Source organism: Nocardia arseniciresistens (genome assembly GCF_046764875.1).
GTDB lineage: Bacteria > Actinomycetota > Actinomycetes > Mycobacteriales > Mycobacteriaceae > Nocardia > Nocardia arseniciresistens.
Map to the genome: position 1 here is coordinate 171,782 of NZ_JBKORD010000009.1, position 113,015 is coordinate 284,796.

109 protein-coding genes and 5 pseudogenes (1 of these 114 cut by a window edge) are annotated in these 113,015 nt (G+C 65.5%); 63 read left to right on the forward strand and 51 right to left on the reverse strand.

Annotated elements, in window-relative coordinates; genetic code table 11:
• The first annotated feature begins 71 nt into the window (after window positions 1-71).
• Window positions 72-512 (forward strand): VOC family protein, encoded by a 441-nt coding sequence (locus tag ACLMAJ_RS18380; RefSeq protein WP_412014946.1) that lies wholly within the window; start codon window positions 72-74, stop codon window positions 510-512.
• Window positions 513-526: 14 nt separating this feature from the next.
• Here ACLMAJ_RS18380 and ACLMAJ_RS18385 read toward each other — a convergent pair.
• The 3 genes and pseudogenes from ACLMAJ_RS18385 to ACLMAJ_RS18395 all read right to left on the reverse strand — a co-directional run.
• A pseudogene (locus ACLMAJ_RS18385) lies at window positions 527-979 on the reverse strand (oleate hydratase); the annotation flags it as partial.
• Between the two features lie 42 nt (window positions 980-1,021).
• Window positions 1,022-1,882, reverse strand: coding sequence for a 3-hydroxyacyl-CoA dehydrogenase (locus tag ACLMAJ_RS18390; protein WP_412014948.1), 861 nt, complete (start codon window positions 1,880-1,882; stop codon window positions 1,022-1,024).
• Window positions 1,863-2,021 (reverse strand): hypothetical protein, encoded by a 159-nt coding sequence (locus ACLMAJ_RS18395; RefSeq protein ID WP_412014949.1) that lies wholly within the window; start codon window positions 2,019-2,021, stop codon window positions 1,863-1,865. The genes ACLMAJ_RS18390 and ACLMAJ_RS18395 overlap by 20 nt, the downstream gene beginning before the upstream one ends.
• Before the next feature lie 196 nt (window positions 2,022-2,217).
• On the opposite strand from ACLMAJ_RS18395, the gene ACLMAJ_RS18400 reads away from it, so the two are divergent.
• Window positions 2,218-2,913, forward strand: a complete 696-nt coding sequence (locus ACLMAJ_RS18400) for an HAD family hydrolase (RefSeq protein ID WP_412014950.1) — start codon at window positions 2,218-2,220, stop codon at window positions 2,911-2,913.
• Here ACLMAJ_RS18400 and ACLMAJ_RS18405 read toward each other — a convergent pair.
• Complete coding sequence (locus ACLMAJ_RS18405) at window positions 2,888-3,442, reverse strand: TetR/AcrR family transcriptional regulator (protein WP_412014951.1); 555 nt, start codon at window positions 3,440-3,442, stop codon at window positions 2,888-2,890. The two genes, ACLMAJ_RS18400 and ACLMAJ_RS18405, sit on opposite strands and share 26 nt — an antisense overlap.
• 184 nt (window positions 3,443-3,626) lie before the next feature.
• Between ACLMAJ_RS18405 and ACLMAJ_RS18410 the strand changes: the two genes are divergently transcribed.
• On the forward strand, window positions 3,627-4,646 hold the full coding sequence (locus ACLMAJ_RS18410) for an aldo/keto reductase (protein WP_412014952.1): 1,020 nt from the start codon (window positions 3,627-3,629) through the stop codon (window positions 4,644-4,646).
• A gap of 188 nt (window positions 4,647-4,834) precedes the next feature.
• Here the strand turns inward: ACLMAJ_RS18410 and ACLMAJ_RS18415 are convergent, their stop codons facing one another.
• From ACLMAJ_RS18415 to ACLMAJ_RS18425, 3 genes are all read right to left on the reverse strand, one after another.
• Window positions 4,835-6,502: a bifunctional 3'-5' exonuclease/DNA polymerase gene (locus ACLMAJ_RS18415; RefSeq protein ID WP_412014953.1), complete on the reverse strand. Its 1,668-nt coding sequence runs from the start codon at window positions 6,500-6,502 to the stop codon at window positions 4,835-4,837.
• A gap of 78 nt (window positions 6,503-6,580) precedes the next feature.
• Complete coding sequence (locus ACLMAJ_RS18420) at window positions 6,581-7,519, reverse strand: undecaprenyl-diphosphate phosphatase (RefSeq protein WP_412014954.1); 939 nt, start codon at window positions 7,517-7,519, stop codon at window positions 6,581-6,583.
• A 135-nt stretch (window positions 7,520-7,654) separates the two neighbouring features.
• Entirely contained in the window at window positions 7,655-8,467 is an 813-nt protein-coding gene (locus ACLMAJ_RS18425; protein WP_412014955.1) for an AraC family transcriptional regulator, read from the reverse strand.
• 115 nt (window positions 8,468-8,582) lie between these two features.
• Between ACLMAJ_RS18425 and ACLMAJ_RS18430 the strand changes: the two genes are divergently transcribed.
• From ACLMAJ_RS18430 to ACLMAJ_RS18450, 5 genes are all read left to right on the forward strand, one after another.
• Window positions 8,583-9,515 carry an alpha/beta fold hydrolase gene (locus ACLMAJ_RS18430; protein ID WP_412014956.1) on the forward strand — a complete coding sequence of 311 codons (933 nt, stop codon included), beginning with the start codon at window positions 8,583-8,585 and terminating at the stop codon, window positions 9,513-9,515.
• Between the two features lie 59 nt (window positions 9,516-9,574).
• Entirely contained in the window at window positions 9,575-10,816 is a 1,242-nt protein-coding gene (locus ACLMAJ_RS18435; protein WP_412014957.1) for an FAD-dependent monooxygenase, read from the forward strand.
• Window positions 10,817-11,176: 360 nt separating this feature from the next.
• Window positions 11,177-12,166, forward strand: coding sequence for a fatty acid desaturase family protein (locus tag ACLMAJ_RS18440; RefSeq protein WP_412014958.1), 990 nt, complete (start codon window positions 11,177-11,179; stop codon window positions 12,164-12,166).
• Window positions 12,167-12,220: 54 nt separating this feature from the next.
• Window positions 12,221-12,763 (forward strand): hypothetical protein, encoded by a 543-nt coding sequence (locus ACLMAJ_RS18445; RefSeq protein WP_412014959.1) that lies wholly within the window; start codon window positions 12,221-12,223, stop codon window positions 12,761-12,763.
• Window positions 12,764-12,979: 216 nt separating this feature from the next.
• On the forward strand, window positions 12,980-13,783 hold the full coding sequence (locus tag ACLMAJ_RS18450) for a HEAT repeat domain-containing protein (protein WP_412014960.1): 804 nt from the start codon (window positions 12,980-12,982) through the stop codon (window positions 13,781-13,783).
• A 194-nt stretch (window positions 13,784-13,977) separates the two neighbouring features.
• Here ACLMAJ_RS18450 and ACLMAJ_RS18455 read toward each other — a convergent pair whose 3' ends face one another.
• A complete protein-coding gene (locus tag ACLMAJ_RS18455) occupies window positions 13,978-14,742 on the reverse strand; it encodes an SDR family NAD(P)-dependent oxidoreductase (protein ID WP_412014961.1) in 765 nt (254 codons plus the stop codon).
• Between the two features lie 56 nt (window positions 14,743-14,798).
• Between ACLMAJ_RS18455 and ACLMAJ_RS18460 the strand changes: the two genes are divergently transcribed.
• A complete protein-coding gene (locus ACLMAJ_RS18460; protein WP_412014962.1) occupies window positions 14,799-15,647 on the forward strand; it encodes a helix-turn-helix transcriptional regulator in 849 nt (282 codons plus the stop codon).
• Between the two features lie 52 nt (window positions 15,648-15,699).
• On the opposite strand, the gene ACLMAJ_RS18465 is transcribed toward ACLMAJ_RS18460, so the two are convergent.
• Both ACLMAJ_RS18465 and ACLMAJ_RS18470 read right to left on the reverse strand, forming a co-directional pair.
• Window positions 15,700-17,982 (reverse strand): ATP-binding cassette domain-containing protein, encoded by a 2,283-nt coding sequence (locus ACLMAJ_RS18465; RefSeq protein ID WP_412014963.1) that lies wholly within the window; start codon window positions 17,980-17,982, stop codon window positions 15,700-15,702.
• A gap of 95 nt (window positions 17,983-18,077) precedes the next feature.
• Window positions 18,078-18,839 (reverse strand): arsenate reductase/protein-tyrosine-phosphatase family protein, encoded by a 762-nt coding sequence (locus tag ACLMAJ_RS18470; protein ID WP_412014964.1) that lies wholly within the window; start codon window positions 18,837-18,839, stop codon window positions 18,078-18,080.
• Window positions 18,840-18,913: 74 nt separating this feature from the next.
• Here ACLMAJ_RS18470 and ACLMAJ_RS18475 point away from each other — a divergent pair, with 74 nt between their 5' ends.
• On the forward strand, window positions 18,914-20,173 hold the full coding sequence (locus ACLMAJ_RS18475) for an APC family permease (RefSeq protein ID WP_412014965.1): 1,260 nt from the start codon (window positions 18,914-18,916) through the stop codon (window positions 20,171-20,173).
• A gap of 181 nt (window positions 20,174-20,354) precedes the next feature.
• Here the strand turns inward: ACLMAJ_RS18475 and ACLMAJ_RS18480 are convergent, their stop codons facing one another.
• Window positions 20,355-20,774, reverse strand: coding sequence for a DUF6223 family protein (locus ACLMAJ_RS18480; protein ID WP_412014966.1), 420 nt, complete (start codon window positions 20,772-20,774; stop codon window positions 20,355-20,357).
• A 218-nt stretch (window positions 20,775-20,992) separates the two neighbouring features.
• Here ACLMAJ_RS18480 and ACLMAJ_RS18485 point away from each other — a divergent pair, with 218 nt between their 5' ends.
• Together ACLMAJ_RS18485 and ACLMAJ_RS18490 are read left to right on the forward strand one after the other, a co-directional pair.
• On the forward strand, window positions 20,993-22,102 hold the full coding sequence (locus ACLMAJ_RS18485) for a sensor histidine kinase (RefSeq protein WP_412014967.1): 1,110 nt from the start codon (window positions 20,993-20,995) through the stop codon (window positions 22,100-22,102).
• Window positions 22,099-22,761 (forward strand): response regulator, encoded by a 663-nt coding sequence (locus ACLMAJ_RS18490; RefSeq protein WP_412014968.1) that lies wholly within the window; start codon window positions 22,099-22,101, stop codon window positions 22,759-22,761. Before ACLMAJ_RS18485 ends, ACLMAJ_RS18490 begins: the two co-directional genes overlap by 4 nt.
• Window positions 22,762-22,905: 144 nt before the next feature.
• On the opposite strand, the gene ACLMAJ_RS18495 is transcribed toward ACLMAJ_RS18490, so the two are convergent.
• The 4 genes from ACLMAJ_RS18495 to ACLMAJ_RS18510 all read right to left on the reverse strand — a co-directional run bounded on the left by ACLMAJ_RS18495 (window position 22,906) and on the right by ACLMAJ_RS18510 (window position 26,070).
• Complete coding sequence (locus ACLMAJ_RS18495; RefSeq protein WP_412014969.1) at window positions 22,906-23,661, reverse strand: SDR family NAD(P)-dependent oxidoreductase; 756 nt, start codon at window positions 23,659-23,661, stop codon at window positions 22,906-22,908.
• Between the two features lie 160 nt (window positions 23,662-23,821).
• The gene (locus tag ACLMAJ_RS18500; RefSeq protein WP_412014970.1) at window positions 23,822-24,706 is read right to left on the reverse strand and encodes an LLM class F420-dependent oxidoreductase; all 885 of its coding nucleotides are present in this window, start codon (window positions 24,704-24,706) and stop codon (window positions 23,822-23,824) included.
• A 58-nt stretch (window positions 24,707-24,764) separates the two neighbouring features.
• Complete coding sequence (locus ACLMAJ_RS18505) at window positions 24,765-24,986, reverse strand: hypothetical protein (protein WP_412014971.1); 222 nt, start codon at window positions 24,984-24,986, stop codon at window positions 24,765-24,767.
• A gap of 10 nt (window positions 24,987-24,996) precedes the next feature.
• Window positions 24,997-26,070, reverse strand: coding sequence for an SDR family oxidoreductase (locus ACLMAJ_RS18510; protein ID WP_412014972.1), 1,074 nt, complete (start codon window positions 26,068-26,070; stop codon window positions 24,997-24,999).
• 111 nt (window positions 26,071-26,181) lie between these two features.
• On the opposite strand from ACLMAJ_RS18510, the gene ACLMAJ_RS18515 reads away from it, so the two are divergent.
• The 4 genes from ACLMAJ_RS18515 to ACLMAJ_RS18530 all read left to right on the forward strand — a co-directional run bounded on the left by ACLMAJ_RS18515 (window position 26,182) and on the right by ACLMAJ_RS18530 (window position 28,843).
• Window positions 26,182-26,796: a TetR/AcrR family transcriptional regulator gene (locus ACLMAJ_RS18515; protein ID WP_412014973.1), complete on the forward strand. Its 615-nt coding sequence runs from the start codon at window positions 26,182-26,184 to the stop codon at window positions 26,794-26,796.
• A gap of 101 nt (window positions 26,797-26,897) precedes the next feature.
• Window positions 26,898-27,212, forward strand: coding sequence for a nuclear transport factor 2-like protein (locus tag ACLMAJ_RS18520; protein ID WP_412014974.1), 315 nt, complete (start codon window positions 26,898-26,900; stop codon window positions 27,210-27,212).
• Window positions 27,213-27,273: 61 nt separating this feature from the next.
• The gene (locus tag ACLMAJ_RS18525; RefSeq protein ID WP_412014975.1) at window positions 27,274-28,416 is read left to right on the forward strand and encodes an alkaline phosphatase family protein; all 1,143 of its coding nucleotides are present in this window, start codon (window positions 27,274-27,276) and stop codon (window positions 28,414-28,416) included.
• A 103-nt stretch (window positions 28,417-28,519) separates the two neighbouring features.
• Entirely contained in the window at window positions 28,520-28,843 is a 324-nt protein-coding gene (locus ACLMAJ_RS18530; protein WP_412014976.1) for a hypothetical protein, read from the forward strand.
• Window positions 28,844-28,908: 65 nt separating this feature from the next.
• On the opposite strand, the gene ACLMAJ_RS18535 is transcribed toward ACLMAJ_RS18530, so the two are convergent.
• Window positions 28,909-29,040, reverse strand: a complete 132-nt coding sequence (locus tag ACLMAJ_RS18535; RefSeq protein ID WP_412014977.1) for a hypothetical protein — start codon at window positions 29,038-29,040, stop codon at window positions 28,909-28,911.
• A 639-nt stretch (window positions 29,041-29,679) separates the two neighbouring features.
• Here ACLMAJ_RS18535 and ACLMAJ_RS18540 point away from each other — a divergent pair.
• The 3 genes from ACLMAJ_RS18540 to ACLMAJ_RS18550 are packed head-to-tail and all read left to right on the forward strand — an operon-like array spanning window position 29,680 to window position 32,902.
• On the forward strand, window positions 29,680-30,420 hold the full coding sequence (locus tag ACLMAJ_RS18540; RefSeq protein WP_412014978.1) for a GNAT family N-acetyltransferase: 741 nt from the start codon (window positions 29,680-29,682) through the stop codon (window positions 30,418-30,420).
• Window positions 30,408-31,571, forward strand: coding sequence for an MFS transporter (locus ACLMAJ_RS18545; RefSeq protein ID WP_412014979.1), 1,164 nt, complete (start codon window positions 30,408-30,410; stop codon window positions 31,569-31,571). The genes ACLMAJ_RS18540 and ACLMAJ_RS18545 overlap by 13 nt, the downstream gene beginning before the upstream one ends.
• On the forward strand, window positions 31,568-32,902 hold the full coding sequence (locus ACLMAJ_RS18550) for a KamA family radical SAM protein (protein ID WP_412014980.1): 1,335 nt from the start codon (window positions 31,568-31,570) through the stop codon (window positions 32,900-32,902). The genes ACLMAJ_RS18545 and ACLMAJ_RS18550 overlap by 4 nt, the downstream gene beginning before the upstream one ends.
• A gap of 5 nt (window positions 32,903-32,907) precedes the next feature.
• On the opposite strand, the gene ACLMAJ_RS18555 is transcribed toward ACLMAJ_RS18550, so the two are convergent.
• From ACLMAJ_RS18555 to ACLMAJ_RS18590, 8 genes are all read right to left on the reverse strand, one after another.
• Window positions 32,908-34,290 (reverse strand): amino acid permease, encoded by a 1,383-nt coding sequence (locus tag ACLMAJ_RS18555; protein WP_412015068.1) that lies wholly within the window; start codon window positions 34,288-34,290, stop codon window positions 32,908-32,910.
• 112 nt (window positions 34,291-34,402) lie between these two features.
• Complete coding sequence (locus ACLMAJ_RS18560; protein ID WP_412014981.1) at window positions 34,403-35,404, reverse strand: proline racemase family protein; 1,002 nt, start codon at window positions 35,402-35,404, stop codon at window positions 34,403-34,405.
• The gene (locus ACLMAJ_RS18565) at window positions 35,404-36,921 is read right to left on the reverse strand and encodes an FAD-dependent oxidoreductase (protein ID WP_412014982.1); all 1,518 of its coding nucleotides are present in this window, start codon (window positions 36,919-36,921) and stop codon (window positions 35,404-35,406) included. The genes ACLMAJ_RS18560 and ACLMAJ_RS18565 overlap by 1 nt, the downstream gene beginning before the upstream one ends.
• The gene (locus ACLMAJ_RS18570; protein WP_412014983.1) at window positions 36,914-37,228 is read right to left on the reverse strand and encodes a (2Fe-2S)-binding protein; all 315 of its coding nucleotides are present in this window, start codon (window positions 37,226-37,228) and stop codon (window positions 36,914-36,916) included. The genes ACLMAJ_RS18565 and ACLMAJ_RS18570 overlap by 8 nt, the downstream gene beginning before the upstream one ends.
• 8 nt (window positions 37,229-37,236) lie before the next feature.
• The gene (locus ACLMAJ_RS18575; RefSeq protein ID WP_412014984.1) at window positions 37,237-37,371 is read right to left on the reverse strand and encodes a hypothetical protein; all 135 of its coding nucleotides are present in this window, start codon (window positions 37,369-37,371) and stop codon (window positions 37,237-37,239) included.
• Window positions 37,368-38,603, reverse strand: coding sequence for an NAD(P)/FAD-dependent oxidoreductase (locus ACLMAJ_RS18580; protein WP_412014985.1), 1,236 nt, complete (start codon window positions 38,601-38,603; stop codon window positions 37,368-37,370). The genes ACLMAJ_RS18575 and ACLMAJ_RS18580 overlap by 4 nt, the downstream gene beginning before the upstream one ends.
• A complete protein-coding gene (locus ACLMAJ_RS18585) occupies window positions 38,600-40,060 on the reverse strand; it encodes an aldehyde dehydrogenase (NADP(+)) (protein ID WP_412014986.1) in 1,461 nt (486 codons plus the stop codon). Before ACLMAJ_RS18585 ends, ACLMAJ_RS18580 begins: the two co-directional genes overlap by 4 nt.
• Window positions 40,061-40,097: 37 nt before the next feature.
• Window positions 40,098-41,009, reverse strand: a complete 912-nt coding sequence (locus ACLMAJ_RS18590; RefSeq protein WP_412014987.1) for a dihydrodipicolinate synthase family protein — start codon at window positions 41,007-41,009, stop codon at window positions 40,098-40,100.
• A gap of 283 nt (window positions 41,010-41,292) precedes the next feature.
• On the opposite strand from ACLMAJ_RS18590, the gene ACLMAJ_RS18595 reads away from it, so the two are divergent.
• From ACLMAJ_RS18595 to ACLMAJ_RS18605, 3 genes are all read left to right on the forward strand, one after another.
• A complete protein-coding gene (locus ACLMAJ_RS18595; protein WP_412014988.1) occupies window positions 41,293-41,955 on the forward strand; it encodes a GntR family transcriptional regulator in 663 nt (220 codons plus the stop codon).
• A 61-nt stretch (window positions 41,956-42,016) separates the two neighbouring features.
• Window positions 42,017-42,901, forward strand: a complete 885-nt coding sequence (locus ACLMAJ_RS18600) for a helix-turn-helix transcriptional regulator (protein WP_412014989.1) — start codon at window positions 42,017-42,019, stop codon at window positions 42,899-42,901.
• Window positions 42,902-42,940: 39 nt separating this feature from the next.
• Window positions 42,941-43,921 carry a quinone oxidoreductase family protein gene (locus ACLMAJ_RS18605; RefSeq protein WP_412014990.1) on the forward strand — a complete coding sequence of 327 codons (981 nt, stop codon included), beginning with the start codon at window positions 42,941-42,943 and terminating at the stop codon, window positions 43,919-43,921.
• Window positions 43,922-44,025: 104 nt separating this feature from the next.
• On the opposite strand, the gene ACLMAJ_RS18610 is transcribed toward ACLMAJ_RS18605, so the two are convergent.
• Both ACLMAJ_RS18610 and ACLMAJ_RS18615 read right to left on the reverse strand, forming a co-directional pair.
• Window positions 44,026-44,535 carry a winged helix-turn-helix transcriptional regulator gene (locus ACLMAJ_RS18610; protein ID WP_412014991.1) on the reverse strand — a complete coding sequence of 170 codons (510 nt, stop codon included), beginning with the start codon at window positions 44,533-44,535 and terminating at the stop codon, window positions 44,026-44,028.
• Window positions 44,532-46,780, reverse strand: a pseudogene (locus ACLMAJ_RS18615) (molybdopterin-dependent oxidoreductase). The gene ACLMAJ_RS18610 and the pseudogene ACLMAJ_RS18615 overlap by 4 nt, the downstream one beginning before the upstream one ends.
• Before the next feature lie 249 nt (window positions 46,781-47,029).
• Between ACLMAJ_RS18615 and ACLMAJ_RS18620 the strand changes: the two are divergent.
• Complete coding sequence (locus ACLMAJ_RS18620; protein WP_412014992.1) at window positions 47,030-47,419, forward strand: hypothetical protein; 390 nt, start codon at window positions 47,030-47,032, stop codon at window positions 47,417-47,419.
• Between the two features lie 127 nt (window positions 47,420-47,546).
• On the opposite strand, the gene ACLMAJ_RS18625 is transcribed toward ACLMAJ_RS18620, so the two are convergent.
• Window positions 47,547-48,401 carry an SDR family NAD(P)-dependent oxidoreductase gene (locus tag ACLMAJ_RS18625; protein ID WP_412014993.1) on the reverse strand — a complete coding sequence of 285 codons (855 nt, stop codon included), beginning with the start codon at window positions 48,399-48,401 and terminating at the stop codon, window positions 47,547-47,549.
• Window positions 48,398-49,870: a flavin-containing monooxygenase gene (locus tag ACLMAJ_RS18630; protein WP_412014994.1), complete on the reverse strand. Its 1,473-nt coding sequence runs from the start codon at window positions 49,868-49,870 to the stop codon at window positions 48,398-48,400. Before ACLMAJ_RS18630 ends, ACLMAJ_RS18625 begins: the two co-directional genes overlap by 4 nt.
• A 109-nt stretch (window positions 49,871-49,979) precedes the next feature.
• Here ACLMAJ_RS18630 and ACLMAJ_RS18635 point away from each other — a divergent pair, with 109 nt between their 5' ends.
• Complete coding sequence (locus ACLMAJ_RS18635; RefSeq protein ID WP_412014995.1) at window positions 49,980-51,005, forward strand: AraC family transcriptional regulator; 1,026 nt, start codon at window positions 49,980-49,982, stop codon at window positions 51,003-51,005.
• A 13-nt stretch (window positions 51,006-51,018) separates the two neighbouring features.
• On the opposite strand, the gene ACLMAJ_RS18640 is transcribed toward ACLMAJ_RS18635, so the two are convergent.
• The 3 genes and pseudogenes from ACLMAJ_RS18640 to ACLMAJ_RS18650 form a co-directional block, all read right to left on the reverse strand.
• A complete protein-coding gene (locus tag ACLMAJ_RS18640; RefSeq protein ID WP_412014996.1) occupies window positions 51,019-52,107 on the reverse strand; it encodes a serine hydrolase domain-containing protein in 1,089 nt (362 codons plus the stop codon).
• 139 nt (window positions 52,108-52,246) lie between these two features.
• A complete protein-coding gene (locus tag ACLMAJ_RS18645) occupies window positions 52,247-52,765 on the reverse strand; it encodes an aminotransferase-like domain-containing protein (RefSeq protein WP_412015073.1) in 519 nt (172 codons plus the stop codon).
• A 509-nt stretch (window positions 52,766-53,274) separates the two neighbouring features.
• A pseudogene (locus tag ACLMAJ_RS18650) lies at window positions 53,275-53,478 on the reverse strand (GNAT family N-acetyltransferase); the annotation flags it as partial.
• 479 nt (window positions 53,479-53,957) lie between these two features.
• On the opposite strand from ACLMAJ_RS18650, the gene ACLMAJ_RS18655 reads away from it, so the two are divergent.
• Window positions 53,958-54,941: an IS481 family transposase gene (locus tag ACLMAJ_RS18655; RefSeq protein ID WP_412014997.1), complete on the forward strand. Its 984-nt coding sequence runs from the start codon at window positions 53,958-53,960 to the stop codon at window positions 54,939-54,941.
• Here the strand turns inward: ACLMAJ_RS18655 and hrpB are convergent.
• Window positions 54,938-57,379, reverse strand: a complete 2,442-nt coding sequence (hrpB, locus tag ACLMAJ_RS18660; RefSeq protein WP_412014998.1) for an ATP-dependent helicase HrpB — start codon at window positions 57,377-57,379, stop codon at window positions 54,938-54,940. The genes ACLMAJ_RS18655 and hrpB overlap by 4 nt on opposite strands.
• Before the next feature lie 410 nt (window positions 57,380-57,789).
• On the opposite strand from hrpB, the gene ACLMAJ_RS18665 reads away from it, so the two are divergent.
• From ACLMAJ_RS18665 to ACLMAJ_RS18680, 4 genes and pseudogenes are all read left to right on the forward strand, one after another.
• Window positions 57,790-59,013 (forward strand): transcriptional regulator, encoded by a 1,224-nt coding sequence (locus tag ACLMAJ_RS18665; RefSeq protein ID WP_412014999.1) that lies wholly within the window; start codon window positions 57,790-57,792, stop codon window positions 59,011-59,013.
• A gap of 90 nt (window positions 59,014-59,103) precedes the next feature.
• Entirely contained in the window at window positions 59,104-59,415 is a 312-nt protein-coding gene (locus ACLMAJ_RS18670; RefSeq protein WP_412015000.1) for an aldehyde dehydrogenase family protein, read from the forward strand.
• A pseudogene (gene adh / locus ACLMAJ_RS18675) lies at window positions 59,360-59,812 on the forward strand (aldehyde dehydrogenase); the annotation flags it as partial. The gene ACLMAJ_RS18670 and the pseudogene adh, both read left to right, overlap by 56 nt.
• Window positions 59,812-60,216, forward strand: a complete 405-nt coding sequence (locus ACLMAJ_RS18680) for a DUF779 domain-containing protein (protein WP_412015001.1) — start codon at window positions 59,812-59,814, stop codon at window positions 60,214-60,216. The pseudogene adh and the gene ACLMAJ_RS18680, both read left to right, overlap by 1 nt.
• 102 nt (window positions 60,217-60,318) lie before the next feature.
• Here the strand turns inward: ACLMAJ_RS18680 and ACLMAJ_RS18685 are convergent, their stop codons facing one another.
• A complete protein-coding gene (locus ACLMAJ_RS18685) occupies window positions 60,319-61,872 on the reverse strand; it encodes a succinic semialdehyde dehydrogenase (protein WP_412015002.1) in 1,554 nt (517 codons plus the stop codon).
• Between the two features lie 316 nt (window positions 61,873-62,188).
• Here ACLMAJ_RS18685 and ACLMAJ_RS18690 point away from each other — a divergent pair, with 316 nt between their 5' ends.
• From ACLMAJ_RS18690 to ACLMAJ_RS18705, 4 genes are read left to right on the forward strand one after another with little or no spacing between them, the layout of a single operon-like run.
• Window positions 62,189-64,627, forward strand: a complete 2,439-nt coding sequence (locus tag ACLMAJ_RS18690) for a sensor histidine kinase (RefSeq protein WP_412015003.1) — start codon at window positions 62,189-62,191, stop codon at window positions 64,625-64,627.
• Window positions 64,605-65,000 carry a roadblock/LC7 domain-containing protein gene (locus ACLMAJ_RS18695; RefSeq protein WP_412015004.1) on the forward strand — a complete coding sequence of 132 codons (396 nt, stop codon included), beginning with the start codon at window positions 64,605-64,607 and terminating at the stop codon, window positions 64,998-65,000. The genes ACLMAJ_RS18690 and ACLMAJ_RS18695 overlap by 23 nt, the downstream gene beginning before the upstream one ends.
• Window positions 64,997-65,371 (forward strand): DUF742 domain-containing protein, encoded by a 375-nt coding sequence (locus ACLMAJ_RS18700; protein ID WP_412015005.1) that lies wholly within the window; start codon window positions 64,997-64,999, stop codon window positions 65,369-65,371. The genes ACLMAJ_RS18695 and ACLMAJ_RS18700 overlap by 4 nt, the downstream gene beginning before the upstream one ends.
• Window positions 65,352-65,939, forward strand: a complete 588-nt coding sequence (locus ACLMAJ_RS18705) for a GTP-binding protein (protein ID WP_412015006.1) — start codon at window positions 65,352-65,354, stop codon at window positions 65,937-65,939. The genes ACLMAJ_RS18700 and ACLMAJ_RS18705 overlap by 20 nt, the downstream gene beginning before the upstream one ends.
• A 51-nt stretch (window positions 65,940-65,990) precedes the next feature.
• Here ACLMAJ_RS18705 and ACLMAJ_RS18710 read toward each other — a convergent pair whose 3' ends face one another.
• From ACLMAJ_RS18710 to ACLMAJ_RS18720, 3 genes are all read right to left on the reverse strand, one after another.
• Window positions 65,991-66,485 carry a hypothetical protein gene (locus ACLMAJ_RS18710; RefSeq protein WP_412015007.1) on the reverse strand — a complete coding sequence of 165 codons (495 nt, stop codon included), beginning with the start codon at window positions 66,483-66,485 and terminating at the stop codon, window positions 65,991-65,993.
• An 82-nt stretch (window positions 66,486-66,567) separates the two neighbouring features.
• A complete protein-coding gene (locus ACLMAJ_RS18715; protein ID WP_412015008.1) occupies window positions 66,568-66,984 on the reverse strand; it encodes an NUDIX hydrolase in 417 nt (138 codons plus the stop codon).
• A 166-nt stretch (window positions 66,985-67,150) separates the two neighbouring features.
• Entirely contained in the window at window positions 67,151-67,624 is a 474-nt protein-coding gene (locus ACLMAJ_RS18720) for a winged helix-turn-helix transcriptional regulator (RefSeq protein WP_412015009.1), read from the reverse strand.
• 53 nt (window positions 67,625-67,677) lie between these two features.
• Here ACLMAJ_RS18720 and ACLMAJ_RS18725 point away from each other — a divergent pair, with 53 nt between their 5' ends.
• Window positions 67,678-67,839: a hypothetical protein gene (locus tag ACLMAJ_RS18725; protein WP_412015010.1), complete on the forward strand. Its 162-nt coding sequence runs from the start codon at window positions 67,678-67,680 to the stop codon at window positions 67,837-67,839.
• Between the two features lie 8 nt (window positions 67,840-67,847).
• The gene (locus ACLMAJ_RS18730; RefSeq protein ID WP_412015011.1) at window positions 67,848-69,266 is read left to right on the forward strand and encodes an MFS transporter; all 1,419 of its coding nucleotides are present in this window, start codon (window positions 67,848-67,850) and stop codon (window positions 69,264-69,266) included.
• A 50-nt stretch (window positions 69,267-69,316) separates the two neighbouring features.
• Here the strand turns inward: ACLMAJ_RS18730 and ACLMAJ_RS18735 are convergent, their stop codons facing one another.
• Window positions 69,317-70,135, reverse strand: coding sequence for an ABC transporter permease (locus ACLMAJ_RS18735; RefSeq protein WP_412015012.1), 819 nt, complete (start codon window positions 70,133-70,135; stop codon window positions 69,317-69,319).
• The gene (locus ACLMAJ_RS18740; RefSeq protein ID WP_412015013.1) at window positions 70,135-71,097 is read right to left on the reverse strand and encodes an ATP-binding cassette domain-containing protein; all 963 of its coding nucleotides are present in this window, start codon (window positions 71,095-71,097) and stop codon (window positions 70,135-70,137) included. Before ACLMAJ_RS18740 ends, ACLMAJ_RS18735 begins: the two co-directional genes overlap by 1 nt.
• Before the next feature lie 101 nt (window positions 71,098-71,198).
• Between ACLMAJ_RS18740 and ACLMAJ_RS18745 the strand changes: the two genes are divergently transcribed.
• Together ACLMAJ_RS18745 and ACLMAJ_RS18750 are read left to right on the forward strand one after the other, a co-directional pair.
• On the forward strand, window positions 71,199-71,948 hold the full coding sequence (locus ACLMAJ_RS18745; protein WP_412015014.1) for a TetR/AcrR family transcriptional regulator: 750 nt from the start codon (window positions 71,199-71,201) through the stop codon (window positions 71,946-71,948).
• 353 nt (window positions 71,949-72,301) lie between these two features.
• Window positions 72,302-72,754 (forward strand): NUDIX hydrolase, encoded by a 453-nt coding sequence (locus tag ACLMAJ_RS18750; protein WP_412015015.1) that lies wholly within the window; start codon window positions 72,302-72,304, stop codon window positions 72,752-72,754.
• Between the two features lie 487 nt (window positions 72,755-73,241).
• Here the strand turns inward: ACLMAJ_RS18750 and ACLMAJ_RS18755 are convergent, their stop codons facing one another.
• The 4 genes from ACLMAJ_RS18755 to ACLMAJ_RS18770 form a co-directional block, all read right to left on the reverse strand.
• On the reverse strand, window positions 73,242-73,499 hold the full coding sequence (locus tag ACLMAJ_RS18755; RefSeq protein ID WP_412015017.1) for a DNA glycosylase AlkZ-like family protein: 258 nt from the start codon (window positions 73,497-73,499) through the stop codon (window positions 73,242-73,244).
• A 169-nt stretch (window positions 73,500-73,668) separates the two neighbouring features.
• Window positions 73,669-74,613, reverse strand: a complete 945-nt coding sequence (locus tag ACLMAJ_RS18760; protein WP_412015019.1) for a M56 family metallopeptidase — start codon at window positions 74,611-74,613, stop codon at window positions 73,669-73,671.
• On the reverse strand, window positions 74,610-75,005 hold the full coding sequence (locus ACLMAJ_RS18765) for a BlaI/MecI/CopY family transcriptional regulator (RefSeq protein ID WP_412015020.1): 396 nt from the start codon (window positions 75,003-75,005) through the stop codon (window positions 74,610-74,612). Before ACLMAJ_RS18765 ends, ACLMAJ_RS18760 begins: the two co-directional genes overlap by 4 nt.
• Window positions 75,006-75,079: 74 nt before the next feature.
• Window positions 75,080-76,318: an epoxide hydrolase family protein gene (locus ACLMAJ_RS18770; protein ID WP_412015021.1), complete on the reverse strand. Its 1,239-nt coding sequence runs from the start codon at window positions 76,316-76,318 to the stop codon at window positions 75,080-75,082.
• A gap of 226 nt (window positions 76,319-76,544) precedes the next feature.
• On the opposite strand from ACLMAJ_RS18770, the gene dinB reads away from it, so the two are divergent.
• A complete protein-coding gene (dinB, locus tag ACLMAJ_RS18775) occupies window positions 76,545-77,786 on the forward strand; it encodes a DNA polymerase IV (protein WP_412015022.1) in 1,242 nt (413 codons plus the stop codon).
• A gap of 81 nt (window positions 77,787-77,867) precedes the next feature.
• Here the strand turns inward: dinB and ACLMAJ_RS18780 are convergent, their stop codons facing one another.
• The 6 genes from ACLMAJ_RS18780 to ACLMAJ_RS18805 all read right to left on the reverse strand — a co-directional run bounded on the left by ACLMAJ_RS18780 (window position 77,868) and on the right by ACLMAJ_RS18805 (window position 84,090).
• The gene (locus ACLMAJ_RS18780) at window positions 77,868-79,034 is read right to left on the reverse strand and encodes a thiolase family protein (protein ID WP_412015023.1); all 1,167 of its coding nucleotides are present in this window, start codon (window positions 79,032-79,034) and stop codon (window positions 77,868-77,870) included.
• A 144-nt stretch (window positions 79,035-79,178) separates the two neighbouring features.
• On the reverse strand, window positions 79,179-80,057 hold the full coding sequence (locus tag ACLMAJ_RS18785; RefSeq protein ID WP_412015025.1) for a phosphoribulokinase: 879 nt from the start codon (window positions 80,055-80,057) through the stop codon (window positions 79,179-79,181).
• 16 nt (window positions 80,058-80,073) lie between these two features.
• Window positions 80,074-81,168, reverse strand: coding sequence for a class 1 fructose-bisphosphatase (locus tag ACLMAJ_RS18790; RefSeq protein WP_412015027.1), 1,095 nt, complete (start codon window positions 81,166-81,168; stop codon window positions 80,074-80,076).
• Window positions 81,169-81,183: 15 nt separating this feature from the next.
• Complete coding sequence (locus ACLMAJ_RS18795) at window positions 81,184-82,215, reverse strand: AAA family ATPase (protein ID WP_412015028.1); 1,032 nt, start codon at window positions 82,213-82,215, stop codon at window positions 81,184-81,186.
• Window positions 82,205-82,627 (reverse strand): ribulose bisphosphate carboxylase small subunit, encoded by a 423-nt coding sequence (locus tag ACLMAJ_RS18800; RefSeq protein WP_412015029.1) that lies wholly within the window; start codon window positions 82,625-82,627, stop codon window positions 82,205-82,207. Before ACLMAJ_RS18800 ends, ACLMAJ_RS18795 begins: the two co-directional genes overlap by 11 nt.
• A gap of 17 nt (window positions 82,628-82,644) precedes the next feature.
• On the reverse strand, window positions 82,645-84,090 hold the full coding sequence (locus ACLMAJ_RS18805) for a form I ribulose bisphosphate carboxylase large subunit (protein ID WP_479725038.1): 1,446 nt from the start codon (window positions 84,088-84,090) through the stop codon (window positions 82,645-82,647).
• A 120-nt stretch (window positions 84,091-84,210) separates the two neighbouring features.
• Between ACLMAJ_RS18805 and ACLMAJ_RS18810 the strand changes: the two genes are divergently transcribed.
• The 18 genes and pseudogenes from ACLMAJ_RS18810 to nuoN all read left to right on the forward strand — a co-directional run bounded on the left by ACLMAJ_RS18810 (window position 84,211) and on the right by nuoN (window position 102,902).
• Complete coding sequence (locus ACLMAJ_RS18810; RefSeq protein ID WP_412015030.1) at window positions 84,211-85,086, forward strand: LysR family transcriptional regulator; 876 nt, start codon at window positions 84,211-84,213, stop codon at window positions 85,084-85,086.
• Between the two features lie 62 nt (window positions 85,087-85,148).
• Complete coding sequence (locus ACLMAJ_RS18815) at window positions 85,149-85,808, forward strand: hypothetical protein (RefSeq protein ID WP_412015031.1); 660 nt, start codon at window positions 85,149-85,151, stop codon at window positions 85,806-85,808.
• Between the two features lie 117 nt (window positions 85,809-85,925).
• Window positions 85,926-86,069: a hypothetical protein gene (locus ACLMAJ_RS18820; RefSeq protein WP_412015032.1), complete on the forward strand. Its 144-nt coding sequence runs from the start codon at window positions 85,926-85,928 to the stop codon at window positions 86,067-86,069.
• A gap of 346 nt (window positions 86,070-86,415) precedes the next feature.
• Complete coding sequence (locus ACLMAJ_RS18825) at window positions 86,416-86,751, forward strand: DNA-binding transcriptional response regulator (RefSeq protein ID WP_412015070.1); 336 nt, start codon at window positions 86,416-86,418, stop codon at window positions 86,749-86,751.
• A gap of 292 nt (window positions 86,752-87,043) precedes the next feature.
• Window positions 87,044-87,472: an NADH-quinone oxidoreductase subunit A gene (locus ACLMAJ_RS18830; RefSeq protein ID WP_412015033.1), complete on the forward strand. Its 429-nt coding sequence runs from the start codon at window positions 87,044-87,046 to the stop codon at window positions 87,470-87,472.
• 62 nt (window positions 87,473-87,534) lie between these two features.
• Window positions 87,535-88,089, forward strand: a complete 555-nt coding sequence (locus tag ACLMAJ_RS18835; RefSeq protein ID WP_412015034.1) for a NuoB/complex I 20 kDa subunit family protein — start codon at window positions 87,535-87,537, stop codon at window positions 88,087-88,089.
• Complete coding sequence (locus tag ACLMAJ_RS18840) at window positions 88,086-88,853, forward strand: NADH-quinone oxidoreductase subunit C (RefSeq protein WP_412015035.1); 768 nt, start codon at window positions 88,086-88,088, stop codon at window positions 88,851-88,853. The genes ACLMAJ_RS18835 and ACLMAJ_RS18840 overlap by 4 nt, the downstream gene beginning before the upstream one ends.
• The gene (locus tag ACLMAJ_RS18845; protein ID WP_412015036.1) at window positions 88,853-90,205 is read left to right on the forward strand and encodes an NADH-quinone oxidoreductase subunit D; all 1,353 of its coding nucleotides are present in this window, start codon (window positions 88,853-88,855) and stop codon (window positions 90,203-90,205) included. Before ACLMAJ_RS18840 ends, ACLMAJ_RS18845 begins: the two co-directional genes overlap by 1 nt.
• Entirely contained in the window at window positions 90,202-90,915 is a 714-nt protein-coding gene (gene nuoE / locus ACLMAJ_RS18850; protein ID WP_412015037.1) for an NADH-quinone oxidoreductase subunit NuoE, read from the forward strand. Before ACLMAJ_RS18845 ends, nuoE begins: the two co-directional genes overlap by 4 nt.
• 1 nt (window position 90,916) lies before the next feature.
• The gene (nuoF, locus tag ACLMAJ_RS18855; RefSeq protein ID WP_412015038.1) at window positions 90,917-92,230 is read left to right on the forward strand and encodes an NADH-quinone oxidoreductase subunit NuoF; all 1,314 of its coding nucleotides are present in this window, start codon (window positions 90,917-90,919) and stop codon (window positions 92,228-92,230) included.
• A 101-nt stretch (window positions 92,231-92,331) separates the two neighbouring features.
• On the forward strand, window positions 92,332-94,764 hold the full coding sequence (locus ACLMAJ_RS18860) for an NADH-quinone oxidoreductase subunit G (RefSeq protein ID WP_412015071.1): 2,433 nt from the start codon (window positions 92,332-92,334) through the stop codon (window positions 94,762-94,764).
• A pseudogene (nuoH, locus tag ACLMAJ_RS18865) lies at window positions 94,757-95,992 on the forward strand (NADH-quinone oxidoreductase subunit NuoH); the annotation flags it as partial. The gene ACLMAJ_RS18860 and the pseudogene nuoH, both read left to right, overlap by 8 nt.
• Complete coding sequence (nuoI, locus tag ACLMAJ_RS18870) at window positions 95,975-96,583, forward strand: NADH-quinone oxidoreductase subunit NuoI (protein WP_412015072.1); 609 nt, start codon at window positions 95,975-95,977, stop codon at window positions 96,581-96,583. The pseudogene nuoH and the gene nuoI, both read left to right, overlap by 18 nt.
• A complete protein-coding gene (locus ACLMAJ_RS18875) occupies window positions 96,580-97,431 on the forward strand; it encodes an NADH-quinone oxidoreductase subunit J (RefSeq protein WP_412015039.1) in 852 nt (283 codons plus the stop codon). The genes nuoI and ACLMAJ_RS18875 overlap by 4 nt, the downstream gene beginning before the upstream one ends.
• Before the next feature lie 15 nt (window positions 97,432-97,446).
• On the forward strand, window positions 97,447-97,746 hold the full coding sequence (gene nuoK / locus ACLMAJ_RS18880; protein WP_412015040.1) for an NADH-quinone oxidoreductase subunit NuoK: 300 nt from the start codon (window positions 97,447-97,449) through the stop codon (window positions 97,744-97,746).
• 1 nt (window position 97,747) lies between these two features.
• A complete protein-coding gene (gene nuoL / locus ACLMAJ_RS18885; RefSeq protein WP_412015041.1) occupies window positions 97,748-99,634 on the forward strand; it encodes an NADH-quinone oxidoreductase subunit L in 1,887 nt (628 codons plus the stop codon).
• On the forward strand, window positions 99,631-101,280 hold the full coding sequence (locus tag ACLMAJ_RS18890) for an NADH-quinone oxidoreductase subunit M (protein WP_412015042.1): 1,650 nt from the start codon (window positions 99,631-99,633) through the stop codon (window positions 101,278-101,280). The genes nuoL and ACLMAJ_RS18890 overlap by 4 nt, the downstream gene beginning before the upstream one ends.
• Window positions 101,277-102,902, forward strand: a complete 1,626-nt coding sequence (gene nuoN / locus ACLMAJ_RS18895) for an NADH-quinone oxidoreductase subunit NuoN (RefSeq protein WP_412015043.1) — start codon at window positions 101,277-101,279, stop codon at window positions 102,900-102,902. The genes ACLMAJ_RS18890 and nuoN overlap by 4 nt, the downstream gene beginning before the upstream one ends.
• A 69-nt stretch (window positions 102,903-102,971) precedes the next feature.
• On the opposite strand, the gene ACLMAJ_RS18900 is transcribed toward nuoN, so the two are convergent.
• On the reverse strand, window positions 102,972-103,709 hold the full coding sequence (locus ACLMAJ_RS18900) for an SDR family NAD(P)-dependent oxidoreductase (RefSeq protein ID WP_412015044.1): 738 nt from the start codon (window positions 103,707-103,709) through the stop codon (window positions 102,972-102,974).
• Window positions 103,710-104,063: 354 nt separating this feature from the next.
• Here ACLMAJ_RS18900 and ACLMAJ_RS18905 point away from each other — a divergent pair, with 354 nt between their 5' ends.
• A complete protein-coding gene (locus tag ACLMAJ_RS18905) occupies window positions 104,064-105,338 on the forward strand; it encodes a cytochrome P450 family protein (protein ID WP_412015045.1) in 1,275 nt (424 codons plus the stop codon).
• A 10-nt stretch (window positions 105,339-105,348) separates the two neighbouring features.
• The gene (locus ACLMAJ_RS18910; protein ID WP_412015046.1) at window positions 105,349-106,581 is read left to right on the forward strand and encodes a cytochrome P450 family protein; all 1,233 of its coding nucleotides are present in this window, start codon (window positions 105,349-105,351) and stop codon (window positions 106,579-106,581) included.
• A 215-nt stretch (window positions 106,582-106,796) separates the two neighbouring features.
• Here ACLMAJ_RS18910 and ACLMAJ_RS18915 read toward each other — a convergent pair whose 3' ends face one another.
• Window positions 106,797-107,630, reverse strand: coding sequence for an alpha/beta fold hydrolase (locus tag ACLMAJ_RS18915; protein ID WP_412015047.1), 834 nt, complete (start codon window positions 107,628-107,630; stop codon window positions 106,797-106,799).
• A 151-nt stretch (window positions 107,631-107,781) separates the two neighbouring features.
• Here ACLMAJ_RS18915 and ACLMAJ_RS18920 point away from each other — a divergent pair, with 151 nt between their 5' ends.
• The 3 genes from ACLMAJ_RS18920 to ACLMAJ_RS18930 all read left to right on the forward strand — a co-directional run bounded on the left by ACLMAJ_RS18920 (window position 107,782) and on the right by ACLMAJ_RS18930 (window position 110,284).
• Window positions 107,782-108,372 (forward strand): TetR/AcrR family transcriptional regulator, encoded by a 591-nt coding sequence (locus ACLMAJ_RS18920; RefSeq protein WP_412015048.1) that lies wholly within the window; start codon window positions 107,782-107,784, stop codon window positions 108,370-108,372.
• Entirely contained in the window at window positions 108,372-109,214 is an 843-nt protein-coding gene (locus ACLMAJ_RS18925; RefSeq protein ID WP_412015049.1) for an alpha/beta hydrolase, read from the forward strand. The genes ACLMAJ_RS18920 and ACLMAJ_RS18925 overlap by 1 nt, the downstream gene beginning before the upstream one ends.
• Before the next feature lie 164 nt (window positions 109,215-109,378).
• On the forward strand, window positions 109,379-110,284 hold the full coding sequence (locus ACLMAJ_RS18930) for a toxin glutamine deamidase domain-containing protein (RefSeq protein WP_412015050.1): 906 nt from the start codon (window positions 109,379-109,381) through the stop codon (window positions 110,282-110,284).
• Window positions 110,285-110,320: 36 nt separating this feature from the next.
• On the opposite strand, the gene ACLMAJ_RS18935 is transcribed toward ACLMAJ_RS18930, so the two are convergent.
• Window positions 110,321-110,446, reverse strand: a complete 126-nt coding sequence (locus ACLMAJ_RS18935) for a hypothetical protein (protein WP_412015051.1) — start codon at window positions 110,444-110,446, stop codon at window positions 110,321-110,323.
• 117 nt (window positions 110,447-110,563) lie between these two features.
• Between ACLMAJ_RS18935 and ACLMAJ_RS18940 the strand changes: the two genes are divergently transcribed.
• Together ACLMAJ_RS18940 and ACLMAJ_RS18945 are read left to right on the forward strand one after the other, a co-directional pair.
• Entirely contained in the window at window positions 110,564-111,571 is a 1,008-nt protein-coding gene (locus ACLMAJ_RS18940; protein WP_412015052.1) for a hypothetical protein, read from the forward strand.
• Window positions 111,572-111,824: 253 nt separating this feature from the next.
• Window positions 111,825-113,015: the 5' portion of a cytochrome P450 gene (locus tag ACLMAJ_RS18945; protein ID WP_412015053.1), read on the forward strand. The gene runs 54 nt beyond the window's last position; only the first 1,191 of its 1,245 coding nucleotides appear in the window; the start codon lies at window positions 111,825-111,827; the stop codon falls past the right edge of the window.

Below are 113,015 nucleotides of genomic sequence, written 5' to 3' on the forward strand. Positions count from 1 at the left end.
ATGCGACGCCGACTCCGTCCTGGATACATCAGCGGCCACGACGGGCCGCGCAACGAAAAGGAGAACCACCAATGACGATTCAACGGATGGACCACGTAGGCGTCGTCGTCGACGATCTCGAGGCCGCTATTGCGTTCTTTGTCGAACTCGGTATGGAACTGGAGGGCGAGGCGCAGGTCGAGGGAAGTTGGGTGGACCGCGTCAACGGGCTCGACGGCGTCCGAGTCGACCTCGCGATGATGCGGACCCCGGACGGCCACAGCCGGCTCGAGCTGACGAGGTTCCATACTCCGACGGCGGTCTGCGCTGAGCCGAAGAATGCGCTGGGGAACACGCTCGGCCTCCGTAGCATCATGTTCGCCGTCGACGACATCGACGCCACTGTCGCGAGCCTGCGCGCCCACGGCGCGGAACTCGTCGGTGAGGTGGCGCAGTACCAGGACAGCTACCGAGTTTGCTACGTCCGCGGCCCCGAGGGGATCATCGTCGCGTTGGCCCAACAACTCAATTAACAGCCCGTCGCGGCCCAGGTGGAGCTGTAGACCTCCGGTACGCCGCGCTCGATGCCGAGCAGGCGGGTAGGCCGCCTCCATCCCGGTTCGCACGGAATACTCGGTCGTGCAGATGCAGTCGCGCGAGGTTTCGGCGAATTGGCCGATGAAGGCGAAGTTCACCGCGTCCTTCGGCACAACATCGGGGCGGTCACCGGCCTGCCTCGGCATGAAGAACGCCGTCACGTACGGCATCATGACCGGAACGCATTTCGCGGCGTTCGCCGCGAGCTCCTGGATAGACCCCAGACCACGATCTGGTCCTTCGGCTGCTGCTTGAAGTGCGGCTGCCTGTTGACCGTCCAGCTCATCAGCCAGCTGGAATCCTTGACGGTGACGATACCGCCCGTGACGACCTTGCCGCTGAAAGGGTCACGCTTGCAGATCTTTTGGATGTATTCGGGAATGCGCTCGTCGACTGCTGTAATACATGTGGCTCCTCTCCTCGAACTGGTTCGAAGTACCTGCGCTTATTCGGCGGAATACCGGTAGAACCCCTCTCCGCTGGCGATGCCGAGCTTGCCCTTATCGATGTAGTTGGCCTTGAGCCACGCGGCGAGCTCCTGGCCGTCCTCGCTGTTGACGAGGATGTTGTAAGGGGTGTTGAGACCGACGACGTCGAGGATCTGAAATGGCCCGACGGGTGCGCCGGTGCCGATTCGCCAGGTCTTGTCGACCGCTTCCGGTTCCGCGTACCCGCCCGCGGCCAGTGCCATCGCCGAGTTCAGCAGCGGCACGAGCAGCGAGTTGAGCACATATCCCGCCTTTTCCTTGTGCAGCTCGATGGGCACCATGCCGATGGCGGCGGCGAAATCGACCACCGCCTGGTACACCTCGGGGTCCGTTTCGGGGGTACCCATCACTTCGGCGGTGTTGTACTTCCACACCTGGTTCGCGAAATGCAGCGCAAGGAACTTGTCCGGGCGTCCGGTGAAGTCCTTGATGTCGCTCGGCAGCAGGGTGGAGGAGTTGGTGGCGAAAATGGTTCGCTCGGGCGCGAATTCGCTCAGGTGCTGATAGGTCTGTTGCTTGATGGTGAGGACCTCCGGCACTGCCTCGATGACGAGGTCGGCGTCCTTCACCGCCGCGGCCAGATCGGCGGTGAGCGTGATTCCCGCCGCCGCCTTGTCCGCCTTGCCGCCGGCCGCCGCGGGGACCTCGTCACGATAGGTCGCCGCCAGTTCGGTGAAGCGAGCACCTGCCGCGGCGAGTGCGTCATCGCTGATGTCGTAGGCGGTGACTTCGAACCCGCTGAACGCGGACTGGTACGCGATCTGCGAACCGAGCACTCCCGTTCCGAGAACGGTCACCTTACGGATCTGGATGGTCATTGCGCTCTCCTTCTTTCGGGGGCGAGAAACCGGCAACGATCTGAGCGATCTGGTCACCCGGATCGCCCAACGTGTCACGACCGGGATGGGCATCGGTCGCGGGCCGGGTGAGCATCAGATGCAGTGCTGTGAACACCACTGAAATAGCGAAGGCCCGACATAACGCCGGGCCGCAACAATTAGGAGCGCGGTCGAACAATTGAGACCGCATATCTACTTCCAATTGAATGTATACCAGCAAGGGGTACTTGCGGCAAGGCTCCCATTGAGGCATCTGAGCTGCGATTATGGACTGCCGTAGACATAGCGGATCTTCCGGCCGATAGGGTCGGCATGTGACCTGGACCGTTGGTTTCGACCTCGATATGACTCTCATCGACTCGCGTCCCGGCGTCGCGCGGGCCATCGACACCATCGCCGCCGAGTTCGGTCTCGCACTGCGTGGTGTCGAGCTCGCCGACCGGCTCGGTCCCCCGCTCGACATGCTGCTGGACGACGCGGGTGTGCCCGCCGACCTGATTCCGGCCATGATCGCGCGTTACCGAGAGCTCTATCCGACAGTGGTGCCGCAAATTCCGGCGATGCCGGGCGCCGATGCGGCACTGGCAGCGGTTGCCGAGCGCGGCGGGCGGGTATTGATCGTCACGGGCAAACACGAGCCACTTGCCAGGCTGCATCTGCTCGAACTCGATTGGCGGGTGGACCATTTGGCGGGTGGACTCTGGGCGGCGGGCAAGGCCGGTGTGCTGCGCGAGCAGCGGGCCGACGTGTTCGTCGGCGACCATGCCGGCGATATGCGGGGCGCGCGGGCGGCAGGTGTGACGGCCGTCGGCGTCACCACCGGACCATGCGACGCCGCAGAACTACGCGCGGCGGGAGCGGATGTCGTGCTCGATGACCTCACCGAATTCCCTGACTGGCTCACCGAATTCGGCGAACCCGCGGTCGCGGAGATCGCCGAGACAGGCACCAGGCCACCGCATGAGGAACTCGCGGCTGACTCTCCTAATGGAGGCGCAATCCCGCGATAACGAGTTCGACCATGCGACGCGCGTCGTAGCGGGAGTCGTTGCCTCCACCGATACAGAGATTGCCGACGCCACGCATGAGCTGGTGGGCATCCATGTCGGGGCGAATCTCGCCCGCCGTTGCGGCGGCATCGAGCAATTGCGCGCATACGGGGACGAGGCGGTCGAGGAAATAGGCGTGCAGGGTCTCGAAGGCGGCATTGTCGGACTGCAACGCCTCGGCGAGGCCATGTTTGGTGACCAGGAAATCGACGAAGAGGTTGATCCAACGCGCCAGCGCGGCATGCGGCGTGCCGCTGCTCGCCAGCAGTGCCGGACCGGCCGCGGCGCATGCCTCGACCTGGTGCCGGTAGACAGCGACGATGAGATCGGAACGCGTCGGGAAGTGACGGTAGATCGTGCCGAGGCCGACGCCCGCCCTTGCCGCGATGTCACGCACGGGCACGTCTACGCCGGAAGCGATGAAAGCCGCCGCGGCCGCGACCAGCAGTGCCTCCTCGTTGCGCCGGGCATCAGCCCGCTTCCGCGGCACTGACGACCCTGATCCGCTGTCGACGTCGACCACTGCGCCGCTACCTCCGTCATCCCACTTGGCAAACGGAACGATGTTCCGTATGTTGAATTATCGGAACAAGGTTCCGCTTGTCCAGGATGCCAGAGCGGGCGAGCCGAACCAAGCCACACAACATCGCTTCACCTCTCGAGGAGGAACAGTCATGCAGTACCGCACCTTGGGCCGCACCGGCGTACAGGTCAGCACCCTCGCGCTCGGCGCGATGAACTTCGGCCAGATCGGGCGCACTACCCAGGACGAAGCCACCGCGATAGTCGATGCCGCTCTCGAGGGCGGGATCAACCTCATCGACACCGCCGACGCGTACAGCGACGGCGAGTCGGAGCAGATGGTCGGCAAGGCCATCGCCGGACGTCGCGACGACATCGTGCTTGCCACGAAGGCGTATCTGCCCATGGGCGAGGAACGCAACCATCGGGGTAGTTCACGCCGCTGGTTGGTCAGCGAGTTGGACAACAGCCTGCGCCGTCTGGACGTCGATCATGTCGATCTCTACCAAATCCACCGGTGGGATCCGACCACCAGCGACGAGGAGACGCTGTCGGCTCTGACCGACCTGCAGCGCGCGGGCAAGATTCGCTACTTCGGATCCTCGACGTTCCCCGCGTACCGCATCGTGCAGGCCCAGTGGGCCGCGCGGGAGAATCATCTGAGCCGGTACGTCACCGAACAGCCCAGCTACTCGATCCTGCAGCGCGGCATCGAGACCCACGTCCTGCCGGTGACCCAAGAGTACGGACTCGGCGTGCTGGCGTGGAGCCCGTTGGCCACGGGCTGGCTGTCGGGCGCGATCCGCGAGGGCCGGGAAATCACCACCAGCCGTTCGAAATTCATGCCGCAACGCTTCGACACCACCATCCCCTCCAACCGGGCCAGGCTCGACGCCGTCGAGCAGCTGGCCACAGTCGCCGACGAGGCGGGTCTGACCCTGATCCAGCTCGCACTCGGATTCGTCACCGCGCACCCCGCCGTGACCAGCGCGATCATCGGTCCCCGCACGCTGGACCACCTGCACTCGCAACTCGCCGCCGCGGACACCGCGCTCTCCGCCGACGTGCTCGACGCGATCGACGCGATCGTGGCTCCCGGCGTCGACCTTGCCGCACAGGAAAAGTTCGATACCCCGCCCGCTCTGCTCGACCCATCGCTGCGCCGTCGCTGATCGCTCGCTATCTCGGTCTCCAGGCGGGCGGTGACTTGCGCCCGCCTGCCGACAGGACGACCCATGCCGTAAGCACCCGCGGCCCCGTTTCGGGATCCTCACTGCCCCATCACAAGTCGACTACTACAACGTGCGCTATTCGGCGCGAGGCGGACACCATCCGATCCAGGTGAAGGTTTCGTGCATCCTCACTTGGCGTCCCAGTAGCACTCCACCACCGCTGTCGTGAACGGGAATCGCACGGGTGTCGGGCCGAACGCGATCCGGCCTGCGGTCTCTGCCGCGGTGGCGATCACTTCGGCTACCGTCGTTGCCTCTTCAGCTGGGCAGTGCACGATTACCTCGTCGTGCTGGAAGAAGACCAGTTCGGCACGGAGCCCGGCGCGCGCCATCGCATGGCGCACGCCCGCCAGTACCAGCAGGGCCCAGTCGGCGGCGCTGCCCTGCACCACGAAGTTGCGGGTGAAGCGGCCGCGGGCGCGCGCCGCGGAGGTGCTGCCGTATCCGCCGACAGGCTCGTCGGATACCTGGTCGGGCGACGCGACCGACAGCGGCGTGCAGGTGCGCCCCAACCAGGTGCGCACGAGGCGACCCTCCTCACCGGCGCGGGCCGCGTCGTCGACATAAGCCACCGCGGCCGGATAACGTCGGCGCAGGCCGGCCATGTGGGTGAGGGCATCGCCCGAGGTCTGGCCGTAAATCGCGCCCAACAGGGCGATTTTGGCTTGGGCGCGATCGCCGCCGAAGGCACGGGCCGCCAGATCCGCGTACAGGTCTTCGCCGCGACCGGCCACCTCCATCAGTCCCGGGTCGCGGGAGACCGCGGCAAGTATTCGCGGCTCCATTTGGTCGGCGTCGGCGACAACCAGAACCCATCCTGGGTCCGCGCGTATCGCTTGACGGATCACCTTGGGGATCTGAAGGGCACCACCACCATTGGTGGTCCAACGTCCGGAAACCGTTCCACCGGGCAGGTATTCGGGACGGAAGCGCCCGCCGTGCACCCACTGCTCGAGCCAGGACCAGCCATGGGCGGTGTACAGACGGTAGAGCGATTTGTAGGCCAGCAACGGCGCTACGGCGGGGTGATCGACCTGCTGGAGCTCCCATTTTCGGGTCGAGGACAGCTCTATCCCGGCGCGGGCGAAGGCTCTGATGATGTCGTTGGGCAGATCTGGTCGGACCCGCACACCCGCTCCGAACGCCCGGGACACTTCGTCGGCCAACTCCGCCATCCTGCGCGGTTCCAGCCCGCCGGCAAAGCGCTCACCCAGCAGCTTGTCCAGCAACTCGCGGTGCACGTCCGCACGCCAGGGGATCCCGGATCGGGACATCTCCGCGGCAACCAGCATGCCCGCCGATTCGGCGGCGAGCAGCAACCGCATTCGTTCCGGGTATTCGGTCTTCGCCGTACGGACCAGCTGTCCTGCGTAGACCTCCAGCATGGCGTTGAACTCATCGGTGCCCGGTGGCAGCGGTACCGGGCCCGAATCGAACAACGACGGCTGGGTCTCGGCGGCCCGCGCGGGCGCGTCCGGCGGAACGGGCAGGTTGCGCAGTCGCGCCCAGGCGGCAGCCAGCGAACGGGCCTGGCCCGACTGGCCCTCCTCGTAGCCGATCAGCAGGGCCTCCGCGGCCTGCACGTCATAGCAGCGCTCGACGCGAACACCTGCCGCAAGCAACGGTCGGTAGATCTCGGCCGTGGACCGCCAGACCCACCGCTCGACCTCGGGGCGTGCGCGCACCGCCTCGGCGAGTGAGGGCTCGCGGAGGATCGGACCCGCGGGCCGACCGTCCTGACCGAGCGGACACAGACGCGCACCTCCGTCGCCCGTTTCCGCCACTGCCCATCGCACGCCCCCGAGTCTTGCACCTCGACCATGCCGTCGACGACCTCGACGTGGCCGAACCGCAGGCCGGAGGCGCCCGAGACTTCAGCTGAATCGGAAGATCGAGAGCAACCCTGCGACCACGCAGTACACCGCGAATGGGAGCAGCGTGCGGGTGTGGAAGTACCGCTCGAGGAACCGCACGGCCAGCCATGACGACAGCCCGGAGACGACGGATCCGACCAGCACCGGCCCTCGGATGCCGTCGGTCGCCGGTCCGACCAGCTCCGGTATTTCCAGCAACCCCGCGCCGAAGATCGCCGGGGTCGCGAGCAGGAACGCGAATTTGGCCGCATGCTTGTATTCCAGGCCACGCCAAAGTCCGCCGACCATGGCCAGACCCGCGCGACTGAACCCGGGTAGTAGCGCGCAGGCTTGGACAAAGCCGATACCGACGCCATCCTCGGACCCCAGGGCGGCCAATGGCCGGTCGGATTGGCGGCGAGTCCGCGCTTCGGCGGTGAGCACCCCCGCGCCGGTCTGTCGCATGGCGAACCGTCGCCCGTATTCCGCCAGCGACGGCTCGTTGCGTCGGCGCAATCCCTCACCGACGGTCAGCACGACACCATTGAGCACCAGAAAGAAACCAGCACAGACCGGCGCCGCGAAAAGCGCGTGCAATGGATGCGCCAGCAACGGCCCGAGAACACCGACAGGAACGGTGGCGATCACGATCAGCAGCGCCAACCGCTGCGCGACGGTGTCCAGACGCCGCGTCCGCACCGTGCTGACCAAACCGGCCACGATGGCGCACCAGTCCCGCCAGTAGTGACCGAGCAGCGCAACGGCCGTCGCGACATGCAATGACACCACAAACGCCAGATACGGTGTGCCCCTACCAGACTCGTCCGGGCTGACCAACTTCTGCCAATCACCGCCGAGCCATGCCGCGACCAACACCGAATGCCCGAGGCTCGAAACCGGGAACAGTTCGGTGACACCCTGTACCGCTCCGATAACAGTCGCTTGAAAATAGGTGAGCATCGCGACGAGTCTCGCACGCGCGCAACAGCGACGCCGCATGACCCCGCGCACCGACCGTTATGCCCGAATCCGCTTCCCTTCAGCGACTTTCGTCTCATTCGGGGCCGCCGTGCCGTGCCGGATCGCGACTCCGGCTCAGCCGACAGTGCTCGACGGCCAGGCCCGGTCGTCCACAGCGAGCCATGGTTCACCCGCGGCGGAAGTGAGGGCCGCGCCGGTGAACTCACGGACGTCGCGGTAGAGATGTGACTGGTCCGCGTAACCGCTGTCGGCCGCCACTTGCGCAGGCGAATGCCCCCGCACCAACTGGTGCATGGCGTGATCGAAACGAACCAGCATCGCGGCGCGCTTGGGTGTCACGCCGATCTGGGTGCTGAATCGTGACCACAGTCGTTGGCGGCTCCACCCGAGTCGACCGGCGAGGTGCTCGACGCGGAATCGGCCTCGGCTGACGATGATTTGGTGCCACGCCCAGGCGACCTCCGGGTCGGCCGGGCGGTCGTCTCGCAACCGCGCCGACAGCGCCGTGCCGACCAGTACGAATCGTTCCTGCCAGCTTTGCGTCTCTCGCAGACGCTCACGCAGGCGCGTTGCGTCGCGACCCCAAAGATCATCGAGGCCAACGAATTTCCCGCTCAACTCGGCAAGCGGGCAGCCGAGGATGGCGTGTGCGACAACCGGTGACAAGCGCACCTGTACGCACTCGATGTCTTCGAAACGCACCGGGGCCGCACTGCCGGAGAGACCGAGAGCCAGGCTGCCCGAGTGGCTTCGGCCTGTCGAGTCGCGGACGTCGAAGCGATCGTCACCGAACTCGACGACCACCGTGACGGCCGGATGGGGAATGACACGCAGTTGGGCCGGGCCGTCACCGTGAATACGGAATCCGGCCATGTCGACGCCGCGCAGTGCGGGCGTCCACGATGGTCGCGCGATCTCCCAGGCCATATGCCGATTGTATGAGCGGTTCATGCCATCCGCGGGCGCTGACATTTCTTCAAGACATATCGCGCTGTCGCCCAGCAGGGTTGGAGGCATCACGGATCGATCGAAGGAGGACCCATTGGATGAGACCACTGCCGCCTCAACGTCGAGGCGGCGGCGACACATCGGGCTGATGGTCGTCGGCGTGCTTGTCGCTCTGATCGTGGGCAACACGACAGGTGGCGCTACCGCCACCCCGAGCGATTCCCAGGAGCAAATGGTGCACCTTCCGGACGGAGACATCCACGTCGTCTCCAGCGGAGCACCCGACGTCCGCGCGGTGGTGCTGCTGCACGGACTGGCGGCATCGACTCCGTGGTGGGACCCGGTGATACCCGCGTTGGGAAATGCGTACGTGGTGCGGATCGACCTGCTGGGGCACGGCCGATCAGCGAAACCGGACAGCGGGTACAGCATGGCCGAGCAAGCGCGCCGAGTCGGGGCCGTGCTCGATCAACTCGGCGTGCGCCACGCGATCGTCGTCGGGCATTCCACCGGCGGCTACGTGACCACATCGCTTGCCGAACAGCGCCGCGACCTGGTGAGCGCGATCGCGCTGATCAGCACCGGTCCACGGTTGGATGCGTTCACCGACAACGGCCCGGTCGGTGATCTGCTGCTCAACCCGTCGATAGGGCAACCCCTGTGGCCGCTGCTCCCGGAAGCCGCCATTCGGATTGCGATGAGCACGGCGTTCACCCGCGACGTACAAATCCCGGACCAACTCGTCGCCGACCTTCGAGGCATGACCTACCGCAGCCTCACCGCGACATCCGACGCATCGGATACGTACCTGAGGGAACGGCCCGAACCGGACCGGCTCGCTGATCTCGGCCTGCCGACGATGGTGATCTTCGGCGCCCGAGATCGGCGATGGCAGCCGTCGTCCTTCCAGGACTACCGCCGAGTCCCGGACGTTCGGATCGAGGGCCTCGACTGCGGGCACTCACCCATGATCGAGGAACCCGACAGCACCGGCGCACTTATCCGCGACTTCGCCGAACAGCACTGACCAAGTGCGGCAACGGAAACCGTGCGCAACCAGAACTCGACCCTCGAGGAGACATACTCATGCGGATTCTCATCTCCGGCGCCAGCATCGCAGGCCCAATGCTGGCGTACTGGCTCACCAGGCACGGCTTCTCCGTCACCGTCGTCGAGCGCGCGCCGGTCCTGCGCAAGACCGGTGGCCACGCGGTCGACCTTTTCCGGCCCGCGGTGGACATCTCGGAGAAGATGGGCGTCCTCTCTCGCGTGCAGGAGCGGGCCACCGGCACGAACCGGATGACCCTGCACCCGGAGGGCGCACGACGTCCCGTCGGGGTGGACCTCACCAAGATCTTCAGCGCCACCTCCGACCGGCACGTCGAGATCATGCGCGACGACCTGAGCGCGATCTATTACGACGCCACCAGCGACGACGTCGAGTACATCTTCGGCGACTCGATCACCGAGATCTCGCCCGACGGCGAGGTGCGGTTCGAGAACGCCGTGGCGCGCCGCTTCGACCTCGTCGTCGGCGCGGACGGACTGCACTCCAACGTGCGCCGCCTCGTCTTCGGCGACGAGGCCCGCTTCAGCGCCTTCATCGGCGCCTACCTCGCGGTGCTGACCCTGCCCAACACCTACGGCCGCGACGGCGAACTCCACATCCACGTCGGGATCGGTCGCACCGCTGGGATATACAGCGCGCGACACCTGGGCGATGCGCGGGCGTTGTTCCTGTTCCGAAGCGAGCGCGAACTCGATTACGGCCGCCACGACGTGCCCAGGCAGAAGGAGCTGCTGCGCGCTGCGTTCGTCGGCTTCGATGCCGACGTGGACCGCTGGCTGGACGAACTCGACCGCACCTCGGCGTTCTACTTCGACTCGATCACCCAGGTCAGCATGGACACCTGGTCGCGTGGGCGGATAACCCTCGTCGGGGACGCCGGCTACTGCCCCGGCCCGGCTGTCGGCGGCAGCACCAGCCTGGCCGTCGTCGGCGCGTACATCCTCGCCGGGGAGCTGGCACGGGCGGGCGGCGACCACGAGCTCGCCTTCCCCGCCTACGAGCGCGCGATGGCGGAGCACGTGCGCGGCAGCAGGGAGGTCGCGCTGAGTGCCGCGAAGACCCTGGTCCCCATGTCCCGCCTCGGCGTATCGGGACTGGTCCACGGCACCCGCCTGATCTCCGCCCTGCCCGCAGGCCCCAGCCGTGCCTTCCTGCGCCTGGTCACCAAGAGCGCACGCCTCTACAACTCCATGACCGTCGAGGACTATCTGTCATCGCCCACCGCGCCACCGACAACCACGGGAGCGGGCGCGAGCTGACGGGTCGGATCCGCACTGTTAGCGTGCGCCCGGCAGCATGACCGCGCACTCCCGCAGACGATGGCCAGGGTGGTGCTCGGGCAGCTATCACACCGCAGTCCTATTCCATGTCATACCAAGGGATTACATGGAACGAGAATTCGGCCGATAGCTTCGAATCGGCACCGCCGCCCGACCCACCGAGCAGTTCCCGCTGAATCAGATCTCCGATCGACATCGACCGACCGACATCGAGAACGGGCGAAGGTGGCATCTCCGACCCAGCTCTCAGGAAGATCTATGACGACATCGGCCTTGGTCCCAGAGTCATTTCCACGATCATCGCGGCGCGGGGGCGGCGACGGTGATTACGCTCGTCTGTTGCGCCGGATCTCCGACGCGGGACTGATGAACCGGCGTCCCCGTTACTATGCGGTCCGGCTCAGCCTCGTCGGAATCGCGTTCGCGGCCGGCTGGGCAGCGTTCGTCCTGGTCGGCGACTCGTGGTGGACACTCATGATCGCGGCGTTCATGGCCGTGACGTGCGCTCAGGTCGCCCTCGTCATGCACGATGTCGCGCACCGCCAAGTCTTCCGGTTGCGGCGACCGACGCAGATCGTGGGTCGACTGGCCGGCAACGCCGGCATCGGCCTGGCGTACGGATGGTGGCAAGACAAGCACACCCGGCATCACGCCAACCCGAATCACGAGGAACTCGACCCAGATGTCGCGCCCGACATTCTGCTCTGGTCACAACGGCAGGCGCGGGCCAGCCGCGGCCTGCCTCGTCTCATCGGGAGGGCGCAGGCATTCCTGTTCGTGCCCCTGCTGATGTTGGAGGGCCTGAATCTCCATGTAGCCGGCGCACGTTCGCTCAAAAATCGATCGGTGAAGCATCGCGGATTGGAGGGTGCGCTGCTCTTCGGCCATTTCGCCGCCTACCTGGCCGCCCTGTTCGCGGTTCTGCCCACCGACAAAGCCTTCGCGTTCCTCGCGGTCCACCAGGCGCTGTTCGGCCTGTACATGGGCTGCATCTTCGCGCCGAACCACAAAGGCATGCCGACCTTGACCGGCGACGACCGTCCCGACTATCTACGTCGGCAGGTGCTGACCTCTCGCAACGTGCGGGGTGGCATGCTGACCGACCTCGCCTTAGGTGGGCTCAACTATCAGATCGAGCACCATTTGTTCCCGAGCATGCCGACGCCGAATCTGCGTCACGCCCAGGTGATCGTCCGCGACTACTGTTCCGAAATCGACGTGCCGTACCACGAAACCGGGCTGATCTCCTCTTACAGCGAGGCGCTGAAGCATCTGCACCACGTCGGCGCACCCCTCCGCAACGCCGACCGGCACCGAGACGCCGGATGAGCCCGGGCCGCTCCAAACCGCTGGCGAGCGTCTAACTTTGCGCAGTTCGGTGCAGTGCAATGGGAAAGTCGCTGGAAGCGCCGCAGAGAACTTATTCCCAGAGTGAAGTTCTCGTCGATCTTTCCGGATGAGCTCACCTCGGTGCCGAGCTTGGCGCGGCTCTTCGGCGGGTACGCGCCAGATATCTACTACTCGATATACTCGGTCGACCCGAGTTTCCGCCGCCGTTGGCTACCAAAAGCTATGGATCCCGAACGCGCTCTCGATATGCTGCGGGACTATCAGATCAAGACCCGCAAGATACCTGTCCTGCATTTCGCGTTCATCTCCGGTGAGAACGATTCCGAAGAGAGCGTGCACAATATTTGCGCGATAGTCAACAGCAAGCAGTTTCGCGTCGATGTCAATATCGTTCGATACAATCCGCACTCGCCGCGGGTCGGTCAGGAACCTGCCGAGGAAGTCCTGCGGCGCAACGGTGCCATCATGGAAAAGGCGCTGCCCGGCAGTCGAGTGAAAATAATCCCGCGCGTCGGCTTCGATGTGAAGGCATCGTGCGGAATGTTCGTAACGAAGTCCGACATCGACAATGTTTGATGCCTACCAGCTCGAAGTGCGCCGTACCGCAATCGTTGGTCTCTCGACACGAGAGGAAATATTCCTCGGCGCCATCGGACTCTGCGGAGAATCGGGAGAGGTTGCGGAGCTGGTCAAAAAGCATGCATTCCATGGTGACAAACTCGCGGGAGCCTTCGGTTTCGGTCACCCGAAACGTGGCCGGGGGACGAGATCACCGCCAGGTACCGTTGGGCGGTGAACCCAGCTGATGCGCGACGCCTCAAAGACGGCGATCTCGAGACCCGCGAGGAAAATCTGCGGCTCCTGCTCGTGCGAGCTGCTGACGGCGACACCTCCGCCAAGGAAGCACTGTGCGCGCTCGTCCGCGACTATTCCGACTACCACCGGTCGCTGTACAGCCGGGCGTTGAACCGGGCGGCGGTCTTCGGTGACGACACTCTGAAGGCGCCGCTGCTCGCGTCACTCGCCGACACTCGGTACAACTGCCAGGCATGGGCCGCGATGGGCTGCGCCGCGCTCGGCTTTCGCGACGCGGTTCCAGGCTTGGTCGCGATGCTGGACCACCCACAGGAGATGGCTCGCGAGCAAGCGGTGATCGCTCTGGGCGTATTGGGGGACGAATCGGTCGTCCCGGCGCTCACGCCCGTGCTGCGGGACTCGATCGCAGGAATGCGCGAACGTGCCGCCGAGGCCCTCGGCATGATCGGCGGCGATGCAGCCCTGGCCGCACTATGGGACGAACTCGAGAACCGCAGGTACTACCGCATCGGCTATATCGCCAGCGCGCTGGCCGAATTCGCCCCGGACATCATCCCGAGGCTATGCGAGGCGGCCGACAGCGACGACCCGGACCAGCGATACTGGACGGCTGTCGCGCTCGGTTCGACCGGCGACGATCGCGCCGTGCCGACGCTGGAACGGCTGATGGCCACCGACCAGGGCTCGACAGTCTTCGACGGCATGGTGAGCGTCGCTGCCAAGAAGGGCCTGCGCACGCTACGACGAATCCAAGCCGCAATCGCAGCCCGCGAATCCTGAAAACGCAGCGTCCCGCGCTATGACCTCGGCCGAACAGCCCTCCGTACGTAACGCCCAGTCTGGAACATCTCGACCCCTACGAGGACGCGCGTTCATGGCACAGCCGAGAGGCTGAGATCACCGACACCACCGGCCTCGATCCGCGGCAAGTCGCCGGCCTCATCGCCGCCGACGCTGGCGGCCGCACATAAGACTCACCACGGCACTGAGCCGACCCGGTCGAAGAAACCGCCGGTCGGTCCGTCCGGTCCGAGGGACGCGAGATGGACGATCGCGTCGGTGCCCTCGGAGACCGTCTGGTGCCCGGAGTTGTTGTTCAGATCCGTTGCGGTGTAGCCGGGGTCGGCGGCGTTGATCTGAAAGTCGGGCAGCGAACGGGAGTACATCGAGGTGATCATGTTCAGCGCGGTTTTCGAAGCGGGATACGGCAGGCCGAGCAGGGTCGACTCGAGGCGGGTGGGGTCGGAAGTGCGGGCCAGTGAACCGATACCGCTGGACACCATCACGATTCGTGGTTGAGCGGCGGCGCGCAGCAGCGGTAGAAACGCGTTGGTGACCGCTACGACGCCGAAGACGTTGGTCTCGAAGACTTCTCGCAGCTCGGCCGCGGTGATCTCGGGCGGGAGTTTGCGAGTACCGCCGATGCCGGCGTTGTTCACCAGGACGTCCAGCCGAGGTGTTCGTTGTCCGACGGCCTCGACGGCGGCGGCGATGGAAGCGGCGGAGGTGACGTCCAGCTGGATGAACTCGACGTCGGCGCCGGCCTCGGCGAGCTCGGCCGCCGCCGTCTTTCCCGCATCGGTGTTGCGTGCGGCGAGAAACACCTGCCAGCCAATAGCCGCCAGCCTGCGGACGGTCTCGCGGCCGAGTCCTTTGTTCGCTCCGGTGACCAGAGCAGTCGTTGGATTGTTCATCATCCGAGCATCGCCCGCCATCACCCCGCCCACCAGGGCCGCCATCTCCTGGGACCAGCGATACCACCCCGCCGAACGCGTCCTGCGGCATTATCGATGACATGGATCGCACGGAACTCGCCGAACTGCTTCGGCAGGCCCGCGCGCACATCCAGCCCCGCGATGTCGGCCTGCCCGCAGGCTCACGCAGACAGGTGCCGGGATTGCGCCGCGAAGAGGTCGCGCAACTGGCCGGGGTCAGCGTCGATTACGTGGTTCGGCTGGAGCAGGCCCGCGGCCCACGACCTTCGACCGCTGTGCTCGCGGCACTGGCCAGGGCGCTACGCCTCAACGACGAAAACCGCGATCTGCTGTTCCAGTTCGCCGGATCCGCACCACCGCAGGCGGGCCGGATCAATATCGTGGTCCGCCCGAGCGTGCTGCGGCTGCTCGACAGGATGGTCGATCTACCAGCGCTGGTCATTTCCGCGAAAGGCGATGTGCTGGCGTGGAATCCGATGGCGGCGGCGTTGCTCGGCGACTTCAGCGAGTGGCCGCCCGCGCAACGCAACATCATCTGGCAGCAGTTCCTCGGCACCGGGCCACGCCGCGTCGCACTCTCCCCCGCCGAGGCCCAGGCCACCGCCGTTTTCTCGGTGAGCAGCCTGCGCAGCGCAAGGGCCCGTTACCCCGGCGACCCCGAACTGTTGCGCCTGATCGGCGAACTCCGTTCGCGCAGTCGACGATTCGAGCAGCTGTGGAACGAACGCCGATCCGAACCATGGCGCAGCGCCACCAAGTCGGTCGACCATCCCGAGCTCGGCGTCCTGGTGCTGGAATGCGACAACCTGCTCGTCCCCGACTCCGACCAGTCCGTCATCGTCTACTCCGCGCAACCAGGAACCCCCGCCGCCAGCGCACTCGAGCTGCTCCGCATCACCGGCACCCAACAGTTCAGCAGCCGTGCCTGATTCACCCCGGCGACAGGTCGGTGTGGCCGGGTATCCGGCCACACCGAAACCTTTACGCCGCCTTGTACTTCCGCAGGTACTCGCCGGTCAGCGACGTCGGATGCTCCAGCAGCTCGGCGGGAGTGCCGGTAAAGACCACTTCGCCGCCGTCCTTGCCGCCGTCCGGTCCGAGGTCGATCACCCAGTCGGAGTGGGCGACCACGTCGAGGTTGTGCTCGATCACCACCACCGTGTTGCCCCGCTCGACCAACCCGTCCATCAGCGCGAGCAAGGTGTCCACGTCCGACATGTGCAGGCCGGTGGTCGGTTCGTCGAGCACATAGACGGAGCCGGTGTTCTGTAGCTGCGTGGCCAGCTTGATGCGTTGACGTTCACCGCCGGACAGGGTGCTCATCGCCTGGCCGAGGCTCAAATAGTCGAGGCCGACCTCGTTCATGGTGCGCAGCTTGGTGTGCAGCGCCTTCTCCGGGAAGAACTGCACCGCCTCCTCGGCCGACATCTCCAGCACGTCGGCGATCGACTTCTCGCGCAAGGTATGCGCGAGCACCTCCTCCGAGAAGCGCCGTCCATCGCAGGCATCGCAGTGCGTGGTCACCGGATCCATGTAGGCGATCTCGGTGATGATGACACCGCGTCCTTCGCACTGTTTGCACGCGCCCGCCGAGTTGAAGCTGAACAGCCCCGGCGATTCACCGCTGGACTTGGCGAACAGCTTGCGGATCGGATCCATCAGCCCCAAGTAGGTGGCCGGGGTGGAACGCGATGAGGCCGCGATGGCGGACTGGTCCACGAAGATGGCCTCGGGATGCTCGCGCACGAACACATCCCGGATCAGGCTGCTCTTTCCGGAACCCGCGACGCCGGTGATCGCGGTGAGCACACCGATCGGAATCGCGACCGTCACATCCTTCAGGTTGTGTGCGTTCGCGTGCTCGATCAACAACTCTCCGTTCGACGTCCGAAAGATGTCCTTCACCGCGAACTGCCTGCGCAGCCCGGCACCGGTCGGAGTATCGGCCACGCGCAGCTGCGCGAAGCTGCCCTCGAACACCACCTGTCCGCCGTGCACCCCCGCGCGCGGTCCGACATCGACGATGTGGTCGGCGATCTGGATGACATCGGGATCGTGCTCGACGACCAGCACGGTATTGCCCTTGTCTCGCAACGCCTTCAAGAGATTGTTCAGCCGCCCGACATCACGCGGATGCAACCCGACGCTCGGCTCGTCGAAGATGTAGGTCATCCCGATCAGCGTGCTGGCCAGGTGCTTGATCATCTTCAGCCGCTGACCCTCACCACCGGACAGGCTCGAGGTAGCCCGGTCCAGGCTCAGATAACCGAGCCCGATATCGGCCACCCGTCGCAATGCGGTGCGAATGGCGGCGGCCAAGCCCAGCGCGGCGGGGTCGGTGATCTCGTCGAGCACCACGATCAGATCGGTGATCTGCAACCCCGACCAGTCGGCGATATTGCGGCCGTCGATCTTCGTCGCGAGCGCCTCGGCATTGAGCCGTGCGCCATTGCACGTCGTACACACACCCTCGGTGAGAAATTTTTGAATCTGTTCACGGGTCTTTTCACTCAGCGCGGAGGTGTCACGCTGCAACCGGGTGCGGGTGAACTTCGCCGCCACCCCTTCGTAATTCGCCTTCCAGGTGCCTTTGCTGAAGGTCAACTCCACCTTGCCGCCGGTACCGTACAGCAGATCCTGGAACTCCTCGGCGCTGTAGTCGACGAGCTTCTTGTCCGGATCGAAACGGCCGGAGTTGCCGTACAACTGCCAGTCGCCGCTTCCTGGCGCATAGCCCGGCAAGAGGATCGCGCCCTCATTGAGCGACTTGCTCCGATCCACCAGCCGGTCGGGATCGGCGCGCACCGACTGACCGATCCCATCGCAATCCGGGCACATGCCCTGGGGCACGTTGAACGAGTAGCTGTAGACGAATCCGGCCGATGGCGAACCGAATCGGGCGAACATAGCCCGCACCATCGAGTAAATATCGGTCATGGTGCCGACCGTGGAACGCGGCCCACCACCGACCGGCTGCTGATCGATGATCACCGGCGCGGTCAGGTTCTCGATCGCCTCGGCGTGCGGGCGCTCGTAGCGGGGCAGGAAGTTCAGAATGAACGCCGGAAACGTCGCGTAGAGCTGGCGCTGCGACTCGACGGCGATGGTGTCGAACACGATGGACGACTTCCCGGAACCGGACACACCGGTAAATACCGTGATCTTGTTCTTCGGGATCTCCAGCGACACATCGCGCAGGTTGTGTTCGCTGGCTCCCAGCACCCGGATGACATCGGTGGTGGCAACGGAATCGGTCAATGGCATACCGATAACCATGCCATCGACCACCGACATTTTACCCACAGCGATGTGATGCAAATCACATTTTCACAAGGGCTGAATAACACTCCGGCGAGGGCTCAACGGCCGCCAACGGTGAGGACCGGCAACAGGTAACGGATGCGGGTGTCGATCTCGGTGGCGGTGGCGCGGAAGATCGGATAGCTGTCTTTGTGGGTGTCACCTGACACGGCCGGGTCCGGGATGCTCCAGTGGATCCACCGTGGGTCGTCGCCGAACTCGGGGCAGACTTCACGAGCCTTGTCGCACAAGGTGATCACCGCATCGAACCGGTGGTCGTCGAGGGTGTCGAGGTGGCGCGGGGACCGGTCGGATATGTCGATCCCGAACTCCTCGCGCAGCACCCGCACCGTATTGGGGTGCATCGCGGGTTTGGGGCGGCTACCGGCGCTGACCACCTCGACGCGGTCATCGGCGTGATGGCGCAGCAAAGCCTCCGCGATCGCGGAGCGAGCACTGTTGCCGGTACACACGAACAACACCGCGAGCGACCCTGCCGGATCGAATGTTGTTGGTGCGGTGCTCAACTGAAGTGCCGGGTGCAGTGCCGCGCCCGCGTCGGCGAGTGTCTCGGTGCAGCGGTCCAGATCCAGGTGGTAGTAGCTGTCGCGACCGTCGTGGCTGCTGCGTGTGGCGGTCACCAGGCCACCGTTGCGCAGCAGCCGCAGGTGGTAGGAGACCAGATTCTGCGGCTCACCCACCAGTGTCACCAACTCCCGAACCCGATAATCGCTGCCGGACAGCTCGTTCAACAGACGCCACCGCACCGGGTGCGCGGCCAGATCAACGAACAGCGGAACAACTTGACGGCACGACGTCATCAGTCGAGAATAACACCCAATGCATCAATTGCAATTGATGGAATTCATCGGATCTGGTCTGCGACAGGAGCACGGTGCCAAAACCAAGGCCGACGCAGACACCCGATGAGCTGCGTCGAAGCTTGGGAGTAACCGATGCTGTCGCGATCGGGCTCGGCTCCATGATCGGGGCAGGGATCTTCGCGGCCCTGGCACCGGCGGCACGGGCGGCGGGATCGGGGCTGGCACTCGGGCTCGCGGTCGCGGCGGGAGTGGCCTACTGCAATGCGACGTCATCGGCGCGGTTGGCCGCCCGGTATCCGTTCTCGGGCGGCACGTATGTGTATGGGCGCGAACGGCTCGGCGAGTTCTGGGGGTACCTCGCGGGGTGGTGTTTCGTGGTCGGCAAGATAGCGTCCTGCGCGGCGATGGCGTTGACCGTCGGCGCGTACGCGTGGCCTACCCATGCCCACGCTGTCGCTGTCGCGGCGGTCGTCGCGTTGACAGCGGTGAACTATCGCGGTGTACAGAAGTCAGCGTTGTTGACCCGGGCGATCGTGGCGATCGTGCTGGCCGTGCTCGCCGCGGTGGTTGTCGCGGCATTCACCTCCGACACCGCTGATCCCGCCCGGATCGAATTCGGTTGCGACATCACTGTTGTGGGGGTGTTACAGGCGGCGGGTCTGTTGTTCTTCGCCTTCGCCGGATACGCCCGGATCGCCACCCTCGGTGAGGAGGTGCGTGACCCGGCGCGCACAATTCCTCGCGCGATCCCGCTCGCACTCGCGATCACCTTGCTCGTGTACGCGGTCGTTGTGGTCGCGGCGCTGACAGTGCTGGGACCGCAGGCCCTGTCCGAGGCGACCGCGCCGTTATCGGCGGTGGTGCGGGCGGCCGATGCGGGTTGGTTGGAACCGGTGGTGCGAGTCGGTGCCGTCCTCGCCGCGCTGGGATCACTGCTCGCGTTGATTCTCGGTGTCTCGCGCACAACGTTGGCGATGGCCCGCGACCGGCACCTGCCCCACGCCCTGGCTGTGGTGCATCCGCGGTTCGCGGTGCCGCACCGCGCCGAGATCGCTGTCGGCGTCATCGTGGCCGCCGCGGCGGCGACTACCGATGTCCGTGCGGCGATCGGGTTCTCGTCTTTCGGTGTGCTGCTCTACTACGCCATCGCCAACGCGTCCGCGGCGACACTGACCGCCTCCGAGGGACGGCCGGTGCGGCTGATCCCGGCGGTCGGGTTGCTCGGGTGCCTGATTCTGGCCTTCACGCTGCCGATGACCTCAGTGCTCGCAGGCGCGGTCATTGTCGCGGTCGGCGCGGCGGTTTACACGATCCGCCGCAAGTTCACCTGATGGCCGACGGGGTCGAATACGTTCTGGCCGAGGACAACATTGCCGAAGCGCTCAGCGGCTGGATCCACCACGACGCGCACCGGCTGGTGGCCTCCAGCGATCCGGTACGGCCATGGCTGGCGCCCTGCGCATCACCTCGGGACCGCGTCACATCGACCACGACCCCGATCAGACGCGGAGATCAGCTGCTGCGGCGGGAGCGGGCCAGACCCAGCCCGCCGAGGGCCATGCTGATCAGGCCCAACGCCATGGCCGCCCAGGACGCGACTATCCCGTTGCCGGTGCCGGGACCACCGTCGGCGGTGGCCGCCAAGACCCCACCTACGACCACGCCGATCAGCCCCGACACCAGGGCAACAATGGCCCTTCTTCCCCCGCTGCCGGTGCCGATACGACCGGCGGAGCGAGCCAGCGCCAGCCCGCCGATGACCACACCGGCCAGCGCCACCAGCGCGGTCAGGGAGGGCCCGATTCGCCCGGAGATCATGCCGGTAACAGCGGCGGCGGGCTGGACCGAGGCCTGCGCGGCCGCCGGTGCGGCAAGTGCGAAACCTGCGAGCATGGCGGCTGCTACAGCGGCAGGCAGATGGCGGACGGACATGGGGTGCTCCTTCGTCGAACGACTGGACCTCGCCTCATCATGTCCGCTGGACCCACCGCCGATCATCCTGCGGGCGTATACAATTCGCGCTACCACTGTTGCCGTAGCAGACTGCTGCGGACGTCGTAGAGTGCCGCGAGACTACCGCGGGTGTGGTAGGCCGCCGATCATCCGTGAGCAGGAGTTGCCCGCGCGAATATCCAGCTAGGGTTGCACGCGTGAGCAGCGGACGGATCGGAGACTGGGCGATCGCCGTCGGCGTGGCTACCGTCTTGCTGGTCACCTCGCTGGCCGGGCAACACCCGCCCACGAAACTCGACACGCCGGGCTACACGCTGTTGATAGTCGGCGGTCTGGCGCTGGCAGCGCACCGCTGGGCTCCGATCGCCGTGCTGGCCGCGACCGGGTTATGCGTACTGGGTTACCAGGCAATCGGTTTCGAGGTGCCCGCCGTCGCGTATCTGGTCGCCGTGTACGCCACAGTACGAGCGGGACACCGCCTCGTCGCGGTGGCGGGTTCGGTGCTCATGGTGGCTACGCTTCCGTTCGCGATGCTGGCCTCGCACCCCGACTGGGCCGTGGGCGAGGCATTCACGCAGGCCCGGGATGCCCTCCAACTGGCCTGGCTGATCGCGGCCGGTGCGGCGGGGGAAGCGCTGCGCCAAGCCGAACGACGGGCCGACGAAGCCGAGCGCACCCGGGAGGCGACCGCGCGGCAACGCGCCGACGAGGAACGGCTGCACATCGCGCGGGAACTGCACGATTCGCTCACCCACCAGATCTCGGTCATCAAGGTGCAGTCCGAGGCTGCTGTCCATGTGGCCCGCAAGCAGGGCGAAGAGGTGCCCGAGGCCCTGCTGGTGATCCGGGAGGCCGGGCGTGAAGCGGCCCGGGAACTGCGCGCGACTCTGGAGGCGCTGCGCGACGACGACACCAATCCGCCGCGAGGGCTCGACCACATCCCGGACCTGGTGGAACGGGCCAGAACGACCGGGCTGGACACGACGCTGACCATCGAAGGACAACGCAAGGACCTGCCTGTCGCAGTGGACCGAACCGTCTACCGGATCGTTCAAGAGTCGCTGACGAACATCGGCCGGCACGCCGCCGCCGCGACAGCGTCGGTCCGGATCGACTATCGACCCGACGCCCTGGTCGTCCAGGTCGATGACGACGGCAAGGCCACCCCGGACACCACGCCGGTTCCCGGGGTCGGGCTGCTCGGGATGCGCGAACGAGTCACCGCCCTCGGCGGTCGCCTGCGGGCGGCGCCGCGCAGCGAGGGCGGCTTTTCCGTACAAGCCGAACTTCCCGTGGACCGAACATGATTCGTATCCTGCTCGTCGACGACCAGCCGCTCATTCGCAGCGGATTCCGCGCCCTGCTGGACCTCGAGGACGACATCGAGGTGGTGGCCGAGGCCGCCGACGGAAGCCAGGCGCTGGCGCTGGCCAGACAGCACCTGCCCGATATCGCGCTCATCGACATCCAGATGCCGGTCATCGACGGCATCGAGGCGACCCGGCTCATCGCCGCCGACCCGGCCCTGGCCGAGGTGCACGTCGTCATCCTGACCAACTACGGGTTGGACGAATACGTCTTCAACGCGCTACGAGCCGGTGCGGCCGGATTCCTCGTCAAAGATATCGAGCCGGACGATTTCCTGCACGCCGTCCGCGTCGCCGCACGCGGCGACGCCCTGCTCGCGCCCTCGATCACCCGCCGCCTGATCGACCGGTACGTCACCCAACCACTCACCCCTGACAACAGCGCGGGGCTGAAAGAACTGACCAACCGCGAACGCGAAGCCGTTGTCCTGGTCGCCCAAGGTCTTTCGAACAACCAGATCGCCAACCGTATGGTGATCAGCCCACTGACCGCGAAAACCCACATCAACCGAGCCATGACCAAACTCGACGCCCGGGACCGCGCCCAACTCGTCGTTCTCGCCTACGAATCCGGCCTGGTGACCCCGCACAATCACTGACATCCACTGGACCGCTGGGATGTTCATGTTTCCGAGATGTCGCGGACGCTGGTCGGCTCGATCTCGATCACTCGTCTTCGTCCACGGGGCATACCGAACCGTCCGCGCGCTGACAGGTGCACTCAGATTGTCCGAAATATGCTGTCACACAAGCAGTTTACCGCCGTCCATGGTGATGATCTCGCCCGTGATCCAGGAGCTGGCGGGCTCGGCGAGGCGGGTGATCCAGGAGCTGACTTCCGCTGCCTTGCCGATGCGTCCCGCAGGGGCCGACGCGGCGTATACCGAGTACCAATCCTGCACGGCCTCGGGCGAGACACCGCCGGAACCGAGGATCGGGGTTTCGACCTGTCCCGGCGCGACCCCGTTCACTCGAATCCGCTTGGGGCCGAGCTCCACCGCCCAGCTCCGAATGAGGCTGTCCACGGCCGCTTTGCTCGCGGAGTACACCGACGAACCCGCCCCGGCCAGCCGCGCCGAGATACTCGATACCAGCACGATATTGCCGCCCTCGCGCAGTAGCGGCAGGAGGCGACCGGTCAGCAACACGGGCCCGATCACATTGACTTCCAGCTGTTCTCGGACCGCATCCGCGCCCAAGTCGTCGAGCGGCGTATTCCGGAAGATTCCGGCATTGTGCACGAGCACGTCGAGCTGGCCGCCGAGCTCGGAAACCGCCGCGACCACCGCGTCCGCGCCCTCCGGCGTGGTGACATCCGCGACCACCGGGATCAGCGCCTCGTGCTCGGCCGCCACCTCCTCGAGAGCTGCACCTCGACGGCCGGTAATGATCACTCCTGCCGCGCCCTGCTCAGCGAATGCCAGCGCCGTGGCCCGGCCGATACCCGTGCCTCCTCCGGTGACCACCACGTACTGATCGACAAATGTCTTCCCGAACAAGACTTCTCCTCTGTAGCAGCAGAACCCTGAGGGGCTGTGGCAGAGGGAACCAACACGGCACAGGTGAGGTTCTATTCCACACGGGGGCACTCGCCCGTCACGGATCTACGGCAGGACTTCCTCGGCGATGACCCGCAGAAGACGGCGCGTTCCACCCGCGCTAGCGCAGTAGCGGAATCACCGGCGCGAAGTTCTCCATGCTGTCCTCGAGCACGGTGATGTAGCTGATGCCGTAACGCTCGCGGCGGTCGCGTAGTCGCTGCGCCATCTCCTCCGGCGTGCCGATGAGCAGGATCGGCAGCTCTTCCGGACTCTCGGCGACCTCCGGCGGCAGGGCGGGGCCGAATACCTCCAGCACGGCGGCCCGTTCATGTGGCGGAACTACCCGCTGGATCAGGATATTCAGCTCCACCTGATCGGCCCTGGCACCCAGTAGCCCCCGCACGTAGTCGATCCGCTCGGCGGTTTCTTCGGGTCCCGCCATCTGCAAGGGTCCTCCATTGCGGGCGGCGGCGGCACCGGTGAAACCGATGATGTCGGCATGCTTCGCCGCGACACCGAGCAGCTTGTCACCCCAGCCCGCGATCAACATCGGCGGCCCCGATGGCTGCGTGGGGCGCGGCTGATACTCCGGATCCGAAAACAGCGCGCGCAGTGTGGTGATCGTGTTTTCCAAATGCTCGACGCGCTTGCCGCCGCTGACGAACGGGATGCCCGCCGCCTCGAATTCGGCCCGCACATAGCCCGCGCCCAACCCGAGTTCCACGCGACCATCGGTGAGCTGGTCCGCGCCCGCTACATCGCGCGCGAGCAGCACCGGGTTGTAGAAGGGTGTGTTCAGCACGAAGGTGTTCAACCGGACCCGCTCGGTGGCCTCGGCCGCCAGAATCATCGCAGGGAAGGGCGCGGGCATTCCGAGATGATCGGCCACACCGATCACGTCGTAGCCGAACTCCTCTGCCCTGCGGCACTTTTCGATCCAGTTCGCCCGAGAGTCTGGAACTACCATGTTGACGCCGAACCGGAACGGACGCTGCGCAGTCATCAGCCCTGTCTACCACCATGATTGGACACCGGGGCGGCCACACGCCGCGCCCGGCGGGTCAACATTCCACGAGTGCGCTCGCCGCGATGGCGATTCCGACGAGCGTCACGAGCGTGGCCGATACCGGTACCGGCCGTCGGATATTGCTCCATCTCGACGACACGGCCGAGCGGCTGCGCCGTTGATCGGCGGAGGATGGCGTGGTGGTGGCAGTGGTGCGCCGACGCAGCCAGCGTCTGACCATGGTGATGATGGAGACGATCAACGTGGCGGTCAGCATGCCCGAACCCCTATGCGCCCACAGCGCTGGGCCGGGGCGAGCGCGCACTGGAACGCCGTGGGGCCGCGACGACACCGTTGTCGATCATGCTTTCGGCGGTGTCAAGCACGGTTTCCCGCACCGGGCGCATAGTCCACCCGAGCTCCCGGCGAGCCTTTTCGGCGCTGAGTCGTTCCGGTCGCCCCAGCGTCGGCACCGTAAGCCGAATGCTCTTGTCGAACAGCGCCATCGCCCGCACCAGTAGATCGGGAACACTTCGGGTAGGCACTCGGAAGCCACGCGGCCCGAATTCCTCGGCAAGGATCGCGGCCATCTCCGCCATCCAAACATGTTCGCCCGCACAGATATACCTGCCCGCCGCCTGCGGCACCTCCATCGCGAGCCGGTGCGCCACAGCGAGATCGCGCACGTCGACTACCGACCAGCCCACCCGCGGTGAGCCGGGCACGTCGCGCCCGAGCAGCCGCCGCACCGGTATGTGCGATGTGCTCGATGCGGTGGATTGTAGCGGCCCGAGAATCATTCCCGGATTGATCACGACCAGCTCCAGCCCACGCTCCTCCGGCAGCCCACCGACGAATTCCCAGGCGGCGCGCTCGGCGAGCGTCTTGCTCTTCTGATAGGACGCGCTGCGTTCGACCACCGACCAGTCCGCCTCGGTGCGCACCACCTCCGGGTCGTCGTGGCCATACGCGACCGCCGCGGTCGAGGAGGTCAGCACCACCCGTCGCACCGTGGCGGCATCCGCGCACGCGCGCAATAACCGCAGGGTCCCGTTTACGGCGGTGGCGATCAATTGCTGTTCATCCTCCGGCGGGGCGGATGGGAACGGCGACGCGACGTGCATGACGTAATCGCAGCCCGAAACCGCTGCCGCCCAGCCGGAGTCGTCGTCGAGATCGGCCTCGACGAAACTCAGCTCGCCGCCGGACCGATCGGCCAGGCCGACCAAGTGCGCCCACTTATCCTTATTGTCGAGATTCCGGACCGTCGCACGCACCGCGTAGCCGTGCTCCAACAGTTCGGCGATGCAGTGTCCGGCGACGAAACCTGTTGCGCCGGTGACGAGTACCTGTGTGCCCATGTGTTTACCTGCCTCGAAGACGCGAGTGCGGCCGACCGATCTGAGCGCCGCTCAGATAATCTAAGCATCGTATAGATAGATTGTCCAGGACTCGTCGCATAGGCTCCGATCGTGACGCGGACGAGTTACCACCACGGCGCGCTGCGCGACACACTGCTGGCCGCCAGCCTCAGGCTTATCGAAACCGAGGGCATCGGCGCGGTGAGCCTGCGCCGCGTGGCCCGCGAGGCGGGAGTGAGCACCGGCGCTCCCTACCACCACTTCGCCGATCGATCGGCACTGCTCGCCGCGCTGTCCACCCAAGGCTTCGAACTGCTCGGCAGCGAGGTGGCAGCCGCACGCGACGCCGCGGAGACTCCACTACAAGCATTGACCGCACTGGCCGAGGCCTACGTGCGCTTCTCCCGTGAACATCCCGGCCACTTCCGGCTGATGTTTCGCCCGGAGCTCTCGCAGCCGGACAAGCATCCCGAGGCAGAGGCCGCAGGTGACGCCGCGTTCGGCGTGCTGTCGGACTGCATTGCCGACTGCGTCGCGGCGGGCTTGCTGCCCGCCGATAAAGCCGACATCATCGCTGTCGCCTGGTGGGGTCTCGCGCACGGTCTCGCCTCGTTGTGGCTCGACGGACAACTCGACAAGCGCAGCGTCCAGCTCGGCACCGTGGCTCCTACGCTGGTCGACGACATCATGCGTACATTCGCCACGCTCATCACGCCGGGCGCGTAACACCGCAACATCACACGTCCTAGGTCCACACTGACCTAGAGTGGGTGCCGAATATTTGCTGTTTCACTCAACATCACCCACCTGATCGAGAGGAAACCCGAATGACCGCACAGCAACTCAATCCAGTGGTTCAGGAATTCGTGGACGCGCTCAATGCCAACGACCAGGATCGGCTCTCCGCGATACTGACCGATGACGCGTCGATGTCCGACGACGGCGTCGAACGCAACCTCACGCAGTGGACCGACTCCGAGGTCTTCAGCAGCAACGGGCGACTCGACGTCGAAACCATCGGCGACCACGGCACCGAACTTGTGGCCAACTACACCAACTCGCGCTGGGGATCGATGCTCACCACGTGGCGCTTCACCGTCCGCGACGGGAAGGTCAGCCGATTCGAGACCGGGCAGGCTTGAAACCTCTTGCTGTCCCTGACCCCCTTGCGGTCACAGTCCCGATCTTGACAGGCTGACCCTCGTGTTCGTCGCGCCCCGCTACGGTACGGGCTCCCTCGCAGATTTGTTCCCCTCACTCCTCGCCGGACTCGGGGTGCCCGGCGAGGTCGACCGGCTCGGCCTCGGCTGCACCGCCGATCGGATCTGCGTGCTGCTGGTTGACGGCCTCGGCGCCGAGGCATTGGCGGCGAACACCGAAGTGGCGCCGTTCCTGTCGAGCCTGATGCCCGCCGAGCTGACAGCGGGCTTTCCGAGTACCACCGCGACCAGCCTGAGTTCGCTCGGCGTCGGCGTGCCGCCCGGTGAGCACGGGATCGTCGGATATCTGATCAACGTTCCCGGCTACGACCGGTTGCTGAACGCGCTGCGCTGGAGCCTGCACGGCGAGGGACCGAAGACCGACCTGCTGCGCGAGCTCGTACCCGAGCAATTCCAGCCCACCGCGACAGTTTTCGAGCGCGCCGCAGCCGACGGTATCGTCGTCACGCAGGTGGCCCCCAATTATCAAGCAGGATCCGGACTCACCCGGGCGGTACTGCGCGGCTGCGAGTTTCGTCCGAACGTCTCCACCGGCGACCTCGTCGCGGGCGTCGCCGAAGCCCTGCGCGCGGACGACCGCTCGCTGGTGTATGCCTACCACGGCGACCTCGACACCACCGGTCACCTCCGCGGACCTGCCTCCGACGCTTGGCTTTTGGAGTTGGCGCACGTGGACCGACTCGCCGCCACCATCGCCGAGCACCTGCCGCCGGACGGCGCGCTGATCGTCACCGCCGACCACGGCATGGTCGAACTCGACGCCCGGATAGATTTCGACACCACCCCCACGCTGCAAAACGCGGTAGCCCGTCTCGGCGGCGAGCCACGCGCCCGCCACGTCTACACCACCGAGGGCGCGGCCACCGACGTCGCGTCGACTTGGCGAGAAGTTCTCGGCCCCGACTTCCATGTCCTGCCGCGCGCCGAAGTCATCACCCGCGGCTGGTTCGGCCCCACCGTCTGCCCGCACATCGCCGATCGCATCGGCGACCTCGTCGTCGTCGCGGCAGGCTCGCGCGGCGTCATCCGCACCGGCGCGGAGCCACTGCAATCCATGCTCATCGGCCATCACGGATCGCTCACACCCGCGGAAATGAACGTGCCGCTGCGCGTGCACCGCCCCTGACCGGAACTCACGAGGGCACCATAGCGAACGACAGCCTGATTGGCTCTACGCTGGGAACGATCGCTGCGGGCCATACCGCGCGACCAGCTGCCAGGAGGAACAGATGAATGCCACGATGTCACGAACCGGCCGGACCGGCCTCGGGGTCGCGGCGGTCGCGCTACTACTGGCGGGATGCAGTGACGTCGAGCGAGTGCTCAATCGCGGTGGTGACACCCCGTGCAGCGACTACGTCAAGCAGGACCAGGACACCAAGCGGGTGACGATCACCAAGTTCGTCAAGGAGCAGACCAAGAACGACCACGAGCCGGCGGGCACCACCGTAGACGCCACGATCATCTCCGTGGATCTGCTGTGCGGCAGCCAGCGCAACGCGCAAACGCCGATCAAGAACGCCGACGTGGCAGGCATTTTCGTTACGAAATGAGCCCTTGTACACCAGCGCTGCGCCTGTCCGATGGACGGGCGCAGCGCTGATTCGGTAGGACCCGCTCAGCCATCGGCCAACGGAATGAAAGCGTCCGCCGCCGCGCCCGACGAGCCGAGGCTGAGCCCGACCACCACGGTCAGGCTCAGCCCGAATACCTTGCCGCCCTTGATATTCCTCCGCGTGCTTCCGATCACCCGCTCACTCCGGCCACACCGGGCACGAAGTTCAGACCGAGGGTCGAGCTCAGCGACGCCGATTGCACCTGGCAGCCGACGATGTAGCCGACGGTCAGCCCCGAGGATCCGTGCGTCGAAGAATCATTGCTGCCCGGGAAGTTTCGGGCACCGTTGTTCGGACCGACCCCTACCGGGGTCGGTCGCTACGAGCAAAAGAGACCGCATGGTATGCCGCGATGTGGCGGCACGCTTGATAAAGTGTCGTCGTATAGCGGCACGTTAGATGACGGCATTGCAGCGATGTTTGTTCGATCTGCCTACTCATCGGAAATCTGTGGTGTAGGCGATGCGAGTGGTACTGACAACGTCCAAAACCTGTCCTCCGGAATGGAATTCGTTGGCGGCCTCGACCCCGAATTTCGAGGTGTCTACCCAGTGGTTGGAGACCATGGCTCCCCTGCTGCCCGGCGAGCCGCGGTGGCTGGTCGCCCACGCAGGTGGTCAGGCGCAAGTCGGGCTGCATACCCGGTTTCTGAAAACCCCTCCCGAAGAGTCGCGTTACGACATCGCTGCCGTCCTTCGTGGCGAGATCCCGTCGCCTGAGTCGCGCCCCGTACTTCTGTCAAGGCGCCTGCTATCGAGTCGCTGTATCCAGCTGTGTTGGCAGTACTTCCCGGCTACACCTGCGTACCCGCAGGGCCTGGTGCGACCGACCCGATTCTGCTGGCCGAAACCCTGCGGGCAAATTACACGTGGGCCGGGAAACAAGGGGCTCGGTCGGTGACGTTTCTTTATGTTCCTGAGCGAGAAAAGATACCGCACCGTGCCTTGGAAGACTTTGGCGCGCGGCCAGTTCAGCTGCGATACCCGACCTGCGTGATGCCGATAAGTTTCGGCAGCATCGACGAGTATCTGATGCAGCTGACTGGAAAGCGGCGCACCGGTCTGCGTCGACTGTTGCGCTGGATCGACGAGAACGGAATGAAGCTAGACGAGGAGGACCTGAGCGACGTTCGGGAGGAAGTGCTGGAGTTGCGCATGGGTTTGCTGCGCAAATACCACCACTCGGCCGACGACAAGGTCGTCCAGCTGGCGACCCTGGACCGTATTTTCCGCAATTACCCACCTGAGGACCGGGTACTGCTTACAGTCCGACAGCGGAACCAGATGGTTGGATTCACACTGGCGCTGCGCCATGGTGACGTGCTGCGTGGACTCTGGTGTGGGCAGCGGCCCGCGGCACGCGGAGCCTATTTCCTGCTGATGTTCTACGGTCGGGTTGAAGCCGCGCTGCGGCGCGGGCTGACCAGCATCAACTATGGCACCCTGCAATGGCAGGAGAAAACCTCCTTCGGCTGCAGGCTGGAGCAGTTGGCAGGCCACACGTGGTCGCTCTGATCCGTGTCGGCAATAGCCGACTATTCCTTGCCGGTCAGGCGATATCACTGCTCGGCGATGGGCTGGCCGTTCTGGCGATTCCACTGCTGGTGCTGCAACTAACTCACAATGCGCCGGCGGCGGCGCTGGCCTCCGTGCCGCGCGCGGTCGGCTACCTGGTAGTTGGACTGCCCGCAGGCCCGTTGATCGACCGTGTCGATCCCTGGCAGGTTCTCATTGCCGCCGACGTTGTGCGGGTGGCGATCTTCGCCGCCTTGTTCGGACTGTCGCTCAACGCGACCGACTGGGTCGGCGTCATCCTCGCGCTTGCGTTTCTGGCGGGCATTGCCGGAGTGTTCTTCGAGACCGCGCTTGCGGTTGCGGTGCGCGATCTCTATCGAGATCGAGAACTTGTGCGCGCCAACTCGTTTCTCGAAACCGCGAGTCAAACATCGATTCTGCTCGGACCGATGGCTGTCGGATTGCTCGCTGTCGCCGCCGGATTGAGCGCTGCGCTGCTAGTGAACGCTGCCACCTTCGTAGTGTCACTTGTGACGCTGCGAGGGACCTACCGCCGTGCGACCCGGGTTTCCGACCCCTGCGGGTCGGCACCTTGGCGTCAGTTCGGGGCCGAATTCCGTGATGGCCTCCATTACCTCGCCACCAGCTCGATCCTGGCGTCGCTCGCGGTCTTATCCGTCGTCGCGAACCTCTGTCTCGGAGCCGCGACGCTGCTCGTGTTTTTCGCAAGCGACTACCTGAACGCGGCGCCGGTTCCGTTGTGCGTCGTGGCGACGTCGATCACCGGCATCGCGCTGGCCCGGGCGGGCCTAGCGGCCAACGTCTGGTGGCTTGCGGTTGGCAATGTCGTGTTGGTTTGGTCCGACGTACTGGCCAGCATTGTGGTCCGGACGCTGCGTCAGCAGATAGTGCCGCGCAAGCTCCTCGGACGGGTCACCAGCGCGGTGCGGTGGGTTGTGTTAGCGGCGACCCCGCTCGGGGCGGTCCTCGCGGGCCTACTGACTCAACTCGCCGACAACGATCCCCGGCCCGCTTTCCTGGTCGGTGCGGCATTTCTCGCGCTGTCCACCCCGTTCATCAGGACTATCGGGCTGCGCAACCACCGAAACACCCCACTGGTTCACCAAGGCGACAAGTTGGTATCAGGATGAAGATATATAGCGGTGAGCGACTTGCCGAGCTGGCCCGCCGACACGGACTGCCCGACGACTATCTTCGCGACCTACGCGTTGTGTCCTCGGTGCTGCCGTTCCGGGTGAACGACTATGTCGCGCAGGAGCTGATCGACTGGTCGGCAGCACCTGACGACCCGATATTCCGTCTCACGTTTCCGCACCGGGACATGCTGCCGCCCGAGCTGTTTGCCGGCATCGCCGAACTGCACGACGCGGGTTCGTCCCGCGATGAGCTGAGCAAGGCGGCCGCGGAGGTCCGCCACAGGCTCAATCCGCATCCCGGCGGTCAGATCGACGCCAACATACCGATGTTGGATGGGCAGCCAGTACTCGGTCTGCAACACAAATACCGAGAGACGGTGTTGGTGTTTCCCTCGCAAGGACAGACCTGTCATTCCTACTGTGGCTATTGCTTCCGCTGGGCCCAGTTCGTCAGCACCGAAACCCGTCAAGCTCTCTCGGCACCCGACACAATGGTTGCCTATCTGCGGCAGCATCCAGAGGTCACCGATGTGCTGTTCACCGGCGGCGACCCGATGATCATGAGGACGGCGGTGCTTCGTCGGTGGGTTGATCCGCTGCTCGCGCCTGGCCTGGAACACATCCGGACGCTGCGGTTCGGAACAAAGGCGCTGTCCTACTGGCCCGCCCGGTTCACCGACGATGCGGATGCGGACGACCTACTGCGTCTACTCGAGCAATGTGTCGCAACTGGTCGCCACGTCGCGGTGATGGCGCACTTCTCGCATGAACGGGAGCTGCAGACCGCTACCGTTCGGCGGGCAATCGCAAGGGTCAGGGCCACCGGCGCGGTGATCCGGGCGCAGGCGCCGCTGATCGCGCATGTCAATGACACAGCCGAAGCTTGGGCAGACATGTGGCAGCAACTGGTCGAATCCGGAGTTGTCCCCTATTACATGTTCGTCGAGCGGGACACCGGTGCACGCAACTACTTCGAGGTTCCGCTGACGAAGGCATTGGACATCTATACCGAGGCCATCAAGAAGGTGTCCGGAGTGGCCAGGACCGCCCGCGGTCCGGTGATGTCCACCCGAATCGGCAAGATCCTGATCGACGGTGCTCCCACCATTATGGGCATGAAAGTATTCGCCCTGCGCATGTTGCAATCCAGGGATCCGAACCAGGTCGGAGAACAATTCTTCGCCCGCTACGACCCGGCCGCACACTGGCTCGACGACCTGGAACCTGTGCTGGGCACCGCGGTTCCTGGTTCTGCGTCGAACACCCCGACGGTTGTGTCCAACATTCAACGTATTGATGCGCAACCTGACCTGACCATTCGCTGATCGGGTCAGCTTTCGGTCTCGTTCAGTTTCGAGTTCCGGTAGCCGAAGCCCCAGTACAGCGTGAGGCCGAGCAGCAGCCAGACGATGAAGCGCACCCAGGTGATCACATCGAGGTGGCTGATCAGCCAGATCGAGAAGCCGATGCCGATCAGTGGCACCACCGGCACCCACGGGGTACGGAAGGCGCGATCGGCGTCCGGACGGGTCTTGCGCAACCGGATCACCCCGAGCGCAACCACGATGAACGCCATCAGAATTCCGACATTGGTGAGTTCGGCAGCTTCGCGAATGGGCAGGAAGCCCGCGATGATGGCGGAGACGATGCCGACCGGCCAGATGACCCGGGTGGGCACCTTGCGGCGCTCGCTGCTCTTGCCGAAGTAGGACGGCAGCAGGCCGTCGCGGCTCATCGCGAAGCCGACGCGGGTGACGGCGAGCATATTCGCGAAGGCCGAGGTGGTGACGCCGACGACGGCTCCGACCGCGATGACCAGGCCGAGGATGCCCATGCCGACGGTGTCGAACGCGCTGGAAAACGGCGAAGCGACGTTGATCTCGGTGTAGTTGACCATGCCGACGATGACGAGGCACACCAGCAGGTAGACCACCGAGGCGATACCGAGGCTGATCAGGATCGCCTTGGGCAGCAGCTTCTTACCGTCCTTGGATTCCTCGGCGGCCGCGCTCATCGCGTCGTAGCCGTAGACCGCGAAGAAGGCCAGTGCCGCACCGGACACCGCGCTGCCGACACCGAACGGGAAGAACGGCGAGTAATTGCCCGACTTGATATGGAAAGCGCCCGCGACAATCACCACCGCGACGATCACCATCTTCAGCGCGACAAGTCCGGTTTGCACGCGTGCGGATTCTTGGGTGCCGCGCGAGAGCAGGTAGGCGAGCAGCAAACAGAGCACCACCGCGAACAAGTCGACCCGGTGGCCGTCGCCGGTGCCCGGCGCACCGAGTGCCCAGGTGGGCAGGTCGAATCCGATGTAATGGGTGATGTAGTTCAGGTATCCGGACACCGCGATCGCGACGACGGAAACAATGGCGGTGTATTCGAGCAGCAGATCCCACCCGATCATGAAGCCGATGATCTCGCCGAGCGCGACATAGGAATAGGTGTAGGCCGAACCCGCTTTCGGGACCATGCCCGCGAATTCGGCGTAGCACAGACCGGCCGCACCGGAGGCGATGATGGCGATCGCGAACGAAACCAGGACCGCGGGACCTGACACCTCATGGGCCACGACGCCCGCGAGGGAGAAAACGCCCGCACCGACCAACCCGCCCAGGCTCAGCGCGACCAGCTGCCACAGCCCCATGCTCCTTTTGAAGTCACCGGTGTCGGCGGTGGTCACGGGCATCCGCCGCATCACCCCGCTCATGGTCATAGGGGGACGTTGGCGCCGCGTTACGACAGACATTGTCGTGGCCTTTCAGTGGTGATCAGTGAAAACATGGGTCGATGTCGATGGGATGTGCGCGTAATCGATTGCGCTAGAAGACGAATCCCTCGGGAAATGGGTCCGCCGGGTCGAGTAGGTAGTTCGCCGTGCCGGTCAGCCAGGCGCGACCGGTGATCGTTGGCACGATCGCGGGGTAGTCGCCGACCGTGGTGGTTTCGATCGCACGCGCGTAGAAGGTGGTATCGATGAACGAATCGTTGCGCAGCACTTGATCTCCGGAGAGCAGGCCGCGCGCATGCTGGCGTGCAAGCAGTGCGGAGGTGCCGGTGCCGCAGGGCGACCGATCGAACCAGCCCGGGTGGATGGCCATCGCGTTACGCGTATGCGCAGGCTCGGAAGCGGGATCGAGGAACAGCACATGCTTGCAGCCGGAGATCCGCTCGTCCTCGAGATGCACCGGGCGACAAGATTCGTTGATGGCCTGCATGATTCGCAGTCCGGCATCGAGGATCCGGTCCTTGTGCGCGCGATCGAACGGCAGACCGAGCTCAGCGGGGTCGACGATGGCGTAGAAGTTACCGCCGTAGGCCATGTCGTAGCGCACCGTGCCGAGCCCTGGGACATCGACATCGTTGTCGAGGTTGTCGCAATAGGAAGGCACATTGCGCAGCGTTACCGAATCCGCGTGCCCCGCACTGACAGCCACCGTGGCGACGACACGCCCGGCCGGAGTGTCGAGCCGAATCTCGGTCACCGGCTCGGTGACCGGAACCATGCCCGCCTCGACGAGTGCGGTCGCGACACCGATGGTGCCGTGCCCGCACATCGGCAGCAGCCCACTGACTTCGATGAACAGCACGCCGTAGTGCCCGTCCTCGGTGGTGGCGGGTTGCAGAATCGCGCCACTCATCGACGCATGCCCGCGCGGCTCGTTGACAAGTAGCTTGCGTAGTCCGTCGAGATGCTCGACGAAATGTGTGCGCCGCTGCGCCATCGTGTCGCCCGGAATCGTGCCGACCCCGCCCGTGATCACCCGGGTAGGCATGCCCTCGGTATGGGTGTCGATCGCGGAGATGATCGTGCTGCTGTGCATCAGGACTGTCCTTCGGTGTCGAGATCGGCAAGTTCGCGCAGGCGGATCGGGGCGGCGATGGGGCGCAGGGCGGGGGTGGCGGCGGCGAGGCCGGCGGTGGGGTATGCCCGCGCGGCACCATCTGGGAAATTTCCGCCGTACACCGCACCGGAGGCACCGACCGATAGGTCTTGGCACGACGGCGCTTCGGCTGTGCCGCAGGCGTTTTCGTGGTCGCGCAGTGCCTCGATGTTGGCCGCGCATATCCGGCCCTGGCACGGTCCGAGTCCGGCGCGGGTAGCCAGTTTCGCCGCGCGGTAACCGTCGCCCGCCACGCGTGACCACGCTGTGGTCAGTTCGCCGCATGTCGTGGACTCGCATCGGCAGATCACGGTGTCGGGTTTCGACCAGCTCAGCACGCCAGGACGGATCGGGTGGGCGGCCGCGAGCCGAACCACGAATTGCTCGGCGGTCCGGTGCCTGGCGCGCAGCGCACGATCCGAGTCGGGATCGGCTCCTGCCGCCGCCAGCCCCGCAACAGCCCCTTCGACGGCGGAGACCTGAGCTCCGCCGATCCCGGCTATTTCCCCTGCCGCCCAAACAGATTCGGCAGTCGTCTGCTGGGTTCGGTCGACCCGCACGAAGCCGTCCCCGGTCAGCTGCGCACCCGCGGCGACCGCGAGTTCGTGCTGCGGGGTGAACCCGTGCGACACCGCGACCGCATCCACGGCCATGGTGGTGTGACTGCCGGGTATCGGCGCCCAGTTCTCGTCGAGGCGGGCGACTGTTGCTTCCTGCACCCGACCATCCCCTGTCACCGCGACGATCGCACTGCTGGTGCGTAACGGAATCCGGTGTCGCACACCGGAACTGATATACCCGATCAGCTCAGCGGCCTTGCCGACGCTGTGCCGCAGCTCCCAAGGCCTTGCCGCCCAATGCCGAAGGATCCGACGGCCCGAATTGGCCTCCAGCACCGCACGAACATCGGCACCACCCTCGGCCAGCGATTGGGCGACGGGAAGCAGGAACGGTCCTGTTCCCGACAGCAACACCGATTGCCCGACCAGGACCCGCTGCGTCTTCGCGAGAGTCTGTGCGGCACCGGCGGTATAGACGCCGGGCAGATCCCAGCCGGGAAATGGACACACCCGGTCATAGGCGCCGGTCGCAAGCACCAGCGCATCGCCCTGTACCACCCGGTGGGTCCGCCGGTCACCTTCGAAGCCGATCAGCAACCGCACCGCGGGGCAGCCACCGTCGGCGTGCCGCTCGAGCTGATAAACCGCCGCCCACGACAGGTATTCGCACCGCGGATGCGCCATCAACCAACCGGCGATCCGCTCGGACGCCGAGTAGCCGTGCCCGATGGCGAGGGGCCGACGCACCCCGTAGGCAGCCGGAATACGCCGGTTGTACTGCCCACCGAGCGCCTCGTTCGAATCGATCAGCGTCACCGTCGCGCCATGGCGCAGCGCCGATTCCGCTGCGGCGATACCGGCCGGACCGCCTCCGATGACCACAACATGCCTACTCATCGATCGTCTCCACGGCTCCGGTCACCCGGGTCTGGGTGGCAATCGTGTCGCCATCACGCGCCGGGCGACGGCACAGTCGAATGTCGGGCACCCCGTTGACAGTGGCGACACAGTCGAAACAGACACCGATCCCGCAGAACACGCCACGCGGCCCACCGTTCGGTGCCGTCCGCCAGTGCGAACGGTCGGCGGCCAGCAGCACAGTCGCGAGCGTCTGCCCGTGCACTCCCGACACCTCCGCACCATCGACGACGATCGTCAATGGCCGGTCCGCACGGCCGAGCGGATCGACATGCGCTGGAATCATCCTGGGGCTCACAGCAATACCCGCTCATCACTCGATGCGGGGTAGGCGAACCCGCGTTCGCCGCCACAATTTTCGGCGCACAGCCGACCGGCCCTCATCGGCCGCTCGGCACGGCCATCCGGCCGAATCAGGTTGGGCTTCACGGGGACACCTTCTCCGTAGTCGGTTCGATCGGGCGTGCGCGGAGAACGGCTGGTCGGTCGACGGTGAAGGCCGCGATATCGACTTCGTCTTCGCGATCGGCGAGGGCGGAGGCGATTAATCGGGCGGTGCCGACCGAGAGGCCGATGCCCGCGCCCTCGTGGCCGGTTGCGTGCCAGAGGCCAGGTAGCCGGGGGTCGGGGCCGATGACCGGGAGGTGATCTTCGACGTAGGGGCGGAAGCCGCCGTAGGCGCGCATGATCGCGACGTCGGCGAGTACCGGGTACAGGCGTAGCGCCTTGCGGGCGATGGCGGCCAGGCTGTCCGGGCGCAGTCGGTTGTCGAAGCCGCATTGGCGGCGTGACGAGCCGAGCAGCAGTGGGCCGCCGCGTGTTGACTCGACCACGGCGGAGGATTGCAGTGCAGCGTCCGCGCTACCGACTGCGCCTACATAGTCCGCGTCGTAGACCTTGTGAAAAACGGTGGGCGGCATGGGTGCGGTGATCAGGACGTCGCCGCGTCGCGGTTTGACCGCGATCGGTGCGCCGAGCAGCTCGGATACCGGTCCCGACCATGGACCCGCCGCGTTGATCACGACATCGGCGTGGCGCGGTCCCCTGTTGGTCTGCACGCCGATCAAGCGGCCCGCACCGACGATGGGTCCGGTGACAGCGCAACGTGTTTCGATAACAGCTCCGGCCGCGACGGCGGACCCGATCAGGGCCGCCGCCGCGCCGACGGGTTGGACCTGTGCGTCGTCGGGGTAATAGACGCTCGCGGTCACATCCCGGGTCAACGCGGGCTCGGCTCCGGCAAGCAGGTCCGCGTCGAGGTCTTCGCAACGCACCCCGGCGGCGCGTTGGCCGCGGGCGAACTCGTCCAGCGCGGTGGCTCCGGCCTCGGTGGTGGCGACAACGATGCCGCCCTTGGGTTCCCATTCCGCCGCCGCGACATCCTCGGGCAGTCGCTCGGCGATGCGCTGCAAGATGTCGGGCCACAGTCCGCGCGAGAATTGCGCGAGCTGCAGTTCGGGCCCCGGTCCTTTATCCGAGACGAGTATGTTGCCCTCGCCGTGCGCGGTGGTTCCAGAGGCGAACCCGCCCGCCTCGCAAACCCGCACCGAAGCACCCTCGAGGGTGAGCCGGTCCGCGAGCGCGCAGCCGATCATGCCGCCACCGATGATCAGCACGTCTGTCCCTACGAGAGACGCCGCACCGGACGAGTCGAGAGTCATTGCGCGCGTGCCCCGTTCACCGAACGCGGAACGCCGAGCGGGTTCTCGGTGCGCAACTGCGCCGGCAGCAATTCCTCGGGCACCGACTGGAACGCCACCGGACGCAGGAACCGTGTGATGGCCGCGGTCCCCACCGAGGTCGTCGCCGGTGCGGTGGTGGCGGGGTAGGGGCCGCCGTGCTGTTGGGCGTAGGTCACCGAAAGCCCTGTGGGCCACGAGTTCCAGAGCACCCGCCCTGCTGCCCCCGCCGCGGCGGCGAGTAGTGCGCGGGTGGTGTCGTCGGCATGATCGCCGAAAACGGACACAGTCAGCTCACCGCGCACCGACCGGGCCAACTCCAGCAGCTCGGTGGTGTCCCGATAGGTCACCAATAGCGTTGCCGGGCCGAAAATCTCGTGCATCAGCGCATCACGATCGGCGAGCACGGTCCGCGCGGTAGTGACCATCAGCAGCGCCTCCCCCGGTCCACCACCCATCAACACAGTTACCTCCGGATGCCCGCGCACGTGCTCGACGGCCATGGCGAACCCCGCCGCAATCGACTCATTGAGCATCTCGCCTGTCGGTACCGGCGCAGTCCCAGCCAGCTCGGCCAGCACCGGTGACCCCTCGGGCACCGCTACCAACCCGGGCTTGGTGCACAGTTGCCCAGCACTCGAACTCACCGCGGTCAGCAGCCCTGCAGCGATCTCCTCGGCCCGCGACTGCGCCGCCTCCGCCGTCACGAACACCGGATTGACAGATCCCAACTCGCCGTAGAAGGGAATCGGCACCGGCCGCCCGCACGCCAGGTCATACAGTGCCCGACCACCCGCGGTCGAGCCGGTGAATGCCACAGCGGTGACGGCGGGATGGGTGAGGGCCCGCACTCCGGCATCACGCCCGAAGATCAGACCGAAGGTCTCACTAGGCGCACCACATTCGACGAACGCCTCGTCGACAAGCCTGCCGACCGCACGCGAAAGCGCGGGATGCCCAGGATTGCCCTTGACGATCACCGGGCACCCCGCGGCAAGCGCGGAGGCGGTGTCACCGCCCGCAACCGAAAACGCGAACGGGAAATTGCTCGCCGCGAAATTGAGAACCGGACCGAGCGGAACATTCATTCGGCGCAGATCCGGTCGCGGTGCCCCCATCGGCCACTGCGCATCCGCACCGTCGATGCGCACATCGAGAAAGCCGCCGTCGAGCACCTGCTGCGCGAACAGCCGCAACTGGAAACTGGTGCGCTTCAGCTCGCCGACCAGCCGCGTCTCTGGCAACCGCGTCTCGCACATGGCCAGCGGAATCAACTCCGCGGCATGTGCGTCGAGTCGATCGGCGATGCCACCGAGCACCCGGGCTCGGTCGGCCGATTCCATCACCGCCCACGGTCCCGAGGCCGCAGCGGCGGCCTCGACGACGGCATCGACCTCGTCCGCCCTTGTATCGGCGACGGATTCGACCATGAAGGTCATCGCGTTCTCACTTCCCGTATGCGCATGCGGATTTCGGTTACCGGTAGCCCTTGGCGAGCACGTCGCGGGTGGCGGCGGTGATCTTCGCGGCCAGTTCGGGCGCCAGCGGAACCCGCGGCGGGCGGCACGCACCGCCGGGACGTCCTGCCAGGTCCATCGACAGCTTGATCGCGTGCACGAACTCGGTCTTCGAATCCCAGCGCAGCAGCTTGTGCAGGTCGCGATACAGCGGAAGCGCCTTGTCCAGGTCCCGGTTCAGCGACGCGTTGTACAGCTGCACCGTCGCCTGCGGAATCGCGTTCGGGTACCCCGCCACCCAGCCGACCGCGCCCGCGATGCCGAGCTCCAGGACCACATCGTCGGAGCCGATGAGCACATCGAGTTCCGGCGCGAGCTCCTTGATTTCGTAGAAGCGGCGCACATCGCCGGTGAACTCCTTGACCCCGACGATCAGGCCCTCGGCATGCAATTCGGCCAGGATGTCCGGGGTCAGGTCGATGCGCGTATCGATCGGATTGTTGTACGCCACGATCGGCAGCCCCACCTGCGCGACGGTGCGGTAGTGATCGAGGATCGAATCTCGACCGCCACGATAGGTGTTGGGCGGCAACAGCATTACCGCTTGCGCCCCGGCCTCGGCAGCCTGTTCGGCCCACCTGCGCGCCTGCAACGCCCCATAGGCCGCGATGCCCGGCATTACCGTGAATCCCGCGGGGGCGGCAGCGATAGCCGTGGTCACCACCCTGGCCCGCTCCTCGTCACCGAGGGTCTGATATTCGCCGAGCGAGCCGTTCGGGCTCACGCCGTGACATCCGTTGGCCGCCAGCCACGCCACGTGTTCGGCGTAGGCGTCGTAGTCGACCGAGAGGTTCTCGGTGAACGGCAAGGTCGTCGCGACCAACACCCCGTGCCATGGCTTATCGCGTGCCGACGTGGTCGTTTCGGTCATGAGATCCTCCATCTACTCGAGTCCGGGTAGAGCGCCCGGCCACCACTGCCACTCAGTGCCGTGTGACATTGCACTGAAGCTAGCGGATGTGACGGGGGTCATGCAACCACTTGCGTGAGTGCGGCCATTTCCCTATGGTGCAATGTCACACATCACAACGCACCCCGGTTTCGCGCTCCGCATCTACGCCGCCGACGAGCGGTGAGGTCTCTATGCAACGTGACATGGCATAGAATGCCGTCGAACGATCGAATCAGCTGATCATGAGCAGGGGAACGATCACGTGAGCATCGACCACTTCACCCACATGGAGAAGATCAGCCTCCGCGATAAGGTCTCGCGCGCGCTACGCGCGGCTATCATCGCCGGCGAGATGGAGCCTGGCGTGGTGTATTCGGCGCCGACCCTCGGCGCACGATTCGGTGTGTCCGCGACACCGGTGCGCGAAGCGATGCTCGATCTGGCCCGCGAAAACCTCATCTCGATCGTGCCGAACAAGGGATTCCGCGTCACCGAGGTCGCCGAAAAAGATCTCGACGACATCACCCAGATACGGCTCCTGCTCGAGCCGCGCATCGTCCGCGATGTCACGCCACTGATTCCGGTCGAGGACCTCCCCCGGCTGCGTCAACTCGCCGCCACGATCGTCGAGGGCGCCGAAAAGGGCGATCTGGTCGAATACACCGCCGCCGACCAGATCTTCCACCTGGCCCTGCTCGGCTACGCGGACAACCCGCGCCTGACCACCCTCGTCTCCGACCTGCGCGACCACACCCGCCTGTTCGGCCTTGCCTCGCTGGCCGAGAAGGGTGAGCTCGTCGACGTGGCCCGCGAACACTTCACCATCGTCGACCTCATCGAATCCAGAGATCAGGCTGCCGTCGAAGGCTTTATGCGCGACCACATCAGCCAGGCCAGGGGCCGTTGGGCCAAACCCCAGGATTGACCGATCCCCAGGCTTGTCGGCCACCGCACCTTTCAGATCCGCCTGGATCTACGGTAGGCAGGTGAACGCCTCCCTGAACCACGAACAGCAACGCGGCGCTTCGCGAGACCGGCGGCATGTGGAGCTGCGCGAGTTTCTGCGCAGCCGACGGGAACGATTGACACCGTCCGATGTCGGTTTGCCGGATCCGGGGCGGCGGCGCACACCGGGGTTGCGGCGCGAGGAGGTCGCGGTGCTCGCGGGCGTGGGGGTGTCCTGGTACACGTGGCTGGAGCAGGGCCGTGACATCAAGGTCTCCGATGACGTGCTCGACGCGGTCGCCCGCGCTTTGCTGCTCAACGACATCGAGCGCGCCCATCTGTACCGGCTGGCGGGACTCAACCCGCCGCAGGCTCAGTCGGCGCCGTCGATTCCCGCATCACCGCAGCTGCAGCGACTGCTGGAGTCCTGGGCACCCCGACCGGGCTACATCCGCGACCGGCACTGGAACTTCACCGCTGTCAACGACGCGGCCAGGCTGGTGTTCGGGTACGGCGACACCGACCACAACTGCCTGGTCTCGTTCTTCACCAATGCACGCTATCGGGTGTTGCACCAGCATTGGGCCGATACCGCGCCCGCCGTTGCCGCGGGTTTCCGCGCCGACGCCGCCCGCTATCCCGACGACCCCGAGTTCGACCGCATCGCCGATGACCTGATCCAGGTGAGTCCGGAGTTCGCCGAGCTGTGGGCGCGCCACGACGCCGCAGACCATTCCAGCGCGGTGAAGGCCGTCGACCACCCCGAGGCCGGGCTGCTGGTCTTCGAAGCCACCCTCTTCGCATTGCCCGAGCACCCCGGACAGCATCTGATCCTGCACAACCCGCGCCCCGACACCGATACGGCCGAGCGACTGGAGCGGCTGATGCGGTCGCAGCCTGGTGGTGCCACACCCACCATCAACTGACACTGCCTATCCGCGCGCCGAGCACGCAAGATCATTGTCATGAACAACAACGCGCAGATGAAGGCAGTCAACATCCCCGAATTCGGCCCGGCCGAGGTGCTGCGACTGGACACCGTGGCGATCCCTGAGCCCGGCCCCGGCCAGGTAGCCATCGACGTGGCGTACGCCGGAGCGAACTTCGCCGAGGTCCTCTACCGTCAGGGCGTTGTCGACGTACCGTTGCCGTTCGTACCCGGCATCGAGGTATCCGGCCGGATTCGCGCCCTCGGCGCCGACGTCACCGGATTCGCGATCGGCCAGCCCGTCGCCGCGCTGACCATCGTCGAAAGTGGCGGCTATGCCGAAGTAGTCGTCACCTCCGCCGATCTGGTCGCCCCGCTCGACGAACACGACCTGAGCCTGGAGTTCGCCGCTGCGCTACCGTCCAACAGCACCACCGCATTCTTGGTGCTCGACCGCGTCGCCCGCATCGAACCCGGCGACAGCGTGCTGGTCCACGCCGCAGCAGGCGGCGTCGGCAGCCAGCTCGGCCAAGCGGCACGCCTGCTCGGCGCGGGTCGTGTGGTCGGCACGGTCGGAAGCCCCGCAAAGATCGACACCGCCAAGGCATTCGGCTATGACGAAGTGATTCTGCGTGACCAGCTCGCCGACGCGGGCGAATTCGACATCGTGGTCGACATGGTCGGCGGCCCGACCCGCCGCGCCAGCCTGGACCGGCTCGCGCCGATGGGCCGAATGGTCGTGATGGGCAACGCTTCCGGAGCCGAAGACATCGGACTGTCAGCGAACGAACTGTGGTTCACCAACAAGACCGTCTCCGGATTCAACCTGGCCGCATTCTCCGCCGCCTACCCCGCCGAGGCCGGAATGGCGCTGCGGCGCGCGGTGACCGCTGCCGCCCGCGGCGACCTACTGGTGCGGGTAGAAACCCTGCCTCTCGAACAGGCCGGTGAGGCGCACCGGCGAATCGAATCCGGTTCCACGACAGGCAAACTCGTCCTCGAGGTTGCACCGGCCTGAGACCTCGCGGCGAGGCCCGACGGCTTCCTCGTGCTGGGCGGCGAGACGAGCGGTGGCAGAACCAAGTTCTGTGCGGTCGCGGCACTGGATGGGGAGGGTAGCGGTCAGGATGTGCGCTGGGGATCGTCGAATCTGCCGGTGGCGAGGGCGCTCTCGCGGTGGCGGGCGGGGAAGCCGGGGCCGAGGCTTGCCGAGATGTCGGGGTGGCGGAGGGGTTCGCGGCAATGGGCGCAGACTACTTCGGCGTGGGTGTCGTGGGCGCAGGTCTTATGGTGCAGGACGATCGGGGGGCCGTCGGGAGCCAGCCAGCGGTCGCCCCAGCGCATCATGGCGGCTATGACGGGGAAGAAGTCGCGGCCTTTGTCGGTGAGGTGGTATTCGTGGCGGGGTGGGCGGTCCTGGTAGCGGACGCGTTCCAAGAGGCCCTCTTCGGTGAGGCGAGTCAGGCGCTGAGTGAGGACGTTGCGACTGAGGCCGAGGACGCGTTCGAACTCCTCGAAACGCCTTGCGCCGTAAAATGCTTCACGCAGCACCAGTGGCGTCCACCAGTCGCCGATCAGATCGACGGTGCGGGCCACGGTGCACGGCCAGTCAGCGAAGGTCGTGCGTTTCATGCGCCTACGGTATCCAGACGGGCGGGCACGTATTTGTGCCACGGGGTGCCGACCCATTCGTCGCGGGAGTCGAATTCGGTCAGCTCGTTGGGGGCTACGCCGGTGGTGATGGTGGTGCCGTCGGGGTCGGTCACCGAGAGCCCGAAACCGTTCGGGAGCGACAGGTGGCCGGGGCGCATGCGGTCGGTGGGTTCGACCGGAACTTCGGTACTGCCGCGCCGGGTGGTTATGCGGACCAGGTCGCCTGCGCTCAAACCCAGGCGGTCGGCGTCGGTGGCGCTCATCCGCAGCGCGCCGCCACCATCGCGCTTACGCCAGCTCGGATCGCGGACAATGGTGTTCGCGGTGAACGCGCGGCGCTCACCCGCCGAGAGCACGAACGGCCAGTCACCGAGGTCACCGTTCGGTTCGGGCAAGGTCGCCACCACCTCCAGTAGATCGGCGAGATGGAGCCGAACCTTGTTGTCACGCAATCTACTCCACGTCACCTCGTAGTCGTCATCGGTAATGACGATGCCGTGCGCGCCGGTCAGAATGGCATCGAACAGTCGCTCTCCGGCCGCCAATCCGGTTCCGTATCCGGCGCGTTCGACACTCTGCGGGAATTTGCGAACGCAGTTGTAGGCCGCCGCCCACAGCAGGGCCGCCGCTGCGGCACCACCGGGAAGGGTCTCACCCAGTGTGCGATACAGCAGCACGGGAACAAGTTTCGACTTGCTGGGATCGGCGAGAATTCCGAGGAAGGCCATGGCGAATGCCTCCCGTCCCTGTGCGAGCGCGGCCCGCAGTGGTGCGTAGTCGTCCTCGGTGAGCACGCCCGCGGCCTCCACTAGCCGGGCGTGGATTTCCGGTTCGGGCAGTACGCCCGCGGGCGCGGACAGTACGGGATGCCGGAGGTGGAAGATGTTGCGGGGAAAATCGAAATTGAAGAATGTGGCCTCGTACTTCTCGAACTGGGTCGGCACGGGCAGCACGTAATCGGCCAGCCGCGCGGTTTCGGTCATCGCGACATCGACGACCACCACCAGTTCCAGGGATTCCAGCGCCTCCCGCATGCGCGCTGAATCCGCCAGTGAGTGTGCGGGATTGCTGCTCTCGATGAACATCGCCCGATAGCGGGCCGGGTGATCGGTGAGGATCTCCTCGGTGATCACATTGCATGGCACCAAACCGCTGATGATCGGCGCACCGGCCACCGGGCTCTTCGGCCCCTCCCCCGCCGGATGCCCCCGATCGTGGCCGAGCGCCGACAAACCGGTGAACGCGTAGTGGGTACCGGGCTTGCCGAGATTTCCGGTCAGTAACCACACCAATTTCTCGACATAGCTGACCACCGTGGAATACCGATTCATCTGCACACCGAGATCCTCGAGCGCCGCCACCGACGCCGCGCCCGCCAGCCGCCGGGTCGCCGCTGTCACCAGTTCCAGATCGACATCGGCTATGGCGCAGTACTTTTCGATCGGCACCGCCCGCAATACCGCGAGCACCTCTTCGACGCCCTCGGCGTGTTCGGCCAGCCAGTTCTCGTCGATCAGGTTGTCGCGCACCAGAATCGCCGACATCGCCGACAATAGGTACACGTCGGTCCCGGGCCGCAATTGCAGATGGAAGTCCGCGAGTTCCGCCGTTTCGGTACGCACCGGGTCCAGCACGATCATCGACCGACCGGGATCGCGGGCGATCTCTTTCAACACCGTCCGTGCGCGTGGAAACCCGTGCGATTGATAAGGATTCTTCCCGACGAAGAACGCCACTTCGGCATGCTCGACATCGGCGCGCAGCGGATGCCCGAACAGCCGCGCACCCACCCAGAAGTCGCCCGTCTTCTCCTGCGCCAGCGCACTGGACCGGTATCGCATCCCGAACGCTGCCATGGTCGCCGGGGCATATGCCCCACCCAGGTGATTGCCCTGCCCGCCGCCACCGTAGTAGAAGATCGACTCACCCCCGTACCGATGCCCGATCTCCCGCATCCGCGCGGCGATCTCGGAGATCGCTGTCTCCCAATCGATCTCCTCGAAATCGCCATCCGCGCGCCGCCGCAACGGCGCGGTCACCCGCCCCGTGCGCCCGTTCTGATAATGGTCGAGCCGCAGCGCCTTGTTGCAGGTGTACCCCGCCGACGCGGGATGCAGCTTGTCCCCCGAATCTTCTCGAAAGACCGCCCGTCATCCCCGAGCAGCACCTGTATGCCGCAGTTGCACTCACACAGGATGCACGCCGTAGGCCGCCACTCCGTCATCCGAACAGCGTAGATGAGTTAGTTCACTAGCGCTACTGACTCCGTGAAATCCGGGACGCCTTCCATGTTGGTGAACCATCCGGAACTCGGCCGTTGGCCGTGCGGTATCCACGACGAGCCACGCGGCAATTCGCGTATCCGCTCGTCATCGAGGGCCGGGTAGCCTGCGCCTACGGCACACACCCACTGGGCGTCGGTCAGTTCCACCAGCCATGTAGGCCATATCGGACACGACGGGAAGGATGACTGATGAACGAGACCAACCCCGGCAACAGCACGGAGCCGGAAGCGACAGACGAGCAGCCGATCAGCTGGAAGGCCCGCCGAGCAGCGCAGCCGAGCGACGCCGAACGCGACGCCCTGCAAACGAGCCTGGTCGGACGGACCCGCACGGTGCAGCAGAACGGCTGGGACGACTACCGCGATGCGTGGTCCAATGGGGAGGTGGCCGGCGTCGCCTACTTGCTCGGTGACACCGCGTTGCTCGCCGAACTCGACGAGACCGAGGGCACGGTGCTCAGCCGCTTCGCCGGAGAGCTGTTCGGGTTCCACGGTGCCGGCAAGGACATCAAGGCCGGACTGCCCGCTACCCAGGCATGGTTCGCCGCCGCCCGCGCTCGGTTGCTCGACCAGTCCTGAAGCCCACGCGGACAACCCGCACCGCCGCGCCCGGGCGGCAGCAGATCGACCACACCGCGTTGATGCAGCCGCACCGCGGCTTCAAGCTTTTCGGCCACGGTAGCGAGGCGAGCCGGCGCGCCGAATTTCATGACCCGGCCTCCTCCCTGCGGCGCGCCTCGGCGACCAATTTCCGAAGCTTCGGCCAGTTGGCCAGTGCGAGGTCACCGAGCGGCCCCGACAGCCCGCGCAGCCGATCCAGCGGCCACCACGCCGCGGGCGCGACGATCCACGATTTGCGGCGTTCGATTCCGCGTAGCAGGTGCGCGGCGGCTCGATCGGCGGTGATCCGCTTCGTCAGGGCGCCGGGCAGCAATGCCTCCAACTGTTCGGTCAGTGGGTCGCCATCCAGGCTGCCGCGAATAAGGTCGGTGTCGACGAACCCGAAATGTGCTGTAGTGACGGCGATTCCATCACCCGCGAGTTCGACGTGCAGGGTCCGGCCGAGCGCTTCTACACCCGCTTTGCTCACCGCATACGGTGCGCAGAACATCCCGTTAAGAAACGAGTACACCGACGCGACGACCACGAACTGACCTCTCGTCGCTCGCAGGTGCGGCAGACCGGCTTGCACGGTGTTCCACGCACCGCGCAGGTTGATCCCGATAACGCGGTCGAACTCCGCGGTGCTGGTACCGGCGACGGTGACCATCTTCGGTGCCACACCGGCATTGGCGAACACGACATCGAGTCCGCCGAGTGCTTCCGCCGCCGCATCGACGGCGGCGGCGAGCTGGTCTGGATCGGTGACATCGGCGACGAACGCGGTCGCCGACGGACCCAGCCGCTCGGCGGCCTCCCGCACCGCGAGCTCGTCCCGATCCAGCAGCGCGACCACCGCACCCCGTCCGATCGCGCCCCGCGCGGTGGCGAAACCGATACCGCGCGCAGCCCCGGTGATGACGATCCGCTTGCCGGAGAGGGTTTTTCGCTGCGTGGTCACCGGTTGGCCGCCTTGCCGTGCTCGTAGTTCTCGAAGTCCACGTCGTTGGTCGCGCGGGCGTAAGACAGATGCGAGCCGGACCAGACGGCGGTGACCTTGCCGTCTTCGGTGTGATACCACCCCGGGCAGCCGGTAGTGAAGACCGTCCCGGCGAGCGTGTCCTGGAGGTCTTCATTGAAGGTGTCCTGCGCGCTTCGGCGGATGTCGAGCCACCCGCCCTGCGCGGCGATTCGCTCGAGCGCGAGCCGCGTATACCTGGCCTGCTTCTCCAATAGGTAGATGATCGTGTTGGTCAGCGATCCGGTGTTCGGGCCGTACATCATGAACAGGTTCGGATAGCCCGACACCGAAATGCCCAGGTATGCCTCGGGACCGTCCTTCCACTCGGTGTGTAGCTTGCGACCGTCACGCCCGGTGATGTCGATCGGCGCCAGGTACTCACTGGGGGTGAATCCGGTGCACCACACGATGGCATCGACATCGACCCGCGAACCGTCCGACAGGATCAGGCCGGTCTCGGTGACCCGCCCGACCCCCTCGGCATGCAGCGATACGTCGTCACGATCGAGCGTGGGGTACCACCTATTGGACAACAGAACCCGGTTGCACCCGAAGCGGTACTTCGGCAGCACTTTCGCGCGCAGCCGTGGATCACGGATCTCACGAAAGATCTTGAACCGCAACCACTTTTCGAATCCGATCTGTGCCAGCTCCGCCTTGCGTGAGATCAGTGGCGCGCGCGACTCGTACCAGATCCACTCGACGTTGTGCTGCAACCGAGCCAGGCCGGGGATGGTACCGAGCAGGTCCCGCAGCAACGAGCTGGTCCGGTGGTCCCACTTGTTGCCGACCCAATACGCTGAACGCTGCACCACATGCAGTTGCGCGACCTGGTCGGCGATTGCGGGCACGATCTGCACCGCACTGGCGCCACTACCGACGACGGCGACCTTCTTACCGGTCAGATCGACATCGTGATCCCACTCCGCCGAGTGGAACTGGGCGCCCGAGAACTGTTCGCGGCCTTCGACATCGGGGATCTTGGGCCGTGAAAGCTGACCCGTCGCGCAGATTATGGCGTCGAACCGCTGCGTCTCACCGCCGGCCAACTCGATCAGCCACTCCCCCGTGGCCTCGTCGAACGATGCAGCCATCACCTCGGTGCCGAAACGCACCTTCGGTGTCACACCGTACTTGTCCGCGGTGCGGACCAGATAGTCGTGGATTTCGGGCTGCGACCCGAACCGGCGCGACCACCGGGACTCCAGCTCGAATGAGAAGGAGTAGATGGGCGAGGGAACATCACACGCCGCACCGGGATAGGAATTGGCGCGCCATACGCCGCCGACCGAATCGCCGCGTTCGAACACGGTGTAGTCGCCGAGTCCGTTCCGATCGAGCTCCATCGCCGCGGCCAGACCACCGAATCCAGCGCCGATGATGGCGGTCCTGGGTGTCGAAGACTTCATGCCCCAAAGGTAGGGAACCAGCGTGGCGCTGTCGTTGTCACACCAGGGCGTATCGTTGACATTCGCGGACATGATCATGTCGCGCGTCAATGGATCGAGGAGTCACCACATGCCAGCGTGGGACCACCCCCGAGGCACCGGCGCGGCGCGAATCCTGGTCGAACTGGGCGTCGACCGTGGGCTGACGACCTCCGAATGCCTCATCGGCTCGGGGCTGTCGCGCGGGGAGCTGAACGACCCGGACACCCAGGTCGAAGCCGGGCAAGAGCTGACAATCGCCCGCAATATCCTCCATCGCCTCGGCGACCTCCCCGGGCTCGGAGCCGACGCGGGCCACCGCTACACCTACGGCGCGCTCGGCATCTGGGGTTACGCGATCTTGTCCAGCCGGACTGTACGCGACATGATCGCGCTCGGCGTCCGCTACGCCGAATTATCCTTCGCATTCATCAAACCCGTTATCGAGCCGGGCACCGACCGAATCACGGTCATTTTCGATGATGCCGAGATCCCCGAAGACGTCCGGGCATTCTTCGTCGAACGGGAACTCGCCAAGATCGCCACCCTGATGCCGGTCGTGGTCGGCGCGCGCCACGGAGTCAAGATCGAAACCTCCTTCACCGGCCGTCGCGCGTCCGCCCTGCGGCAGCGACTCGGCGCGGTCCCGCTCACCACCGGCGCCCGACGGCACGCCATCGTGGTCGATACCGCGATCCTCGATGCCCCACTGCCGCAATCAGATCCGGTAGTCGCCAGCGCCCTCGAACAACAGTGCACACAGCTACTGGCATTGCGCCGCCAACGCCGCGGCACCTCGGGCCGCGTGCGTTCCCTCATCCTGGCCGAACTCGACACCTCCCCCACCATCGAATCCGTCGCTACCCACCTACACGTCGACGAACGCACGCTGCGCCGCCGCCTCGTGAGCGAAGGAACAACCTTCCGTGAACTCATCGACGAAATCCGCGCCACCCTCGCAGAGGAACTGCTCACCATCGACGGCATCACCCTCGGCGACATCGCGGGCCGACTCGGCTACCACGACGCCGCCTCCTTCAGCCGCGCCTACCGACGCTGGACCGGCCGCACGCCCCGGCACAGCGACCTGGCTCGCGCAGCGCCGGTTCGGCGATAGCGTTCGAGCCGATCTAGGTCCCGGCGAGATAGTCGGCCAGGATCGTGGTGACCGACAGCGCGGTGTCGAAGTTCGGCACGAGCCGGGTTTTCGTCAGCGCGAAGGCGACCCCCCGCGCGGGGTCCGCGTAGGCGTAACTTCCGCCCCCGCCCGGCCATCCGAATGCCACGGAGTTCTCCTCGGCAGGGGCGCCTATCCTGCCGATCGGGAAGCCGAGCGCCATCCGCGCCGGATTACCGAAAACCTGATCCACACCCTCGAACGCGAGCGCGGACAGTTCCGCCAACCGCACGGAGTCCACGAGCTTGCCCTGCAACATGGCGTTGTACATCGCGGCAAGGCCATGCGCAGTGGCGATACACACCGACGGAATATCGGCGCGCAGGATCTCGCCGTTATTGCCGCAATCGGCACTCGGCCGGCTTTCCCACGGCGCGAGGATCGCATCACCATCGTCCGGGTCGGCAGGCCAATTCCACGCCTGCTGCTCCAGGCGCGCCAAGCCCGGCAGCGACTCCTTTGGTGCTGCGAAGTAGAGCTGCCCCTCGAGTCCGAGCGGCGTAGTGATCCACTCACGCAGCAGCTCGCACATAGGCCACCCGGTCGCACGTCGAGCGAGCTCGCCGACGAGATAGCCAAAGGTGTAGGAGTGATAGCCCGTGGCGGCGCCCGGCCGCCAGCACGGCTCGGCGGCGGCCAGCGACTCACATACTTTGGACCAGTCGGAAAGCTCACCCGGGGTGATCTCGCGCGGCATGGCCGGAAGACCGACCGTGTGGGTCAGCACGTGCCGCAGTGTCGCCGTGGCCTTTCCGTGCACGCCGAACTCGGGCCAGAGGTCGGTGACCGGCCTGCCGTAATCGAGGAAGCCACGCGCGACGAGCATATGCGTGAGCGTGGCCGCCACGTTCTTGCCGGTGGAGAAACTGAAGATCGGCGTGCCGGAGGTGAGTGGTCGCCCGGTGGCGGAATCGGCTGTGCCGGCCACCGCGTCGACGATCAGCGCGCCATCCTGAAAGACAGCGACCTGCACACCGGCCTCCGCGCCGGTACCGACCAGCGAATCGATATGACGCTGAATCTGTTGCTGTATCTCACTCATCGCTGTCCTCGTCACTTCTCCGATGGCGAGCGGGATCCCTGCTCCATCGGTAACCAGCATCGCCTCGGTGCCTGCTCGGCGGCGGAGATCCGGCTGAACACCTGGAACAATTCCGGAGATGGCTCTCGGCCGCGGCGAATCAGTACCCATAGCCAGCCTTACTCATCCGGGTGAGCGCCTCCAGAATTGTCGGCAGCGGCGGCCCCAAATACAGCCGATAACACGGTGTCCCATCGTCGGCGTCCGCAGTCCACCGATCGACACCGACGAGTACGCCCGCATGCCGCAGGCAGTCACGGCGGAACTGCCCCACCGCACGGTTCTGCGGTGCTCGAGGTAGCGGTATGCGCGCAAAGGGCGCGAATTCCCCTACCTGCGCCAGACCCGCCGGATAACCGAGATCCTCGAGTAATGCCTCTTGCACAGCGGCACGCTTTTCGGTGTACTCCCGCCCCTGTTCGACGAGATAGCGCTCGGCGGCCGGGTCGGCCAGCCAGCTGGCCATCGCCGCTTGCAGCGGGATAGCGCTGGCGAAACTCCGCTGGAACTGCCACTGGTTGACGAGTGTGTCGAGTCGGCGAAGAAATGCGGCAATATCCGGAATCCGAATGAACCAACCGATATTCGGCGGTCGCCGGACCAGCAAATCACCAAGCAAGCGATAGGATGGGTGCGCGGTCCCGAGCCAGAGCATATAGCCCGAATCGCCAGTGATCTGCCGCAATACGCTCGGCACAATTTCGGACCAGGAAACTTCTGGTGATAATTCCAATCCGGAAATCGAGGTGATCTGTTCCGGACACGGCTGCCCAGGCAGCCAGCTGGGAACAGGAAAACTAGGAATTCCGCCATAGCCCGATACCGCATATCCAACAGGCCGGTCACCCTGTTCTCGCGGCCACGGCCGGTCAGCTCGTATACCCACAGAGATCGGTCGCGCTCACACCTCAATAATGCCCGCGACCCAGCACCGCGGTCGATATCCCGCAGAAAGTGCACATCTGCCGTAGTAGCGGTGCGCAGTCCGACGAGCTCCCCCTCCGGGGGCACCGGCGGCAGGTCTCGTTTACGGCCACCACGGCCCGCTCGTTGAGTGAGCACCGAGTGATAGCCGTATTCCTGATGGAAGTACATCAGGTCGGTGACGACCTGCATCAGATGGCCTCGGGACGCACTGCGCTCGTGCAGTACCTCGAACTGGCGGCCGATCAGCCCCCGACGACGATACTCGGCGTGGGTAGCCACCAGCTCGAGTCGACCCACACCGAAAGGTATCCCGGCGTACGACCAGGTTTGCGGCACCAGGGTCAAGCCAGAGACCAGCGCACCGGTGCCCGGATCCGCCACCACGGTGATATCCGCCAACTCCATCGTCGGATGCGCGCGATCGAATAGCTCAGCACTTCAGACGCCCACGGCCGCACTCGGTTTCGCATCCACCCCAGCATGCGCAGCGGCCTGCAGGGACGTGAACCCCGCTCGATCTGCCGCGCTCGCCGATCGCAGTATCAAACCGTCGGGCAAGCAAATCGGCGGCGCCGTCATCGCGCCGAACCCGCCGCGCGTTTGTCGCGACTCACATACGCACCCACACGCTGAATTCTGGCGGATCAGAACCGACCGTCCTGTCCAACCGTGGGAAGCAACCCCGTCGCTATCGCAGTCGGCGCGACTGCTGGACCGGAGGGTTGTGCGCACCAATCCCCCACAGCCACAACGAGGTGGCAGTGTGGTCTCGGCTAGTTGTACTGACCACGGACGTTGGTAACGGCGTGGCGAGCTGACATAGCGAAGACCTCCGAGTGAAGTGCGAGCTGTCTAAGGAACGCACCCACCTACCGGAGGTCTTCGTGTCACACCGTAATGCGCCACTCTCAGAACTGGGTCGGCTTCGTCTGGCACGTTGCGTCATCGATGACGGTTGGCCACTGCGGCGAGCGGCCGAACGGTTCCAGGTCTCAACAACCACCGCCGGTCGCTGGGCAGGCCGCTATCGCTTACTCGGAGCGGCCGGTATGGCCGACCGATCTTCGCGCCCGCGTCACAGCCCGACCCGCACACCGACCCGCACCGAACGACGCATCATCAAAGTTCGTGTGCTGCGCAGGTGGGGACCCGCCCGTATCGGCTACCTGCTCGGGTTGCATCCCTCAACGGTGCACCAGGTCCTGACCCGCTACCGGCTCGCGCGGCTGCGCTGGCTCGACCGCGCCACCAGCGCCCCGATCCGCCGCTACCAACACGATGCCCCGGGTGATCTGATCCATATCGATGTCAAGAAGCTCGGCAAGATCCCCGACGGCGGCGGTTGGCGCGTCAGGGGCAGAGCAGCGGGTAAACGGAACTCCCAAGCCCACACCACGATCCGCTCCGCCAGCGGTCACACAGTGCTCGGCTACCACTACCTCCACACCGCCCTGGATGATCACTCACGACTGGCCTACACCGAACTACTGGATGACGAACGCAAAGAAACCGCCGCCGCGTTCTGGAAACGCGCGAATACCTGGTTCGCCAGCCACGGAATCAATACCCGAAAAGTATTGACCGACAACGGTTCCTGCTACCGATCCCACGCTTTCGCTGAAGCTCTCGGTGATGTGGTGCATAAACGCACCCGCCCTTACCGGCCGCAAACCAATGGCAAGGTCGAACGCTTCCACCGCACTCTCGCCGATGAATGGGCTTACGCGCGGGCCTACCGCAGCGACACCGAACGATGTGAAGCCTTCATCGGCTGGCTGCATACCTACAATCACCACCGCGGCCACACCGCACTCGCAGGCCATCCACCAGCTAGCCGTGTCTCCAACCTCTCAGGTCAGTACAGCTAGCCGCGGCCCGCGTTTCGGGCTGTGCCGCGGTGGGCGGGCACGGTGGCAGGGTCTTCCGGCCAGGCGTGTTTGGGGTAACGGCCGCGGAGGTCGGCGCGAACTCGAGGCCAGCCGGTGCGCCAGAACGATGCCAGATCAGCGGTGACTGCGACCGGGCGTCGGGCGGGCGAGAGCAGGTGCAGCACGATCGGGACGCGGCCTTGCGCGAGGCGTGGTGCGTCTGTCCAACCGAAAACTTCCTGCACTTTGACCGCCAGCACCGGTGGGTCGGTCGAGTAGTCGAGGCGGGGGCGGCTGCCGGAGGGGACCTCCAAGCGTTCCGGTGCCAGTTCGTCCATACGGGCGGCGTCCGGCCAAGGCAGCAAGCGGCGCAGTGCCTGCCCGGCGTCTATGCGTTCGAGGTCGACGCGGCGGCGGGCGGCGGCGAGTTCGGGGCCGAGCCAGATGTCCGCGGCGGCGAGTAGCGACTCGTCATCGACCGGCGGCCAGGGGGCGCCGAGGGTGCGGTGCAGGAAGCCCAGACGCTGACGTAAGGCGATCGCATCGGAATCCCAGCGCAGCACGACGAGACCGATCGAGGTCAGTCCACGACGCACCGCGGCACCGAGCGATTCGCGATCGGGGTCACGAATCGGCTTCTCCGACAACATGATCACGCCCAGTCGTTCGACCCGCCTGGCTACCACATCTTCATCGATCCAATCCACCTCGTCGACGGTCGTCAGCAGACTCGATGCGGCACGGCGGGCCAGTTGTTCATCGGCGACCGCAGCCAACCGTATCCACCCGTCGGAACGACCCGGATCGCGCGTCGCTACGCCGACCGCCAGCCACTCCGCATCCCCTATTCCGGAGCCGGGCGGCAGCGTCACGGCAGTGCCGCCGACCATCAGATAGCTCGCCGACCCCGGGCCGCGCCGTCGCGCCAGCCGCTCCGGATGAGCCAGTGCGACAACGAAAGCCGGATCGTCCACCCCGTCCGACGTCTCGACCAATCGTGCCAGTCGCTCGACCTCCCGCCGCCAGCGCGCCGGCCGCTCGCGCCGCAGCACACGCAGACCGGCCGTGAGATCGACCCCGGATATGAGAGTGTCGTCGTCCAGGACGGTGACAACTTCCGCGGCCGCCCGGGCACCGACCTCGGCCGCCCCGTCGAGCAACGCCCGCGCCAACCGAGGATGCAGCCCGATCCTGGCGATTCGCCGCCCACGTTCGGTGACATCACCGTCTCCGTTCACGGCCCCCAACGCGCGCAAGACATCCCGCCCAGCGGCCAACCCGCCGGGCGGCGGAGCATCCCACCAGGCGAGGCCATGACCGTCGGCCGTGCCCCAACACGCCAGTTCCAACGCCAACCGCGTCAGATCCGCCGTCCGGATCTCCGGCTCCGGATAGGCGGGCAACGTGCCGTGCTCATATTCCGGCCAGCATCGCCACACCCACCCCGCGGCCTCACGCCCCGCCCGCCCGGCCCGCTGGTCGGCCACCGCCGCCGAAACTCGAACTGTCGCAAGCCCGGACAGCCCCCGCCCCCTATCGATGCGTGGCACCCGAGCCAGTCCTGAATCGACCACCGCCCGCACGCCGGGCACCGTCAAACTGGACTCCGCTACCGCCGTGGACAACACCACTCGCCGCCGTGCCCCTGGCCGCAACGCCGTGTCCTGCCCCGCAGCGGAAAGTCTTCCGTGCAACGGAACGATATCCACACCGTCTACGTCGGCCAGAAGTGCTGTCGTCCTGCGAATTTCGGCTGCTCCCGGCAGGAAGACCAACACGTCGCCGTCGGTTCCGGCCAGCGCCGCCCTGGTGGCGCGCGCCACCTGCGCTTCGACCCGCTCCCGCGGCAACGACGGAACATACGTCATCTCCACCGGATGGGTCCGCCCCTGGACCTGCACTACCGGCGCCGCACGATCCCCACCCAACAGCACCGAAAGCCGTTCCGCCGCAACAGTCGCCGACGTGGCGAGCACCCGAAGATCCGGCCGCAACCCAGCTCGAGCGTCGAGCAGCAACGCCAACAACAGATCCGCGTCGAGATGCCGCTCATGACACTCATCGAGCACAACAACATCAACCCCCGCCAACTCGGGATCGCCCTGCAACCGTCGCACCAACAACCCCGACGTGACGACCTCGACCCGAGTCGCCCGCCCCACTCGCCGCTCCCCTCGGACCGAGTACCCGACGGTCTCCCCCACCGACTCCCCCAGCAAAGCGGCCATCCGCCCAGCCGCGGCCCGAGCCGCCAACCGCCGAGGCTCGGCCACCAGCACCCGCCCCGCAGTCCCCGCCGCCAACGCCAACGGCACCAAGGTCGTCTTCCCGGTCCCCGGCGGCGCGACCAGCACCGCAGTCTCACGCTCGGCCAGCGTCTCGACAATACGATCGAGTACGCCACGGACCGGCAGATCAGGAAGCTCAGGCAGTTTCATTACCAACCAGTCTGCGGTCTCGCCTCCAGTCGACGACGCCTACCCACCGCACCACGCGTTCCCCACCGCCTTCCATGTTGCTTTTGCTCGAGCGTTCAGCATTGAAGGCTCTGGTTAACAGATAGATCGGAAGATATATTTTAATGCGCATGTCTACATATGCAGATATGTTCCACCCACGACCCTGAGCCGGTAGAACCGGTGCGCGTAGTCGGTGCCCGGCACGGCCACGATCCAGCGGATTCGCTGTCCACCTACCGATATTCGACCAACTCGCGCCGACACACCGTCGATAGAAGGCCGGTAACCATGGCGACCGGCCGGTTGCCGTCAACCCCTCCCCTACCCGTCTTGCGTACGCCATTATGAGATAGCGAATGTGAGTCTCACAACGAAGACGGGGTTTCGAGGTGGCATTGTTCCGCACCCTCACCCAGCAGCGGGCCGAACTGGAAAAGGAATGGAACCGCTGGGCGACGGCGTCGACCGCGGAAGCGGCTGATATTTCCGCGGAAACCAGCTCGCTCCGCGCTGAAGTCGCGCAGTCCTGGCGGCGCTCGTTGCACACGGTCGACCCGGGTTGCACGGAGGCGCCCAGCCTCGATGATGTGGGTGACCGCTGGTCGGAGTCCGCGTTGCGCGCACCGATAACCGAACTCGCGAACCCACTGCGCAGCCTCGCCGAGGAGGCGGGCTACGTCGCCGCGGTCAGCGATGAAGCGGGCACCATCCTGTGGTCGTGCGGCGATCGCGCGGTCCGTCGGCAAGCCGAGCAGGTGAACTTCGCCCCTGGCGGATGCTGGGACGAAAGCCATATGGGTACCAACGGTTTATCGCTCGCGCTGCACGACGATCGCCCGACCACCGTATTCTCCGCCGAACATCTGGTCGCCGCGCTACACGGCTGGGTCTGCTACTCCGCGCCGATCCACGCCCCCGACGGCAGACAGCTCGGCGTGCTCGATCTCTCCAGCGCGTGGAACCGTTCGCATCCCGCGGTCATGACCTCGGTCCGGGCGCTTGTCACCGCGGTCGAGACCATGCTGCGCGCCGCCGCACCCAACCCGACGCGAGGTGTTCGCCTCGAATGCCTTGGCGCGGCAAGGCTTTTACGCGAGGGCAGACCGGTGCCACTGCCGCCGCGCCAGCTCGAAATCCTGGCGCTGCTCGCGCTGGAGCCCGACGGCTTCACCCCCGAACAACTGCACGCCGCCGTGTACGGCGACCGCCAGGTCTCCACCAACACGTTGAAAGCCGATGTCTCGCACCTGCGCAGGACCACAGGTGGCGAGATCACCAATCGCCGCTACATGCTCACCGGCGCGGTAACCTGCGACGCGGCAGACCTGTTCGCCGCGATCGCCGCCGGCGACGCCACCTCGGCGCTGTGGCTGTATCGCGGACCGCTGTTGCCTGGTTCGGACACGCCGGGCGTGGTGGAGTGGCGGGCATATCTCGACGTGGGCGTGCGCACGGTAGTGCTGGCGAGCGACCGCGCCGAGCACGCCGTGACGCTCGGCGAGCGGGTTCCCGACGACATCGAAGTGCACGAACACGCGCTGCGATTGCTGCCCGCCGACGACGTGCGTCGCGCCGTGGTGGCCGCCCGGCTCTACACCGCATCGCGCAGTTAGCCTTCGGGATTGATCGTCACCAACCTCGCACCAACCTTCACGGGTCATAGTGGGCCCCTCAGAGGAAGATTCCGCGAGGTGCGCTCGATCATGATCTACGCCAAACCAGGGTACTTCGACAACCCCTCCCCCATCGACGGCGAGATTTTCTGTACAGTGGCCCGCTCCACCGCCGCCGATATCGATATGGCCCTGGAAGCCGCACACCATGCCGCCGAGGGCTGGGGCGCAACGTCGGTCACCGAACGCGCCAACATTCTCAATCGGATCGCCGACCGGATCGAGAACAGCATCGAGCCGCTCGCGGTCGCCGAATCCTGGGGCAACGGCAAACCGGTCCGCGAACATCGACATCGGCAAGCAGGAAGGCGCCCGCGTGCTCACCGGAGGGGAAGCACGTAAGGTGGACGGGCTGCCTGGCGGACATTACATCCAGCCGACGATCTTCGAGGGCACCAACACCATGCGGATCTTCCAGGAGGAGATCTTCGGACCGGTGGTCGCGGTGACCAGGTTCGACACTGTCGAGGAAGCTGTGCGCATCGCCAACGACACTCTCTATGGACTCGGCGCCGGTGTATGGACCAGGAACGTCACGACCGCATACCGGATAGGCCGAGCGATAAAGGCAGGACGAGTATGGACCAATTGCTTCCACGCGTACCCAACACGCGCCGCATTCGGCGGTTACAAAAAGTCCGGCATCGGCCGCGAGAACCACAAAATGATGCTCGATCACTACCAGCAGACCAAGAATCTGCTCGTCAGCTACTCGCCGAACAAACTCGGATTCTTCTGATGCACGGCAGGGTCCATCGCGTTGCCATCACCGATCCGGCACGAATCGTGTTGCGGCGGTTGATCGAACAGAACGGACCGGTGCTGTTTCATCAGTCCGGCGGTTGCTGCGACGGCAGTTCGCCGATGTGCTTCCCGGTCCGCGACTTCCGCATCGGCGCCGCCGACGTCCTACTCGGCCGACTGCCCTGGCACACCGAATTCTGGATCAGCGGCGACCAATACCAGTTATGGAAGCACACTCATCTCACCGTGGATGTGGTCAACGGCCGCGGCAGCGGTTTCTCCCTCGAAGCGCCGGACGGTGTGCGCTTCATCATCCGATCCCGGCTGCTGACCGACGACGAATCCGCCGTGCTCACCGCCGGGCCACCACCACACACCGGAACAGACCGGATGACCTGACACCGCACAGACGGGTGCTGGTCCGGGGATCCGCAGCCCTTGGCCGGCACCGCACGGCCTCGTCGTCCCGGTTTCACACCGGGACGACGAGGTGCGGTGTTCCTAGCGACCGGGCAGGATCCGGAAGCTGCGTACGAGGGTCATCAGCAGCCGCTGCCACTTGTCCTGCGAAATCATCGGGGGCGCATCCAGATTCATGAATCTGGTGACAACCACCGTCTGCGGTTCGGTGAACTTCAGCAGTCCGTCCGGGCCGTGCCTGCGTCCCACGCCCGAGATACCCATGCCGCCCATCGGCGCCGCGGTGGAACCCCATGCCGGTGCGTAGCCCTCATCGATGCACACGGTGCCCGCGTGCAGCTGCTGTGCGATCTTCTCACCCTCGCTCGCACTCGCCGCCCAGACGCTGGCGTTGAGGCCGTACTCGGTGTCGTTGGCCAGGCGAATAGCCTCGTCCACCGTGTCGACCGGGTAGATCGACACCAGCGGGCCGAAGGTTTCGTCGCGGCCGCATTCCATCTCGTCGGTCACCTCAGCGAGCACGGTCGGCTCGAAGAACAGCGGGCCCAGATCTGGACGGGCCTTGCCCCCGGCGAGCACCTTGGCGCCCTTGGACGTGGCGTCGGCGACGTGCTTGGTCACCGTCTCCAGCTGTGCTTCGGAGATGAGGCTGCCCATATCGGCCGAATAGTCGTAGGCGGCCCCGAGTTTCGTCGCCGCTATCGCGGCGACGAACTTCTCGGTGAACTCCGCGGCGACCGACCGTTCCACATACAACCGCTCGATCGAGATGCACAGCTGTCCGGCGTTGGAGAAGCAGGCACGCACCGCCGCCTTGGCGACCTTGTCCAGCTTCGCGCCCTTGGTGACGATCATCGGGTTCTTGCCGCCCAGTTCCGCGGAGAAACCGATCAGCCTGCGCCCACACTGTTCGGCCAGCGAACGGCCGGTCGCCGAGGAGCCGGTGAACATCAGATAGTCGCAGGCATCGACGATCGCGGTGCCGACAACCGTGCCGGGCCCGGTCACGACCGCCAGCAGATCACGGGGGAGCCCGGCCTGATACAGCAGCTCCGCACTCGCCAAAGAGGAGAACGGCGTTTGACTGTCCGGCTTCACGACCACGGCGTTGCCTGCGAGCAGCGCGGGGATCGAGTCACCGATCGACAGCAGCATCGGATAGTTCCACGGCGCGATGACACCGACAACACCCTTCGGTTGGGTGCGCACCGACGCCCGGTTGAGTACGGGGAACGCACCGGGCACCGAGTGTGGTTCGAGTAGTCCCGGCGCCGCCTTCGCGAAGTATCGCGCGGCGAACATCAGGCCCATGATCTCTTCCTGGGCGGCCCAGCGCGCCTTGCCTGTCTCGGCCTGGATCACGTCCATCAGGAACTCGCGGTGCTCGACCACCAGCACCCGATACCGCTCGAGCACGGCGGCACGTTCCTTGGCCGAGCGCTCGGCCCACCTGGCCTGTGCGGCTCTTGCCCTGCTGAAGGCGGCGGTCACGTCCTCAGCGGCGCCCACCGGCACAGAGCCGAGCGGCTTACCTGTGAAGGTCTCGACGATCGTCTTTGTCGAGCGGGCCTCGGGGTTGTCGATCGCCGCCAGTGCGCTCAGACGAGCGAAAACTTCGGCTTCCGGCGCGGGCATCGTCGCCTCCTACTTGTGAGTAACCGTGGATTACACACAATCTACGCCGTCGCGGGTCCGCGCGGCACACACACCGACCGGTTTCGGCCGCTGATGACAGCGATTCGGCGGAAAGTGTCGACCTCGCATCCACGCGACCACCGGTCCGAACAGCGTAGAACTCCGAATATCGGGTAACTACCGCAGAGACCAAGGTGTCCAGTGGAATTCACCATCGCGGCACCCAAAACCCAGATCTCCATACGAATGTCAAATCGAGTCTCGCTCAGCGGGACCCGATCGCCGTGCCGGTCAGGATCTCGATTACGTTGTGCCGATGTTCAGAGCGAGGCTCGGTGTCCGAACACGGATACTGGCGATCGCGCTCATCCCGAGTCTGACTCTGCTCGTGGTCGGCGTGGGTGCGGCGGGATACCTGGTAGCCCAGGGAAATAAGGCCCAGGATTGGGCGGAGCAGAATCAGCAGGCAATCCCACGAACCAGGGAATTGCTCGAGGCCGTCCAGCAGGAACGTCAAGTGACGATCTCCGCGCTGACCGGCGACGATTCGGTCACACCACTACTCGGCGCCGCGCGGGTGCGGCTCGACAGCGCGCTGCGCGGACTGATCGAGGCCTCCACCGGACTGCGCGAGGTCGATGATTCGAAGATCGGCGACGACGCCGCGGGCTTCATGACACTCGGCACGCAGATAACGCAGGTGCGCACCGCGACCGATGCGGCCCAGCTGCCGGTGCCCGACGCGTACATGTTCTACAACCGCCTGCTCGACGTCATCACCTTCGGCACTCAGATCGTCGAAGGGACCGCACCCGACGCCGAAATCGGCGTGCGTATCGCCGACGGCATGCGCATCTTCCTTGCCGCGGAAGCGATGTCGCGCAGCAACGCATTGTCGGGCATGTTCGCCAATGCCACCGGGCCCACCCCGATCCCGGTAGAGGAGTTCCTGCGTCAGATCGGCTTCTATCACACCGAAGTCGCGAATCTGTCCACCCAGCTCGATCAATCACAACGCGATCGATTGCAGGCGCTCACCAACAGCACCGCATGGCAGCAGCTGACCTCCATGGAAAACGCGCTCGTCCAGCGCGCTATGACCAGCACAGCCAACTCGTCGGGCTCCTCGAGTTCGTCCAGCTCGGCGAGTTCGACGAACAAGCAATCGACACCCCCCGCCCTGCCGCTGAGCACTTCCGAATGGAACAACGCCGCCGCCGAGGTCAACCGCGGGCTCGTCGACACCTGGATCGCGCAGAACAAGCAAGCGCAGAAACTGGCCGAGGACAAGGCCGCCGACTCCGCGCAGACCTCCGCGTGGGCGGGCGGTGGAGTCATGGCCATCAGTATTCTTGCGTTCCTGATCGCACTGTTGCTGGCCAACCGCATCATCCGCAGGCTCAAGCGCCTGCGCGGAGAAACGCTCGCACTCGCCGATGAGCGGCTGCCCGAGACGATGCGGCGGCTGAGCGAGGGCGAGGTCATCGATCCGGATGCGGAATCCCCGACCCTCGACTACGGCCACGACGAAATCGGCCAGGTAGCCAAGGCATTCGAGCATGCGCACTCCGCGGCCATCGCCGCGGCGGTGAACGAGGCCCGCACCCGGGAGGGTGTGAAGGCCGTGTTCCTCAATATCGCCCACCGCAGCCAGATCGTGGTGCACCGGCAGCTCGAGATTCTCGACGAGGCCGAATCGAAGCAGGAAGATCCCGCCCTGCTCGACGTGCTCTTCCGGCTCGACCATCTGGCCACCCGCGAACGCCGCAACGCCGAGAACCTCACCATCCTCGGCGGCGGTCGGCCCGGCAGGCAGTGGCGCAACCCGGTGCCGCTGGTCGACGTGGTGCGCAGTGCTGTCGGCGAAACCCTCGACTACGCACGGGTTCGGGTGGCCCGGCTGCCCGATACGCATGTCATGGGCACCGTCGTCGCCGACCTCATCCACCTCGTCGCGGAACTGGTCGACAACGCGACCGCCTTCTCGCCGCCGCAGTCGCGAGTCGAGGTAACCGGCAATGTGGTCGGCAAGGGGATCGTCGCCGAGATCAGCGATCAGGGCATGGGCATGTCGGACGCCGATATGGCCAAGATGAACGACATGCTGCGCAACCCACCGGATTTCGGTGTCGCGGCGTTGTCCGCGGATTCCCGGCTCGGCCTGTTCGTTGTCGCCCAGTTGGCCGTCCGGCACGGTGTCTCGGTCCGGCTCGCGGAATCCGACTACGGCGGGATCAGGGCCATCGTGCTCATTCCCTCCGCACTGATCGCCAACGAAGCCGTCCTGCCTCCCTCGGAATCCGAGACGACCGACGCCGGACGGCGGCGCCGTCAGCCGCTGCCGTACGTCGAATCCGCGAGGTACGGCACAGAACCCGAGTCGGCGTCGACGGTGCTGACCGCACCACCGGAGGCGCCCCCGATGGTGGAACCGCCCCGGCAGACTACGACAGCCGCGCCCCGACCGACCACACCGGCACCGCACACGGGCCCCGACAGCAGGCCCGCGCTGCCACGCAGGCACCGGCAGGCAAGTCTCGCACCGGAATTGGCGCAGCCCGCTCCTGTCGAGCCCGTCGCCGAACCCGGAACGGAGCGCGCACGCACCGCCGAACAGGCCCGAGATCTCATGTCCGCCATCGAGAACGGCACCAGGCAGGGCCGCAAGGCCGTCCCCGATGAACTCCCCACTACCTCGGCCGCCAAGCCCGCGGACGAACAGGAAGGCAATGGTGACTACTTCCAACACCGGTGATCTCAACTGGCTGCTCGACGATCTCGTCGACCGGCTTGCCGGCGTGCGTCACGCGGTGGTGCTATCCACCGATGGCCTGCTGCTCGGTAGATCGACCGCCATGACCCGCGAGGATGCCGAACACTTCGCCGCGATGTCCTCCACCCTCTACGGATTGGCTCGCAGCGCGGGCAGCCGTTTCGACGGCGGCGGGGTCAGGCAGGCGGTGATCGAACTCGATCGCGCCGTGCTGTTCGTGACCTCGGCGGGCGACAACGCCTGCCTCGCACTGCAAGCGGCCGAGACGGCGAATCTCGGCATGGTGGCCTACGAAATGAACGTCACCGTCCAACGCGTCGGCACCTACCTCTCCACTCCCGCGCGCCTGCCATGACAGGCAAGGGTGAGCCGTGGTTCGACGAGGCCGCCGGTCCGCTGGTCCGGCCTTACGCGGTGACCCGTGGCCGCACCATCGGTGCGGGTCATGAACTGGACATGCTCACGGTGGTGGTCATCGCCGACCGCGCGCCCACCCTGCGACGGACCGAACCCGAGTACATCGACATCGTTCGGCTCTGCCGCGTCCCACAATCGGTCGCCGAGTTAGCGGCCCATGTGAAACTGCCCTTGGCGGTTACCAAGATTCTCGTCGGCGACCTGATCGGCGAGGGACACCTGATCTTCCGGGCTCCGGTACAGCCGGAGGCCGGCCCGGGCGATCTCAACATATTGCGAGCGGTACTCGATGGCATCCGAAAACTCTGACCCGCATTTGGCCGCCTCGGTCAAGATCCTTATCGCCGGTGGGTTCGGCGTCGGCAAGACCACCATGGTCTCGGCGATCAGCGAAATCACGCCGCTGCGCACAGAGGAGCTGATCACCGAGGTCAGCACCGGTGTCGACGATCTGTCCGGTGTCGAGCAGAAAACCACGACCACGGTGGCGCTCGACTTCGGCCGCATCACCATCGACCGTGATCTGGTGCTGTACCTGTTCGGCACGCCCGGACAGGATCGATTCTGGTTCCTGTGGGACGAGCTGGCCCGCGGCGCACTCGGCGCCGTCGTACTCGCCGACACCCGCCGTCTCGGCAATTCCTTTGCCGCCGTTGACTTCTTCGAGCGCCGCGGCCTCGCGTTCACGGTCGCGGTGAACTGCTTCGACGGCGCGCCCGTCTACACCGTCGATGAGGTCCGCGACGCACTCGACCTCGACGACCACACTCCGGTGATGCTGTGCGACGCGCGCAGCAGGGAATCCTGTAAGGATGTACTGCTGAACCTCGTGCAACACCTCATCGAGCGGGCGGACAGGCCGACTGTCACCACCTGATCGCGCAAAAGGTCGTTCACCGGCTCCGAGGCCCGACTCTGCTGATCGGATTCACGCCTGGTGCAGCCAGGCGATGAAGAACAGGACGCCCGCGACGCCGAGCAGCACAGACACCGGGACCGGCCACCACGGCCCGGCGCGCCCGAGCAACTGATGGCTCAAACGCACTTGCAGTACACCGAGCCCGGCGATCAGCGTCGGCCACGCGGGAAGCAACAACACCGCAAGCGCATGCACCGCCCAGGCACCTGCCAGCGTCGGCCCGCCCCAGGAATGTTCGAGGTCGTCGGCCGCGATCAGTGGATAGGCGATGCCGCGCACCGCGGAAACGGTGGCCAGAAACGCCAGAAAGCACGCGAGCAAGCACACGGTGACCGCGAGCACGGAGTGCGCGGCGGCCCGCAGGCGGGATCGGGTACCCATCGGGAACGAAGCACCGAGCAGCCTGCGCGGCACCCGTAACCTGACCGCCACCGGCCGACAGGCGAGCGGACCCGCCACCAATGCGTAACCGGCCCAGCGCAACAACGAGCAAACCGACTTCATATCAGCGACCGTATCGCGCTGTACGGTAGCAGCGTCACCGCACCGGCCGACAACACGTTGAACTGTGCATGATCGGAGTGGTTCAGGCCAATCGCCCTGCGTCCAGGAGATCATCGAACAGCAGCTGATCGACCGGCGGCACCTGCTCCCGATCGGCGTAGCTGAACCAGGCCACCTCTTCGATCTCGCTGCTCGCCGCGAGCGTGCCGCGATAGTCGGCGGTGTAGCAGCTCATCCGCACCACGGTGCCGCCGTCGGGTCCGTGCACCGCCGCCTCATAGGTGCCGACGTGCGCGACGGTGTCGGGCAGCAGCGCGACGGTCAGCTCCTCCTCGATCTCACGTAGCAGCGTCTGCAAATCGGTCTCGGCGCCCTCGCGCTTGCCGCCGGGAATGTAGAAGATGTTCTTCCCGCGCGGCCGCGCACACAGAATGCGCCCGTCTTCGATACGCACCCATGCGACCGTATCGATCAGCTGCCCCACTCGCCCGTCCGCCACCGCCGCAGCCTAATCGACGCGCCCGAACCGGCCTGCCCGCAACCACAGCCCGCATCGAATGCGATGAATTCGACCCGGACATGCGAACTCCTCGGCACTTCAGCCGGTGTCGCAATATCCCCTCGAGGGTGAGGCGACATTCGCTGCGCTCATGTCCCGTTCGTCGTCAGCGGCCCGGAATGAGTGAGACGTCGCGGACGCCGGGGCCGTCGACCAGCTCTAGGTCGCGACGGTGAACATGTTCGCCACACTCGGAGCACGTCGGCTGGATGACGGTGATGTGGCCGCAGGTCTTGTGCAGGGTTTGGACCGGGGGCCCCTCCGGCGCCGCCCAATCGTCGCCCCATTGGCGCATTGCGGTGAGGACCTGCCACAGGGAACGCCCCCTTGGGGTGAGGCGGTAGTCGTAGCGGACCGGGTTGTCCTGATACGGCACCTTCGACATGATGTCGTGCGCGACAAGGTGTTCCAGGCGTTGGGTGAGCACATTGCGTGCGATGCCGAGACGTTCGCGGAAGTCGTCGAAGCGGGTCACGCCCATCAGTGCGTCGCGCACGATCAGCAGAGTCCACCACTCGCCGACCACCTCGAGGCACTGGGCGATCGAGCAGTTCATGTTCTCGAAACTGGTCCTCCGCATTATCACAGCATAGTCGGTTGCTTCAAAGAACTCACTACTCTATGGTTCGTTGCATGATGCAACTCACCCGTCGGCTCGGTGACGGATTCGCACTGACCCAGGTCGACTACCGCGTCTGGCGCGCGCACGTCGACGACAGCCCGCTGCGGGACCGCCGCTCGCCTCGGCCCACCGAACCCGTCGCGCTCTCGGCTGAGTCGGAGATAATCTCGTGAATACCGTTGTGGCAACCAAAGATCGGCCCGCCGTCGATTCGCGGGTCGTGCTCGCCATCGTGTCGGTCGGCGTACTGCTGTCGAGCCTGGACCTGTTCATCGTCAACGTCGCGCTTCCCGATATGGGGAGGGATTTCGGCGACACCCAGCTGTCGGGGCTGTCGTGGGTGCTCAACGCCTATGCGATCGTTTTCGCCGCGCTGCTTGTGCCCGCGGGGCGGCTCGGCGATCGCGGCAGCAACCGGACGACGTTCCTGATCGGTCTCGCCGTGTTCGTGCTCGGCTCGGGCCTCTGCTCGGCCGCATGGAATGTCGAGTCGCTGGTCGCCTTCCGGGTGTTGCAGGCGGTGGGCGGTGCCATGCTGATCCCGTCCTCGCTCGGCCTGGTGCTGGCCACTACCCCCGCCGAGCGCCGTCCGATGGCAGTTCGGCTGTGGGTGGCCTTCGGCGGCCTCGGCGCCGCGCTAGGGCCGGTGTTCGGCGGGCTGCTCGTCGAAATCGATTGGCGTTGGGTGTTTCTCGTGAACGTGCCGATCGGGCTGGCCGCGTTGGCCGTCGGCGTGCGGCTGCTGCCGCGCCAGCGCGGCGACGGCGGACCGCTGCCCGATGTGTTCGGCGCGATCATGCTCATCGGCGCCATCGCCGCGTTCATCCTCGCCTTGGTGAAAGGGGAGGACTGGGGTTGGACGTCGGCAGGCGTACTCGTGTCCTTCGCCGTGGCAGTGGCACTCGCGGTAGCCTTCGCGATCTCCTCGGCCCGCCACCACAGCCCGGTTGTCGATCCCACGCTGTTCAGAGCGCCCCATTTCGCACTGATGGCCGGTAATTCGCTGTTCTTCCAGATCGCCTTCGCCGGAATGCTGCTCTCGGTGGTGCTCTGGGCGCAGAACGTCTGGGAATGGTCGGCCCTGCGGGCTGGACTGGCGATCGCCCCAGGACCATTGGTGGTACCGATCGTCGCGATCCTCGCCGGTCGGCTCATCAGCCGAATCGGTGCCGGCCTCACCATCGCCGCCGGTGGTATCGCTTTCGCGGCGGGCCTGATCTGGTGGGCCACGGCCGTCACCCTCGAACCCAACTATGCGGGTGGCCTTCTCGGCGGCATGATCTTCACCGGAGTCGGTGTCGGGCTCACCCTGCCCACCTCCTTCGCCACCGGCAGCGCCGGTCTACCACCGCAACGCTTCGCCACCGGATCGGCGGTACTGAGCATGGCCAGGCAGATCGGCCTCGCCATCGGCGTAGCCGTCGTCGTAGCGACCCTCGGCTCCCCCGCCGGACCACAGCAGACCCTCGACGCCTTCCATCGCAGCTGGTACGTGACAGCAGCCATCGCCCTGTTCGCCGGACTGATCGGACTCGCAGCCAGAATTCCGCGTCCCGTTCTCCCTGAACCAAATCCGGCAAGCGACCCCGCCGCAGTCTGACTCACCAACGGTGCCCGGCATTCCATGGATGCCGGGCACCGTCCGTGAGGTCAGCGACTCAGTCGCTGGAAGCGCCGGACCGCCAGTGGCAGGAAGATCGCCGTGAGGATCAGCGGCCATACCATCGCCATGGGCAGCGCATGCTGTTCGATCCACGAATCACCGCCGCCCACAGGTGTTCCGAACAGTTCACGGGTTGCGGCGACGGTGGAGGAGATCGGGTTCCATGCTGCGATCGCACCGAGCCAGCTCGGCATCAGCTGCGGGGCAACGAAAATGCTCGAGATCATGGTCAGGGGGAAGGCCACCGCGAAAAGACCACCGGCCGCCTCCGGATTCGGTACCAGTAGTCCGAGCCAGACGCCGACCCAGATCAGGGCGAAGCGCAGCAGGAGCAACAGCCCGAAAGCCGCTATGCCGTTGAGGATTCCACCGTCGGGTCGCCAGCCGATCGCCAGTGCGGTGAGCATCAGGATCGCCAACTCCGCACAGGCCAGTAGCAGATCGGTGACACCGCGCCCGGCTACCACCGCCGAGGGCGACATCGGCATCGAACGGAATCGGTCGATCACACCATTGGTCGCGTCATATACGACCACCGTCGCGGTATTGATGAACCCGAACGCCATCGTCATCGCGAACATGCCCGGCATCAGGAAGCTACGGTAGTCCCCGCCACCCGGCACGCTCATCGCACTGCCGAACACGTAGCCGTACAGCAGCACCGACAGAATCGGGAAACCGAGCTGCCAAGCGATATTCACCGGCTGGCGCTGATAGTGGGTCAGCCCGCGCCGCACCACATTCCAGCAATCGGCGATCGCCCAGAATGCTCGCGAGCGAGTCGGCGATTCATCCACGATGGTCATCAGGCGGCCTCCTCGGCAACAGTGCGGTGTCCGGTCAAATTCAGGAAGACATCGTCGAGGCTCGGCCTACGCAGTCCGATGTCCTCGACGCCGATCCCCTCGTCCTGCAGAGTGCGCGCCACTTCGGTGAGCGCGGCGACGCGGTCGGAGACCGACGCGTGCACGCGTCGATCGAGCTCGTCGATCTCGGGCTCACCCGCACACACCCTGGCCACCACCTTGGCGACCGCGGGCAAGTCGGCGACCTCAGCCGCGACGACCTCGATGAGATCGGCCCCGACGGTATTCTTCAGCCCGTCGGGGGTGTCGTCGGCGATGGACTTGCCCTGGTCGATCACCGTGATGTGGGAGGCGAGTTTGTCTGCCTCCTCCAGGTATTGGGTGGTGAGCAGCACCGTGGTGCCGTCGGCGACCAACGCCCGCACCGAATCCCATACCTCGTTACGACTGCGCGGATCGAGGCCGGTGGTCGGCTCGTCGAGGAAGAGCACCTCGGGCGAGAGGATCATCGACGCCGCGAGGTCGAGCCTGCGCCGCATGCCGCCGCTGTATTTGCCGACACCCTTGTCGGCGGCATCGCTGAGATCGAAGCGATCCAGCAATTCACTTGCCCGCCGCCGCGCCCCGCGTCCACCGAGATGAAAGAGCCTGCCGAACATTTCGAGGTTCTGCCGCCCGGTCAGCACCTCGTCCACCGCCGCGTACTGACCGGTGAGCCCGATGCGCGAGCGCACGGCCCATGGTCGGGCTGCCACATCGAGCCCCGCGACCGTGGCGTGACCGCCATCCAGGCGAATCAGTGTCGACAGGATCCGCACGGCCGTGGTCTTGCCCGCGCCGTTCGGCCCGAGCAGTCCGTGCACTGTCCCGCGCCGCACCCTCAGATCGAAACCGTCCAGAGCCCGCTTGTCGCCATATTTCTTCTCGAGCCCCTCGGCCCGGACCGCGTACTCGTCTCTCACTATCGCCCTCCGCTTCGCACTTCGATTCTCAACTGGGTACAACGTACCCTATTTAAGGTACAACGTACCCAGTTTTTCGCCAAGCAGTTAAGCTGGCCTTCATGACCAGCACGGAGGCCAGCGGAAGCGGCGATATCGCCCGCACTCTCGACCTGCTCTGGGACACCGGTCCGCGGCCAAGGCGCGGGCCGAAGCCCGCACTCACGTTGGACCGGATCGTCGAGGCGGCAATTGCGGTGGCCGACACCGAGGGTTTGGAGGCGCTCACCATGCGCCGGGTCGCCACCGAACTCGGCACCGGCACCATGTCGCTGTACCGCTATGTCCCCGGCAAAGCCGAACTACTCGACGTGATACTGGATCGTGTCCAGCGGCCCTCCGCCGATGCCGACCGCGGCGATGGTTGGCGCGGCGCGTTGGAGGCCATGGCCAACGAATCCCTCGCCCTCTATCGCCGCCATCCGTGGCTGCTCCACATCAATCAGGCCCGCCCCGTGATGGGTCCGAGTGCCGTGGAAGGCATGGAACTCGTGGTTTCGCGCATCAAGTCGATGGGGCTGACGGACCCTGAGCTCGTCTCCGCGGTCATCCTGGTGTCCGACTATGTCGCGGGCGCTGCCCGCACGCTGCTGTATCTGCAAGAGGCGGAACGCAAATCGGGCCTGACAGACGCGCAGTTCTGGCAGGCCCAGGCCCCGGTCCTGGAACGGGCCATGGCCAGCGGCCGCTACCCGACGATGGCGGCATTGTCGAGCGACGCGTTCGATCCCGGCTTCGACCACTTCGGATTCGGCCTCGCACGCATCCTCGACGGACTCGAAGTCCTGGTCACCGCCCGCGCCGCCGAATAGTCGCCACTCGACTCGGACGGACGCATGCCCCGTCCAAGGGCGACGGTCACGTGATCGGCTGACGTGCGATCAACCAGCGGTAGCTCTTCTTCCCGATGCCAGGCCGGCAGCTCGAGCTCGGCGTGGCGGAGCGCTTCCGCCATGGGTAGTCGCAAGGGCATAGCCAGTTTGCCGGTGCTTCGTCGCCGGTCTCCGCTTACTACTACGGTCGACCTTGTGAGCCGCACCCAGTGGACGATCCATGGTGAGAACGTCGTGGACGAAACCGACACATCAAGCTATCTACCGTCGACATCGAGTTGCCCGACGGGGTGAAGTTCACGCAGTACGTCGCACGGATGCCACGTTGCGCAATGACGTTGGTACTCAACGACTTGCTGATGTACCGGCATCGATTCATCATCGATCGGTGGGTGTGGGAGCTGCCCGGCGGCTACGTCGACCACGCCGAGGACGTAGCCATCGCGGCGGCGCGCGAGGTCGAGGAAGAGACCGGCTGGCGGCCGAAGACCATGGAGCACCTGGTCAGCTTTCAGCCGTCCATCGGAACCTTGGACCAGCCGCAGGAGATCTATCTTGCGCGGGGCGCGGATCTGACCGATACCCCGCCGGACATCAACGAAGCCGAAGACGTCCGGTGGATTCCGCTGGAGGACGCGGTCGCGATGATCGATCGCAGCGAAACTTCCATCATCCCCGGACCTGTGCACGGCACTCATGGTCCTGCCGAACCTGCCGCAGTCACATTCGAACTGTCCGGACCACACTCCGACGAGTTCCGGCAGGCGATAGCCGAACACTCCTGACCGACGAGAACAGACGCGACCCCGATCGCCCGGGACTTACATGCGACCGGGGCCGCGTCGTGTCCCGTGTCGCAATCGCTGTCGTCCATGGCGTCAGGAACTCGCCTCATCCAGAACGAACTCCGGACCCGCCTCGTGGTTGCTGCACCACGGCGGCGGATGACGGAGGTTGCCGGGTCGGGCAGCCCGTGCCAACCGGGGACCTGATGCGCCGCGCTGGTAAGGGTGATCCGATTGCCCTGGGCCGGACCGTGACACAACGCGCCCTGCCAGGCCAGCGGCTCGAGCAAATGCACCCCAGACCGATCGCAACTCCTCGCCGAGACGATGCAGCGCCGGGTCGGCGACGCCGCGACCAGTTCGGCGCGGGTGAGCACGGTGCCGTCGAGTATCGTCGATACCGCGTCGACCAGTGCGGCAACCTCCGCGGGCGACGCGCCGAAGTTGCGCTGCCACACGGGTTTTTCCCAGGTCCGGGCGGAGGCGATCAAGGCGAGCGCCGTGGCCGCGAAGTCCCACGCATCGCCCAGGTCTTGATCAGCGTGCCCGAATTCAGTTCGCGCACCACCGCATCCGGCTCCGAAGTCCGGCGGCGAAGCGCCACAGCCAGCTCCGCCGACGAGGTGACCTGGGCCTGTACTCCGCACAACCGATCGACGATGTCAGGAACGCTCGCCTCTGAGGGTGGTGCAACGAACTGTTGCCCCAGCCTCCACGCGAAGACCTGATCCCATGTGAGCTGCATCGCCCGCCTCCTGGTTCACCGGATTGATCCGCTCGAAAACGGAGCCTTCACGGCCCCCGGTAGCTTGCGAAAAGAGGCAGCCTCGTCTCGCTTTCGCCCCCTGAGAAATGCACACCGAACGCATGGTTGCCCGCACGCCTGTGGTAGGCATGGCCGCCGCGCATGACGGTCACCAACCGAAAATCGAGCTACAGATCAACAATCCGGCGGCGACCTCGAGCATCCCCATCATGGTGGCGGTGATTACGCCGAGCAATGCGGTGCCGTTGGTGGCCTTGCGCACCGTACTGGCCGGTGACACCAGCCGCTCCGCGCGAGCCACCACAGCGGTGCCCGCCGCACCCATGGCATGCGCCGGTGTCCCCGCACCGACCAGCGCGATCAGGCCGCCGAGCAAAGGTTCCGCACCGTGCCTGCGTGCGGCCTCGTCATCGGCGCGCATCTCGAGCAGTCGGTTGATCTCTTCGGCACCGTTCGTCAGCAACCGAAGGCGGGGCAGGATCGTCGCCAAACCGCGCACCAGCGCGGTCAGTGCCGGATGCCTGCCACGAAGGTGTGCGCGTTCGTGCGCGAGCACCGCGGTCAGCTGATCAGGAGTCAGTGCGTCCAGCGCCGCACTGGTGACGACGATCGCGTCCGGCCGACCCGCGACGCAATACGCTTGCGGCTGATCCGAATCCAGCACCACAGCGCCGAGATCGGGCCTCGGACGCCCGACCAGCAGTACCGCCCGCGCATGCTCCAGGGTGCGTCGCCGCATCCGCAGCAGAATCCGGGCCGACCGCCACAGCACCACCGCGCTTGCGATGACGACCACCACCGCGAGCGTGAACGATCCCGCGCGCAGCGCCGGGCTGGTCGCCTCGTTCACCGGCGTCGACAGTGCGGCGACACACACGCGCACCGCCGCATCCGCGTGCCAATACGTAGCGAACTCGACGAACAGCATCCCCGCCGCGAGCAACCACGACCCGAGCGCACCGGCAATCGCCACCAGCCAGGCGGCAATGCCGAGGCGAGGCGCGGCGCCGCCGCGGGTGAGCCGTCGCAGCACCGCGGGACCGAACAGCGCGACGCCACCGCCGTACACCAACAGGCAGATGGCCACGTTCACGAGGATTCCGGCGGCTTCTGGGCCGTCAGCCTGCGCAGCGCCGCGCGCAGGCCCGCCGATTCGTCGGCGCTGATCCGATCGACGAAGTGACTGAGCACCAGGTCCGAGCGGCCGCCGGAGCCGAGCGCGTCGAGCATCAGCCGCGCGCTGTGCTCTTCGCGGGTGAGCGTCGGCCAATAGCGGTAGGCCTTGCCCGCACGCTCACGCGCCAGCCAGCCCTTGCGATGCAGATTGTCCATCGTCGACATGACCGTGGTGTAGGCGATACCGCGTTCGGCCGCCAGTTCGTCGAATATTTCGCGGACCGTTGTGGTCTCCGCGTCCCGATCCCAGATGCGGTCCATGATCACCGCCTCCAGGTCCCCGAATCCACGCAAGTGCCGACTCCTCATCGCCAAATCGTCCAATTGACGACCCAGGATACCCGGTCCGGCCGAACTCCTACGTAGGTAGGCCGTAGATTTGGCTAGCGGCGACCGCGGAAGGTCCGGCGCAGATCATCGATCCACAGTTCGGGAATTTCCCACGGGATGAAGTGTCCGCCCTGGTCGTGGACGGTGAGGTTGACGTGGTTGTACCAGCTGGCGCGTTCGCTCGCGAGGAAGCTCTCGATGCGCTGCTCGGTGCTGACACCGGGTGGGTTTTCGTAGCCGACGAAGGTGATGCCGGTCGGCGCTTCGATCTCCGGCCGCCGGTCGTGCGACGGCTTCCACGGGTAGCGATTGTTGTTGGCGTAGGTGCGAATCGATGTGCCGATCGAGTTGGTGACCCAGAAGATCATGGCGTGGGTGAGCAGCTCGTCCTTGGTGAAGACGGTCTCGATATCACCGCCGTTGTCACTCCATTTCACCCAGCGCTGCAATATCCACGCGAGCATGCCGGCGGGTGAGTCGGACAGACCGACGGCGAGAGTGCTCGGTTCCAGCACGTGGGCGGCGAGGTGGACGGCGAATCGCCGGTCCATCTCGATGATCCTGGCGTAGACATCGGCGGGCAGGCCGTCGGGGATGGGCCTGCCGCCACTGAAGTCCCAAGCCCGGTCACCCTCGAACATACTCAGCATCTGACCGGACCCGATATGGATCGCGTACAGCTCGTCGGCGTACTTGTGCCCGAGTTGGCCGGTGACCAGCGCGCCGACGTCATTGCCCGCGGCCGCGTACTTCGCATAACCGAGGGTCTCGGTCATGAGGGTGTGCCAGAGGTCGGCGACCTTCCAGAAGTTCATATCGGGGTTGTTCGGGAGCGGAGTGGAGAACCCGAAGCCGGGGAACGACGGCACGATCACATCGAACGCCTCGGCCGGATCGCCGCCGTGCGCGCCGGGGTCGGCCAACTGGTCGATGACCTTGGACCAGTGCCAGAACGTCCACGGCCAGCCGTGCGTGAGGATCAACGGCGTCGGGTTCGGCCCGACACCCGCCTTGCGCATGAAATGCACCGGCACGCCGTCGACCTCGACCCGGTAGTGCTCGTAGGCGTTGATCGCGGCTTCGGCCTTACGCCAGTCGTAACCGTCGCGCCAGTACTCGACGAGTTCACGCAGGTAGCGGCCGTCGACGCCGTAGGACGAGTCTTCGTTGCCCGCGTCGACCGGCCAGCGCGTCAAGGCAATGCGCTGGCGAAGATCGTCGAGCACGTCATCGGGCACGTGGATCGGCGTCGGCGACAACGGGAACTCCGCCCTGGCGGCTTCGCTACTCAATTGCCTTCTCCCGCAGTCGTTTCACAAGCTTTCCGATGAGCGAGACACACCGATGAGAGAGACACACCGTCACGGTACACCCGGCGCCCGCTGGATTCATCCCGGCAACCAGGCTTCGCCGGGGCCGCTCCGTTGCTGGCCCTTCGATCATTTTGCGTGCTTCTCATCGGTTGCCGCGGATGAGACGGCGCTTCACTATATCGAACATACGTGCGAACATGTACGCGTGTCCGAGACCACGCCCGCCCCCACTCGATCCGGCAGACCCCGGATCGAGGCGCGCGCGGAGGCGTCGATCCTGCACGCCGACCTCGATTCGTTCTATGCCTCGGTCGAACAGCGTGACGACCCGCGACTGCGCGGCCGCCCTGTCATCGTCGGCGGGGGCGTCGTGCTCGCCGCCAGCTACGAGGCGAAGGCCCTCGGCGTGCGCACACCGATGAACGGCGGAGCCGCTCTTCGGCTGTGTCCGCACGCGATCGTGGTGCAACCACGCATGTCGGCTTATGCCGAGGCCAGCAAGGCGGTGTTCGAAGTCTTTCGCAACACCACACCGATCGTCGAAGGCATCTCCATCGACGAAGCCTTTCTGGACGTGAGTGGCCTGCGCAGGATCGCGGGCGAGCCCATCGATATCGCACATCGACTGCGTGCCGAGGTCCTGGAGCAGGTCGGTCTGCCCATCTCCGTCGGCATCGCACGCACCAAGTTCCTCGCGAAAGTGGCCAGCGCGGTCTCCAAACCGGACGGCCTTCGACTGGTGCCTCCGGACGGCGAGCTCGACTTCCTGCATCCACTGCCCGTCGAAAGGCTATGGGGCGTTGGCGAAGTCACCGCACGCACGCTGCACGACCACGGCATCACCCGCGTCGGCCACCTCGCCGAACTCGGCGAACCCGTGCTGCGCTCGATCCTCGGCCCAGGCGCCGCCCGCCACCTGTTCGCCCTCTCGTGGGCCCGCGACCCGCGCCGCGTCGAGACCGGACGCCGCCGTCGTTCGATCGGCGCCCAACGCGCGCTGGGCCGCCACCTTCGCCCGCCCGATGAAATCGAGGCCTACCTGCACGGCCTCACCGACCGCCTCGGCCGCCGCCTGCGCGCCGCCGACCGCGTCTGCCGAACCGTGGTGCTACGCATGCGTTTCGACGATTTCACCCGAGCCACCCGCTCCCACACCCTCCCGGAAGCGACCGATCACACCGAAACGATCCTGCGCACCGCCCGCACCCTGCTCGCCACCGCCACACCGATGATCCAGGAACGCGGCCTCACCCTCATCGGCCTCGCCCTCACCAACCTGGAGGACGCCGACGCCGTTCAACTAACCCTCCCCTTCGACCCCCACGCGACCAACACCCTCGACTCCACCCTCGACAACCTCCGCCAACGCTTCGGCTCCACCGCGGTAACCCGCGCTGCCCTCATCAACCGAGGCGAGGGCATCTCGGTCCCGCTACTCCCCGACTAACCCTCGTCGCCCGGGACCTCGGCTATCGGCCGTCGGTCATGCTGCGCCGCATGGCAACACGACCGACGTCGAGCCGCTGGCCTACAGCCGCTCGATGATGGTGGCGTTGGCGAGGCCACCCGCCTCACACATGGTTTGCAGCGCGTAGCGGCCGCCGGTTTGTTCGAGATGATTGAGCATGGTTGCCAGGATTCGGGTGCCGGACGCGCCTAGTGGGTGACCGAGGGCGATGGCGCCGCCGCAGGGGTTGAGTTTGGCGGGGTCGGCGTCGAGCTCGTGCTGCCAGATGAGCGGGACGGGGGCGAAAGCCTCGTTCACTTCGTAGGCGTCGATATCGTCGATGGTCAGGCCCGCCTTCACGAGCACTTTGCGGGTGGCCGGGATGACGGCGGTGAGCATGAGCAAGGGGTCGTCGCCGGTGACCGCGAAGGAATGGAAGCGGGCGCGGGGACGTAGGCCGAGTGCGTCGGCCTTTTCCTCGCTCATGATCAGCGCGGCCGAGGCACCGTCGGTGAGCGGCGAGGAATTGCCGGGGGTGATCGACCATTCGATCTCCGGGAAGCGCGCTTCGAATTCGGCGGCGGCGAACGCGGGCCGCAGCCCGGCCAAGCCCTCCGGGGTGGTTCCGGCGCGAATCGTTTCGTCGGCGGTCAGTGTTCCCGCGGCGACAAGTTCATTGTCGAAGCCGCCTGCCGCCGCGGTCTCGGCAGCCAGGCGATGCGAACGAGCGGCGAACGCGTCAAGGGTTTCCCGATCGAGCTTCCACCGCTGGGTGATGATCTCCGCCGCAATGCCTTGTCCGATAAGACCTTCCGGAAACCGGTGCGACAGCGGACCCCGATTCGCGTCCTTGCCATGCGCACTGGAGAACATCGGCGCCCGGCTCATCGACTCCACACCGCAGGCGATCGCGATGTCGTAGGCCCCCGCGATCACGCCCTGCGCGGCGAAATGCGCCGCCTGCTGACTGGACCCACACTGCCGGTCCACCGTCGTCGCGGGCACCGTATCGGGGAACCCCGCCGCCAGCACCGCGGTCCGCGAAATATTGAACGCTTGCTCACCACTCTGCGTGACACAACCACCGATCACATCATCGACAAGCGCCGGGTCGAGACCATTCCGGTCGACCAGCGTCCGCAGCACCTCCGCCAGCAACGTCGCCGGGTGAACTTTCGACAGCCCACCACCCGCTTTCCCCCTCCCGGAAGGCGTGCGCACTACGTCGACAATGACCGCGGAAGTCATAACTACCCCTTGCTCGTATCGGCGACCATCACGTGAACGATGGTTAACTTAGAGACACTCTACGCCGCGCATACCCGCCTCGCGACCCCCAGTCCGCCCAACCCAGGAAAGCGCTGCGGCATCGGCGCGACCGGCTCTTGCCGATCACCGAGATCGCTTGGGACGCTTGTCCATCAGACGCAAAATCAGCGGGGTGAAGATCAGTTGCATGGCCAGTTCCATTTTGCCGCCGGGCACCACGATGCAATTGGGGCGCGACATGAAGGAGTCGTGCAGCATCGAAAGCAGGTAGGGGAAGTCGATAACCTTGGGATCGGCGAAGCGGATTACTACGAAGCTCTCGTCGGCGGTGGGGATGGTGCGGGCGATGAAGGGGTTCGAGGTATCCACGGTGGGCACGCGCTGGAAGTTGACGTAGGTGTGGGAGAACTGGGGGCAGATGTATTTCACGTAGTCGGGCATGCGACGCAGGATCGTATCGATGACGGCTTCGCTGGAGTAGCCGCGTTCGGTCTTGTCGCGGATGACCTTCTGGGTCCACTCGAGATTCACGATCGGCACCACGCCGACCAGCAGATCCGCGTGCTGCGCGACGTTCACGGAATCGGTGATGGCGGCGCCGTGCAAGCCCTCGTAGAACAGCAGATCACTCCCGGGGGTCAGGTCCTCCCATGGCGTGAAGGTGCCGGCGGGCAGCCCGTAGGGCTTGGCTTCGGTGTCGTCGTGCAGGTAGTTGCGTACCGAACCGACCCCGGTTTCGCCGTAGTCACGGAAGAGCGCCTCCAGCTCTTTCAAGAGATTCGCCTCCTCACCGAAGTGCGAGAAGGTGAGATTGCCGTTGCGTTCGGCCTCCACCATCGCCAGCTTCATCTCGTTGCGGTCGTAGCGGTGGAAGGAATCCCCTTCCACCACCACCGCATTGATGCCCTCGCGGCGGAATATCTCCTGGAAAGTCCTTGTGACGCTTGTCGTTCCCGCACCGGATGATCCGGTGATCGCGACGACGGGATGTTTGACCGACATGGCACGTCCTCGATTCTCAGTGCGGAGCCGGCCGGAACAGCGAACGGGAACCGAACAGCGAGCTGTCGAAGCTCGGTCCTTCGTCGGGCTCGCTGTGATAGCGCTCGATCCGCTCGACCTCATTGCGGGATCCGAAGATCAACGGCACCTGGTGGTGCACGTGCTCGGGCGGTACCTCGAGCACGCGCTCACCGCCAGTGGTCGCCCACCCACCGGCCTGTTCGACAATGAACGCGATCGGGTTGGCGCCGTAGAGCAACGACACTCGTCCCGGCCGCAACGGCGGCCGGGCATCGTGCGGGTACAGATAGACCCCACCGCGGGTGAGGATGTGGAAGGTGTCGGCGACCAGCGACGCCACCCAGCGCATATTGAAGTCCCTGCCGCGCGGCCCATCCACTCCGTCGAGGCACTCGTGCACGTACCTGCGCACCGGCCGTTCCCAGAACCGCTCGTTCGCGGCATTGATCGCGAAACCCGAGGTGTCCTCCGGAATTCGCATCCGAGGATGCGTCAGCACGAACGCGCCGATCTCCCGATCGAGAGTGAACCCGTCCACGCCGCTTCCTGTGGTGAGCACCAGCATCGTCGCTGGACCGTAGAGGGTGAACCCGGCGCAGACCTGTCGCGTGCCGGGCTGCAAGAAGTCCCCGGCGTCCGGCGTGGCGCCACTGTCTGGAGCACGCGCCCGCTCCGGTGCCCGAAGCACACTGAATATCGTTCCCACTGGTAGATTCACGTCGATATTCGAGGAACCGTCCAATGGGTCGAACGCCAGCAGATACTTCCCACGCCGGTGCACATCCGGTACCGGATGGATGACCGACATCTGCTCCGACAGCAGCGACGACAGATACCCGGTCCACTGCGTCTCGGACACCATGATGTCATTGGCGATCGCGTCGAGTTTGCGGTGCACCGTCGGCGGCAGGTTGTCCGGCTCCGAGGCGCCCAGCGAGCCGACGATGGCCCCGCGCATCACCTGGTTGGCGATGATCTTCGTCGCCGTCGCAACGACATTCACCAGGGCGGAGAACTCACCGGAGGAGCCGGGGTGCCGATGCTCCTGCTCGATGGTGTAGCGGGTGAGGGTCTTCAGTCCTTCTGGCATGGTGACTCGATCTCGTCAGTCGGGGGCCCTGGCGGTCGGCCCGTCCGGCAGCTCGGTGGCCCCGAACACGCTGCTGCCGTACACATCCCGGTCGGTCAGCGTGATCAGGTCGGTCTTGGTGAGCGGTCGCCGCAGCTCGACAAGGCGCTTGGCCTGGCGCAGCCGGCACCGATCGAGGGCGTTGCGGACGCTGCGCGCGTTGGAGAACCGCGGCCTTCGCATCCGCAACTCGAGGTATTCGCCGAAGGCGGATCGCGCCGGATCGTCGAAACGAAAGTTGTCCCGCCCCAACATGATCTCGGCGATGGCCAGCAGTTCGTCGTGGGTGTAGTCGCTGAATGCGAGATGGTGCGCAACCCGCGAGGACAATCCGGGATTGGCGGAAAAGAACCGCTCCATCCGATCCTCGTAGCCCGCGAAGATCACGACCGAACTCGCACGTTCGCCCTCCATCTCCTGCAAGAGGATCTCGATGACCTCTTGCCCATAGTCCCGCTCGTTTTCGGGACGGAACAGGTAGTACGCCTCATCGATGAACAGCACTCCCCCCGCTGCCTTCGCCAGTGCCTCTTTCGTCTTTGGCGCGGTGTGTCCGATGAACTGACCGACCAGATCGTCTCGAGTTACGATGTGCACCTTCGGTTTACGGATGTATCCCAGCGCGTGCAGCATTTCGGCCATCCGCAGCGCGACGGTGGTTTTGCCGGTGCCGGGTCCGCCGGTGAAACTCATGTGCATGGTCGGGCGTGATGCCAGCAGCCCGAAACGCTGCCGCGCCCTGTCGATCAGCAGCAGTGCGGCGATCTCTCCGACGCGCAACTTCACATTCGCGAGGCCGACCAGCTCCGCGTCGAGCCTGGTCAATACCTCCTCGACGTCGTTGCCCGCGATATCGGTCGACAGATCGAGTAGCGCGCCATCGTCGAGGACCTCCGCGACAGCGGGCGACCCGGACTCGGGCGGCACCGCCCGAACCGGGCGGGGATCCTCGGCCCCCGGCCGGTGTAAACGGAAACCGCCCGCCGCGCCGGAACGCTCAGCCGCCATACCGCGTACCCGGACGTTGCCTCGTCGCGTACGAATGCAGACCGTAGATCTGCCGCCGATCCGATCCTTCGCTTCGGGTCAGCAGGAATCCCGGCTCGTCGGCGGGCCGCTGCACAAGAAAGCTCAACGCCGTGGTCTGCCTGCCGTAGGTCGCGTCATAGGCCAGCAGCCGAATGTAGTGTCGCGGAAAAGTTCTTCGGCAGGCTTCGAGCTCGACGAGCACGCCGTCGGGCTCGTCGAGATCGAATAGCGGCAGCCCCCACATTTCCCAGTAGGCATTGCGCGGATGCGGGTCGTCGGTGTACTCGATCGACACCGGCCAGTTGTTCAGCAGCGCGTAGCGTACTTGCGCGGCGATCTCCGCATCGGTGAATTCGGGCAGGTACGAGAAGGTTCCCTGACGCAGATACATGGCACTCCTTCGAAAGGTCAGTGGGTTGCCGTCGGCACGGCATCCGGTGCGTCGGTTGAGGTGTAATCGAAGGTGACATCACCCCAGGTCGCCAGGGCGACATCGAGCGGCCGGCAGGTCTGGGCGGCCTTGCGTAGCGCCTCGGGTCCCTCCTTCAGCAGATCGCGACCCTCGTTGCGAGCCTTGACGATTACTTCCAGCGCGACCCGGTTCGCTTCGGCACCCGCCGCGATGCCGAGCGGGTGGCCGATGGTGCCGCCGCCGAATTGCAGCACCACATCGTCACCGAACAGTTCGACGAGTTGATGCATCTGGCCGGCGTGGATTCCGCCGGAGGCCACCGGCATCACCCCGGGCATACTCGCCCATTCCTGGTCGAAGAAGATGCCGTTACCCGGGTTGGCCGGAATGTGGTTCTCCCGCAATGTGTCATAGAAACCACGGGTGGTGGCCGGATCGCCCTCCAGCTTCCCGACCACGGTTCCCGCGTGCAGGTGGTCGACTCCGATCAGCCTGCACCACTTGGCCAGCACCCGGAAGCTGACACCATGCGTCTTCTGTCGCGTGAAGGTCGAATGTCCCGCCCGGTGCAGATGCAGCAGCACGCCGTTGCGCCGCGCCCAATGCGACATGGACTGCATGGCGGTGTACCCCACCGTCAGGTCCATCATGATCACGACGCTGCCGAGTTCCTTCGCGAACTCGGCACGTTCATACATGTCCTCCATTGTCGCCGCGGTGACATTGAGGTAGTGCCCCTTGATCTCGCCGGTCTCCGCCACGGCCCGGTTGACGCCTTCCATGGCGAACAGATAGCGATCACGCCACCGCATGAACGGCTGCGAGTTGATGTTCTCGTCGTCCTTGGTGAAATCGAGGCCGCCCTTGCATGCTTCGTAGACCACACGGCCGTAATTGCGCGCGGACAGACCGAGTTTCGGTTTCACCGTCGCACCGAGCAGTGGCCTGCCGTACTTATTGAGGTACTCCCGTTCCATGACGGTGCCGTGCGGCGGACCCTGGAAAGTCTTGACGTAGGCGACCGGAATGCGCATATCCTCCAGCCGCAACGCGAGCAACGGTTTGAAGCCGAAAACATTGCCGATGATGGACGAGGTGAGGTTGGTGATCGAACCTTCCTCGAACAGGTCGAGGTCGTAGGCGATGTAGGCGAAGTACTCCCCCTGCCGACCGGGCACCTCATCGATGCGATAGCACTTGGCCTGGTAGCGCGAGTGCGCTGTCAGCCGGTCGGTCCACACGACGGTCCAGGTGGCCGTGGATGACTCACCGGCGACGGCGGCCGAGGCTTCGATCGGATCGACGCCCTTCTGCGGGGTGACACGGAAGACGGCGAGGACATCGGTGTCCTTCGGCTCATAGTCCGGCGCGTAATACCCCATCGATGCATAGGATTGGACACCCGGATCCCAGCGGTCCCGTTCGGTTTCCTCGGCCATCATTCCTCCAGATCCTGAGGGTGCGCGCCTTGCGATTTCCAGGATGACAAGGTCGAGGACGACAAACAATTTGATTGTTTCTCCGAATACTCAACGGTTTCTTCAAGTTTGGTACCGTTGAATATGGGTACGGTGAGCGCATCTCGGATGGAAACATTCCTGGCCGTGTCTCGCCAGGGCAGCATTCGTGGTGCCGCGGGCCAACTGCATATCACCGAGGCGGCCGTTTCCGCGGCGGTCTCGCACATCGAGAAGCAGCTCGGCGCGAAACTCATCACAAAATCCGGTCGCGGCATCGTGCTCACCGAGGCGGGGCGGGTCTACGCCGAATATTGCCGCACCATCCTCGGACTCATGAAGGAAGCACACGCGGCGGTCCTGCGGGCCGAGACCGGGCGACTACGGATCGGAGTCGTCGCCACCGCCGGTGAGTACTTGCTACTGAAGCTGCTCGCGTCTTTCCGCAACCGCTATCCCGACATCGAGTTGAGCCTGTCGGTCCATCCGCGTGATGTCCTTTTCCTCGAATTGCACCACCACGAAACAGATCTCGTCATCGCTGGCCGTCCGCCACGAGATACCGGCCTCGTCATCCGCGCCCGCAGGGCCAGTCAGCTCGTGGTGGTCGGCGCCCCCGAGCATTCTCCCGACCCACTGCGCAGCACCTGGCTGCTGCGCGGACGCGGCTCCGGAACCCGCGACGCGACACTGAATCTGCTCGACCAACTCGAAATCACCCCCGCCACACTCACTCTCGGCAGCCACGGGGCGGTACTCGCGGCGGCCCGTGAAGGCCTCGGCGTCACCCTCATGCACAGCGACGCCCTCGTCGGCGACCTCGAATCCGGCCTACTACACGTGCTTGCCGTCGAAGGCACCCCGCTGGACCGTCCATGGCATGCCGTCACCACTCGAACCCCGCCCCCCACTGCGCGCCTTTTCCTCTCCCACATCCTCGACCCGACGGAGGTCGGCGCGGCTGCCTTCCACGCGCGGTGAGGCTCTGCCGCCTTCCCCGGATCGGAGAGGCCGAACAGCCGCGGTATGTGAGCATGGAACCCATGAGCAATCCGGCGAATCTCGTCAGTGAACACACGGCGGAGGTGGCACAGGACTACGGGCAATTCCTCCTCAGTGGCGGCGAGGGCGATTTGGACAATCGGTCTGATTACTACGAAGTAGACCTGCTCGACCAAGCATTCGCATCGCGCCCGTGTGCGGGAGATGGCGAAACGGTGCTGGTGCTCACCCCGCACCAGAACAACTTCGAGATGCAGCTGACGGTGCAGGTCTGGGATGCGCGCCCGCCGGCCGACCGTGACTCATGGCAGCAAGTGTCCGAAGCGCGCTTACGGATCGGCGACGTCGCAACGTTGTTTTTCGAATCACCAACCCTCGACGTCAGCGACATCGCCCCGGTACCCGCGGGCGCATATCTGATCGAGGTCAGCGGAACCGGCTTCCTGAACTACGGTTGGCCGGGCACCACCACCCCCGGCGATGTATGGCGAATCCGCCTGTGGCCCGATGACGGTAGCGATCCGCTGCCCGCCCAGCAGTGGTCCATGCCCGGTTACGGTGTGCCGGAGGATGTTCCGCTCGACGAGCATCCGAACGCCGCCGCACAACCCATTGTCGTCGAGTACGAGGTCGAGATCGAACACACCTCCGAGCTGAAGGCGGTATTGCACGCCTTGCCGATAACCACACGCGAACAATAGGGAGTGACTGCGACCCCACCTCGAACGGTGTGGGAAATGCAAGTGCCGCGGCCCCATCGGACCAGATCGGTTGCCGCACAGATCTATACACTCACAATGATCAACCGAGAGTTTCGAATGGACACCAAAGCTCTTGCCGAGAACCATGATCGGCTGATCCACGAGCGCGAGTACACCCGCCAGGAGGCGCATAGCGGCAGGCGGTTCGCGTTTACGCCCGGCAACAGCGAGCCCTTCTGGTCCGAACGGCGCTCGAACTGATCGAAGCAGGCCCCGAATGATCGGGCGGTGAGGTCCGGGGAGCGTGCACTCCCGGACCCCACCCGATGGGCGATCCAGCGACTACGAAGGTCGTCGGGTTGCGAAGCCTGCTGTGATGATTGTGGACCGTATACGGCCTGCGTGGCGAGGTTCGCTGTTACGAACCGATGAAATATTCACCTCGCGTGCGCTCGGCAACTTCTCGCGACGCGCGAAGCAATCTATGCCAACCTGCCACGGCAGGTGCCCTCTCGGACGTAGCATCCCCTCCGTGGCCGACACGACTCGTTCCACCCCTCTGCGGGTCCTGGTATACAGCAACGACGCCGATACTCGACGCCAGGTGATGATGGCGTTGGGCAAACACCCGCATCCCGAGCTACCCGGACTGGAGTACCTCGAAGTCGCTACCGCGCAGGTGGTGATCGACCAGATGGACGCGGGCGGTATCGACCTGGCCATCCTGGACGGCGAGGCGGCGCCCGCAGGCGGGCTCGGCATCGCCAAGCAACTCAAGGACGAGATCGATCGGTGCCCACCGGTTCTCGTACTCACCGGCCGCCCGGACGACGCGTGGCTGGCAAATTGGTCACGCGCAGAGGCCACCGTCTCGCACCCGATCGATCCGATCCGGCTGACCGAGGCCGTCGTCACGCTGCTGAGCAAGCGCACCGCGGCCTGACCCGAACTACCCCCAATAGCCCCGGCGCATGCCGGGGACTCATCGCGTCTCCCGGGTTCCGTTCTACGCCGAAATGCCGGGTCAAGCCCTGTTTACAGCGCGCCGATCGTCACGTGACGACACTTGGATTACCCCCGTGTCAGTCATGAATAGCAGTCGCGAATTCGATCAAACGCCGCTTCGAAACAGGGAACACGCTGGTGTGCCAGTTGTAGTGTGTGCCCTAGCTCACATGAGCTAGGGCACGGTATGAGACCCGCTACATCAGGTCTCCGAACTACCCGCTGAGCCCATGCTCACCGACACGCTGACTCCAGCTCGTAGGAGGGGAAGTGCAGTAGTGAATATCGAAACGCCGACGCTTGTACTCGGCGCTGTAGGCGCCGCATTCGCGATCTTTTCCATAGTGATGGCCGCCCTCGTCGGGCCGAAACGCTACAACCGGGCCAAACTCGAGGCGTATGAGTGCGGCATCGAGCCGACACCGCACGCCGTCGCGGGCGGACCAGGGAGTGTGACCGGACAACGCTTTCCGGTGAAGTACTACCTCACCGCGATGCTATTCATCATCTTCGACATCGAGATCGTGTTCCTCTACCCGTGGGCTGTCCACTTCGATGCGCTCGGTCTCTTCGGTCTCGCCGCGATGGCGCTGTTCGTCTTCAACGTCTCGGTCGCCTACGCCTACGAATGGCGTCGCGGCGGCCTCAGTTGGGACTGAATACCGCGCCGGTCGTCTGCACACCGTCAAGTCGACACAGTGGAAGTGAGAAGTAGTCCAACATGGGTCTCGAAGAAAAACTGCCCAGCGGCTTTCTGCTGAGCACGGTCGAGGATTTCGCCGGATATCTGCGCAAGGGTTCGCTCTGGCCCGCCACCTTCGGTCTCGCGTGCTGCGCGATCGAGATGATGGCCACCGGCGCAGGACGTTTCGATATCGCCCGCTTCGGCATGGAAGCATTCCGCGCGTCCCCACGGCAGGCCGACCTGATGATCGTCGCGGGACGGGTCAGCCAGAAGATGGCCCCGGTGCTGCGTCAGGTCTACGACCAGATGACCGAGCCGAAATGGGTACTGGCGATGGGCGTCTGCGCATCCTCGGGCGGCATGTTCAACAACTACGCCATCGTTCAGGGCGTCGACCATGTCGTGCCCGTCGATATCTACCTGCCCGGCTGCCCGCCGCGCCCCGAGATGCTGCTCAACGCAATTCTGGCGCTGCACAAGAAGATTCAGGAGATGCCACTGGGGGTCAATCGCGAGGAGGCGGTCCGCGCCGCCGAAGCGGCCGCGCTGGCATCGACGCCGACCATCCGGATGGAGGGTCTGCTGCGATGACCTTCGACTCCACCGACAATTCCGAAACCCGTACGTCGGAAGAACTTGCCGATGCCGCCGGACCGGAAGGCACTGTCCCCGAAGAGGAGTCGGCACCTTCGGGTGCCGAGGTGATCGGCGTGCGCCGCGGCATGTTCGGTGTTCGCGGCACCGGTGACACCTCCGGCTACGGCAACCTGGTCCGGCCGGTCACGCTGCCGGGCAGCACCCCGGCGCCGTACGGTGGCTACTTCGACGAGGTCGTCGCCGCGTTGCACACCGCGCTGACGACCACCGACGTCGGCTTCGAGACCGCGATCGAGAAGGTCGTGGTGTTCCGCGGTGAGCTCACGTTGCACGTGCGCCGCGAGCACCTGCCCGCGGTCGCGCTCACGCTGCGCAACGACGCCGCGCTGCGTTTCGAGCTCTGCCTCGGCGTCAGCGGCGTGCACTACCCGGACGACGAAGGCCGTGAGCTGCACGCGGTCTACCCGCTCATGTCGATCACGCACAACCGCAGGCTGCGCATCGAGGTGTCCGCACCGGATGCCGACCCGCACATCCCCTCGCTGTACAGCGTGTATCCGACCACAGACTGGCACGAGCGGGAGACCTACGACTTCTTCGGCATCCTCTTCGACGGTCACCCCTCGCTGACCCGCATCACCATGCCCGATGACTGGCGAGGCCACCCACAGCGCAAGGACTACCCGCTCGGCGGGATCCCGGTCGAGTACAAGGGCGCGCGCATCCCGCCGCCCGACGAGCGGAGGACATACAGCTGATGAATGAAACAGACATTCGGCCCGACGTCGCAGATGACGCCGGGCATGAGCCCGCTCGAGAGCCCACAGCCACCATCGTCACGGTCGCAGGACAGGACTGGGACCAGGTCGCCGAATCCCTCGAAGGCGCGGGCGAAGAGCGCATCGTCGTCAATATGGGTCCGCAGCATCCGTCCACGCACGGTGTGCTGCGCCTCATTCTCGAGATCGAGGGCGAGACGGTCACCGAGGCGCGCTGCGGAATCGGCTACCTGCACACCGGAATCGAGAAGAATCTCGAATTCCGGAACTGGACCCAGGGCGTCACCTTCGTTACCCGGATGGACTACCTTTCACCGTTCTTCAACGAGACGGCGTACTGCCTCGGCGTAGAGAAACTCCTCGATATCACCGAGCAGATCCCCGAGCGGGCGACTGTCATCCGGGTCATGCTCATGGAGCTCAACCGCATCTCCTCGCACCTGGTCGCGCTGGCTACCGGCGGCATGGAATTGGGCGCGCTGACCCCGATGTTGTTCGGTTTCCGGGAACGCGAACTGATCCTGGACGTTTTCGAGACCATCACCGGCCTGCGCATGAACCACGCGTTCGTCCGCCCTGGCGGGCTCATCCAGGATCTGCCCGACGACGGGGTCACCAAGGTCCGTGAACTGCTCGAGCTGATGCCGAAGCGGCTGCGGGACATGGAGAAGCTGCTCACCGGCAACCCGATCTGGAAGGCACGCACCCAGGACATCGGCTACCTGGATCTCACCGGCTGTATGGCGCTGGGAATCACCGGTCCGGTGCTTCGCTCCACCGGTCTGCCGCACGATCTACGCAAGTCGCAGCCCTACTGCGGGTACGAGACCTACGAATTCGACATTCCAACCACCACCGGCTGCGACTGCTACGGCCGCTACGTGATTCGAGTGGAGGAGATGAAGGAATCGCTCAAGATCGTCGAACAGTGTGTCGACCGGCTGCGACCGGGGCCGGTGATGGTGGACGACAAGAAGATCGCCTGGCCCGCCGACCTCTCGATCGGCCCGGACGGACTCGGAAACTCCCCCAAACACATCGGCAAGATCATGGGCACGTCCATGGAGGGACTCATCCACCACTTCAAACTCGTCACCGAGGGCATCCGCGTCCCGGCGGGGCAGGTGTACACGGCCGTCGAATCGCCGCGCGGCGAACTGGGCGTGCACATGGTCAGCGACGGCGGCACCCGGCCGTTCCGCGTGCACTACCGCGACCCCTCGTTCACGAATCTGCAAGCGGTAGCGGCGATGTGCGAGGGCGGCATGCTCGCCGACGTCATCGCGTCGGTCGCCAGCATCGACCCGGTCATGGGCGGAGTGGACCGATGACCGAGATTCTGCTCAAGCTGACCACCCGGCCCGAGCCGTTCCCGACGTACGTGCGCGAACGCCTCGAGGTCGACGCCAAGGAAATCATCGGCCGCTACCCGCACCCGCGCTCGGCGCTGCTACCGCTGTTGCACCTGGTCCAGGCCGAAGAGGGCCATGTCAACGGCACCGGCATCGAATTCTGCGCCGACCAGCTCGGATTGACCGGCGCCGAGGTGACCGCGGTGGCCACTTTCTACTCGATGTACCGGCGCACCCCGACCGGCGACTACCACGTCGGGGTCTGCACGAACACGCTGTGCGCGGTGATGGGTGGTGACGCCATTCTCGCCACGTTGCAGCGCCACCTCGGCATCCAGCACGGTGAGACCACGCAGGACGGTTCCATCACGCTGGAGCACATCGAGTGCAACGCGGCATGCGATTTCGCGCCGGTAGTCATGGTCAACTGGGAGTTCTTCGACAACCAGACTCCGGAATCCGCTCAGGCACTTGTGGATTCGCTGCGGGCGGGCGCGCAGGTCACGCCGACGCGAGGCGCGCCATTGTGCACGTTCAAGCAGACCGCGCGCATCCTCGCCGGATTCCCCGACGAGCGACCGGGCGCACTGGACGGGGCCGCGGGCGAGGCCACCTTGGCCGGTCTGCGAGTCGCCCAGGAGCAGAACATGAATCCGCCTGCGCCACAGCCGAATATGGAGGGCGCCTGATATGACGTTGACTCCGGTACTCACCCGATACTGGGACGACCCGCAATCGTGGACGATGGACACCTACCGTCGTCACGACGGCTACCAGGCGCTGGGCAAAGCATTGCGGATGGAGCCCGATCAGGTCATCCAGACCGTCAAGGACGCCGGGCTGCGCGGCCGCGGCGGCGCGGGTTTCCCGACCGGCATGAAGTGGAGCTTCATCCCGCAAGGCCCCGGACCCGATGGCACCACCAAGCCGCATTACCTCGTGGTCAATGCCGACGAGTCGGAACCCGGTACCTGCAAAGACATTCCGCTCATGCTGTCCACCCCGCACACGCTGATCGAGGGTGTGATCATCGCCGCCTACGCCATCCGCGCGGCGCACGCCTTCATCTATGTGCGCGGCGAGGTGGTGCCGGTGCTGCGCCGCTTACAGGCCGCGGTGGCCCAGGCTTATGAGGCCGGGTACCTCGGCCGAAATATCCTCGGCTCGGGCTACGACCTCGACCTCATCGTGCACGCGGGTGCGGGCGCCTACATCTGCGGCGAGGAAACGGCGCTGCTGGATTCGCTGGAGGGCCGCCGCGGCCAGCCCAGGCTGCGACCGCCGTTCCCCGCCGTCGCCGGGCTCTACGCCTGCCCGACCGTGGTGAACAACGTCGAATCCATTGCCAGCGTGCCGCCGATCATCCTCAACGGAACGGACTGGTTCCGGTCCATGGGCACCGAGAAGTCACCCGGCTTCACGCTGTATTCCCTGTCGGGCCACGTCGCCCGCCCGGGGCAGTACGAGGCACCACTCGGCATCACCCTGCGCGAACTGCTCGACTACGCGGGCGGCGTCCGCGCCGGGCATCGGGTGAAGTTCTGGACCCCCGGCGGCTCGTCGACACCGCTGTTCACCGAAGAGCATCTCGACGTTCCGCTGGACTACGAGGGTGTTGCCGCCGCCGGATCCATGCTGGGCACCAAGGCATTACAGATCTTCGACGACACCACCTGCGTGGTGCGCGCCGTGCTGCGCTGGACCGAGTTCTACGCACACGAATCCTGTGGCAAGTGCACACCGTGCCGTGAGGGCACCTACTGGCTGGTCCAACTGCTCGCGCGCATCGAGGCGGGCCGTGGCACCGAATCCGATCTGGACAAGTTGCTCGATATCAGCGACACCATCAACGGCAAGTCGTTCTGCGCCCTCGGTGACGGCGCGGCAAGCCCGATCATCTCCTCCTTGAAGTTCTTCCGCGAGGAGTTCATCGACCATTTGCGGCTCGACGGCTGTCCGTTCGATCCCGCGCGTTCGACCGCCTGGGCCGAAGGAGTCAAATGAGTACAGCGTCGCGTAGCGATTCGGTGGGGAGCGGTGGCCGGGTGACGGGTGGGCCTTCGACTGTGAACACCGATACCAGCGAACTGGTCCCCGCCGATCTGGTGACCGTGACCATCGACGACTCCACCGTCAGTGTGCCCGCGGGGACACTGGTGATCCGGGCCGCCGAACTGATCGGCATCCAGATCCCGCGCTTCTGCGACCACCCACTGCTCGACCCGGTCGGTGCGTGCCGCCAGTGCATCGTCGAGGTGGAAGGCCAGCGCAAGCCGGTCGCCTCCTGCACGATGGCCGTCACCGACGGCATGGTGGTGCGCACCCAGCTCACCTCGGCCGTCGCCGACAAGGCGCAAGAGGGTGTGATGGAGCTGCTGCTCATCAACCATCCCCTGGACTGCCCCGTCTGCGACAAGGGTGGCGAATGCCCCCTGCAGAACCAGGCGATGTCGAGCGGTCGCCCCGAAACCCGGTTCGACGGCGTGAAACGCACCTACCCCAAGCCGATTCCACTGTCCACGGCGGTACTGCTGGACCGGGAACGCTGCGTGCTCTGCGCCCGCTGCACGCGGTTCTCCCAGCAGGTCGCAGGTGACCCGTTCATCGAGCTCATGGATCGTGGTGCGCTGCAACAGGTCGGCATCGCACAGGCCGAGCCGCTCGATTCGTACTTCTCCGGCAACACCGTGCAGATCTGCCCGGTCGGCGCGCTGACCGGCACCAGCTACCGGTTCCGCGCCCGCCCCTTCGACCTGGTGTCGAGCCCGAGCGTCTGCGAGCACTGCGCGTCGGGCTGCGCGCAGCGCACCGACCATCGCCGCGGCAAGGTGCTTCGCCGACTGGCGGGCGACGACCCGCAGGTCAACGAGGAATGGAACTGTGACAAGGGTCGCTGGGCCTTCGCATACGCCACCGAGCGCGACCGGCTGACCACGCCGCTCGTGCGCGGCTGGGACGGGAAACTCGCACCGGCCTCGTGGTCGGAGGCACTCGCCGCCGCCGCGGAGGGCTTGGCCTCCGCGTTCGGCAGCGCGGGTGTGCTCATCGGTGGCCGAGTCACCGAGGAAGACGCCTACGCCTACGCCAAGTTCGCGCGAATTGCCCTCGGCACCAACGACATCGACTTCCGCAGCAGGGTGCATTCGGCGGAGGAGGCCGATTTCCTCGCCGCCCGCATCGCCGGACAGGGCGTCACCGTCGACTACGAAAGTATGGAGAAGGCGTCGATCGTCCTGCTCGTGGGCTTCGAGCCGGAAGAAGAATCACCGATCGTCTACCTGCGGCTCCGCAAGGCCGCCCGCAAGAACGCACTGCCCGTCTATTCGGTGGCCGCCTACGCCTCGCGCGGCCTCGATCGCATGTCCGGCACCCTGTTGCAAACCATGCCCGGCGCCGAGCCGCACCTGCTCGACACCCTGCGCACCGGTGAAATCGCCACCGCGGGAATCTATTCCACGAAAATCGCCGAGGCGTCACGGCTGCTGCGTCAGCCGGGCGCGGTGATCATGGTCGGTGAGCGGCTCGCCGGAATCCCCGGTGCGCTCTCCGCCGCCGTTCGGCTCGCCGACGAGACCGGTGCGGCTCTCGCCTGGGTGCCGCGGCGCGCGGGCGAACGCGGTGCGGTCGAGGCGGGTGCACTGCCCGGCCTGCTGCCCGGTGGTCGTCCGATGATGGATCCTCGTGCCCGCCACCAGGTTCGGGCCATCTGGAACGTGCCGGACCTGCCGGTGGCGGTCGGCCGTGACACCGCCGCCATTCTCGACGCCGCACCCACCCTCGGTGCGCTCGTCATCGGCGGTGTCGATCTCGCCGATCTGCCCGATCCGCAAGCCGCGCTCGCCGCCGTCGACGCCGCGCGTTTCGTTGTCAGTCTGGAATTGCGCCACAGCGCCATCACCGAGCGCGCCGACGTGGTTTTCCCGGTGGCGTCGGCGATGGAGAAATCCGGCACCTTCCGCACCTGGGAGGGCAGGGCACGGCCGTTCGATGCCGCCCTGCACGACTCCGCCGTGCGCCGTGAATCCGCGCAGCTGTCGGATCAACGGGTCATGCAGGCGATCGCCGAGGAGATGAACGTGCCACTCGGGCTGCCCGATACCAAAGCCGCCCGTGCCGAACTCGCCGAACTCGGCACCTGGGACGGTCCGCCCGTCGCACCGCCCACGCATCGCGCGCACCCCGTCACCAAACCCGAACCCGGCACCGCCGTCCTCGCCGGTTGGCGAATGCTGTTGGACGAGGGGCGGATGCAGGAGGGCGAAGCGAACCTCGCGGGCATCGCGCGTCCGCCGGTGGTGCGCCTTTCCGCGGCGACGGCCGCCGAAATCGGTGCCGTCGAGGATGATCCGGTCAGCGTCGTTACCGAGCGCGGCACCATCACACTGCCACTGATGATCACCGACCTGCCCGATCGGGTGGTCTGGCTGCCGCTGAATTCACCGGGAAGTTCGGTCTTCGAACAACTCGCCACCCAACCGGGCGGCGTGGTCCAGCTGCGACGTGCGGACGAGAGGATGAAGGAACACCGCCATGAGTGATCTGTCCCTCTTCGGTCACGACCCCTTGTGGCTCGTGATCGGTAAGTCCCTCGCCATCTTCGGCTTCCTGCTACTCACCCCTTTGATGGCGGTGTATCTGGAGCGAAAGATCGTCGCGTGGATGCAGATGCGCGTCGGCCCGAACCGGGTCGGCCCCAAGGGCACGCTGCAAGCCATCGCCGACGGCGTCAAGATGGCGCTCAAAGAAGACATCATCCCCACGATCGTCGACAAGCCGATCTTCATTATGGCGCCGATCATTTCGGTGATTCCCGCCGTCATGGCTTTCGCGGTCATCCCGTTCGGGCCGGAGGTGTCGGTCCTCGGACACCGCACCGCATTGCAGCTGACCGATATGCCGGTCGCCGTGCTGTATATCCTCGCGATCACCTCGATCGGCGTGTACGGCATCGTGCTTGCCGGTTGGTCTTCGGGCTCGACCTACCCGCTACTGGGCGGCTTGCGTTCGACAGCACAGGTGATCTCCTACGAGATCGCGATGGCGCTGTGCTTCGCGACGGTGTTCCTGCTCGGTGGCACCATGGCCACCTCCGGCATCGTCAAGGCACAGGAGGGCACCTGGTATGTCTTCCTGCTGCTGCCGTCGTTCCTGATCTACTGCGTGTCGATGGTCGGCGAGACCAACCGGGCACCGTTCGACCTGCCCGAGGCCGAGGGCGAGCTCGTCGGCGGCTTCCACACCGAGTACTCCTCGCTCAAGTTCGCGATGTTCATGCTCGCCGAATACATCAACATGGCAACGGTTTCCGCGCTGGCCACGACGCTGTTCCTGGGCGGCTGGCACGCACCGTGGCCGCTGAACATGTGGGACGGCGCCAATTCCGGCTGGTGGCCGGTGCTCTGGTTCACCCTCAAGGTGTGGACGTTCCTGTTCGTGTTCATCTGGTTGCGCGGCACACTGCCACGGCTGCGCTACGACCAGTTCATGAATCTCGGCTGGAAGCTGCTGATTCCGACGTCGCTGCTGTGGGTGATGCTGGTGGCCACCGCCCGCGTCCTGGAGTCGGAGGGCTACCACGTCCAGACGCCAGCGCTGGTCATCGGCGGGCTGATCATCTCCGTTCTGATGATCGGGATGTTCCTTCGGGCGGGACGCGCAGACGGTATGCCGCCACCGGTGGAGGAACCTGATTCCGAGATATCCGGCGCGAATGGATCCGCGGTATTCCTCGGGTTCCCGACACCGCCGATGCCGGACCCGTCGCTGGCGCGGCCCAATGCGAAACCCGGTCTGCTGGAACCGCTCGCCGGGTTCGTTGTCACCGCCTCGACGATGTTCAAGAAGGCCAATACCGAGTTCTATCCGGAGCAGAAAGTGCCGACCGCGCCCCGCTATCACGGTCGCCACCAGCTCAACCGGCACCCGGACGGCCTCGAGAAGTGCATCGGCTGCGAGCTGTGCGCATGGGCTTGCCCCGCCGACGCCATCTACGTCGAGGGCGCCGACAACACCGAGGAGCAGCGCTTCTCACCCGGTGAGCGCTACGGCCAGGTCTACCAAATCAACTACCTGCGCTGCATCGGCTGTGGTCTGTGCATCGAAGCGTGCCCGACGCGGGCACTGACGATGACCAACGAGTACGAGATGACCGATGACAATCGCGCCGATCTCATCCTCGAGAAGAACCAACTGCTCGCGCCGATGCAGCCCGGCATGAGCGCACCACCGCATGCCATGTACCCGGGTGCCGACGAAGGCGACTACTACCGGGGCAATGTGCCCGGTGGCGCCGCCGAAACCGACCCGACTCCCCCGAAGCTGCCCGCCGCCGCGGGCGCGGAAGGAGGCGCGCTGTGAACGAATTGATCCTCGCCGCAGAGCCGCTGACCCGAGCGTCCACCGGCGAAGCCGTCAGTTTCTGGATCCTCGCCCCGCTGGCCATTGTGGGCGCACTCGGCATGGTCTTCGCACCCAAGGCCGTGCATTCGGCGTTGTGCCTGGCCTCGACAATGATCGCGCTCGCGGCCATGTACATCGCACAGGACGCCCTGTTCCTCGGCGTGGTGCAGATCGTCGTCTACACCGGCGCGGTGATGATGCTGTTCCTGTTCGTGCTCATGCTCGTCGGTGTCGACTCCGTCGAATCACTGCGCGAAACCATTCGAGGACAGCGGCTTTCCGCCGCCGCCGTCGGTCTCGGCTTCGGGCTGCTGCTGACCAGCGGCATCGCCAACGGCATCCACCACTCCGGAATCACCTATCCGGCCACCGGATTCGCCGGCCGCGACGTGATCGGCGGACTCGCCGAGCTGATCTTCATCCGATATGTATGGGCCTTCGAGCTCACCGGCGCGCTGCTCATCGCCGCCACCATCGGCGCCATGGTGCTCGCGCACCGCGAGCAGTTCGGGCAGCGCCTGGGTCAGCGCGAAATGTCGCAGCGCCGGTTCCGCAGCATGGGTGACCCGCTGCATCCCACGCGTCGCCCCACCCCGCTACCCACCCCCGGCGTGTACGCCAGGCACAACGCGGTCGATATCCCGGCCAGGCTGCCGGACGGGTCCTTCGAAGAATTGTCGGTCAGCACGATCCTGCGCCACCGCCGAACCAGGGCGCTCACCGAGGCGGCGGTCATCTCGGTCGGCACGAACACACCTGACGGGACCGAAAACCATGCGCCCGCCGACGATTCCCCACAGAGCTGACGAGGAAGGCATACGGTGAACCCCCAGAACTACCTGTTCCTGTCCGCGCTGTTGTTCACGATCGGCGCAGCGGGAGTCCTACTGCGGCGCAACGCCATCGTCGTGTTCATGTGCGTCGAGTTGATGCTCAACGCCGTGAACCTCGCCTTCGTCACCTTCGCCAGACTGCATTCGAATCTGGATGGTCAGGTGTTCGCGTTCTTCACCATGGTGGTCGCCGCGGCCGAGGTCGTCGTCGGCCTCGCCATCATCATGACCATCTTCCGTGCCCGCCGTTCGACCTCGGTCGACGACGCCAGCTTGCTGAAGTTCTGACGTGGACGGGGTAACTCTCGGGCTGCTGCCCGCGCTGCCACTGGCAGGCGCCGTCATCCTGCTGCTCGGCGGGAAGTACACCGACAAATGGGGTCACCTGCTCGGCACCCTCGCGGCCCTGGCCGCGTTCGTGGTCGCGGGGGTGGCGTTCTTCAGCATGCTCGGCCGCGACAACGCTGAACGGGCCATCAGCAAGAACCTGTTCAGCTGGGTTCCGGTGCCAGGACTCGACGTCGACTTCGGGCTTCAATTGGACCAGCTGTCGATCTGTTTCGCACTACTGATCACCGGGGTCGGATCGCTGATCCACATCTACTCCATCGGCTACATGCACGATGATCCCGCGCGACGACAGTTCTTCGCCTACCTCAACCTGTTCCTCGCGGCCATGCTGCTGCTGGTGCTTGCGAACAACTACCTGGTGCTCTACCTCGGCTGGGAGGGTGTCGGCCTCGCGTCCTATCTGCTGATCGGGTTCTGGCACCACAAACCTTCCGCCGCAACGGCGGCCAAGAAGGCGTTCGTGGTCAACCGGGTCGGTGACATGGGGCTGGCGATCGCCATGTTCACCATGTTGACGACCTTCGGCTCGATCAACTTCGCCGACGTCTTCGGCGCCGCACCCGCCGCGAGCGAGGGAAAACTCACGGCGATCGGATTGCTGCTGTTGCTCGCGGCGTGCGGCAAGTCCGCGCAGGTACCGCTGCAATCCTGGCTCGGTGACGCGATGGAAGGTCCGACACCGGTGTCGGCGCTCATCCATGCGGCAACAATGGTCACCGCCGGCGTGTACCTGATCGCTCGCTCCGGCCCGATCTTCGATCTCGCGCCGCATGCCAGGCTCGGCGTGGTGCTTGTCGGCGCGGTGACGTTGTTGTTCGGTGCGATCGTCGGTTGCGCGAAGGACGACATCAAGAAGGCGCTCGCCGCCTCGACCATGAGCCAGATCGGCTACATGGTGCTCGCCGCCGGGCTCGGCCCGGCAGGCTATGCCGTCGCCATCATGCATCTGCTCACCCACGGCTTCTTCAAGGCCGGACTGTTCCTCGGTGCGGGTTCGGTGATGCACGCGATGGACGACGAGACCGACATGCGCCGCTACGGCGGATTGCGCAAGCTGCTGCCGATCACCTACATCACCTTCGGGCTCGGCTATCTCGCCATCATCGGAGTACCGCCGTTCGCAGGGTTCTTCTCCAAGGACCGCATCATCGAGGCGGCGTTCAACCAGGGCGGCGCGAATGGTTTGGCGCTGGGCACGGTGACGCTGATCGGTGCCGGGCTGACCGCGTTCTACATGACTCGGGTGATGCTGATGACCTTTTTCGGTGAACGCCGCTGGAAACCGGACACGCACCCACACGAGTCCCCGGCGGTGATGACAGGACCGATGATCCTGTTGGCCGTCGGATCGGTCGCGGCGGGCGGACTGTTCGTCCTCGGATCGTCATTGCAGAACTGGCTGGAACCCGTTGTCGGGGCGCATCACGGCGAGGAGACCGTTCCCGCCGCAGTCGTCACCGTGCTCGCCCTGATCGTGGTCGCCGTCGGCGTCGCATTCGCCTACAACCAGTACGCACAACGCGAGATCCCCGAGACCGCCCCGGAATCGGTGACCGGGCTGACCGTCGCGGCGCGCAAGGATCTTTACGCCGACGCGTTCAACGAGGGCGCGTTCATGCGTCCAGGCGCGTACCTGACCCGGGTCCTGGTCTTCCTCGACAATCGCGGCATCGACGGAGTCGTCAACGGCACCGCCGCGCTGATCGGTGGCTTGTCGGGCCGCATCCGACGAGTCCAGTCCGGATTCGTGCGGTCCTATGCCCTGTCCATGTTCACCGGCGCGGCCCTGGTGGCCGCAGCCCTGCTGGCGGTGAGGATCTGGTGAGCAATTTTCCCTGGTTGACAGTTTTATGGGTGTTGCCCGCGGTCGGGTCGGTTGCGGTGCTCGTGCTGCCTGCCGCGCAACGCACGCTGGCTCGGTGTCTGGCGCTCGGTATCTCGCTCGCGGCGCTGGTCGTCGCGATCGTAGTGGCGGTGCGCTTCGAACCCGGTGGCGCGCAATATCAGTTCGTCGAGGACCACGAGTGGATCCCATCCTTCGGCGCCGGATACACGGTGGGCGTGGATGGAATAGCGTTGGTGCTGGTGCTGCTCACCGCGGCGCTGGTGCCACTGCTCATCCTGGCGGGCTGGAACGACGAGCGCGAAGTCGGCAGTGTTGTGTCGAGCGGCCCGCGAGCAGGCGCGAGCGGCGGACGCCGCGTCGTGCACACCTACGTCGCGCTCAGCCTGATGGTCGAGGCGATGGTGCTGATCTCCTTCGTCTCGCTGGACATCCTGCTGTTCTATGTGTTCTTCGAGGCGATGCTCATCCCGATGTATTTCCTCATCGGCGGCTTCGGACCACGCAGTGCGGATGAGCAGCTGCGCCGGCAGCGGTCGCGGGCGGCGGTGAAGTTCCTGCTCTACAACCTGTTCGGCGGGCTGATCATGCTGGCCGCGGTGATCGGGTTGTATGTGATCACCGCGCGCGAAGGACTCGGCGACGGTTCGGCGGGTACCTTCGACTTCCGCACCGTGGTCGCCGCGGCCAACTCCGGACAGCTCGGCGCGGGTCCGACCGTGCTCAACGCGCTGTTCCTCGGGTTCATGTTCGCGTTCGCGGTGAAGGCCCCCCTGTGGCCGCTGCACACCTGGCTGCCCGATGCGGCGGTCGCGGCGACTCCGTCGAGTGCGGTGCTGATGATGGCGGTGGTCGACAAGGTCGGCACCTTCGGCATGCTGCGCTACTGCCTGATGCTGTTCCCGGATGCCTCGGGAACCTATGCGCCGCTGGTGATCACCCTCGCGGTGATCGGCATCATCTACGGTGCGCTGCTCGCCGTCGGCCAGACCGACGTGATGCGATTGATCGCCTACACCTCGATCTCGCACTTCGGATTCATCATCCTCGGCATCTTCGCTATGACAAGCCAGGGTCAGACCGGGGCGACGCTGTACATGGTCAACCACGGTATTTCGACCGCGGCACTGTTCCTGATCGCCGGATTCCTGGTGTCACGCAGGGGAACCCGAGTCATCGCCGAATACGGCGGGGTTCAGAAGGTCGCGCCGGTGCTCGCGGGGACATTCTTCATCGCCGGTCTCGCCACGCTGTCACTGCCCGGTCTCGCGCCGTTCGTCAGCGAATTCCTGGTCCTGGCGGGCACGTTCAGCCGATACCAGGTCGCCGCGGTCATCGCGACCGGCGCACTGGTGCTGGCCGCGCTGTATGTGCTGTGGCTCTATCAGCGGATGATGACCGGCCCGGTGAAGGAAGGCAACGAGCGGCTCTACGATCTGGTCCCCCGCGAACTCGCCGTGGTGGTACCGCTGATCGCCGCGCTGCTGTTCCTCGGCATCTACCCGAAACCGGTGCTGGACTTCATCAATCCCGCGGTCGGACAGACACTCACCACCATCGGCCGCCAGGATCCCGCGCCATCGATACCGTCGCTGCCCGAAGCGGGCGCGGAAGGACGGCATAAGTGACTTCCTACGACTACGGAACCCTGCTCGCCGCAACGCTGCCCGCGCCGAGCATCGAATACAGCAAGCTCGCACCGATGCTCATCGTTTTCGGTGCCGCGGTGGTCGGGGTATTGGTCGAGGCGTTCCTGCCTCGGCCGTACCGGTACCCGACGCACCTGGTGCTCGGGCTCGTCGGTTTGATCGCGGCACTGGTTGCCGTCATCCGGCTCTCGGGGACGAACGCCACCGTGATGGTCGGTGCGGTGTCGATCGACGGCGTCACATTGTTCCTACAGGGCACGATCCTGGTCGTCTCGATTCTGGCGCTGCTGTTGATCGCCGAGCGTGGTGCGGAACCTCGGGTCGAAGATCGTTCCGGCCCTGGCACCTGGAGTTCGGCGGCGGCGACCCTGGGGCGCGGTCTGGACGCGTTCACTCCGCAAGCCTCGGCGGTGCCGGACAGCTGGAACGAAAAGGCCGCGATCCGAGCGGGTGTCGCGACCACCGAGGTGTTCCCGCTGACCATGCTCGCGATCGGTGGGCTGCTGCTCTTCCCTGCCTCCAACGATCTGCTCACCATGTTCGTCGCGCTCGAGGTGCTGTCACTGCCGCTGTATCTGCTGTGCGGGCTGGCCCGTCGCAAGCGGCTGCTCTCCCAGGAAGCGGCGCTCAAATATTTTCTGCTCGGCGCGTTCTCCTCGGCGTTCTTCCTCTACGGTGTCGCGCTGCTCTACGGCCAGGCGGGCACCGTCGGGCTCGGCGGGATCGCCGATTCGATAGCGCAGCATCCGGAGAACACCACGCTCGCGGTGCTCGGTGTCGGATTGCTCGCGGTCGGCCTGCTGTTCAAGATCGGTGCGGTGCCTTTCCAGTCCTGGGTGCCCGATGTCTACCAGGGCGCACCGACCGCGATCACCGGATTCATGGCCGCCGCGACGAAGATCGCTTCGGTGGGCGCGCTGCTGCGTCTGCTCCAGGTCGCCGTTCCCGACCTGCGCGACGAGTGGCGTCCGGTATTCGCCGCGATCGCTATCGCGACCATGCTCATCGGCGCGGTCATGGCGATCACCCAGACCGATGTGAAGCGGATGCTCGCGTATTCCTCGGTCGCGCACGCCGGTTTCATCCTCACCGGCCTGATCGCCGCCAACGACGATGGCGTCTCCGCGGTCCTGTTCTATCTGCTGGCCTACGGCATCGGCACTGTCGGCGCGTTCGCCGTGGTGAGTCTGGTTCGCGACAGCTCCGGCGACGAAGCCACGGCCATGTCCCGATGGGCAGGCCTCGGCCGCCGTTCCCCCGCCCTGGCAACGGTATTCGCCCTCTTCCTGCTCTCTTTCGCGGGCCTGCCCCTGACCAGCGGCTTCGTCAGCAAGTTCGCCGTCTTCCAGGCGGCGGCCTCCGGCGGCGCTACTCCCCTTGTCATCGTGGGCGTGATCTCCAGCGCCATCGCCGCCTTCTTCTATGTCCGGGTCATCGTGCTGATGTTCTTCACCGACCCGCCCGAGAACGCTCCCCTGGTCGTCACCCCATTCCTGACCACCGCGGTCGTCGCCTTCACCACCGGAGCAACCATCCTCCTCGGCATCTTCCCGCAGCCCGTACTGGACATCGCCGAGCGCGCGGCGACCTTCGTCCGCTAGTCCCGCTTCGATCCGGTACCGCCGCACGCCCAATCGTGCGGCGGTACTTTCATGTTCGAGGCGTTCGGGTCAGTGCAGGTACGAAGCTCCGTTGACATTCAGTACCGCGCCAGAGGACCAGGTGGCTTCCTCGGATGCGAGATACCGCACCGCCGAGGCGATTTCTTCCGGCTCGGCGACTCGGTCGAAGGGGCTTTGGCCCCGGACTTCGTCGGTGACGCGGTGCACCACACGTTCGGTCGCCACAAAACCGGGTGCCACCGAGACGACCGCGATTCCGTAGGGGGCCAGGTAGACCGCCAGCGACTGGCCCAGCGCGTGCACGCCCGCCTTGCTCGCTCCATAGGCGGGATAGTCGGGCTCGCCGCGGAAAGCGCCTCGGGAGCCGATGTTCACGATGCGCCCCGCGACGCCACGGTCGATCATGTGCCTGGCCGCGCAGTAGGAGACATTGGCCGTGCCCAACACGTTGACGTCCATGGTCGCGCGCCAGGCCCGCTGCCACTGCGCATAGGTGGTCTCCGCCAACGGATGCGGGATATTGACCGCCGCGTTGTTGACGAGAACATGCAAGGTGCCCAGTCCGCCGACGGCCGCGGTGACGATCGCCTCCGCCTCGTCCGGTGACCCGATATCGCCACCGACGAGCACATGCCCCGTCCCGGCCAACCCGCGCAAGGTCTCTTCGGCGTCATCTCTGCCGGAGGAGTAGTGCACCGCTACCCGGTCGCCGTTATCGGCGAACGCGCGCGCGATGGCTCGCCCGATCCCCCGCGACGCTCCGGTCACCAATACGCCACGACTCATTCGTTCATCACCATCCCCCAAGCCTGCCATCACGACGGTTCGCCGACTCCGGCATCCCCATCAACCGTGGCAAGGCCCGCGCGATCTATAGCAGCTCAACATATTTGCCACCGCGGACCGATGGCCTGCACCGATGCGACATCTGGAGAGCCGTCGCCGCCTTGCTGCTAATCTGGGACAGTCGTCGGGTTTCGGGCGGCTGGAAGGGTTTGCCTTTGTTCGGTCGATGGTTGTCGAAATCATCTGTCCTACAGGGACTGTGAGGTGACGATGGTGAGACTTCGGTGTGCCTCACCAGAACTCCGGTCCTCGACGAGGTCTTTCGTTGCCTGTTCGACTGTCTGGAGTCACGCCTTGACCAAGCCACACTCACCATTGTCGGCCGCGGCCACCACAACGACTGGTACCTGCCCCGTCGCGCACGGCTCGCCGATCAATACCGATGGCCCCCGTGTCTCGTTGAATACCCCTGAGTTCGCCGCCGACCCGCACGCCGCCTACAGCGAGATGCGCAGGCAGTACGGCTCGATGGTGCCGATGGAGTTGGCGCCGGATGTGCCGGCCACCTTGGTTATCGGGTACAACACCGCGGTGCGGATCCTCAACGATCCCGACCATTTTCCCGCCGATCCGCGGGTCTGGCAGCAGCACATTCCCGCGGACTCTCCCATCAAGCCGATGATGGAGTGGTACCCGAACGCGCTGCGCAACACCGGGTTGGCCCATCAGCGTTATCGGCAGGCCTACACCGCGAGCATCGACGGAATCGATCTGCACGCACTGCATTCCACTGTCGAGAAGGTCGCCACCCCGCTGATCAACAACTTCTGCGAGACCGGCCAGGCCGACCTGGTATCCCAGTACGCGCTGCCGCTGGTGTTCGAGCTGCTCAATCAAATGGTCGGCTGCCCGACCGAGATCGGGCAGCGGGTCGCGACCGGCATGGCCGCGCTGTTCGACACCGTCAATGCCGCATGGGGTATGCAGACCCTCAGCGAGGCGCTGTTGGAGCTGACCCATCTGCGGCGCAAGGAACCCGGCGACGACGTCACCTCACGCCTGGCGCATCACCCCGCCGAACTCGATGACACGGAGATGCTCTCCCAGCTGATCAGCTTCTATGGTGCGGGCATCGAACCGCAGCAGAATCTGATCATCAACACCCTGCTGCTGATGCTCACCGACGATCGGTTCGGTGGTGAGATCCTGGGCGGGAGCCTATCGACGCGTGACGCGCTCGATGAGGTGCTGTTCAACAACCCACCCATAGCGAACTTCTGCATGAGCTACCCACGTCAGCCGATCCTGATCGATAACACCTGGCTGCCCGCACATCAGCCGGTCCTCATCAGCCTCGCGGGCTGCAACAACGACCCAGAGATCCGCGGTGGCGACCGCGCGGGCAATCGCTCGCATCTGGCGTGGAGCACGGGCCCGCATGCCTGTCCCGCGAAGTCCGTGGCATACCTGGTTGTGCAGGACGCCATCGATCAGCTGCTCGACGCGCTCCCCGAGATACAACTGGCCGTGCCGCAAAACGAATTGGTCTGGCGGCCGGGGCCTTTTCACCGAGCCATGGCGGCATTGCCGGTCAGCTTCCCCAAGTCCCCTCCGTTGAACCTGATGTAAGGAGCGTCTGATGGAGCCTGAACCGATCGTCCTCGATGCGAGTGGTGCCGACATCCAAGGTGAGTCCGCGCGGATCCGTGCGCGCGGTCCTGTCGCGCTGGTGGAGTTGCCCGGCGGCGTGCCGGCATGGTCGGTGACCGATGCTGTCACGCTACGAAGCCTGCTGGCCGACCCGCGCGTGTCGAAGGACCCTCGACAGCACTGGGCGGCGTTCCTGAACGGCGAGATCACCGAGGCATGGCCGTTGCTGCCCTGGGTGGTGGCGGACAATATGTTCACCTCCTACGGCGCCGATCATCGACGCCTGCGGAGGTTGGTGGCGCCCGCGTTCACCCACCACCGTACCGTCGCGTTGCGTCCGCGCATCGAGGCGATCACGGAAGAATTGATCGAACGGCTTGCCGCGCTGCCGCCGGGCGAATATGTCGACCTGCGTGCGCAATTCGCCTATCCGGTGCCGATCCAGGTGATCAGCGAGCTGATGGGTGTGCCCGACCACCTCGGCCCCGGCATCCACAAGTGCGTCGACGGGTTCTTCGACGGCTCGTTCACATCCGAGCAGGCGCAGGCGAACTACATCGAAATGTACGGGCTCATCAGCGAACTCGTCGCCTACCGGCGGGAGACGCCGGGCGACGACATCACCACCGTGTTGATCGCGACCCGCGACGAGGACGACGGCTCGCGGCTGACCGAGAAAGAACTCGTCGACACGCTGATGCTGGTCATCAACGCCGGGCACGAAACCACGGTCAACCTGCTCGACCAGGCGATCTTCGCGCTGCTGACCCATCCGGGACAGCGTTCCGACGTACTCGAAGGCCGCGTGCCCTGGTCGGATCTGGTTGAGGAAACACTGCGCTACCAGGCGCCCGTCGCGCACCTGCCATTGCGTTATGCCGTCGACGATATCGACGTCGACGGCATCCGTATCCCCAAGGGCGAGGCGATCCTTGCCTCGTACGCGGGCGCGAGCCGCGACCCGGAGGTGCACGGCGCGACCGCCGACGAGTTCGACGTGCATCGCCCGACCAAGGACCAGCACATCGCCTTCGGCCACGGCGCTCACCATTGCATCGGCGCTCCCCTCGCCCGTATGGAGGCGGCGATCGCGTTACCCGCTCTGTTCCACCGCTTCCCGAACCTGCGTTTCGCCGTGGACCCGGCCGAGTTGGCGCCGGTGGGGAGCTTCATCTCCAACGGGCACGCGACGCTGCCGGTGTATCTGGAGTCCGCGGAGTAGAACGTTCTCGAGTGGGGTGTCACCGAGGGGGCACCCCACCGCGTCCGGGTAACCCGAATTCATCCGCCGGGCGGCCATATCCGCTCAGGGCAGCAGCAGGCGCCAGTAGAGGGCTCATGGGACGAAGAGCGTGACCGCGTTGTCGCGTAATGGTTCCCGGCCTTGCCGACCTTGCGGAGTTAATTCGCGGACTGACGTAGGTGGTGCCGCGCCGGTCATTCCCCCCACAGCACCTCACGTAACCGGGGCTCGAAGGCGGCCGGGTCCTCCACGAAACCGGTATGGCCGCCGGGAAACAACACCGGATCGACGCCGATCGACGCTCCCAGCGCGTTGACCGTTCGCTCACACAGCTGTCCGGCCGAATCCGCACCGAGACCGAGCACGACACGTGTGGCCGTCGCGCGCAGCGCCGCCACATCGGGTTCCCATGAGGTGCTCTGGCGCAGTTCGTGCGCGAACCAGTAACTCTCGCTCGCCTGCTGGCGCGGCTCGGGTTCGCCACCGAACACCTGCTGGAACACCGGTTCCGGCATCTGAAGGTTGGCCTGCGCCATGAACTTCCGCCAGGCGCCCAGCCTGTCGCCGGACTTGTAGGTGGCGATGATGTCATCGGTTTTCGCATGCTGCTGCGCGCGATCGTCGAGCAGCGCGAGTAACGGCGGTTCGTGCGCAACGACCGTGGTGACCAGATCGGGGTGTGCTCGAGCCAAGGCCAGCACGGTGATAGCGCCGCCACTGGAACCGAGGACCACGGCCGGCCCCGCGTCGACGTGGGCGATCAGGCGCGCGAGGTCGTCGGCCCGCAATTCCGGGGTCGAGTCCTGCGTCGGGTCGTCGAGCACGCTGCTCTGGTGGCCGCGCGGGTCGGTGGTGAGGACGGTGTGATCGGTGGCGATCAAATCCGCGAGCGGCGCGAAGGCCGCCGCGTCCATGGGAGCGCCAACCAGCACGACCAGAGGTCCGGTGCCACGCAACTCGTAATACAGACGCGCGCCGGGCACATCGAGTGCGGCCGCGGTAGCGGGGACGATCGAGATCTGGGTCATCGGTTTCTCCTCGAGGAGTAGTCCTACGTGTGCATGTATTGACCGTGCACGCCCTGAAAACTCATCGGCCGTGTGCATACCCCCAGGACAAACCCACTTGTGCCTAGAAGTATTAGGCTTTAACCTAGGACTCCTAGGCAAGGAGGTGAGCGTGTCCCCACGCGCCGGTCTCACGGTTGAAAAGATCGTCCTCGCGGCGGCCGAGCTGGCAGACGAGGTCGGCTTCGAGAACATCACCGTGTCCGCCCTGGCACGGAAGTTCGACGTCAAGGATGCGAGCCTGTACTCGCACATCAAGAACATCAAAGACCTGCGCGGCCGAGTGTCCATCCTGGCCGCCGAGGAGAAGACCGACCTGATCGCCGATGCGGTCGCGGGTCTCGCGGGACGCGACGCGCTCGCCGCGTACGCCAATGGCTGGCGCCAGTACGCACTCACCCACCCCGGTCGCTACGCGGCGACCCAGGTGCCGCTGAACCCCGCCGTGGCGACGGTATGGCCCGGCTGGCGACGCGGCGTCGATCTGACCTACGGAATGCTACGCGCCTACGGCCTCGACGAACCCGATCTCACAGATGCGGTTCGCTTGCTGCGCAGCACCTTTCACGGCTACACAAGCTTGGAGGCGAGCGGCGGTTTCGGACATTCCCGACCGACCGAAGCTTCCTGGGAACGCATCATCGACGCACTGCACATCACACTCCAACAGTGGCCGTCGACCGATAACGAGGAGCAGAAGTAATGCGAAGCGACACCATCAAGGTCCCTGGTGCGACCATCTTCTACGAGATCCGCGGCAGCGGCCCGGTGCTGTTGATGCTCGCGGGCAGCGGCGGCGACGCGGCCATCTTCGATCAGCTCGCCGACCCGCTCGCCGAGCATTTCACCGTCGTGGCCATCGACCCGCGCGGTTACTCACGCAGCACTCTCGACACTCCGGAGCACAGCGATATCACCGCCGAGGTGCTGAGCGATGCCGCCTACCACGTCCTCGAACATCTCACTCCCACAGGCGAAGACGCGTATGTCTTCGGCGGCAGCGGCGGTGCGTCCGTCGCGCTCGAGCTGCTCGCCCGGCATCCCGAGCGGATTCGACTGGTGGTTGCCCACGAACCCCCTGCGTTCGCGATCCTGCCCGAAGCAGCGGAGAATCGCGCGTTCGTCGAGGAGGTCTACCAGCTTTCGCGCACGGAAGGCGTGGCCGCGGCGGGCGTCCGGTTCGTCGAAGGAATCGGCGGCACCATGAAGGGCTTCCCCAACCCCGACGACCTGCCGCCCCGCACTGCCGAGATGATCCACAGGATCGTGGCCAACGCATCGGTGATGATGGAACACGAACTCCGCCCGATCACCTCCTACCTCCCCGACGAGGCGGCACTAGCGGCCGTATCCGACCGCCTCGTCCTCGGTGCAGGCGACCTGACCCGAGGAACGCTTTCACACCGCCCGGTCGCGACCCTTGCAGAACACCTCGGCCTGCCACTGACGATATTTCCCGGCGGCCACAGCTTCACAGACGAACCGGAGGCGTTCACACAAGTGCTGCTGAACCTGCTACTCGGCGCCCGCAGCGCCAAGATCTGACACCGGACCGGCCACTGCAACGGCCAGGGGGCCGCGTCGGTTCAGAGTTGCAGCAACGCGAAGTCGAGCCGACTCGGCCGGTCACGACAAGGGGGTGACAAGACAACCGCAAGGTGCTTGTAGGACAGTCGGAATATGAAAGCCGACAGTTTGCTGAGATCGGGATGAGCCCGTCGCCACTCGATGCCCTCGATGCGGTGCTCCGAAAATTGACGGGCTTGCTCGGCACGGGCAAGGACTTCGATGCCGGGCGTCCCACTGCCGCCGACACCCTGGACCATTTCTATCGGACGAAGACCGGGATCCTGCGCGAAGGGGCGGACGGTTTCGATCGAACCGACAGCGAAGGCGTGGCACATCTGGCCAGTGCGGGTCTGGAGACGGCCGAATCGGCTGCTGTGCCGTTCGCCGAGATACGTCCGGCCGGCGTTTCTCGATTGATCCGCAACGCACATGAGCCGACATCGACGGAGGCAGCCGCCATGCGACGTGCCTATGAGGCCCAGGCCACGATCATGTCGCGGATGGGGGACCAGCCACCAACCCTCGCCGAAGTACGCGAACTGCTACAACTGGTCAACCCTACGAGGTCACGTACAGCGGGTAACTGCATGGAGTGCTCATGGGCGGTGCGCGATATCCTCGCCCGCAGGCCCGCGGTCGCCGGGCCCAGCGGCGCCCAGAAGTTCCTCGCGCCCTCGGCGGAACGCTTCCAAGGCGACAGCCATCACGAGATACATGAAGCGATATCCGCGAGGCTGACCCAGCCCGGTCAAAACGCGATCATGTCAGGCAATCGGTATTTCGATGCCTTCGGACATCACTACAACGTCGCCAACATCGAAGGAGAGATTTACTATCTCGACGGCCAGGAGGGAACCGTGACAGCTGAGAACATCATTCCCGACGGGGACACTACGTCGTGTTCCCGACTCCCGACAGGAATGCATGACAGCATTCGCCGCAGCGCGGCTTTCGATCCGGTCGCGCGTTGCTCGAATGCGCAGCGCTACCACGGCCCCCGCCCGAACCAGATAGGAAGCGAGGGAGCGTCCGGTCCCACGACGTGAGGAGTCAACTCGTTGACGGTCGTGATCTGGACGGCGTCAGTCAGGGTGTCCGGTCAGTTCACCGATGTTGTAACGGGCGTATACGGCCTTGGTGGTGTCGTCGATGTGGCCGTTATCCGGCCCGCCGCCGAGAATTTCCATCCGCACCTGGGCGGTCATCATTCCCGCATCGGTCTCGTCCCGATACGCTTTGTATAGATTTTGTACTACTGCATTCGGATGGACCGATTTCGCCCTCGGTTCGCGGGTTCCGGCCCGACCTCGGCCTAGGGTTGCTGTATGCGCGCCAACAAAGGTTTGACCTTCGGCATCTACGCCGCAAGCCAGGCAGGCACCAGCATCGGAGCCCCCGACGACCCCGCGGCGATCGACGAACTCGTCACCGCATTGCAGTCCGGCAAACCATTCGTCATCCGTGAATATCTGCACTACCTCGGCGCCGATCCCGAGCCCGAACGGGTCGCCGTCGTGGATCCGGAACGCGAATTGCGCAACCTCACCATGCCCGACGAGTGGTACGTGAGCGACCGCCGCCAACTCGACCTGGTCCTCAGCTACCTCCCGACCACAGCAGACATCCCCGGCTGGCTGGCCTTCATCGACCGCGCAATCCACCGCTACGCACCCATCACTCGCTTCCTCCAGATCACCCTGGAACCCAATTTCCCCATCCCCTGGATCGACGGCAGCTCCCCCGGCGTCCTCGACGCGCTCACCCAAGGCATCGCGCACGCCCGCCGCGAACTGAACCACATCGGCCACAACCACATCGATCTCGGCTTCTCCGTAGCCGAACCACCGGACCGGCCGGGTGGCGACGACGACTTCTGGCAACACCTCGCCAAGATCCCCGAACCAGACTTCGCCGACCACATCGACTACATCGGCCTAGCCCTCTACCCCGACGCCTTCTCCTTCGTATCCCCCGCAGGCACCCCGGGCAACATCATCGAACTCACCGAGCGAGCCATCCGCGACCTACGCGAAACCACTCTCCCGACAGCTCATCTCGACTCCGTCCCCCTGCACATAGCCGAAAACGGCACCCCTACCGGCCCAACCCGCTCCCCCCGCCACCAAGCCGACAGCCTCGAGCAAATGATCGAAACAATCATCGACACCGCTCCCACCCACAACATCACCCACTACGAACTCTTCGCGCTACGCGACACCAACTCCGCCGCCCCCGACCCCATCAACCAACTGGGCATCACCACCGACGACTACTACCCCAAGCCCGCATTCACGCTGTACCAAACGTTGATCGACCAACACTCGATGCGCTGAAACACCTGGTAGATAACATCTTTCGAACAGCCATATACGCGGGGCTGCCGAACCAGCCGATACGCAACGGCGCGACGAGCCCGCTGTGGCCGATTGGCGACGATCGACGTCCTAGTTCGGCCATTCGGTCCGCACTGCGGAAATACGCTGCTCGAGGGATCATGTATCGAGGTCCGCGGGTAGCTGATCGGCCGTCGTTCGACCGGAATCTGTGCGCCTGGCTCCGCAGCTCGATATGTGGGAAAGGTTTATTGTGACAGGCATTTTGGCGGCGTTGGACTTTGATCCGCGCTTGGACGAGTTCGACCCGGCGCGACCGGAGGTGATCAGAGATCCCTACCCGTGGTTCGACCGGCTCCGTACGCTGGATCCGGCTCATCGCGGTATCAACGGCCTGCGATTTCTCACCAGGTTCGCCGATATTGATCAGCTGCTGCGTGATCACCGAACCTTCGTACGCGGCGACTTCGCCGAGGTATTGGCTCGCAATTTCGGACAGAACAGCCTGAACGATGTGATGGGCCGGTTCATGTTCGCGCTCGACCCACCCGATCACACCCGGTTGCGGCGTCTGGTCGCGGGATCGTTCACGCGCGAGAAAGCCGAGCGGCTGCGACCGAGGATGCGGGAGTTGGCCGCCGGACTCCTCGACGACGCTATTGCCCGGGGCGGTGACACCTTCGATGTCATCTCGGACTTCGCCTACCCGCTGCCGTTGCAGGTGGTGTGCGAGATACTCGGGGTGCCGCCGGAGGATCGGGAGATGCTGCGCTCGTGGACCAATGACATCACTCCGACCGTCGACTTCGTCATCTCGGACGAGGTTCGGGCGCGAGGTATCGAGGCGGCCGCGTTGTTCAAGGGCTACTTTCTCGCCCTGATCTCTTTGCGACGCAGGCACCGAGGTGAGGATCTGCTCAGCGAACTGTTGAACGCGGAGGAGCAGGGTGAGCGGCTCAGCGAACGCGAACTCATCAGCCTCGCGGTGACGCTGCTCATCGCGGGGCACGAGAATGTCACCAACCTCGTCGGCAATGGCCTGCTTGCGTTGTTACGGCATCCCGGAGAACTCGAACTGGTGCGCCGGGAGTCGGAGCGGGTCGCCGATGTTGTCACCGAGACGCTTCGGTACGACTCGCCGGTCACCTATGTTCCGCGGCAGACCGCGAAGGCGACTCGGTTGGGAGAGGTGGACTTGGCCGCAGGCGAGTCACTGGTCGCGCTGTTCGGTGCTGCCAACCGCGACCCCGAGAAGTTTCCGGACCCTGGGGTGTTCCGGTTGGATCGGCCGCACAAAGCCGAGCATCTCGACTTCGGCCGCGGCATCACCTACTGCCTCGGCGCACCGTTCGCCATCGTGGAGAGCGAGGTCGCGTTCGAAACGCTGCTCACACGACTAGGCGATTTCGGCCTGGCGATCGGAGAGGACGAACTGACCTGGCGG

Excerpts from the sequence above, each read along its gene's own strand:
- ACLMAJ_RS18840 (WP_412015035.1), top strand. The coding sequence starts at position 88,086 with ATGACCTTCGACTCCACCGACAATTCCGAAACCCGTACGTCGGAAGAA.
- ACLMAJ_RS18790 (WP_412015027.1), bottom strand. The coding sequence starts at position 81,168 with ATGCCAGAAGGACTGAAGACCCTCACCCGCTACACCATCGAGCAGGAG.
- ACLMAJ_RS18435 (WP_412014957.1), top strand. The coding sequence starts at position 9,575 with ATGCGGATTCTCATCTCCGGCGCCAGCATCGCAGGCCCAATGCTGGCG.
- ACLMAJ_RS18830 (WP_412015033.1), top strand. The coding sequence starts at position 87,044 with ATGCTCACCGACACGCTGACTCCAGCTCGTAGGAGGGGAAGTGCAGTA.
- ACLMAJ_RS18620 (WP_412014992.1), top strand. The coding sequence starts at position 47,030 with ATGAACGAGACCAACCCCGGCAACAGCACGGAGCCGGAAGCGACAGAC.
- ACLMAJ_RS18785 (WP_412015025.1), bottom strand. The coding sequence starts at position 80,057 with ATGTCGGTCAAACATCCCGTCGTCGCGATCACCGGATCATCCGGTGCG.
- ACLMAJ_RS18580 (WP_412014985.1), bottom strand. The coding sequence starts at position 38,603 with ATGACTCTCGACTCGTCCGGTGCGGCGTCTCTCGTAGGGACAGACGTG.
- ACLMAJ_RS18560 (WP_412014981.1), bottom strand. The coding sequence starts at position 35,404 with ATGCACAGCAGCACGATCATCTCCGCGATCGACACCCATACCGAGGGC.
- ACLMAJ_RS18570 (WP_412014983.1), bottom strand. The coding sequence starts at position 37,228 with ATGATTCCAGCGCATGTCGATCCGCTCGGCCGTGCGGACCGGCCATTG.
- ACLMAJ_RS18940 (WP_412015052.1), top strand. The coding sequence starts at position 110,564 with ATGCGCGCCAACAAAGGTTTGACCTTCGGCATCTACGCCGCAAGCCAG.
- ACLMAJ_RS18745 (WP_412015014.1), top strand. The coding sequence starts at position 71,199 with ATGACCAGCACGGAGGCCAGCGGAAGCGGCGATATCGCCCGCACTCTC.
- nuoI (WP_412015072.1), top strand. The coding sequence starts at position 95,975 with ATGCCGGACCCGTCGCTGGCGCGGCCCAATGCGAAACCCGGTCTGCTG.
- nuoE (WP_412015037.1), top strand. The coding sequence starts at position 90,202 with ATGACCGAGATTCTGCTCAAGCTGACCACCCGGCCCGAGCCGTTCCCG.
- ACLMAJ_RS18930 (WP_412015050.1), top strand. The coding sequence starts at position 109,379 with ATGAGCCCGTCGCCACTCGATGCCCTCGATGCGGTGCTCCGAAAATTG.
- ACLMAJ_RS18590 (WP_412014987.1), bottom strand. The coding sequence starts at position 41,009 with ATGACCGAAACGACCACGTCGGCACGCGATAAGCCATGGCACGGGGTG.
- ACLMAJ_RS18720 (WP_412015009.1), bottom strand. The coding sequence starts at position 67,624 with ATGCGGAGGACCAGTTTCGAGAACATGAACTGCTCGATCGCCCAGTGC.
- ACLMAJ_RS18710 (WP_412015007.1), bottom strand. The coding sequence starts at position 66,485 with ATGAAGTCGGTTTGCTCGTTGTTGCGCTGGGCCGGTTACGCATTGGTG.
- ACLMAJ_RS18670 (WP_412015000.1), top strand. The coding sequence starts at position 59,104 with ATGATCTACGCCAAACCAGGGTACTTCGACAACCCCTCCCCCATCGAC.
- ACLMAJ_RS18565 (WP_412014982.1), bottom strand. The coding sequence starts at position 36,921 with ATGAGTAGGCATGTTGTGGTCATCGGAGGCGGTCCGGCCGGTATCGCC.
- ACLMAJ_RS18935 (WP_412015051.1), bottom strand. The coding sequence starts at position 110,446 with ATGATGACCGCCCAGGTGCGGATGGAAATTCTCGGCGGCGGGCCGGAT.
- ACLMAJ_RS18800 (WP_412015029.1), bottom strand. The coding sequence starts at position 82,627 with ATGTATCTGCGTCAGGGAACCTTCTCGTACCTGCCCGAATTCACCGAT.
- ACLMAJ_RS18735 (WP_412015012.1), bottom strand. The coding sequence starts at position 70,135 with ATGACCATCGTGGATGAATCGCCGACTCGCTCGCGAGCATTCTGGGCG.
- ACLMAJ_RS18465 (WP_412014963.1), bottom strand. The coding sequence starts at position 17,982 with ATGCCATTGACCGATTCCGTTGCCACCACCGATGTCATCCGGGTGCTG.
- ACLMAJ_RS18380 (WP_412014946.1), top strand. The coding sequence starts at position 72 with ATGACGATTCAACGGATGGACCACGTAGGCGTCGTCGTCGACGATCTC.
- ACLMAJ_RS18835 (WP_412015034.1), top strand. The coding sequence starts at position 87,535 with ATGGGTCTCGAAGAAAAACTGCCCAGCGGCTTTCTGCTGAGCACGGTC.
- ACLMAJ_RS18900 (WP_412015044.1), bottom strand. The coding sequence starts at position 103,709 with ATGAGTCGTGGCGTATTGGTGACCGGAGCGTCGCGGGGGATCGGGCGA.
- ACLMAJ_RS18910 (WP_412015046.1), top strand. The coding sequence starts at position 105,349 with ATGGAGCCTGAACCGATCGTCCTCGATGCGAGTGGTGCCGACATCCAA.
- ACLMAJ_RS18825 (WP_412015070.1), top strand. The coding sequence starts at position 86,416 with ATGATGGCGTTGGGCAAACACCCGCATCCCGAGCTACCCGGACTGGAG.
- ACLMAJ_RS18555 (WP_412015068.1), bottom strand. The coding sequence starts at position 34,290 with ATGAGCGGGGTGATGCGGCGGATGCCCGTGACCACCGCCGACACCGGT.
- ACLMAJ_RS18605 (WP_412014990.1), top strand. The coding sequence starts at position 42,941 with ATGAACAACAACGCGCAGATGAAGGCAGTCAACATCCCCGAATTCGGC.
- ACLMAJ_RS18925 (WP_412015049.1), top strand. The coding sequence starts at position 108,372 with ATGCGAAGCGACACCATCAAGGTCCCTGGTGCGACCATCTTCTACGAG.
- ACLMAJ_RS18780 (WP_412015023.1), bottom strand. The coding sequence starts at position 79,034 with ATGACTTCCGCGGTCATTGTCGACGTAGTGCGCACGCCTTCCGGGAGG.
- ACLMAJ_RS18500 (WP_412014970.1), bottom strand. The coding sequence starts at position 24,706 with ATGACTGCGCAGCGTCCGTTCCGGTTCGGCGTCAACATGGTAGTTCCA.
- ACLMAJ_RS18470 (WP_412014964.1), bottom strand. The coding sequence starts at position 18,839 with ATGACGTCGTGCCGTCAAGTTGTTCCGCTGTTCGTTGATCTGGCCGCG.
- ACLMAJ_RS18425 (WP_412014955.1), bottom strand. The coding sequence starts at position 8,467 with ATGGCCTGGGAGATCGCGCGACCATCGTGGACGCCCGCACTGCGCGGC.
- ACLMAJ_RS18680 (WP_412015001.1), top strand. The coding sequence starts at position 59,812 with ATGCACGGCAGGGTCCATCGCGTTGCCATCACCGATCCGGCACGAATC.
- ACLMAJ_RS18505 (WP_412014971.1), bottom strand. The coding sequence starts at position 24,986 with ATGCTGACCGCCACGTTGATCGTCTCCATCATCACCATGGTCAGACGC.
- ACLMAJ_RS18845 (WP_412015036.1), top strand. The coding sequence starts at position 88,853 with ATGAATGAAACAGACATTCGGCCCGACGTCGCAGATGACGCCGGGCAT.
- ACLMAJ_RS18550 (WP_412014980.1), top strand. The coding sequence starts at position 31,568 with ATGAAGATATATAGCGGTGAGCGACTTGCCGAGCTGGCCCGCCGACAC.
- ACLMAJ_RS18815 (WP_412015031.1), top strand. The coding sequence starts at position 85,149 with ATGAGCAATCCGGCGAATCTCGTCAGTGAACACACGGCGGAGGTGGCA.
- ACLMAJ_RS18915 (WP_412015047.1), bottom strand. The coding sequence starts at position 107,630 with ATGACCCAGATCTCGATCGTCCCCGCTACCGCGGCCGCACTCGATGTG.
- ACLMAJ_RS18510 (WP_412014972.1), bottom strand. The coding sequence starts at position 26,070 with ATGGGCACACAGGTACTCGTCACCGGCGCAACAGGTTTCGTCGCCGGA.
- nuoF (WP_412015038.1), top strand. The coding sequence starts at position 90,917 with ATGACGTTGACTCCGGTACTCACCCGATACTGGGACGACCCGCAATCG.
- ACLMAJ_RS18490 (WP_412014968.1), top strand. The coding sequence starts at position 22,099 with ATGATTCGTATCCTGCTCGTCGACGACCAGCCGCTCATTCGCAGCGGA.
- ACLMAJ_RS18640 (WP_412014996.1), bottom strand. The coding sequence starts at position 52,107 with ATGAGTGAGATACAGCAACAGATTCAGCGTCATATCGATTCGCTGGTC.
- hrpB (WP_412014998.1), bottom strand. The coding sequence starts at position 57,379 with ATGAAACTGCCTGAGCTTCCTGATCTGCCGGTCCGTGGCGTACTCGAT.
- ACLMAJ_RS18750 (WP_412015015.1), top strand. The coding sequence starts at position 72,302 with ATGACGTTGGTACTCAACGACTTGCTGATGTACCGGCATCGATTCATC.
- ACLMAJ_RS18795 (WP_412015028.1), bottom strand. The coding sequence starts at position 82,215 with ATGGCGGCTGAGCGTTCCGGCGCGGCGGGCGGTTTCCGTTTACACCGG.
- ACLMAJ_RS18390 (WP_412014948.1), bottom strand. The coding sequence starts at position 1,882 with ATGACCATCCAGATCCGTAAGGTGACCGTTCTCGGAACGGGAGTGCTC.
- ACLMAJ_RS18755 (WP_412015017.1), bottom strand. The coding sequence starts at position 73,499 with ATGCAGCTCACATGGGATCAGGTCTTCGCGTGGAGGCTGGGGCAACAG.
- ACLMAJ_RS18635 (WP_412014995.1), top strand. The coding sequence starts at position 49,980 with ATGCCAGCGTGGGACCACCCCCGAGGCACCGGCGCGGCGCGAATCCTG.
- ACLMAJ_RS18810 (WP_412015030.1), top strand. The coding sequence starts at position 84,211 with ATGGGTACGGTGAGCGCATCTCGGATGGAAACATTCCTGGCCGTGTCT.
- ACLMAJ_RS18420 (WP_412014954.1), bottom strand. The coding sequence starts at position 7,519 with ATGCTCACCTATTTTCAAGCGACTGTTATCGGAGCGGTACAGGGTGTC.
- ACLMAJ_RS18765 (WP_412015020.1), bottom strand. The coding sequence starts at position 75,005 with ATGAGGAGTCGGCACTTGCGTGGATTCGGGGACCTGGAGGCGGTGATC.
- ACLMAJ_RS18460 (WP_412014962.1), top strand. The coding sequence starts at position 14,799 with ATGGATCGCACGGAACTCGCCGAACTGCTTCGGCAGGCCCGCGCGCAC.
- ACLMAJ_RS18820 (WP_412015032.1), top strand. The coding sequence starts at position 85,926 with ATGGACACCAAAGCTCTTGCCGAGAACCATGATCGGCTGATCCACGAG.
- ACLMAJ_RS18725 (WP_412015010.1), top strand. The coding sequence starts at position 67,678 with ATGATGCAACTCACCCGTCGGCTCGGTGACGGATTCGCACTGACCCAG.
- ACLMAJ_RS18685 (WP_412015002.1), bottom strand. The coding sequence starts at position 61,872 with ATGCCCGCGCCGGAAGCCGAAGTTTTCGCTCGTCTGAGCGCACTGGCG.
- ACLMAJ_RS18455 (WP_412014961.1), bottom strand. The coding sequence starts at position 14,742 with ATGGCGGCCCTGGTGGGCGGGGTGATGGCGGGCGATGCTCGGATGATG.
- ACLMAJ_RS18690 (WP_412015003.1), top strand. The coding sequence starts at position 62,189 with ATGTTCAGAGCGAGGCTCGGTGTCCGAACACGGATACTGGCGATCGCG.
- ACLMAJ_RS18805 (WP_479725038.1), bottom strand. The coding sequence starts at position 84,090 with ATGATGGCCGAGGAAACCGAACGGGACCGCTGGGATCCGGGTGTCCAA.
- ACLMAJ_RS18610 (WP_412014991.1), bottom strand. The coding sequence starts at position 44,535 with ATGAAACGCACGACCTTCGCTGACTGGCCGTGCACCGTGGCCCGCACC.
- ACLMAJ_RS18700 (WP_412015005.1), top strand. The coding sequence starts at position 64,997 with ATGACAGGCAAGGGTGAGCCGTGGTTCGACGAGGCCGCCGGTCCGCTG.
- ACLMAJ_RS18530 (WP_412014976.1), top strand. The coding sequence starts at position 28,520 with ATGAATGCCACGATGTCACGAACCGGCCGGACCGGCCTCGGGGTCGCG.
- ACLMAJ_RS18630 (WP_412014994.1), bottom strand. The coding sequence starts at position 49,870 with ATGAAGTCTTCGACACCCAGGACCGCCATCATCGGCGCTGGATTCGGT.
- ACLMAJ_RS18705 (WP_412015006.1), top strand. The coding sequence starts at position 65,352 with ATGGCATCCGAAAACTCTGACCCGCATTTGGCCGCCTCGGTCAAGATC.
- ACLMAJ_RS18410 (WP_412014952.1), top strand. The coding sequence starts at position 3,627 with ATGCAGTACCGCACCTTGGGCCGCACCGGCGTACAGGTCAGCACCCTC.
- ACLMAJ_RS18585 (WP_412014986.1), bottom strand. The coding sequence starts at position 40,060 with ATGACCTTCATGGTCGAATCCGTCGCCGATACAAGGGCGGACGAGGTC.
- ACLMAJ_RS18480 (WP_412014966.1), bottom strand. The coding sequence starts at position 20,774 with ATGTCCGTCCGCCATCTGCCTGCCGCTGTAGCAGCCGCCATGCTCGCA.
- ACLMAJ_RS18520 (WP_412014974.1), top strand. The coding sequence starts at position 26,898 with ATGACCGCACAGCAACTCAATCCAGTGGTTCAGGAATTCGTGGACGCG.